The 115,343-nt window shown below is 68.8% G+C and carries 94 protein-coding genes, 1 tRNA gene and 1 other annotated feature (2 of these 96 only partly in view); of the genes, 48 read left to right on the forward strand and 47 right to left on the reverse strand.

The features are described 5' to 3' along the window. The 3 genes from xylA to OXQ95_RS03780 form a co-directional block, all read left to right on the forward strand. Positions 1-582: the 3' portion of a xylose isomerase gene (gene xylA, locus OXQ95_RS03770; protein WP_242096273.1), read on the forward strand. 732 nt of this gene lie to the left of the window's left edge; 582 of the gene's 1,314 nt are visible here — the last part of the coding sequence; its start codon lies off the left edge, out of view; it ends in the stop codon at positions 580-582. Between the two features lie 110 nt (positions 583-692). After that, entirely contained in the window at positions 693-1,466 is a 774-nt protein-coding gene (locus OXQ95_RS03775) for a GDSL-type esterase/lipase family protein (protein WP_267380082.1), read from the forward strand. Next, positions 1,463-3,772 (forward strand): TIM-barrel domain-containing protein, encoded by a 2,310-nt coding sequence (locus OXQ95_RS03780; protein WP_267379797.1) that lies wholly within the window; start codon positions 1,463-1,465, stop codon positions 3,770-3,772. Before OXQ95_RS03775 ends, OXQ95_RS03780 begins: the two co-directional genes overlap by 4 nt. 2 nt (positions 3,773-3,774) lie before the next feature. On the opposite strand, the gene OXQ95_RS03785 is transcribed toward OXQ95_RS03780, so the two are convergent. After that, positions 3,775-5,376: an alpha-L-fucosidase gene (locus OXQ95_RS03785; protein ID WP_267379800.1), complete on the reverse strand. Its 1,602-nt coding sequence runs from the start codon at positions 5,374-5,376 to the stop codon at positions 3,775-3,777. Positions 5,377-5,525: 149 nt separating this feature from the next. Here OXQ95_RS03785 and OXQ95_RS03790 point away from each other — a divergent pair, with 149 nt between their 5' ends. Beyond that, the gene (locus OXQ95_RS03790; protein ID WP_267379803.1) at positions 5,526-6,671 is read left to right on the forward strand and encodes an endo-1,4-beta-xylanase; all 1,146 of its coding nucleotides are present in this window, start codon (positions 5,526-5,528) and stop codon (positions 6,669-6,671) included. Positions 6,672-6,772: 101 nt separating this feature from the next. Here OXQ95_RS03790 and OXQ95_RS03795 read toward each other — a convergent pair whose 3' ends face one another. Then, positions 6,773-10,285, reverse strand: coding sequence for a TonB-dependent receptor (locus OXQ95_RS03795; protein ID WP_267379806.1), 3,513 nt, complete (start codon positions 10,283-10,285; stop codon positions 6,773-6,775). Positions 10,286-10,623: 338 nt separating this feature from the next. On the opposite strand from OXQ95_RS03795, the gene OXQ95_RS03800 reads away from it, so the two are divergent. The 6 genes from OXQ95_RS03800 to OXQ95_RS03825 are packed head-to-tail and all read left to right on the forward strand — an operon-like array spanning position 10,624 to position 19,570. Next, a complete protein-coding gene (locus tag OXQ95_RS03800) occupies positions 10,624-12,150 on the forward strand; it encodes a tryptophan halogenase family protein (RefSeq protein ID WP_267379808.1) in 1,527 nt (508 codons plus the stop codon). After that, positions 12,150-13,622, forward strand: a complete 1,473-nt coding sequence (locus tag OXQ95_RS03805) for a tryptophan 7-halogenase (protein ID WP_267379811.1) — start codon at positions 12,150-12,152, stop codon at positions 13,620-13,622. Before OXQ95_RS03800 ends, OXQ95_RS03805 begins: the two co-directional genes overlap by 1 nt. After that, positions 13,619-15,235 (forward strand): tryptophan halogenase family protein, encoded by a 1,617-nt coding sequence (locus tag OXQ95_RS03810; protein ID WP_267379814.1) that lies wholly within the window; start codon positions 13,619-13,621, stop codon positions 15,233-15,235. The genes OXQ95_RS03805 and OXQ95_RS03810 overlap by 4 nt, the downstream gene beginning before the upstream one ends. Then, on the forward strand, positions 15,232-16,773 hold the full coding sequence (locus OXQ95_RS03815; protein ID WP_267379817.1) for a tryptophan halogenase family protein: 1,542 nt from the start codon (positions 15,232-15,234) through the stop codon (positions 16,771-16,773). Before OXQ95_RS03810 ends, OXQ95_RS03815 begins: the two co-directional genes overlap by 4 nt. Next, positions 16,770-17,777, forward strand: coding sequence for a cupin-like domain-containing protein (locus OXQ95_RS03820; protein ID WP_267379820.1), 1,008 nt, complete (start codon positions 16,770-16,772; stop codon positions 17,775-17,777). Before OXQ95_RS03815 ends, OXQ95_RS03820 begins: the two co-directional genes overlap by 4 nt. Then, the gene (locus OXQ95_RS03825; RefSeq protein WP_267379823.1) at positions 17,774-19,570 is read left to right on the forward strand and encodes a glycoside hydrolase family 9 protein; all 1,797 of its coding nucleotides are present in this window, start codon (positions 17,774-17,776) and stop codon (positions 19,568-19,570) included. Before OXQ95_RS03820 ends, OXQ95_RS03825 begins: the two co-directional genes overlap by 4 nt. Here the strand turns inward: OXQ95_RS03825 and OXQ95_RS03830 are convergent. Together OXQ95_RS03830 and OXQ95_RS03835 are read right to left on the reverse strand one after the other, a co-directional pair. Then, positions 19,567-20,598 carry a cupin-like domain-containing protein gene (locus OXQ95_RS03830; protein ID WP_267379827.1) on the reverse strand — a complete coding sequence of 344 codons (1,032 nt, stop codon included), beginning with the start codon at positions 20,596-20,598 and terminating at the stop codon, positions 19,567-19,569. The genes OXQ95_RS03825 and OXQ95_RS03830 overlap by 4 nt on opposite strands. Positions 20,599-20,641: 43 nt before the next feature. After that, entirely contained in the window at positions 20,642-23,092 is a 2,451-nt protein-coding gene (locus tag OXQ95_RS03835; RefSeq protein ID WP_267379830.1) for a glycosyl hydrolase 115 family protein, read from the reverse strand. Positions 23,093-23,197: 105 nt separating this feature from the next. Here OXQ95_RS03835 and OXQ95_RS03840 point away from each other — a divergent pair, with 105 nt between their 5' ends. Further along, a complete protein-coding gene (locus OXQ95_RS03840; RefSeq protein ID WP_267379832.1) occupies positions 23,198-25,279 on the forward strand; it encodes a GDSL-type esterase/lipase family protein in 2,082 nt (693 codons plus the stop codon). A 6-nt stretch (positions 25,280-25,285) separates the two neighbouring features. Here OXQ95_RS03840 and OXQ95_RS03845 read toward each other — a convergent pair whose 3' ends face one another. From OXQ95_RS03845 to OXQ95_RS03865, 5 genes are all read right to left on the reverse strand, one after another. Further along, entirely contained in the window at positions 25,286-26,980 is a 1,695-nt protein-coding gene (locus OXQ95_RS03845; RefSeq protein ID WP_267379835.1) for a glycoside hydrolase family 43 protein, read from the reverse strand. Between the two features lie 37 nt (positions 26,981-27,017). Continuing rightward, positions 27,018-28,445, reverse strand: coding sequence for a GH1 family beta-glucosidase (locus OXQ95_RS03850; protein ID WP_267379837.1), 1,428 nt, complete (start codon positions 28,443-28,445; stop codon positions 27,018-27,020). A gap of 53 nt (positions 28,446-28,498) precedes the next feature. Continuing rightward, positions 28,499-30,394: a hypothetical protein gene (locus tag OXQ95_RS03855; RefSeq protein WP_267379840.1), complete on the reverse strand. Its 1,896-nt coding sequence runs from the start codon at positions 30,392-30,394 to the stop codon at positions 28,499-28,501. Between the two features lie 129 nt (positions 30,395-30,523). Continuing rightward, a complete protein-coding gene (locus tag OXQ95_RS03860) occupies positions 30,524-30,829 on the reverse strand; it encodes a hypothetical protein (protein ID WP_267379843.1) in 306 nt (101 codons plus the stop codon). 282 nt (positions 30,830-31,111) lie between these two features. Continuing rightward, positions 31,112-31,186 (reverse strand) — tRNA-Thr (locus OXQ95_RS03865). Positions 31,187-31,272: 86 nt separating this feature from the next. Here OXQ95_RS03865 and OXQ95_RS03870 point away from each other — a divergent pair. Beyond that, a complete protein-coding gene (locus tag OXQ95_RS03870; RefSeq protein WP_267379846.1) occupies positions 31,273-31,410 on the forward strand; it encodes a hypothetical protein in 138 nt (45 codons plus the stop codon). Here the strand turns inward: OXQ95_RS03870 and OXQ95_RS03875 are convergent. Beyond that, complete coding sequence (locus OXQ95_RS03875; RefSeq protein ID WP_267379849.1) at positions 31,401-31,523, reverse strand: hypothetical protein; 123 nt, start codon at positions 31,521-31,523, stop codon at positions 31,401-31,403. The genes OXQ95_RS03870 and OXQ95_RS03875 overlap by 10 nt on opposite strands. After that, a complete protein-coding gene (locus tag OXQ95_RS03880) occupies positions 31,505-33,307 on the reverse strand; it encodes an aminopeptidase P family protein (RefSeq protein ID WP_267379852.1) in 1,803 nt (600 codons plus the stop codon). The genes OXQ95_RS03875 and OXQ95_RS03880 overlap by 19 nt, the downstream gene beginning before the upstream one ends. Positions 33,308-33,442: 135 nt before the next feature. Here OXQ95_RS03880 and OXQ95_RS03885 point away from each other — a divergent pair, with 135 nt between their 5' ends. Then, positions 33,443-33,691 (forward strand): glutaredoxin domain-containing protein, encoded by a 249-nt coding sequence (locus OXQ95_RS03885; protein ID WP_242096030.1) that lies wholly within the window; start codon positions 33,443-33,445, stop codon positions 33,689-33,691. Positions 33,692-34,056: 365 nt separating this feature from the next. Here the strand turns inward: OXQ95_RS03885 and OXQ95_RS03890 are convergent, their stop codons facing one another. After that, complete coding sequence (locus OXQ95_RS03890) at positions 34,057-36,603, reverse strand: TonB-dependent receptor plug domain-containing protein (protein WP_267379856.1); 2,547 nt, start codon at positions 36,601-36,603, stop codon at positions 34,057-34,059. 177 nt (positions 36,604-36,780) lie between these two features. Continuing rightward, positions 36,781-36,836 (forward strand) — a sequence feature (sul1 is cis-regulatory element that is thought to sense ions involved in sulfur or methionine metabolism; They are found in Alphaproteobacteria). A 71-nt stretch (positions 36,837-36,907) separates the two neighbouring features. Here OXQ95_RS03890 and OXQ95_RS03895 point away from each other — a divergent pair. The 3 genes from OXQ95_RS03895 to OXQ95_RS03905 are packed head-to-tail and all read left to right on the forward strand — an operon-like array spanning position 36,908 to position 40,924. Continuing rightward, the gene (locus OXQ95_RS03895; protein WP_267379860.1) at positions 36,908-38,389 is read left to right on the forward strand and encodes a SulP family inorganic anion transporter; all 1,482 of its coding nucleotides are present in this window, start codon (positions 36,908-36,910) and stop codon (positions 38,387-38,389) included. 55 nt (positions 38,390-38,444) lie between these two features. Next, positions 38,445-40,505 (forward strand): S9 family peptidase, encoded by a 2,061-nt coding sequence (locus tag OXQ95_RS03900; protein WP_267379863.1) that lies wholly within the window; start codon positions 38,445-38,447, stop codon positions 40,503-40,505. Beyond that, a complete protein-coding gene (locus OXQ95_RS03905; protein WP_267379866.1) occupies positions 40,502-40,924 on the forward strand; it encodes an acyl-CoA thioesterase in 423 nt (140 codons plus the stop codon). The genes OXQ95_RS03900 and OXQ95_RS03905 overlap by 4 nt, the downstream gene beginning before the upstream one ends. Positions 40,925-41,082: 158 nt before the next feature. On the opposite strand, the gene ppc is transcribed toward OXQ95_RS03905, so the two are convergent. The 3 genes from ppc to OXQ95_RS03920 all read right to left on the reverse strand — a co-directional run bounded on the left by ppc (position 41,083) and on the right by OXQ95_RS03920 (position 44,946). Continuing rightward, on the reverse strand, positions 41,083-43,749 hold the full coding sequence (gene ppc, locus OXQ95_RS03910) for a phosphoenolpyruvate carboxylase (protein ID WP_267379868.1): 2,667 nt from the start codon (positions 43,747-43,749) through the stop codon (positions 41,083-41,085). A 224-nt stretch (positions 43,750-43,973) separates the two neighbouring features. Beyond that, positions 43,974-44,351 (reverse strand): hypothetical protein, encoded by a 378-nt coding sequence (locus tag OXQ95_RS03915; RefSeq protein ID WP_242096024.1) that lies wholly within the window; start codon positions 44,349-44,351, stop codon positions 43,974-43,976. A gap of 28 nt (positions 44,352-44,379) precedes the next feature. After that, complete coding sequence (locus OXQ95_RS03920) at positions 44,380-44,946, reverse strand: HNH endonuclease (protein ID WP_242096023.1); 567 nt, start codon at positions 44,944-44,946, stop codon at positions 44,380-44,382. Between the two features lie 74 nt (positions 44,947-45,020). Here OXQ95_RS03920 and gluQRS point away from each other — a divergent pair, with 74 nt between their 5' ends. Then, entirely contained in the window at positions 45,021-45,848 is an 828-nt protein-coding gene (gene gluQRS / locus OXQ95_RS03925; protein ID WP_267380084.1) for a tRNA glutamyl-Q(34) synthetase GluQRS, read from the forward strand. A 9-nt stretch (positions 45,849-45,857) separates the two neighbouring features. Here gluQRS and OXQ95_RS03930 read toward each other — a convergent pair whose 3' ends face one another. Together OXQ95_RS03930 and OXQ95_RS03935 are read right to left on the reverse strand one after the other, a co-directional pair. Beyond that, positions 45,858-46,322, reverse strand: a complete 465-nt coding sequence (locus tag OXQ95_RS03930) for a dihydrofolate reductase (protein ID WP_267379876.1) — start codon at positions 46,320-46,322, stop codon at positions 45,858-45,860. Next, positions 46,319-47,113, reverse strand: a complete 795-nt coding sequence (locus OXQ95_RS03935) for a thymidylate synthase (protein ID WP_242096021.1) — start codon at positions 47,111-47,113, stop codon at positions 46,319-46,321. The genes OXQ95_RS03930 and OXQ95_RS03935 overlap by 4 nt, the downstream gene beginning before the upstream one ends. A 94-nt stretch (positions 47,114-47,207) precedes the next feature. Between OXQ95_RS03935 and OXQ95_RS03940 the strand changes: the two genes are divergently transcribed. After that, positions 47,208-47,588, forward strand: a complete 381-nt coding sequence (locus tag OXQ95_RS03940; RefSeq protein WP_242096020.1) for a JAB domain-containing protein — start codon at positions 47,208-47,210, stop codon at positions 47,586-47,588. Positions 47,589-47,603: 15 nt separating this feature from the next. On the opposite strand, the gene OXQ95_RS03945 is transcribed toward OXQ95_RS03940, so the two are convergent. The 3 genes from OXQ95_RS03945 to OXQ95_RS03955 all read right to left on the reverse strand — a co-directional run bounded on the left by OXQ95_RS03945 (position 47,604) and on the right by OXQ95_RS03955 (position 52,118). Further along, positions 47,604-48,305, reverse strand: coding sequence for a methyltransferase domain-containing protein (locus tag OXQ95_RS03945; RefSeq protein WP_242096019.1), 702 nt, complete (start codon positions 48,303-48,305; stop codon positions 47,604-47,606). Between the two features lie 66 nt (positions 48,306-48,371). Then, on the reverse strand, positions 48,372-49,499 hold the full coding sequence (prfB, locus tag OXQ95_RS03950) for a peptide chain release factor 2 (RefSeq protein WP_242096018.1): 1,128 nt from the start codon (positions 49,497-49,499) through the stop codon (positions 48,372-48,374). 141 nt (positions 49,500-49,640) lie between these two features. Next, entirely contained in the window at positions 49,641-52,118 is a 2,478-nt protein-coding gene (locus OXQ95_RS03955; RefSeq protein ID WP_267379881.1) for a transglycosylase domain-containing protein, read from the reverse strand. An 85-nt stretch (positions 52,119-52,203) separates the two neighbouring features. On the opposite strand from OXQ95_RS03955, the gene OXQ95_RS03960 reads away from it, so the two are divergent. Beyond that, entirely contained in the window at positions 52,204-52,614 is a 411-nt protein-coding gene (locus OXQ95_RS03960) for a hypothetical protein (RefSeq protein WP_267379884.1), read from the forward strand. A 1-nt stretch (position 52,615) separates the two neighbouring features. Here the strand turns inward: OXQ95_RS03960 and OXQ95_RS03965 are convergent, their stop codons facing one another. Next, complete coding sequence (locus OXQ95_RS03965) at positions 52,616-53,854, reverse strand: N-acetylmuramoyl-L-alanine amidase (protein WP_242096015.1); 1,239 nt, start codon at positions 53,852-53,854, stop codon at positions 52,616-52,618. 482 nt (positions 53,855-54,336) lie between these two features. On the opposite strand from OXQ95_RS03965, the gene OXQ95_RS03970 reads away from it, so the two are divergent. The 5 genes from OXQ95_RS03970 to OXQ95_RS03990 all read left to right on the forward strand — a co-directional run bounded on the left by OXQ95_RS03970 (position 54,337) and on the right by OXQ95_RS03990 (position 61,229). Then, entirely contained in the window at positions 54,337-57,063 is a 2,727-nt protein-coding gene (locus OXQ95_RS03970; RefSeq protein WP_267379891.1) for a ribonuclease E/G, read from the forward strand. Between the two features lie 410 nt (positions 57,064-57,473). Continuing rightward, positions 57,474-58,832, forward strand: a complete 1,359-nt coding sequence (locus tag OXQ95_RS03975) for a M48 family metalloprotease (protein WP_267379894.1) — start codon at positions 57,474-57,476, stop codon at positions 58,830-58,832. Beyond that, entirely contained in the window at positions 58,829-59,542 is a 714-nt protein-coding gene (locus OXQ95_RS03980) for a DsbA family protein (RefSeq protein ID WP_242096013.1), read from the forward strand. Before OXQ95_RS03975 ends, OXQ95_RS03980 begins: the two co-directional genes overlap by 4 nt. Next, positions 59,539-60,471, forward strand: a complete 933-nt coding sequence (locus OXQ95_RS03985; protein WP_267379898.1) for an ABC transporter ATP-binding protein — start codon at positions 59,539-59,541, stop codon at positions 60,469-60,471. The genes OXQ95_RS03980 and OXQ95_RS03985 overlap by 4 nt, the downstream gene beginning before the upstream one ends. Next, positions 60,468-61,229: an ABC transporter permease gene (locus OXQ95_RS03990; RefSeq protein ID WP_242096011.1), complete on the forward strand. Its 762-nt coding sequence runs from the start codon at positions 60,468-60,470 to the stop codon at positions 61,227-61,229. Before OXQ95_RS03985 ends, OXQ95_RS03990 begins: the two co-directional genes overlap by 4 nt. Here OXQ95_RS03990 and OXQ95_RS18785 read toward each other — a convergent pair. The 4 genes from OXQ95_RS18785 to OXQ95_RS04010 are packed head-to-tail and all read right to left on the reverse strand — an operon-like array spanning position 61,201 to position 64,472. Continuing rightward, on the reverse strand, positions 61,201-61,956 hold the full coding sequence (locus OXQ95_RS18785; RefSeq protein WP_267379902.1) for a CPBP family intramembrane glutamic endopeptidase: 756 nt from the start codon (positions 61,954-61,956) through the stop codon (positions 61,201-61,203). The genes OXQ95_RS03990 and OXQ95_RS18785 overlap by 29 nt on opposite strands. Before the next feature lie 6 nt (positions 61,957-61,962). Then, positions 61,963-62,928 carry a class II fructose-bisphosphatase gene (glpX, locus tag OXQ95_RS04000; RefSeq protein WP_242096009.1) on the reverse strand — a complete coding sequence of 322 codons (966 nt, stop codon included), beginning with the start codon at positions 62,926-62,928 and terminating at the stop codon, positions 61,963-61,965. Positions 62,929-62,988: 60 nt separating this feature from the next. Beyond that, positions 62,989-63,810 (reverse strand): 2,3,4,5-tetrahydropyridine-2,6-dicarboxylate N-succinyltransferase, encoded by an 822-nt coding sequence (gene dapD / locus OXQ95_RS04005; RefSeq protein WP_267379907.1) that lies wholly within the window; start codon positions 63,808-63,810, stop codon positions 62,989-62,991. Continuing rightward, the gene (locus tag OXQ95_RS04010; protein WP_267380086.1) at positions 63,807-64,472 is read right to left on the reverse strand and encodes a pyrimidine 5'-nucleotidase; all 666 of its coding nucleotides are present in this window, start codon (positions 64,470-64,472) and stop codon (positions 63,807-63,809) included. Before OXQ95_RS04010 ends, dapD begins: the two co-directional genes overlap by 4 nt. A 134-nt stretch (positions 64,473-64,606) precedes the next feature. Between OXQ95_RS04010 and OXQ95_RS04015 the strand changes: the two genes are divergently transcribed. Both OXQ95_RS04015 and OXQ95_RS04020 read left to right on the forward strand, forming a co-directional pair. Continuing rightward, complete coding sequence (locus OXQ95_RS04015) at positions 64,607-66,949, forward strand: S8 family peptidase (RefSeq protein ID WP_267379910.1); 2,343 nt, start codon at positions 64,607-64,609, stop codon at positions 66,947-66,949. Between the two features lie 56 nt (positions 66,950-67,005). Further along, entirely contained in the window at positions 67,006-68,004 is a 999-nt protein-coding gene (locus OXQ95_RS04020) for an LLM class flavin-dependent oxidoreductase (protein ID WP_267379913.1), read from the forward strand. 10 nt (positions 68,005-68,014) lie between these two features. On the opposite strand, the gene OXQ95_RS04025 is transcribed toward OXQ95_RS04020, so the two are convergent. Genes OXQ95_RS04025 through OXQ95_RS04035 form a run of 3 tightly spaced genes read right to left on the reverse strand, consistent with a single transcriptional unit; the run spans position 68,015 to position 70,387 of the window. Continuing rightward, positions 68,015-69,382 (reverse strand): ATP-binding protein, encoded by a 1,368-nt coding sequence (locus OXQ95_RS04025; RefSeq protein ID WP_267380088.1) that lies wholly within the window; start codon positions 69,380-69,382, stop codon positions 68,015-68,017. Between the two features lie 13 nt (positions 69,383-69,395). Further along, entirely contained in the window at positions 69,396-70,061 is a 666-nt protein-coding gene (locus tag OXQ95_RS04030) for a response regulator transcription factor (protein ID WP_242096005.1), read from the reverse strand. Between the two features lie 26 nt (positions 70,062-70,087). After that, positions 70,088-70,387 (reverse strand): hypothetical protein, encoded by a 300-nt coding sequence (locus tag OXQ95_RS04035; RefSeq protein ID WP_242096004.1) that lies wholly within the window; start codon positions 70,385-70,387, stop codon positions 70,088-70,090. Positions 70,388-70,506: 119 nt separating this feature from the next. On the opposite strand from OXQ95_RS04035, the gene OXQ95_RS04040 reads away from it, so the two are divergent. Further along, the gene (locus OXQ95_RS04040; protein ID WP_267379917.1) at positions 70,507-72,297 is read left to right on the forward strand and encodes an ABC-F family ATP-binding cassette domain-containing protein; all 1,791 of its coding nucleotides are present in this window, start codon (positions 70,507-70,509) and stop codon (positions 72,295-72,297) included. A gap of 191 nt (positions 72,298-72,488) precedes the next feature. Here the strand turns inward: OXQ95_RS04040 and OXQ95_RS04045 are convergent, their stop codons facing one another. The 7 genes from OXQ95_RS04045 to OXQ95_RS04075 all read right to left on the reverse strand — a co-directional run bounded on the left by OXQ95_RS04045 (position 72,489) and on the right by OXQ95_RS04075 (position 82,025). Beyond that, the gene (locus tag OXQ95_RS04045; RefSeq protein WP_242096002.1) at positions 72,489-73,070 is read right to left on the reverse strand and encodes an ABC-type transport auxiliary lipoprotein family protein; all 582 of its coding nucleotides are present in this window, start codon (positions 73,068-73,070) and stop codon (positions 72,489-72,491) included. Positions 73,071-73,072: 2 nt separating this feature from the next. Continuing rightward, positions 73,073-74,038, reverse strand: a complete 966-nt coding sequence (locus tag OXQ95_RS04050; RefSeq protein WP_242096001.1) for an MlaD family protein — start codon at positions 74,036-74,038, stop codon at positions 73,073-73,075. Further along, positions 74,038-74,979, reverse strand: coding sequence for an ABC transporter ATP-binding protein (locus tag OXQ95_RS04055; protein WP_267379921.1), 942 nt, complete (start codon positions 74,977-74,979; stop codon positions 74,038-74,040). The genes OXQ95_RS04050 and OXQ95_RS04055 overlap by 1 nt, the downstream gene beginning before the upstream one ends. Then, positions 74,979-76,085: an ABC transporter permease gene (locus tag OXQ95_RS04060; protein WP_267379923.1), complete on the reverse strand. Its 1,107-nt coding sequence runs from the start codon at positions 76,083-76,085 to the stop codon at positions 74,979-74,981. Before OXQ95_RS04060 ends, OXQ95_RS04055 begins: the two co-directional genes overlap by 1 nt. 235 nt (positions 76,086-76,320) lie before the next feature. Further along, positions 76,321-77,595 carry a DUF445 domain-containing protein gene (locus tag OXQ95_RS04065; protein ID WP_267379926.1) on the reverse strand — a complete coding sequence of 425 codons (1,275 nt, stop codon included), beginning with the start codon at positions 77,593-77,595 and terminating at the stop codon, positions 76,321-76,323. A 57-nt stretch (positions 77,596-77,652) separates the two neighbouring features. Further along, positions 77,653-80,856: an efflux RND transporter permease subunit gene (locus OXQ95_RS04070; RefSeq protein ID WP_267379930.1), complete on the reverse strand. Its 3,204-nt coding sequence runs from the start codon at positions 80,854-80,856 to the stop codon at positions 77,653-77,655. Positions 80,857-80,858: 2 nt separating this feature from the next. After that, positions 80,859-82,025, reverse strand: coding sequence for an efflux RND transporter periplasmic adaptor subunit (locus OXQ95_RS04075; protein ID WP_242095996.1), 1,167 nt, complete (start codon positions 82,023-82,025; stop codon positions 80,859-80,861). A gap of 214 nt (positions 82,026-82,239) precedes the next feature. Here OXQ95_RS04075 and OXQ95_RS04080 point away from each other — a divergent pair, with 214 nt between their 5' ends. Next, positions 82,240-82,971 carry an SIMPL domain-containing protein gene (locus tag OXQ95_RS04080; RefSeq protein ID WP_267379939.1) on the forward strand — a complete coding sequence of 244 codons (732 nt, stop codon included), beginning with the start codon at positions 82,240-82,242 and terminating at the stop codon, positions 82,969-82,971. 65 nt (positions 82,972-83,036) lie between these two features. On the opposite strand, the gene OXQ95_RS04085 is transcribed toward OXQ95_RS04080, so the two are convergent. The 3 genes from OXQ95_RS04085 to OXQ95_RS04095 all read right to left on the reverse strand — a co-directional run bounded on the left by OXQ95_RS04085 (position 83,037) and on the right by OXQ95_RS04095 (position 84,024). Then, on the reverse strand, positions 83,037-83,288 hold the full coding sequence (locus tag OXQ95_RS04085; protein ID WP_242095994.1) for a GlsB/YeaQ/YmgE family stress response membrane protein: 252 nt from the start codon (positions 83,286-83,288) through the stop codon (positions 83,037-83,039). 96 nt (positions 83,289-83,384) lie between these two features. Then, entirely contained in the window at positions 83,385-83,684 is a 300-nt protein-coding gene (locus OXQ95_RS04090) for a DUF1153 domain-containing protein (RefSeq protein WP_242095993.1), read from the reverse strand. A 100-nt stretch (positions 83,685-83,784) separates the two neighbouring features. Then, complete coding sequence (locus OXQ95_RS04095) at positions 83,785-84,024, reverse strand: hypothetical protein (RefSeq protein WP_242095992.1); 240 nt, start codon at positions 84,022-84,024, stop codon at positions 83,785-83,787. 137 nt (positions 84,025-84,161) lie between these two features. Here OXQ95_RS04095 and mnmA point away from each other — a divergent pair, with 137 nt between their 5' ends. Both mnmA and OXQ95_RS04105 read left to right on the forward strand, forming a co-directional pair. Then, positions 84,162-85,268: a tRNA 2-thiouridine(34) synthase MnmA gene (gene mnmA / locus OXQ95_RS04100; RefSeq protein WP_242095991.1), complete on the forward strand. Its 1,107-nt coding sequence runs from the start codon at positions 84,162-84,164 to the stop codon at positions 85,266-85,268. Beyond that, positions 85,265-85,531: a UvrB/UvrC motif-containing protein gene (locus tag OXQ95_RS04105; RefSeq protein ID WP_242095990.1), complete on the forward strand. Its 267-nt coding sequence runs from the start codon at positions 85,265-85,267 to the stop codon at positions 85,529-85,531. The genes mnmA and OXQ95_RS04105 overlap by 4 nt, the downstream gene beginning before the upstream one ends. Here the strand turns inward: OXQ95_RS04105 and OXQ95_RS04110 are convergent. The 3 genes from OXQ95_RS04110 to pdxH are packed head-to-tail and all read right to left on the reverse strand — an operon-like array spanning position 85,528 to position 87,865. Next, positions 85,528-86,343, reverse strand: a complete 816-nt coding sequence (locus tag OXQ95_RS04110) for a PhzF family phenazine biosynthesis protein (protein WP_267379945.1) — start codon at positions 86,341-86,343, stop codon at positions 85,528-85,530. The genes OXQ95_RS04105 and OXQ95_RS04110 overlap by 4 nt on opposite strands. Then, positions 86,343-87,290, reverse strand: coding sequence for a cation diffusion facilitator family transporter (locus OXQ95_RS04115; protein WP_267379948.1), 948 nt, complete (start codon positions 87,288-87,290; stop codon positions 86,343-86,345). The genes OXQ95_RS04110 and OXQ95_RS04115 overlap by 1 nt, the downstream gene beginning before the upstream one ends. Next, positions 87,287-87,865, reverse strand: coding sequence for a pyridoxamine 5'-phosphate oxidase (gene pdxH, locus OXQ95_RS04120; protein ID WP_267379951.1), 579 nt, complete (start codon positions 87,863-87,865; stop codon positions 87,287-87,289). Before pdxH ends, OXQ95_RS04115 begins: the two co-directional genes overlap by 4 nt. A gap of 92 nt (positions 87,866-87,957) precedes the next feature. Between pdxH and OXQ95_RS04125 the strand changes: the two genes are divergently transcribed. The 9 genes from OXQ95_RS04125 (at position 87,958) to OXQ95_RS04165 (ending at position 99,050) form a co-directional block, all read left to right on the forward strand. Further along, entirely contained in the window at positions 87,958-88,854 is an 897-nt protein-coding gene (locus OXQ95_RS04125; protein ID WP_267379954.1) for a Ku protein, read from the forward strand. Next, a complete protein-coding gene (gene ligD / locus OXQ95_RS04130) occupies positions 88,847-91,303 on the forward strand; it encodes a DNA ligase D (RefSeq protein WP_267379957.1) in 2,457 nt (818 codons plus the stop codon). Before OXQ95_RS04125 ends, ligD begins: the two co-directional genes overlap by 8 nt. Positions 91,304-91,387: 84 nt before the next feature. Then, positions 91,388-93,862 carry a circularly permuted type 2 ATP-grasp protein gene (locus tag OXQ95_RS04135; protein ID WP_267379960.1) on the forward strand — a complete coding sequence of 825 codons (2,475 nt, stop codon included), beginning with the start codon at positions 91,388-91,390 and terminating at the stop codon, positions 93,860-93,862. Then, entirely contained in the window at positions 93,859-94,785 is a 927-nt protein-coding gene (locus tag OXQ95_RS04140; RefSeq protein ID WP_267379963.1) for a transglutaminase family protein, read from the forward strand. The genes OXQ95_RS04135 and OXQ95_RS04140 overlap by 4 nt, the downstream gene beginning before the upstream one ends. Positions 94,786-94,804: 19 nt before the next feature. Further along, a complete protein-coding gene (locus OXQ95_RS04145) occupies positions 94,805-95,746 on the forward strand; it encodes a DnaJ C-terminal domain-containing protein (protein ID WP_267379966.1) in 942 nt (313 codons plus the stop codon). 5 nt (positions 95,747-95,751) lie between these two features. Then, positions 95,752-96,714: a YihY/virulence factor BrkB family protein gene (locus tag OXQ95_RS04150; protein WP_267379969.1), complete on the forward strand. Its 963-nt coding sequence runs from the start codon at positions 95,752-95,754 to the stop codon at positions 96,712-96,714. Between the two features lie 8 nt (positions 96,715-96,722). Next, a complete protein-coding gene (gene fabI, locus OXQ95_RS04155) occupies positions 96,723-97,514 on the forward strand; it encodes an enoyl-ACP reductase FabI (protein ID WP_242096266.1) in 792 nt (263 codons plus the stop codon). Beyond that, complete coding sequence (aroC, locus tag OXQ95_RS04160; protein ID WP_267379972.1) at positions 97,511-98,590, forward strand: chorismate synthase; 1,080 nt, start codon at positions 97,511-97,513, stop codon at positions 98,588-98,590. The genes fabI and aroC overlap by 4 nt, the downstream gene beginning before the upstream one ends. A 58-nt stretch (positions 98,591-98,648) precedes the next feature. Continuing rightward, complete coding sequence (locus tag OXQ95_RS04165; protein WP_267379975.1) at positions 98,649-99,050, forward strand: hypothetical protein; 402 nt, start codon at positions 98,649-98,651, stop codon at positions 99,048-99,050. 61 nt (positions 99,051-99,111) lie between these two features. On the opposite strand, the gene OXQ95_RS04170 is transcribed toward OXQ95_RS04165, so the two are convergent. The 4 genes from OXQ95_RS04170 to OXQ95_RS04185 form a co-directional block, all read right to left on the reverse strand. Continuing rightward, on the reverse strand, positions 99,112-100,401 hold the full coding sequence (locus tag OXQ95_RS04170; RefSeq protein WP_242095978.1) for an adenylosuccinate synthase: 1,290 nt from the start codon (positions 100,399-100,401) through the stop codon (positions 99,112-99,114). 110 nt (positions 100,402-100,511) lie between these two features. Then, positions 100,512-101,612: an ATP phosphoribosyltransferase regulatory subunit gene (locus OXQ95_RS04175; protein WP_267379978.1), complete on the reverse strand. Its 1,101-nt coding sequence runs from the start codon at positions 101,610-101,612 to the stop codon at positions 100,512-100,514. Positions 101,613-101,667: 55 nt separating this feature from the next. Further along, positions 101,668-103,245, reverse strand: coding sequence for a phosphoglycerate dehydrogenase (gene serA, locus OXQ95_RS04180; RefSeq protein ID WP_267379980.1), 1,578 nt, complete (start codon positions 103,243-103,245; stop codon positions 101,668-101,670). A 110-nt stretch (positions 103,246-103,355) separates the two neighbouring features. Further along, entirely contained in the window at positions 103,356-104,510 is a 1,155-nt protein-coding gene (locus OXQ95_RS04185) for a phosphoserine transaminase (RefSeq protein WP_267379983.1), read from the reverse strand. Positions 104,511-104,722: 212 nt separating this feature from the next. Between OXQ95_RS04185 and OXQ95_RS04190 the strand changes: the two genes are divergently transcribed. Beyond that, positions 104,723-105,355 carry an extensin family protein gene (locus tag OXQ95_RS04190; protein WP_267379986.1) on the forward strand — a complete coding sequence of 211 codons (633 nt, stop codon included), beginning with the start codon at positions 104,723-104,725 and terminating at the stop codon, positions 105,353-105,355. Between the two features lie 148 nt (positions 105,356-105,503). Here the strand turns inward: OXQ95_RS04190 and OXQ95_RS04195 are convergent, their stop codons facing one another. After that, positions 105,504-106,517 (reverse strand): polyprenyl synthetase family protein, encoded by a 1,014-nt coding sequence (locus OXQ95_RS04195; protein WP_242095973.1) that lies wholly within the window; start codon positions 106,515-106,517, stop codon positions 105,504-105,506. Between the two features lie 123 nt (positions 106,518-106,640). Between OXQ95_RS04195 and OXQ95_RS04200 the strand changes: the two genes are divergently transcribed. The 3 genes from OXQ95_RS04200 (at position 106,641) to OXQ95_RS04210 (ending at position 108,145) form a co-directional block, all read left to right on the forward strand. Continuing rightward, positions 106,641-106,931, forward strand: a complete 291-nt coding sequence (locus OXQ95_RS04200; protein WP_242095972.1) for a chorismate mutase — start codon at positions 106,641-106,643, stop codon at positions 106,929-106,931. 104 nt (positions 106,932-107,035) lie between these two features. Then, positions 107,036-107,413, forward strand: a complete 378-nt coding sequence (locus OXQ95_RS04205) for a DUF2147 domain-containing protein (protein ID WP_242095971.1) — start codon at positions 107,036-107,038, stop codon at positions 107,411-107,413. A gap of 51 nt (positions 107,414-107,464) precedes the next feature. Then, positions 107,465-108,145, forward strand: coding sequence for a thymidylate kinase (locus OXQ95_RS04210; RefSeq protein ID WP_267379996.1), 681 nt, complete (start codon positions 107,465-107,467; stop codon positions 108,143-108,145). A 55-nt stretch (positions 108,146-108,200) separates the two neighbouring features. Here OXQ95_RS04210 and OXQ95_RS04215 read toward each other — a convergent pair whose 3' ends face one another. Next, positions 108,201-108,971, reverse strand: a complete 771-nt coding sequence (locus tag OXQ95_RS04215; RefSeq protein WP_267379998.1) for an N-formylglutamate amidohydrolase — start codon at positions 108,969-108,971, stop codon at positions 108,201-108,203. A gap of 13 nt (positions 108,972-108,984) precedes the next feature. Here OXQ95_RS04215 and OXQ95_RS04220 point away from each other — a divergent pair, with 13 nt between their 5' ends. The 5 genes from OXQ95_RS04220 to OXQ95_RS04240 form a co-directional block, all read left to right on the forward strand. Further along, a complete protein-coding gene (locus tag OXQ95_RS04220; RefSeq protein ID WP_267380001.1) occupies positions 108,985-109,905 on the forward strand; it encodes a transglutaminase family protein in 921 nt (306 codons plus the stop codon). Next, positions 109,899-110,708 (forward strand): transglutaminase family protein, encoded by an 810-nt coding sequence (locus OXQ95_RS04225; RefSeq protein WP_267380004.1) that lies wholly within the window; start codon positions 109,899-109,901, stop codon positions 110,706-110,708. The genes OXQ95_RS04220 and OXQ95_RS04225 overlap by 7 nt, the downstream gene beginning before the upstream one ends. Before the next feature lie 77 nt (positions 110,709-110,785). After that, positions 110,786-112,588 (forward strand): DUF885 domain-containing protein, encoded by a 1,803-nt coding sequence (locus tag OXQ95_RS04230; protein WP_267380007.1) that lies wholly within the window; start codon positions 110,786-110,788, stop codon positions 112,586-112,588. Positions 112,589-112,711: 123 nt separating this feature from the next. Further along, positions 112,712-114,022, forward strand: a complete 1,311-nt coding sequence (locus OXQ95_RS04235; RefSeq protein WP_267380010.1) for an efflux RND transporter periplasmic adaptor subunit — start codon at positions 112,712-112,714, stop codon at positions 114,020-114,022. Positions 114,023-114,030: 8 nt separating this feature from the next. Continuing rightward, positions 114,031-115,343, forward strand: partial view of an efflux RND transporter permease subunit gene (locus tag OXQ95_RS04240; protein WP_267380013.1) — the 5' portion only. It continues 1,798 nt past the right edge of the window; only the first 1,313 of its 3,111 coding nucleotides appear in the window; its start codon is at positions 114,031-114,033; its stop codon lies beyond the right edge, outside the window.

The following is a 115,343-nucleotide window of genomic DNA, read 5'->3' on the forward strand; positions in this document are numbered from 1 at the left end:
GACTTCGACACGGCGACGGTGTACGGCTTCCTGAAACGCTACGGCCTTGAGAACGAGGTGCGCGTCAACATCGAGGCCAACCACGCGACGCTCGCCAGCCACACGTTCGAGCATGAGATCGCCACCGCCGCCGCGCTCGGCATCTTCGGGTCGATCGACGCCAATCGCGGCGATTACCAGAATGGCTGGGACACCGACCAATTCCCCAATTCGGTCGAGGAGTTGACGCGCGCGACGCTGGAGATCGTGCGCGCCGGCGGGTTCACCACCGGCGGGTTCAACTTCGATGCCAAGGTGCGGCGCCAGTCGATCGACGCGGTCGACCTGTTCCACGGCCATATCGGCGGCATCGATGCGGTCGCCAAGTCGCTGCTGAACGCCGCGGCGATCATCGAGGACGGCCGGATCGACGCCTTCAAGAAGGAGCGCTATGCCGGATGGGACGGTGAACTCGGCCGGATGATCCATGCCGACGGCACGGGCCTCGCCGAGATCGCCGATCTGGCGATCGCGCGCGGGCTGGATCCCAAGCCCCGTTCGGGCCGGCAGGAATGGCTGGAGAATCTGCTCAACCGCTTCTGAGACCGATGGGCGCGCGATTCCCCGCGCGCCCACCCGACCGCGAGGCCGCGGGCCGAAGGAAAAGCGCCGTGACGAGGATGACGATGCCGATGATACGTCCGATCGCTGCGCTGGCCGCAGCCTCCCTGATCGCCCCGCTGGTCCCCCTGTCCGCCGCTGCCGCGCAGGTCAGCGCGGCGGGCGACCCGTTCGCTGGGGAGCCGGTCGGGATCGTCGCCCAGCCCTGCCCCGCCCATGCCGCGGTCGGATGGGCAGAACAGCAGCTTCATGACCTGACCCGCGATTTCGGCCAGCTATGCCGCTACGCCGCCGCCAACGCCGCGCTGAGGGAACGGCCGCGCGTCGTGTTCGCCGGCGATTCGATCACCGACAATTGGATCGGCGCGGATCCCGGCTTCTTCACGCACGGGATCGTCGATCGCGGCATCGGCGGCCAGACGAGCGCGCAGCTTCTCGTGCGCTTCCGTCAGGACGTGATCGATCTACGCCCCCGCGCCGTCCACATCATGATCGGCACGAACGACATCGCGGGCAACACCGGCGCGGCGACGATCGAGACCGTGGAGGGCCATATCGCGACGATGGCCGAACTCGCGCGGCTGCATGGCATCCGGGTGATCCTCGCCTCGATCCCGCCCGCCGCCGCCTTTCCCTGGGCGAAGGACAAGCGGCCGGTGGCGCAGATCGCCGCGCTCAACCGCTGGATCGCCGCCTATGCCGCGCGCGAGGGGTTCGTCTGGATCGATTACCATCCCGTGCTCGCCACGCCCGAGGGCGGCATGAAGCCCGGCCTCGCCAGCGACGGCGTGCATCCGACCGCGGCGGGCTATGCCGTGATGCGGCCCCTGGCGGAAGCGGCGATCCAGCGGGCGCTGGCCCGATGAGGCGCCTGCTCGCCGTCGCCGCGCTGCTGCTCGCGACCAGCGCGGGCGCCGCCCCGCTCGCCACGCTCGACCGCAACGGCGCGATGGTCTCGATCGAGCCCTATGGCCCGGGGATCGTCCGCGTGACGATCGCGACCGAGCGGGCACTGGCGGAAAGCGCGCCTGGCTATGGCATCACCGGCAAGCCCGATGCCGCCGGCTGGACGCACCGCGCCGATGCGACCGGCGACGTGTTCGCCGCGGCGGGATTGCGCGTAACCGTCGCCGCGCAGCCCTGGCCCAAGCCGCCGAGCCAGATGGAGCGCTATTTCGCGCCGTCGCTGCCGCCGGTCGCGATCGACCTGTCGCTACCCGATGGCCGCCCCCTCACCCGCATGACCGGCTGGGAGATGGCGCCGCACGACGTCGCGGGCGAGCATAGTTTCCGCGTCGGCGCGGCCTTCGCCGACACCCCCGACACGCATTATTACGGCCTCGGCCAATATCAGGACGGGGGGCTGGATCTGCGCGGCCGCACGATCGACTGCCGCCACGATTATGATCGCCCGGCCGGCGAGGCGGTGTGCGTGCCGTTCATGGTGACGGACAAGGGCTATGCGATCCTGTGGGACAATCCGTCCGCCACGACCGTCTCACCGGGCCTGCACGATGCGACCCGGTTCCAGTCGAACGTCGGGGAGCGCGTGTCGTTCTTCGTCGTCGCGGGCCGAACGGCGGACGAACTCTATGCCGGCTATGCCCGGCTGACGGGACGAACGCCGCTGCCCCCCAAGGCCGCGTTCGGGCTGATCCAGAGCAAGGCCCGTTACGAGACGCAGGGCGAACTCCTCGCCGTCGCGGATGGCTATCGCAAACGCGGCCTGCCGCTCGACGTGATGGTGCTCGACTGGTTCTACTGGACGCGGATGGGCCAGCTCGACATCGATCGCACCGCCTTTCCCGATCCCGCGGGCATGAACCGGCACCTCCACGATGCGGGGATGCGCAGCATCGTCAGCATCTGGCCGCGTTTCGAAAAGGAAAGCCGCTATTTCAACGATCTCGCGGCCAAGGGCTGGCTGCTGAAGGACAAGGAGGGCAAGCCCGTCGACGGTCTGCCCGTCCGTTCCGACCGCGCGGGCGGCTTGATCGACTCGACCAACCCCGACGCGCGCGGCTGGTATTGGGGCAAGATCCGCGACAATATCTTCAGCCAGGGCTTCGACTATGCGTGGCTCGACGAGACCGAGCCCGATCTGGTGCCCGACGGCTTTTTCTACGCGATCGGATCGGGCGATCGTTACCACAATGTCTTTCCGCTGCTCCACACCGCCGCCGTCGCCGACGGCTCGGCGCGCGATCGGCCGGATTTCCGCAACCTGATCCTGTGCCGCGCCGCCTATCTGGGCGCGCAGGCCAATGGCTGCCTGTTCTGGTCGTCCGACGTGCAGTCGACCTGGGACGCACTCCGGCGCCAGGTGCCGGCGGGGCTGGGCATGACGGCAAGCGGCATCGCCTATTGGTCTAGCGACACCGGCGGCTGGCAATGGCCGAACGGCCCGGCGGCGCAGCATCCGGTGCTGGTCGATCCCGCCGGGGCGACCGCAATGGCGCCCTCCTATCGCGACTATCCCGAACTGTTCGTCCGCTGGTTCGAGTATAACGCCTTCACCCCCACGCTGCGCATCCATGGCCAGCGGCCCGGCACCGCGCTGTGGGACTATGGCGCCGCGGCCGAGCCCATCCTCGCGAACATCCTGAAGCTGCGATACAGTCTCGTTCCCTATCTCTACGCGCTCGGGCACGCGACGTTCGAGAGCGGCGCACCGTTCATGCGCGCGCTGTTCATGGACTTCCCTGCCGATACGACCGCCAAGACGCTGACGGACGAATATATGTTCGGCCCCGCCTTCCTCGTCGCGCCGGTCACCGAGCAGGGTGCGACCGAGCGGCGCGTCTATCTTCCCGCGGGGACCGACTGGTATGACTGGTGGACCGACGAACGCCATACCGGCGGCGCGTGGATCACGGCGGCGGCGCCGATCGGCCACATCCCGCTGTTCGTCCGCGCGGGATCGATCGTGCCGATCGGCGTGCCCGTGCCGAGCACCGCGACCGCGCAACCGCTGGCGCGCGTGCGCGTCTATCCCGGTCGCGACGCGCGCTTCACGCTGTACGACGATGATGGCACCAGCAACGCGTATCGGCACGGCGGCGGCCGCTCAACGACGCTGATATGGAACGATGCGGACGGGCGGCTCACCGCGAGCGGGCGTTTGCCGACCGGACAGGCGCTGGCACCGCTGGTGACGGTGGTGGGACGGTAGCGTCAGGCGAGGCCGGGACCGTCCAGCCGGACCACCGGCACCATTTCGCCCGCCCGTGCGCCCGGCAACGTCAGTTCGAGGCCGCCGGCGACCGGGCGCACCGCCACCGGGCGACCATCGGCCAGCGTCGCCCGATCGACGCGGCGGCCGGCCAGCGCCGTCACCGTGACCGGCGTCTCGGGCCATTCGAGCAGGATCGCGTGCAGCGCGCCAGCCGTGACGGTGAACCGCACATCCTGCGGCACGAAACGCACCGCGCCTTCGCTGAACATGCCGCCCGCCACCACCGTCGGCCCCTCGCCATAGACCGTCCATGGCCGCGACCCATGGATCGCCGCCTCGCCATTGGTCCGCATCCAACTGGTGATGCCGTCGAGGATATGCTCCTCCTCGCTATCGATGGTGCCGTCGCCCCGCACCGGAATGGAGAGCAGCAGATTGCCGTTCTTCGCCACCGTATCGACGAGCCGCTGGATCACCTGCTTGGCCGGTACATAGCTCTTCTGCTCGAAACGGGCACGGTTGTAATGCCAGTCGCCGATACAGGTGCAGGTCTGCCACGGCTCCGGCCGTAGCCGATCGCTCCAGCCGCGTTCGATATCTTCCGTTATCGCGCGGCGCTGGAGGGGATCGAGCTGCTTGGCGGTCAGCACCACGTCCGCGCGACCCTGCGCCGCGATCGCCCCCGCATAATAATGCGCCACCGCATCCAGCCCGATCTGCCCGAACGGCAGCCCGAAATCGTCGAAATAGACAAGGTCGGGACGGTAGCGGTCGACCAGGTCGTTCTGCCGCAACAGCCATTTGGCGGCGAAGGCCGGATTGCGCGGCGGCACGGTCTCGAGCCATTTGCCGTCATGCGCGTCATGCCACGCGTTCATCGCAGCGATATTGGCGAGGCCGGCGGGCGCCGCCATGTTCGCGCCGGTATAGAGTTCCTGCGGGTCGAGCCCCTCCCACCACAGCCCCTTGCCCTGCGCGGCGGTCAGGCGAAACGCATCGTAGCGCTCGCCCGCGCGCGGCCCTTCGGGGTCATAGCCATAGGCGGTCTGCCACCAATGCCAGGCGTGGCTCGCGTGATTGCTGACGCCGAAGCGCAGCCCCTCGGCGCGCACGATCCGCTCCCAGGTGCCGACGATGTCGCGCTTCGGGCCGACGCGCGTCGTGTTCCAGGCATGATGCCGGCTGGCAAAGGTATCGAGATTGTCGTGATGGCACGCGAGCGCGACGAAATAGCGCGCACCCGCCGCCTTGTAGCGGCGAACGAGATACGCCGGATCCCAAGCCTCGGCGCGCCAGCGATGCTCGATCTCCATGAACCCGGTATCGGCGGGATGGCCATAGGTACGCCGGTGATGGTCGTAGATCGGGTGGCCCTGCTGGTACATCAGCCGGCCATACCAATCGCCCTGCTCGGGCACGCACTGCGCCGACCAATGCGCCCAGATGCCGAACTTGGCGTCGCGAAACCAGTCGGGGCAGCGCCACGCTGCGGCGAGGGCCGCCCAAGTCGCCGTAACGCCACCGCCGGACGCGGCGGAAGCGGGAACGGCCGCCGTTGCGGCCGTGGCGACGAGGAACTGGCGGCGGTCGATGCTGGTCATGATCGCACCAGCATAAGCGCGGCCGTCCGACTTACCAGCGCCGTGCCGTGGCCGGCGAAAAATCGGGTGTCGGCCGTGCGTTCGGCTGCTTGACCTCGGCCGGCGCCAGAACAATGATAGCGATATCAATAATACAGAGAGGATCGTCGATGGATCGGATCACGCGGCGCGACATGCTGGCCGGAGCGACCGGCGCGGCCGTCGCTGGCATCGCCGCCCCACTCGCTGCCGCCCCGTCGCCCGAGTCGCTCGATGCGATCGCCCGCACGCGGGGGATGCGGTTTGGATCGGCGGTGAACTGGAGCGCGCCCGGCGCCGATGCGGGGTCGTTCGCCAACCCCGCTTATGCCCGGCTGGTGGAGGCCGAATGCGGGCTGATCGTTGCCGAGAACGAGATGAAATGGCAGCGGCTGCGCCCGACCCCGACGACATTCGCCTTCGAACGGTTCGACGCGATCCTCGGCTGGGCGGAGCGGCATGCGCTGGCGGTGCGCGGGCATAACCTGCTGTGGCATCAGCCCAAATGGTTTCCGCAGTGGCTGAACGACTATGATTTCGGCGCCCGACCGCGGGTGGAAGCCGAGCGGCTGCTCACCACGCATATCCAGACCGTTCTCGGCCGCTACGGCACGCGCATCCGCAGCTACGACGTGGTCAACGAAGCGGTACGGCCGGCGGACGGGGTGCTGTACGATACCGCGCTGTCGCGCGCGATGGGCGGCCCCGAGCCGACGCTCGATCTCGCCTTCCACACCGCGCGCACCGCCGCCCCGCACGCGCAGCTCGTGTATAACGACTATATGAGCTGGGAGCCGGGCAATGCGGCGCACCGCGCGGGCGTGCTGCGGCTGCTCGAGGGGTTCCGCCGTCGCGGCACGCCGGTCGATGCGCTCGGCATCCAGTCCCATCTCGTCACGCAAGGGCCGGATATCGGGGCCACCGTCGGACGGCAGCAGGGCGAGTGGCGCCATTTTCTCGATGCGGTGACGCAGATGGGCTATGCCCTGCTCGTCACCGAACTCGACGTGCGCGACAACGGCCTCCCGGCCGATATCGCCATGCGCGACCAGGGGGTCGCCGATTATACACGCGCCTATCTCGACCTGACGCTGAGCTATCGGAGCCTGCGCGACGTGCTCTGCTGGGGCCTTTGCGACCGTTATAGCTGGATCGAGGGATTCGAGCCGCGGCGTGACGGCGCCCGGCGCCGGCCGACGCTGTACGACGATCGCTTCCGGCCCAAGCCCATGCGCGCCGCCGTTGCCGCCGCATTCGCGGGTGCGTCGATGCGCTGAGGCGGGGCGGCTTCGCCACCGGATACGAAAAAGGCGTGCCTTTCCCAAGGCACGCCTTTTTGCTGGACGGGGTCGGCGGCCAGGACCGCCGACCCGCCCGATCAGAAGTTGCCGCGCAGGATGAACGAGAAGCGGCGATCGTTGACGAAATAGGACCGCGGCGCCGTCGCATCGGACCCGTTGATATAGGCCTGTTCGGTCTTCACGATCTGATTGGCCAGATTCACGCCCTGAACGCCGATCTTGATATACTTGTTGACGTTGAGGAATGCCGACGCGTCGAGCTGCCCGCCCGCATCCTGGAAGATCGACGTGTAGGGGAAGATCACGTCGGCCGCGGTCAGCAGATATTTCGAGCGCCAGTTATACGCCGCACGCAGCGACACCGGACCCTTCTCGTAGAACAGGGTGGCGTTGAAATTGTGCTTCGACAGCCCCTCGAACGGCAGGTTGCCCGCCTTGATGTTCGACACAGCCGTCGGTGCGCCGCCGCTCAGGAACGAGTTGGGCAGGCCCGAGCTGGAGATGAACGAATAGTTCATGCTCGTACCCAGGCCGTTGAAGATCGAGGGCAGGAAGTCGAAGGTCTGCTGATACGTGACCTCGACACCCTTGATCTTGCCATAGCCGCTATAGTTGGCCGGTCCCCGCACCTGGACATATTCGGTGACGCCATTGCTGGTGATCGGACGCTCGAACAGCGACTGGTAGAAGAAGTTGTGAACCGACTTGTAGAACCCGTCGAGCGAGAGCTGGCCCACCTTGCCGAAATACCATTCGACCGTCGCATCGAACTGCCAGGCGGTGGCGGGCTTCAGATAGGGATTGCCCGCCGTCGCGGTGGCCACGCCGCTGTTCGGATCGAACCCGACCTGGAGGAAGTCGCGGATATTGGCGAGATCGGGCCGCGTCAGCACCTTGGACGCCGCAAGGCGCAAAATGAGGTTGCGGTCGATCCCGAACTTCAGGTTCAGGCTTGGCAGGAAGTAGTGATAGCTGTTGTGCGCGACCTCCGAGATGGTCTGCCCCGTCGAGAATTGGCGCAGCGCGGCATAGCCATCGGCACCGAGGGTACAAGCGCCGGTCGGCTGGGTCACGACGGTGGTGCCGTCAGGGCGCGTCGCCGTGGTGGTGACGCAGCGCACCGCATAGGGATCCTGCGTCCCGGTCGACTGTTGCGTCGGCGCGCCGACCGAGCCTGCCGAGGTGATGGCAGAGTCGACGAAACGAAGCCCGATATTGCCGCTCATCCGGACATTGCCGAACAGATTGCCCGGCGTGGCGAAATTGAGCTGCGCATAGGCATCGACGTCCTGCTCCGTCACGCGCTGGATTTCGGACGGCAGGTAGGAGGTGCCGGGAACCACGCCTGCACGCTGCGCCAGCGGGCTGAACGTGGTCGTTGGTTGGCAGCCCACAACGGTGCCGCCACGGGGGTCCGCAACGATGGTCGTTGAATTACAGCTCGGCACCGAAGCGCTGAACGTGCTGCCATCCGCTCGGGTGAAGGTGTTGGCGGCATTCGTCGAGGTCCAGGTATTCCCGATCTGCTGGAAATACGCCGCAGACTGATTGTATGCCTTGATGAGATCGCCGGTGTAATAATAGCCGCCCGTCGGCCCCGGCGTCGCGCCGCGGAAGAAGTTGGGGAACGAGTAGAAGGCGCTGTTCGCGGGCGACTGCGCGATCGCGACCGGGTTGCTGCCCGACCACACTTCGCTCAGCGCACCCCAGTTATAGGCGCTATACTGTACGTCTTCGCGGCGATCGGCATAGCGCGCACCGAACTTGAAGTGGTTCAGGAAACCGCCATCGTCGAACTTATAGTCGAAATCGCCCTTGAACGCATATTCGCGGCCGACGCTGTGCTCCGCATGATCCATCGCGGCGCGCCAGAACTGGACGTTCGGATCGGAGAAATATTGCGCGTCGTTTTCGGCGACGAGCTTGGGATTGGGCGTAGCCCAGGCGGCCGCCAGCGTCGCCGGCTTGTGATCCACGACCGACGGCAGATTGCCGGTCAGGTTCAGCTCGCTGTCGGCGAAGGTGGAGCCGAACACGCTGAAATCGAGATCGTTGTGCTCGGCCTCGGTATAGTCGGCATCCAGGTTGATCGACCAATGGTCGTTGGGGTGGAGCTTCAGGTTGAGGCCGTAATCCTTGATCGCATTCTCTTCGTACACCTGGCGGCGCGACAGCGACTGCTGGGTTCCGCCGGTCGGCACGTAGCAGGTCGCGGTGCCGCTGCACGCCGAGCGGTAACCGCTGCCGGGCTGCGTGATATAGCCCGACTGGAACAGGCCGTTCGCATCGTAATTGTAGTTGCGCGTGCCGGTGACGGAGCATTCGGCGCGCGTCGTCGAATTGCCGTTCGATGCGGGGCCGTTGCCGTTCTGGGCGCAGCCATAGGGATAGGTGTTGTATTCGGACAGATCGGGCGCGGTCTCGAAGGTGTGCTCGCCCCAGCTGTTCGTCGTATGGGTGCGCAGGAACTGTGCGGTGACGAGGGTGCGCTCGTCGTTGCTCTGCCACTGGGCGGCCACCGCCTGGCCGTCACGCTTACGATCGAAATCCTGCGTGCGGTACTGGCCGCCGATCGGGGCATAGCGGGTGCCGGTCGGATCGAGCAGACCGTCGGCGCCGGCCGTGCTGGCCGCGCCACAGCCCGTTCCCGCCGCGGGCAGCGTGGTCGTGTCGGTCGTGCCGGGCAGCGCGTTGCGGCAGATGGTGGTGGTCGTCGAATTCGCCGCGATCGCGCTCTGGTTGTCGCGGGTCTGGAAGTTCGTCACCTGGATGCCGTCGGCGCGGCTGCGGATGCGCGAATAGCTGACGTCGGCGAGCAGGCCGAACTTGCCGATGCCGGTCTGCCAGGTGTCGCTGATGAGCAGCGATCCGGTCGGCGACCATTTCTTTTCGAAATCGCCATAGTTCGCTTCGGCATCGGCACCGATGTGCAGGCCATTATTGTCGAACGGCTTGCGGGTGTTGAGATTGACCGTGCCGGCCAAGCCACCCTCGATCAGTTCGGCGGTGGTGTTCTTGTACACCTCGACCGAGCCGAGCAGTTCGGCGGGAACGTCGGCGAAGTTGATCGCCTGACCGCCGATACCCGCCGAGAAGGTGTCGCGGCCGTTGAACTCGGACCGGACGAAGTTGAGGCCGCGCACGTTGACGCCCGAACCCTCGACCGAGAAGTGATCGGGATCGTTGGCGCCGGCGAAGCGGCTGATCTGGACGCCCGGCACGCGCTGGAGCGCCTCCGTGACCGAGCGGTCCGGCAACGCGCCGATGTCGGTCGCGGTGATCGCATCGACGACCGTGTCCGAATTGCGCTTGATGTTCTGCGCGTTGGCGAGGCTCTGGCGGATGCCGGTGACGACCACGTCGTCGGGGCCGTTGGCGCCCGCATCGGACGTGGCGGGCGTCTGGTCGCCGGGCGTCGGCACCTCGCCCACCGTCATCTGCGTGCCGACGGCGCCTGTCGCGCTGCTCGACGGCGTCGACGAGCCGGCCGTGCCGGGGCCCGCCTTCGCGCCGGTGGGCGACGGCTGGTTGGCGCCGGTGATCGGCGTCTGCTGGTCGGGCGTCACTTGCGCCTGCGCCGTGCCCGCCATCGCGGCTACACACAGGGCTGTGGCAGAAGCGCCACGCATCAAGCGAACGAAATGATTGCTGGTGCCATGCGGCGGCGCAACAAGGCGCATCGTAATCCTCCCCCTTTAATCAGCGCTGTAATCGCGCCTGATCTGCCCCCACCTCGTAATCGCAGCGATGGCAGACGGCAATGATTGCGGTAACAGTCTTTCGCCGTCAACTGTAAAAACCAGCGCATGTGGTGTTTTTGCAACGCTCGCCTGCGGCCACGCGCCAGCGGTTGACGCGCCCCGCCTAATCAAGGATCGCTGGAAACGAGAGCGCAACCATGCCCGCCACGGCGGGAAGGAGGACGCCGGTGGGCGAGGAGAGAGAGGACCGGGATCCCGTGCGGGTCGTGGTGGTCGGCGGGGGCACGGCCGGCTGGATGACGGCGGCCGCACTGGCTCGGCTGCTGCCCGGGCGCTGCACCGTGCGGCTGGTGGAATCGGAAGCCATCGGAGTCGTCGGGGTCGGCGAAGCGACGCTGCCGCATATCCGCGCCTTCAACGAGCGGCTGGGGATTGCCGAGGCCGATTTCATGGCTCGCACCCGCGCGACGTTCAAACTGGGGATCGAATTTCGCGACTGGGGGCGGATCGGCGACAGCTATGTGCACCCGTTCGGCACGTTCGGGCGGGGCACGGGCGCCGTCGATTTCCATCATTATTGGGCGCGCCTGCTGAACGAAGGCGCGCCGCTGCCGCCGCTCGACCGGTTTTCCTATGCCTGCACGCTGGCACGCGAGGGGCGGTTCGATCATCCCGATCCCGATCGGCGGCGGCTGGCGGGCACGTTCGGCTATGCCTATCAGTTCGACGCGCTGCTGTTCGCGCCCTATCTGCGCGAAATCGCCGAGGCGATGGGCGCGACGCGCACCGAGGGAATCGTCACCCGGGTGGAGCGCGACGGCGAAAGCGGGGATATCGCCGCGATCGTCCTGGGTTCGGGCGAGCGGATCGAGGGAGACCTGTTCGTCGATTGTTCGGGGTTTCGCTCGCTGCTGCTGGGGGAGGCGCTGGGCGAGCCGTGGGAGGATTGGTCGCGCTGGCTGCCCGCGGACCGCGCGGTGGCGATGCCCTGCCGTACCGCCACCGCGGTCACGCCCTATACCAGCGCGATCGCCATGCCGGCGGGCTGGCGCTGGCGCATCCCGCTCCAGCACCGCACCGGCAACGGCTATGTCTATGCGAGCGCCTTTACCTCCGACGACGACGCCGGGGCCGCGCTCGAGCAGGCGGTGGAGGGCGAAGCGATCGCGGCGCCGCGCCTGCTGCGCTTCGCGGCCGGACGGCGGCGGCGCAGCTGGGTGGGCAATTGCGTCGCGGTCGGGCTCGCCTCGGGATTTCTCGAGCCGCTCGAATCGACCAGCATCTATCTCGTCCAGCAGGCGATCACCGCGCTGATCGAGCTGTTCCCCGAACGCCGCGTCGCAGCGGCCGACCGAGACGAGTTCAACCGCGTGATCGACCTGGAATATGATCGCATCCGCGACTTCCTGATCCTTCATTATCACGCAACCACGCGCGACGATTCGCCCTTCTGGAATTACGTGCGCACGATGGCGGTGCCCGACAGCCTGGCCGAGAAGATGGAGCTGTGGCGCCGTCGCGGTCGGGTCGTGAAATATCGCGAAGGCGTGTTCCTGGATGCGAGCTGGGTGGCGGTGTATCTGGGCCAGGGCATCGTGCCGACCGGCTGGGACCCGCGCGCCGACACCGTCGCGAGCGCTGCGCTCCTCGAGGGACTTCACACGCTGCATGCAGAAATCGCAGGCGAGGTCGCGGGCCGATCCGACCACCGCGCCTTCATCGCGCGTTTCTGCCCGATGGCGGACGCCGCCTGATGCGGACCGGAGCGCTGGGAACGGTGCTGGTCGCAGGGGGCGGGATCACCGCCTGGTGTGCGGCGGCGGCGCTTCGGCGGCGGGCGCCGTTTCTCAACGTCACGTTGCTGGCAACCCCAGTCTCGCCGGATGCGCTCGCCGACCGGATCGCCTGCACCCTGCCCTCGCTGCTCGGCTTTCATGGCGATCTGGGCATCGGCGAGGGTGACGGGATCGCGCGCACCGGCGCCGGCTATCGGCTCGGCACGCGCTTTAGCGGCTGGGCGGAGGGGCTTGCCGATTATGTCCACGCCTATGGTCGCTATGGGCGGCCGTTCGGGCCGACATCGTTCCATCTCCACTGGCTGCGTGCCGCGCGCGCGGGAGCCGCGGCGCCGTTCGACGGCTATTCGCCCGCCGCCGCGCTCGCCCGCGCCGACCGATTCGTGCCCGCCACGCCGGACACGCCATTCGCGGATCACGAATATGGGCTGACGCTCGATCCGCCGCGCTATCACGCCATGATGCGCGCGTTCGCGCTGCACGTCGGCGTGCGCGAGATTGCGGGGGAGATCGCCGACGTCCGCGTCGATGCGCGCGGGTTCGTTGCGGCGGTGACGCTTGCCGACGGACGCGCGGTCGGGGCCCAATTGTTCGTGGATGCCACCGGCCCCGAGGCAAGGCTGCGCGGCGCGCTCGATGCCGCGCGCGACGACTGGAGCCGATGGCTGCCGTGCGACCGGGTGTTGCTGGCGGACGGTCCCGCCGCCGCGCCGCCGGTGCTGACCCCGGTCGTGGCGCATCCGGCAGGCTGGCGCTGGACGAGCGGGCAGCAGAGCGGGTTCGGCTATGCGTCGGGCCATCTGGGCGACGCGGCCGCCGCGCGCGTGCTGCGCAACGCCTGTGGCCAGGCGCCCGACGCACCCATCCGCATCCGTCCCGGCACGCGGCCTGAACCCTGGCGCGGCAACGTCGTCGCGATCGGCGATGCCGCGACCGAGATGGAGCCGCTCGAATGGTGCAACCTGCATCTGGCGCTGAGCGCGATCGACCGGCTGGTGACGATGCTGCCCGGTGCCGTCCCCACCCCCGTCGAGGCGGCGGACTTCAACCGGCAGAGCCTGGCGGAGGCCAACCGGGTGCGGGATTTTCTGGCGATGCACTGGCGCACCGCGCAGCGGCGCGACCCGCTGTGGCGCGCGGTCGCCGCGGCCGAGCCGCCCGCGAGCCTCGCGCACACGCTCGCGCAATGGACGGAACGCGGTCGCTTGCCCTTCCACGAGGAAGAGACGTTCGCACGCGACGCATGGGCGGCGGTGCTGATCGGCCAGGGCTGCCTGCCGCGTCGGCTCGATCCGCTGATCGATGCCGTTCCCGCCGCCAGCGCCGACGCCGCCATGGCCGCGCTGGCGGCCGATATCGCCGCGGCGCTGCCGCACCTTCCCACCCATGCCGCCTTTCGGGCGGCGCAGGCGAGATATCTCACCCGATGAACGAACAGCCCATCCGACGCGTCGTGATCGTCGGCGGCGGCACCGCCGGCTGGATGGCCGCGGCCGCCTTCGCGCGTTTCCTCAACAACGGCCATACCGAGGTGACGCTCGTCGAATCCGAGGAGATCGGCACCGTCGGCGTCGGCGAGGCGACGATCCCCCCGCTGCTCAACTTCAACCGGATGCTCGGGCTGGACGAGAACGCGTTCGTCGCCACCACCTCCGCCACGTTCAAGCTGGGGATCGAGTTCGTCGATTGGGGCCGGCTGGGATCGAGCTATTTCCATCCGTTCGGCAATCACGGCCATGATCTTCAGGGCATCCATTTCCACCAGCTCTGGCTGCGCGAACGGGCGCGGCGTCCGGTGCCCGACATCGCCGCCTGGTCGATGAGCGCGGTGGCCGCAGCACACGGCAAGTTCGGCCGCGCGGGCGACGATGCGCGCTCGCCGGTGCGCGAACTGTTCTACGCGTTCCACTTCGATGCCGGTCTCTATGCGCGCTATCTGCGCGACTATGCCGAGGCGCAGGGCATCCACCGGATCGAGGGGCGCATCACCGATGTCGCGGTGAACGGCGCGAACGGCCATGTCGAGCGGCTGACGCTCGCGGATGGCGAGCAGGTGGAGGGCGATCTGTTTATCGATTGCTCGGGCTTTCGCGGCCTGCTGATCGAGGAGACGCTCGGCACCGGTTACGAGAGCTATGCGCAGTGGCTGCCGTGCGACCGCGCGGTGGCGGTGCCCTGCGCGCTGCCCAACCCCGCCGAGCCCGATCCCTTCACCCGCGCGACCGCGAAAGCGGCCGGCTGGCAGTGGCGCATCCCCCTCCAGCACCGCATGGGCAACGGCCTCGTCTATTGCAGCGACTATCTGTCCGACGACGCCGCGGAGGCGCAGTTGATGGCCGGCCTGGAGGGCGAACCGCTCGGCACGCCGCGCCGTCTGCGCTTCGAGGCGGGACGGCGCCGGCAATGCTGGAACGGCAATGTCGTCGCGCTCGGCCTGGCCAGCGGCTTCATCGAGCCGCTGGAATCGACCAGCATCCATCTCGTCCAGGCGGCGATCCAGCGGCTCGTGGCACTGTTCCCGGACAAGAGGTTCGATCCCGCCGAGCGGGCGGAGTTCAACCGGCAGATGAAGGAGCTGTACGAGGACGTCCGGGATTTCATCATCCTCCACTACAAGGCGACCGCGCGCGACGATTCGCCGTTCTGGAACCGCGTCCGCACGATGGACGTGCCCGACAGCCTGGCCCGCAAAATCGAACTGTTCGCCGGCAAGGGGCGCCTGTTTCGCGAAGGGTACGACCTGTTCAGCAACCCGAGCTGGGTGGCGGTGTGCCTGGGCCAGGGCATCGTGCCGCAAAGCTGGGAGCCCGCCGCCGATTCGCTGGACGAAACCAAGGTGACCGCCGCGCTCGAGCAGATGCGGCGTGGCTATGCGGAAACCGCGCGGCGGCTGCCGACGCATGGCGAGTTCCTGCGCATGACCGCGCCCTCTCCACTCGCTCCCGTCAAGCCCGTGGCGGCCGCGCCGGCGGCGGACCTGCCCTTCTTCGAATTCAGCGCCGCATCGCCGTTCGACGTGGGCGGCGGCGGATCGCCGATATGATGCAGGAGGGCATCCGGCGCGTGGTGATCGTCGGCGGCGGCACCGCCGGCTGGATGGCGGCCGCGGGGCTGTCGCGCATCCTCGGCGGCGACCGGGCGCTGTCGTTCGAACTGATCGAATCGGACGAGATCGGCACCGTGGGCGTCGGCGAATCCACGATCCCGCAGATCGTGCTGTTCAACGCGCTGCTCGGCCTGGACGAGGGCGAGTTCCTCCGCGAGACGCGCGCGACCTACAAGATGGGGATCGAGTTTCGCGACTGGACGCGCGCGGGCGAGCGGTTCGTCCATCCGTTCGGCTTTTACGGCCTCGATATGCAGGGCATCGAGTTCCACCATCATTGGCTGAAGGCACGCGCGCTCGGCGACGAGACGCCGCTTGAGGCCTATTCGCTCAACATCATGGCGGCCTATCGCGGGCGGTTCGGCCATCCGCGCCACGATCTGCCGCAATCGCCGCTGTCGAAGCTCGGCTATGCGTTCCAGTTCGACGCGGCCCTCTATGCCCGGCTCCTGCGCCGGCTGGCGGAAGGCTGGGGCGTGCGGCGGACCGAAGGCCGCGTCGTCGACGTCGAGCAGGACGGCGAGACCGGCCATGTCGCCGCGGTGCGACTGGCGGATGGCCGCCGGGTCGCGGGCGATCTGTTCGTCGATTGCTCGGGCTTTCGCGGCCTGCTGATCGAGGAGAAACTGAACGCGGGATTCGAGGATTGGTCGGCGCTGCTGCCCTGCGACCGGGCATGGGCGGTGCCCTGCGCCTTCGGCACGGAACGCGACGCCCGCCTGCCGCTCACGCGCGCCACGGCGCGCCCGGCGGGGTGGCAATGGCGCATTCCGCTCCAGCACCGGATCGGCAACGGCTATGTCTATTCCTCGGCGCATGTCTCGGACGACGAAGCCGCCGCGACGCTGCTCGCCGGGCTCGACGGCCCGGCACTGGGTGATCCCAAGCCGCTGCGCTTCACCGCCGGCCACCGCCGGCGCGCCTGGATCGGCAACGTCGTCGCACTCGGCCTGGCCGGCGGGTTCCTCGAACCGCTCGAATCGACCAGCATCCATCTCGTCCAGACCGCGATCGCGCGGCTGCTGACGCTGTTCCCCGGCCGCGGTTTCTCGCCGCTGGAGATCGACCGGTTCAACGCGGAGATGGCGGGAGAATATCGCGACATCCGCGATTTCCTCCTCCTCCACTACAACGCCAGCGACCGCGACGATTCGCCCTTCTGGCGCGACATGCGCGCGCTGCCCATGCCCGACGGCACCGCTTACAAGCTCGCGATGTTCCGCGAGAGCGGGCGCGTCTTTCGCGAACATAACGAGGTGTTCACCGAAACCAGCTGGCTGGCGGTGATGACCGGCAAGGGCGTGCGGCCGCGGCGCTATCACCCGGTCGCCGACACGCTGCCCGATGCCGAGACGCTCGCGCGGCTGGCCGATATCCGCGCGGTGATCGCCGAAACGGCACAGGCGCTGCCGCGGCAGGATGATTATCTGGCGCAGGTCGGGTGCACGCTCGCGCCGCTGGGGTCGCCCGCATGACGCCCATCCCCGAGTTCCACGGCGTCGATCGCGACCGGTTCGATGCCGAGATCCGCCCCGCCTGCCGCCCCGTCGTGCTGCGCGGGATCGCTGCCGACTGGCCCGCGGTGGCCGCCGCGCAGGCCGGCGACGACGCGTTCGTCGCCTATCTGAAACGCTTCAGCCACCCCGAGCCGGTGAACGCCATCGTCGGCGATCCCGCGATCGAGGGCCGGTTCTTCTACACGCCGGACATGGCGGGGCTGAACTTCTCGCGCGGGCGATCGCCGCTCGGCCCGTTTCTCGACCGGCTGCTGCGCGACCGCGACGCCGCGCGGCCTTATGCGATGGCGGTCCAGTCGATCCCGGCGGCCGATCTGCTGCCGGGCTTCGCCGAGGAGAACGCCACCGCCATCGTGCCGATCGGGGTGGTGCCCCGGCTCTGGCTCGGCAATGCGATTCGGGTCGCGACGCATTACGATCTCGCCGAGAATATCGCGCTGGTCGTCGCCGGCCGGCGGCGGTTCACGCTGTTTCCGCCCGATCAGGTCGCCAATCTCTATATGGGCCCCTATGAGCTGACGCCGGCGGGAACGCCGGTCAGCATGGTCGATCCCGACGCCCCCGATCTCGATCGCTATCCCCGCTTCCCCGAAGCGCTGGCGCAGGCGCAGCACGCCACGCTGGAGCCGGGCGACGCGATCTACATTCCCTTCCACTGGTGGCACGCGGTCGCTTCGCTCGACCGGGTCAACATGCTGTGCAACTATTGGTGGAACACCGCGGCCGACCAAACGGTCAGTCCCTATGACGCGCTGCTGCTGTCGCTGTTCGCGCTGCGCGGCCTTCCCGACGATCAACGCGAGGTGTGGCGCATGATGTTCGATCATCTGGTCTTCCAGACCGGCGGCGATCCCGTCGCGCATCTTCCGCCCGAGATGCGCGGGATGCTGGGACCGGCCGACGCCGCCGGGTTCGCGCGGATGCGCGCGACGCTGCTGCGCACGCTCGGGCAGCCGTCATGAAGCGCCTGATCGCCCTGCTCGCGCTCCTGACGCTCGGCGCCGCCGCGCCAAATGCGGTGCATCTCAACCAGCTCGGCTTCCTGCCCGACACCGCGAAGCTGGCGATCCTGAACGATGCGGCGACGGCGCCGCTCGCCTGGCGGGTGACGGACGCGCAAGGCCGGCCGGTCGCCCAAGGCGCGACGCGCGTCTTCGGCGACGATGCCGCGTCGGGCGATCATGTCCACCAGATCGACATGACCGGCCTGCGGCTGCCCGGCACCTATCGGCTGGAGGTGGACGGCGCGGCCAGCCATCCGTTCCGGATCGATGGCGGCCTCTATCGTCCCGTCGCCCGCGCCGCGCTCAACTATTTCTACCAGACGCGCGCCGGGATCGCGATCGAGGCGCGCTATGCGGGCGGCGCGCAATGGGCGCGCGCGGCCGGCCACCCGCACGAGGTCGCCGGCTGCTTCGCCGGGCCGGACGAGCGCGGCACGATGTGGCCCGGCTGCCCCTATACGCTCGACGTCACCGGCGGCTGGTACGATGCGGGCGATCAGGGCAAATATGTCGTCAACGGTGGCATCGCGCTCTGGACGCTGCAGAATCTCTACGAAGCGAACGCGGCCGCCCCCTCCTTCCCCGACGGCAGCGCCGCGCTGCCCGAGGCGGGGAACGGCACGAACGACCTGCTCGACGAGGCCCGGTGGGAGATGCGGTTCCTGCTCGCGATGCAGGTGCCCGACGGCAGCCGCCTCGCGCTCCCGGTGGGGCGCCAGGGCCGCGGCCGGCTTCTGCTGACCGAGGTCGACGCGGGCGGCATGGCGCATCACAAGGTCGCCGATCGGCATTGGACCACATTGCCGACGATACCGGCGGAGGACCGCGAACAGCGGCTGCTCTACCCGCCCAGCACGGCCGCGACGCTCAATCTCGCCGCCACCGCCGCGCAATGCGCGCGGGTGTGGAAGGGGATCGACGACGGCTTCGCGCAGCGCTGCCTTACCGCCGCCGGCCGCGCCTATCGCGCCGCGCTGCGCAATCCGGCGATCTACGCGGCGCAGGCGTTCACCGGAAGCGGCGGCTATGGCGACGACGATCTGTCCGACGAATTCTACTGGGCGACCGCCGAACTCTACGCCGCCACGCCGACGCCCGAACTCGCCGCCGCGCTCCACCGCATGCCGCTCGCGACCGCGCCGCTGGGCGGCGAGCCGGGGTGGAGCAACACGGCCGCGCTCGGCACGATGACGCTGGCGACCGCGCCGGGCGTCCCCGCCGCCGACCGCGACGCCGCCCGCGCCCGGCTGATCGCGCTCGCCGACCGCTTCCTCACCGAGGAGGCGCGATCGGGCTATCACCTGCCCTATGCGACGACGCGCTATCCCTGGGGGTCGAACGGTGCGATCCTCAACCGCGGTATCATCCTCGCCATGGCGGCGCGCTTCACCGGCGACGCGCGCTACCGCGATGCGGTGGTGGATACCGCGGATTACGTGCTGGGCCGCAACCCGCTAAACCAGAGCTATGTCACCGGCTTCGGCTGGCACCCCATGTCGCGCCCGCACCATCGCTTCTGGGCGCACCAGTTCGATGCGCGCCTGCCCGGGCCGCCGCCCGGCGTGATCGGCGGCGGCGCCAACAACACCGCCTTCGCCGATCCCGTATCGGCTACCCTGAAGGGCCAGTGCACCGCCCAGCGCTGCTGGCTCGACGACAGCCGCGCCTATGCCGACAACGAAGTGGCGATCAACTGGAACGCGCCGCTGCTCTGGGTGGCGACGTATCTCGACCGACCCGGCGGGCGTTAGGATCGGCCCAGCATACCGGTCAGGAACTGGCGGATCCGGCTGGTCCGCTCGGGGCTTGCGGCGCCCATGATGCCGCGCGCCGCATCCGGCAGATGGTCCGCGGCGCGGCCGGCGTCGGGCGCGAAGACGAGGTGGTCGAACCAGCCGCGCCATGCCGCCTTTTCCGCATCCGGCAGATCGCGCACCGCCCAGATCGCGTGCACCAGCGCCACGAAGGCGGCGCCCGAACGATGCTCCCACCAATAGTTCACCAGCACGTTCAGCCGGTCGAACGCGCGGACGTGATGCCACCAGATCGGCGGGATGAAGATCGCGTCGCCCGGCTCCAGTTCGGCCACCTCGGCATGCGCCAGCGCGTCGGCGAACCGAGGATGGCGGGCGAGATCGGGCGCGTCGGGATCGACCATGCTCGACGGCGGCCCCGCCATCGTATGATCGAGCGGCCCGACATAGAGGTTGGGCAGTTGATCGGGCGGGAACAGCGTGAAGCGTCGGCGACCGGCGACGACGCAGGCGATGTTGATCGACGTGTCGTAATGCGTCGCGATGCTGCTGGCATTGCCGATCCACAGCCGCGCCGGCGCGTCGATCCCCAGCGCCAGCGGGTTCGCCGCCTCCCAGCCGGGCAGATGTTCGGGGGCGGTCGCAGCATTGGCGTAGAGCGCATGCGGGCGCGGCTCCGCGATTTCGGCATAGCGCAACAGCTCGGCGACCAGCGCACCGATCGACACCTGCTGGCGGTGGAAGTTGAACCCGGTGAGGCTGTCGTCGGCATAGAAGAACCGGCCGCCGATGTCCGGCGGGCCGATCAGCACCTCGAGCGGCGTACCGCCGCCGAAGCCAGCGAGATACTCCGCCGTCGCGCGCGGGCCGGCCTGCCCTGCCGCCACCGCGCGCCAATGCGCCACCTGTCCGCGCAGAACGACGGGGCGATAGCCGGACACCACCTCGCGCGCGAACGTGTCGGCGTCGACGGCCGGTCGCTCGGCCACACGGCGTTCGGTGATGGCAGGAAAATCGGTTCGCATCGAAAAGCCGCCTTACATCCTTAATCCGTGGGCCGACAGCGCTTCAGCGCACGAGCTCGATCTCCAGCCGTTCCACGACCACCTGCGGATCGACCAGCCAGAGGTGCAACGCATGGCGCCCCGAGCGCGCGACGGGCAGGATGGCGGTCGCGATGCGTCGGTTTTCGCTCACCGCGCCGCGCCACCGCGAATCGTCGTCGCCGGCGAGCAGGTCGATGGGGACGGGGGCGCCCGCGTCGATCGACAGCGCCAGCCGCTGGCGCCGCGTGCCGCGCACGTCCAGTCCCGGCGCGGCGACGACGCTGACCGACACCGTGCGTCCGGGCGGCAGCGTCACCGGGTAAACGATCTGCGGGCTCGCGCCGCCGGGATGTTCGATCGGCGCGGCGGCGACGGGCGTGACGGTCATCGCCGCGCCCCCGGCGGTGAAGTTCGGCACCATCTGCCAGTGGAAGCCCGCGCCATCCATCGGCCGGCCAGCGTCCACCGCAAGGGTCGCGAAGGGTGCCGGCTCGGTCGCCGGGATGGGCAGCGGCGCGGCGACGGTCGCGAGCGCGGGCATGACGTCGGCGGCGGGCTCCTGCCAGCCGGTATAGCCGATATGCGTCTGCGCCATCATCTGCGGCCATTTGCCGCCGCCGAGCGATTCGTAGCGGCGGCGGAGCGTCCGATCCTCGGCAAAATAGCCGCGCGCGCTGGCGGCCCAACGGACCGCTGCGGCATCGTCGCCGGCACGGGCGGCGGCGCGGTTCTCGGCGACCGCCTCATAGAGCCGGTGCAGGTTCGCCATCGCATCGATGCGGTGGAGCACCAGCTCGTCATAGGCATCGCGCCGGTCGGCCGGGATCGCCTCTGCCTCGCGGTGCGCCGCGGCCGCCAGCATATTCCAGTCGGCCAGGACGCGCGCCCAGGATCCATCGGCGAGCGCATAGCTGTCGGCATCGATCAGCTCGGGCTTGCGCCGGCTCGCGAGCTGGCCGTAACGCGCGATCATCGCGCCGACCGGGCCGGCCTGCGCCGCGCCGAACTGCTGCGCCGCCCAGCGCACCGGATAGGCCTCCATCGCTCCCAGCGTCATCCGGCCGGGATTCCAGGCCATGTCGAGGAAGAAGCTCGTCGCATATTCCAGCGGCTTCAGGTCGCCGACGTTCACGATCCACAGCCGGTCGGCGCCATAGCGGTCCGCCATCGCCATCTGCTGCCACACGCGGGGGATGCTGACCGTATCGATCCATTTGTAATTGCGCGGATCGCCGACATAATCGAAATGATAATAGACGCCCGATCCGCCCGCGCGCACCTCGCCCGGCGGCGGCAGGCGGCGGATATTGCCCCAATTGTCGTCGGAAAAGAGCAAGGTCACGTCCTCGGGAACGCGCATCCCGCCGTCATAATAATCCTGCACCTCCTTGTAGAGCGCCCACACCTGCGGCGTCTGCGCAGGCGGGCGGCCGCTCACATCGGCGATGATCGCGCGCTGATCGGTGACGATCCGTTCGAGCAGGGGGATGGCGGTGCCCTTCGTCATCGGCTCGTCGCCGTCGCCGCGCATGCCGATGGTAACGGGATCCTCCGACGGCCCGCGCCGTTCGATGCCCTGACGCCAGAAGGCGCGGAGCGCGGGCGCGTTGGTCGCATAGTCCCATGCGCCGCCGCCCTGGCGCTTCCACTCGATATTGGCGCGCTCCATCGGCTCGTGGTGCGACGTGCCGAGGATGATCCCCATCTCTTTCGCGAGCGGGGCGGTGGCGGGATCGTCCTGCCACAGCGATTTGCCCCACATCGCCGGCCACAGATAATTGGCGCGCGACCGCAGCAGCAGCGTGAACAGCCGCTCATAGGCCCGGTGGTTCACGCCGCCGAACGTCGCCCGCGCCCAGCCGCCGAAGGCCGGCTCCTCGTCGTTGATGAAGATGCCGCGATATTTGACGATCGGATGATCGGCGACGCGGCCGGCGGTGAGATACCAGGTCGGATGCCGCTGCGCCGGCACGTCGGCCCACCATGTCCACGGGCTCACCCCCGCCTTTGCGCTGATGTCGTAGAGGCCGAAGATGGTGCCCCGCCGATCGCTGCCGGCCACGACCAGCGCGCGCGCGATGCCGGGTGCGGGATGATCGACCACCTGCTCGACATAGCCCTCCCACTGGCCGGCCAGGCCGGACACGTCCAGCTTCCCCGCGCGGACGAGCGCGTCGATGGCGGCGCTGTGGCCGAGCGTGCCGGCGATCACCGTCGCGCCGTCGCGCGCGTCGGACGACAGCGCTGCGCTGCCGCCGCCTACCGCCTTCAGATCGGCCAAGAGATCGGCCGCGGCGCGGCGCACGCCCGCATCGTCGTCCGCGCTCACCACCACGCGCGCGGTCTGGCCGGGCGACAGCAGCGCGAGGGCACCCGGCATCGGCACGCCGCATGCGACGACCGGACCGGCACAGTCCTGCGCATGCGCCGGAAATGGCAGCGCCAGCACGAGCAGCGGCAACAGACGGCGCATATCCTTCTCCGGCGGTATCGACTCCGCTTCCTATGGTGATACCGCTCCCATCCGGACCGCGGCAAGCGCCTTGGACGGGAGAGCGATGCGATGATCGGAGAAGACATGAGGAAACGGATCGGGCGTGCAGCATTGGCCGTCGCGCTCGCCGCCCTGGCGACCGACGCCATGGCCGAGGAGGGCCGCTGGATTCCGGCCTGGGGCGCGGCACAGATGCGCGCCGACGGCAAGGATGCCGATGCGATCGCTGCCACGGGCGCGGCGACCATCCGCCAGATCGTCCACCTGTCGGCGGGCGGCACCGGCCTTCGCGTCCGGCTGTCGAACGTGGCGGGCGACCGGCCCCTGCGCATCGGCGCCGCCCGAGTCGCGCTGGCCGCCGGACCGGGGCAGTCGGGGGTGACGCAAGGCCATGTCCTGACCTTCGCGGGCGCGGCCACCACCGTCGTGCCCGCCGGCGCCGAGGTCTATTCCGATCCCGTCGCGCTCGCCGTCGTGGCGGGCGGGGACGTGGCCGTCAGCCTGTTCCTGCCCGATCCGGCCGGGCCGCGCACCGGCCATCCGGGTGCGCGGGCCACCACCTTCCTCGCAGCCGGCGACCAGACCGGCGCGCCCGTCCCCACCGACGTCCGGCGGATCGGCGGCTGGTGGAGCCTCGCCGATGTCGAGGTGACCGGATCGGCGCAAAGCGGGGCGATCGTCGCGATCGGCGATTCGATCACCGACGGGCACGGCATCGCCGACGACAGCAACGCGCGCTGGCCCGACGTGCTGGCCACCCGGCTCGCCGCCGATCCGGCCACGCGGACGCTCTCCGTGGTGAACGCAGGGATCGGCGGCAATCGGGTGCTGCTCGACGGGCTCGGCCCCAATCTCCTCGCGCGGTTCGACCGCGACGTCATCGCGCGACCCGGCGTCCGCTACGCGATCGTGCTGGAGGGCGTGAACGATCTGGGCGTCCTCACCCGCGACCAGCCGGCCAGCGCCGGGACGCACGCAGCGATGGTCACCGCGATCGAGGTCGCCTTTCGCCAGATGGCGGCGCGTGCGCACGAACATGGCATCCGGCTCGTCGGCGGAACGATCACGCCCTATGCCGGCAACGACTATTATCATCCCGGCGCCGCCAGCGAAGCCGATCGCAAGGCGATCAACGCCTTCATCCGCTCCTCCGGCGTGTTCGACGGGGTGGTCGATTTCGATGCAGCGGCGCACGATCCTGCCCGTCCGGACCATCTGCTGGCCGCCTATGATTCGGGCGACCATCTCCACCCCAACGCGGCGGGCTATCGCGCGATGGCGGACGCGGTGCCGCTGGCGCTGTTCGGCTGGACGGCGGCCCCAGCGCTCCGGCCGCAGATCGCGCTGACCTTCGACGATCTTCCCGCGCACGGGCCGCTGCCGCCGGGCGGGGACCGGCTCGCGATCGCACGGACGATCATCGCGGCGCTGGCCGCGCAGCATGCGCCCGCGTTCGGCTTCCTGAACGCGGGCGTGGATGCGGGGAACCCCGATGCCCCGCGCGTACTGGCCGCCTGGCGCGCGGCAGGGCTGCCGATCGGCAACCACGGCTTCAGCCATCTCGATCTCGGCCAGGTGGGCGCGGCGGCGTTTCTGGCGGACGTGCGACGCGACGACGCACCGCTCGCCGCCTTGGGCCGCGGAAGCGACTGGCACTGGTTCCGCTATCCGTTCCTCTCCGAAGGCCGCGACGCAGCGACCGTCGCGGCGGTGCGCGGCGCCTTGCGCGCGGATGGCTATCGCATCGCGGCGGTGACGATGAGCTTCGGCGACTATGCCTGGAACGATGCGTTCGCGCACTGCGCCGCGAAGGCCGATACGGGCGCGATCGCCGGGCTGGAGGCGAGCTATCTCGCCGCTGCACGGGCGCAGGCGCTGCGCTCGCGTCAGCTCGCGCACGCCGCGCTCGGCCGCGATCTGCCCTATGTGCTGCTGATGCATGTCGGCGCGTTCGACGCCCGGATGCTGCCGCGCCTGCTCGATCTCTATCGCGCGATGGGCTTCGACTTCACGACGCTGCCGCGCGCGGAAGCCGACCCGTTCTACGCCGCGGCGATCGACCTGTCGCTCGCCGGTCCCAGCCCCACGCTGGAAGCGGCGGCGGCCGCACATGGGCTCGCCGTGCCCGCGAACGCCCCGCTGCCGGGCGCCGCCATCTGCCGCTGACCGCGATCAGGGCGTATAGGCGTAAGGGCCCATCGTGGTGCCGACGAAGCCGCCGGCCTTGGCGGTGCTCAGCACCGTGCCGTCGGCATTCGCCAGCAGGCGGGTCCAGCCGCCGCCCTTCACGGCATAATCGAATGCATAGCGGCCGTCATCGGCGACGATGCGCAGCCGCAACGGTGCCCGGCCGGTGCCCGCCCCGGCCGGCAGCGGCGCGCTGGCGAGCACCATGCCGTCCACGGGATCGCCCTCGCCTGCCCGGCGCTCGACGCGGATGCGCCGCATGCCGCGATCCTGCATCAGTGCGATCAGGTAATAATGCGCTTCGTTCTGATAGGCGACGAGCCCCGCCTTGCCGCCCGGCGCCAGCACATCGGCGCGGATCTCGGCCGAGGCTTCGGCGTGGCGGTGCTGCTGGCGCCGGCCGAGAAAGCTCGGCTGGCCGCGCTCGCCGATCCGGTCGGGGCGCGGGGTGAGCGCCAGGCCGTCCGCCCCGGTCCGCCACCAGCGTTCGTGCGGTGTGCGCACCGTCAGCCAATAGGGCGCGAGCGTGGCCGCGTGGAAATCGTCGCGCAGCGTGAAATTGCCCGATATCGGAAAAGGCCCCGGCGCGCCGCGCGGCAATGCGGGCGCGGGCGCCGCATAGGGGATCGTCTCGCCCGGCCGGGTGATGATCGGCCAGCCATCCTGCCACCGCGCGCGCAGCAGAAACGTCTCGCGCCCGGTATTGTAGAAATCGCCGGCATAAGGCCGCGTCGCGAGGAACACCGCCCACCAGTCGCCGCTCGGCGTGTCAACCAATTGCGCATGGCCGGCCGAGCCGATGGGGTTGGGCCGATCGGCCGGCAGGTCGCGCTGAGTCAGGATGGGGCGGTGCAGCGGCACGAACGGGCCGTCCGGCCGGTCGGCGCGGTACACGGTTTCCGAATGGTTGACCGAGGTGCCGCCCTCCGCGGTCATCAGATAATAATGGCCGTCGTGGCGGAAGAGGTGCGGCCCTTCCGTCCACGCGGGCTTGGTCGCGATGTCGACGCCGCCGTCCACGATCACCCGCGCGGGGCCCACGGTCTTCATCGTCGCCAGATCGAAACGCCGGATCCAGATCGCGCGGTGGCCCTCGTAGAGCAGCTTGCCCGCCGGCGCATCGTTGTTGACCAGCCAGGTGGTGCCGTCCTCATCGGTGAACAGCGACGGATCGATGCCGCCGACGTCGCGGATCCACACCGGATCCGACCACCGCCCCGCCGGATCATGCGCGGTGACGATGAACGTCCCGCCACAGCCGACGCAGGTGTTGATGATGTAGAACCGGTCGCCCGCATGGTGCAGCGCCGGCGCGAACAGCCCCTCCGACACGCCGCGTCCGGTCAGGTCGAGCTGTTCCGGCCGATCGATCGCGTTGCCGATCTGCGTCCAGTGGACGAGATCGCGGCTGCGAAACACCGGCAGGCCGGGAAAATAGGCGAAGGTCGAATTGACGAGATAGAACCACGCGCCGACCCGGATGATGCTCGGATCGGGGTAGAAGCCCGGCAGGATCGGGTTGGCATAATTCCCCTGCCCGGCGCGGGCGAGCGTGGCGTCGTCGCCGGTGTAGCGGAACCACGCCACCTGCACCGGCGCGGCCGGCGGGGCCGGCGGGGCCGCCGCCCCGAACAGCGCCGGGGCGATCAGCAACGCGGCGAGCCTGCGGCGGATATTCATCGGTTCGTCCGATCTTCGGCTGTACTGCGCATCCCCGTCAGACCAGCGCGTTGCGCCGGATCACCTCGCGATACCATTGCGCACTGAGCTTGGGCGTGCGCTTCTGCGTCGCGAAGTCGACATAATGGATGCCGAAGCGCTTGGTATAGCCGTCCGCCCATTCGAAATTGTCCATCAGGCTCCAGAGGAAATAGCCCTTGAGCGGAAAGCCTTCGGCGACGGCGCGGCGGAACTGGCCGACATAGTTGCGCAGGTACATCACGCGGTCGACATCGTCGATCCGGCCGTTGGTGACGGGATCGTCGGCCGAGGCGCCGTTTTCCGAGATCAGGATGGCCTTGGGGTTCCAGAGTTCGCTGACCTGGCGGACGGCCCAATAAGCGACTTCGGGCCCGACCACGAGCCAGGGCGACGCCATGCGTGGCGACGAGGCGATGTGCGGAACGACGGCATAGCCCTTGGGCCCGTCGTCCGCGCGCACCCATTCGGGCGCATAGACATTGAGCGAGACGAAATCGAGCGGGCTGCCGATCGCGGCCATGTCGCCCGGCTGCGGCTTGGGGGCGGCGGCGCCCTCCTGCGCCAGATATTCGTCCATATACCGCCCTTCCATGATCGCGGTCAGGAACATCGCATTTTCCTGGCGCGTCGCCTTCTTGGCGGCGGCGATATGCTCGGGCGTCTCGATCACGGGGGTGTAGATGACGGTGTTGTCCGCGATGCCGACCTGCGTTCCGGCCTTCGCATGCGCACGGATCGCCTGGACGCCCAGCCCGTGCGCCAGAACGCCGTGGTGGCGCACCTGGTTGACCTCGGCCGGCGGCAGCTTCAGCCCCGGCGCATGGATCCCCTGGAGATGGCCGAGATCGGTGAAACACCGAAGCTCGTTGACCGTCATGAAGCGGTGAACCCGGTCCGACAGCTTGCCGGCCATGAACCCGGCATAATCGGCAAAGGCGAGCGCGGTATCGCGGTTGCGCCATTCGCCGGGCAGCCCGGCGGGCAGGTCCCAGTGGAACAGCGTCACATAGGGCGTGATGTTCGCCGCCAGCAGCCCGTCGATCACGCGGTTGTAATAATCGATGCCCTTCTGGTTGGGCTTGCCCCGACCCTCGGGAAAGATGCGCGACCAGGCGATCGACATCCGGTACGCGCCGACGCCCAGATCCTTGAGCAGGCGCGTGTCCTCGGCATAGCGATGATAGCTGTCGCAGGCGACATCACCGGTGTCGCCGTTCGCGACCTTGCCCGGCGTGTGCGAGAACACGTCCCAGATGGTCGCGCCGCGCCCGTCCTCCTTCACCGCGCCTTCGATCTGGTACGAGGCCGTGGCGCAGCCCCAGATGAAATCGCGCGGAAATCCGGCGTCGAGCGGTCGCCGGGTGACGGCCGCCGCCGCGCCGCCACTCGCCGCCAGCGTCGCGCCTGCCGTCAGACCCGTTTTGATAAACCCGCGCCGATCCATCGGCCCTCTCCCCATGTTATCGTTATCACCCCCGTTTGTCAGAAACGGAAAGCCTAGGGAAGCGCCTCTTGGCTCTTCGCCGCCGCCGGCCCGGGAAGCCGCGCGAGCAACGCTTGCGCGGCCGGACGTTCGGGGCTGTCATACGCACCCACCGCGACGGGCAGGACCACCGTCCGCGCGGCATCGCGCCGATCGCGTGCGGCCAGCGCGGTCGCAAGCTGAAGCCGCGTCTCCGGCGCCGCCGGCACGCCCTCCATCGCCTGTTGCAGACCGTCGATCGCCGCGACCGGCTCGGGTTCGCCCGCGACCGCAAAGCTGCGATGATAGGCGAGCAGCGGTTCCACGGCGGACGGATCGCGGCGATTGGCCGCGACGATCACGCGCCGCGCCGCGGCCAGATCGGCCGCGCGCGTGGCGGCGGGACCATCGATCGCGGCGAGCGCCATCGCCAGCCCGCGCCAGGTCTGGGCGCGGTCGTCGTCCGGTGCCAGCGCCGTCGCCCGCGCCGCGGCGGCGAGACAGGCGGCGGCGTGATCGCTCCGGCATTCGGCTTCGGCCAGCAGCAATTGCGCATCGAGATCGGCAGAGAAGCGATCGGCGTCGCGGTGCAGCCGCTCGAGCCAGCGATCCCGGCTCGCCAGCGCATCGGCGCGCGCCGTCGCGTAACGGCGCGCCACATCGGGGGCGGCACCGGCGGGCGCCGCCGCGGGGATCGTCACCCGCGCGCCCAGTTCGAGCCGCCCGCGGACGAACGCGGCCTGGCCTTCGGTCAAGCGGCGAACGGCGGGCTCCTCGTTGCGGGCGGCCGGATAGGTCACCTGCTCATAGGGTTTGCGCGCGCCGAAATAGGCGCGCAACTCGCGGGCGAGCTGGCGCTGGTCGCCGAACGCGGCCGCTGCGGTTGCCGCGTCCGCCCCGCTCGCCCGCAACGCGAGGTAGCGGCGCAGTTGCGGCCGACGCGTGTCCGAGAAGAACAGGAAATGCGTCAGCAGCCAGGCATGGATCGGCGTCCAGCCGGTCTTGCGCGAATTCTCGGTCAGATATTTGTCGCTCAGCACGTCGGCGAGCGGAAAGGCGCCGAACGCGTTCAGCACCGCCGACGTGCCCTTGGGGCTGCGACCGAATTCGAGCACGGTGTCGCCGCGCACCACCAGGGAGGCGAAGATCTGCGCAAAGCCGTCCAGATACCAGCGCGGATAGGCGGCCGGAAAATAGGTCAGCAGATAATGTTGCGCATAGCCGGCATAGAGCAGGCTCTCGGCGGATACGGGAATGGTGCGCTCGCCGGTGCCGACCGTCAGGTCGCGGGGCCCCCGCATGCCCGCCGTCGCGAAACTGCCAATCAGCGCGCCTTGCAGCGCCGCGGCATCCGCCGGATTGCCGCCGGCCGCGCTGCCCGGCGATGGCGCGCCGCCGCCCGCGTTCAGCCCCTGCGCCTGAAGCGTGGACAGCACCTGAGCGGCCGTCGCCGTGGTGCGCTCGATCGCGATCTGCTGGTCGACGCGCGTCGTCGCCATCACCGCGCCGTCGCTGCGCGGATCGTAGAAGCGCGACAGCGTGAACAGGTCGTTGAACGGACCCTGCTGCCAGCGCAGGTTGCGCAGATCGAGCGCCTGGAAGGTGGGCACGTCGCCGATCATCGTGATGCGCAGCTTTACCGTATCGTCCGGCGCATCCGCACGCCCCGTCAACGCCGACAGGAGGAAATGCAGCCGCTCGACATTGCGCGCGAGCCGCACCAGTTCGGCCTCGGCCCCGTCCGACAGGATGACCACATGACCGGTCTCCGCCTCGCGCCAGCCGCTCGGACGATTGCGGGTGCCGACCACCACGATGTCGGACGGCACACCGGCGGCCGCCGGTCGCCCCGTATCGACGCCCGGGCGCTGCGCCGCCCCGACGGGCACCGCCACCAGCAACCCCGCGCACACCGTCGCCCAGCGCCGCATCGCCGCTCCCCTCGTCCTCACGCACCGAATGCAAGCCGGCGCTTATTCCCCGAGCGTAAGCGGGCGGCGGCGGTCAGGCAAGGAGCGGCGGCGATGTCCGTCACGGGGAATACGCGCAGGTGCCCCTTCTCAGCTTTGGCCCTCCGGCCGATCGACCGGGCCGACGCTCCAGGGCTCGTTCCACCCATCGCTCACCATCGTTCGCAGCGTGCGCATCATCGCGCTGCGCGTCAGCGCGCTTTCAAACACCAGATAACCGCGCAGGCGGTAATCGCCCATCGCCCCCTCCAGCGGGCGATAGGCGATGCGATCGTCAGGCGGACATTCGGTGGCGAAGAACAGGCTGACGCCTAGCCCCGGCGCGATCCCCTCGCGGATCGTTGCGCGGCTTTGCAGCTCGATAGCGCCCGAATGTCCCAGGGAGCGCCTTTGCAACGAACAGCCCGGCAAATAGGAATCCTATGTGGACCTCGATGCCGAACGGTGGACGAAGATGAGGCTGGTGGTGAATGGCCCTCGCGCCGGCCCTGATCGTCGACGACCTGAAACTACCGCCCGCACGCGGCGCGATTGGACTCTGGATCGGACCCGGATCCAAAGGATATTTCAAGTCATTGAAGGTAGTCGTCGCGCGCTGACAATGGGCTGATCCGACCCATCGTCAGCAGCCTGTTTCGAGGCCTCGTTCCGCCGACGGGCGGAAATATCAGGAAAAAATGGTGCTGCCGGTGAGGATTGAACTCACGACCTCAGCCTTACCAAGGATGCGCTCTACCACTGAGCTACGGCAGCACTCGTCGCTTGCAGCAACGGAGCCGCGCTAAGAGCGGAGGCGGCCGCGGTTGTCAAGGCGAACCGACCAAGCCTACAGGATTTCCATGGCGGACGACGAACGAAGCGAGCGGCTGGCGGCAGCGCTGCGGGCCAATCTCAAGCGGCGCAAGGCGCAGGCGCGGGGCGACGATGCGCCCCCCGCCCCGCCCGAGCCGCCCGAGCCGCCCGAGGATCAGCGATAGACCATCATCGATCCCAGCGTCACCGCGGCGGACGCCGCCTCGTGCGCGCCGAGCAGCGTCACCGCGCCGAAGCCGAGCACCGCGGCCACCACCATCAGCCGATGGGCGAACATTCTGCAACGAGCCATGCCTCATCCTCTCCGTCGAGTTGCGGGCCGATGATCTGCGTCACCTTGGCGTGATAGGCATTGAGCCATGAAAGCTCGTAGGGAGTCAATAGGGCCGGATCGATCATATCGCGCGCGATCGGCGCGAAGGTGAGCGTCTCGAATCCCAGCATCGCGCGGCCCGGATCGCCGCCCGCCACATCTGCGGGCACCGTCAGCAGCAGGTTCTCGATCCGGATGCCGTATTCGCCCGCCTTGTAGTAACCGGGCTCGTTCGACAGCATCATCCCCGCGCGCAGCGGCTCGAGTGCGGCGCCGCCCGGATAATTGGGCGCGGCGATCCGCTGCGGCCCCTCGTGCACCGCCAGATAGGCGCCGATCCCGTGCCCCGTGCCATGCGCGAAATCGAGCCCCGCCTCCCAGAGCGGCCGCCGCGCGAAGGCATCGATCTGGCCGCCCATCGTCCCATCGGGAAAGATGGCGCTGGCGATCGCGATATGCCCCTTCAGCACGCGGGTGAAGCGGTCGCGCATCTCGGCCGTGGGCGCGCCGATCGGGATCACCCGCGTCACGTCGGTGGTGCCGTCGGCATATTGGCCGCCCGAATCGATCAGGAAGAGCTGGCCGGGCAGGATCGGCGCATTCGATTCTTCGGTCACGTGATAATGCGGGATGGCGCCGTGCGGCCCCGTCGCCGAGATCGTAGGGAAGCTGCTGTCGCGAAGCACCCCCGTCGCCTCGCGGAACGCCAGCAGCGTGGCCGCCGCCGACAATTCGGTCTGGCCGCCCTTCATGCATTCGGTCGACACCCAGCGCAGGAAGCGCGTGAGCGCGGCGCCGTCGCGCGCCGATGCGGCGCGGTGGCCCGCGACTTCGGCCGGGTTCTTGATCGCCTTGGCCAGCACCACGGGATCGCGCAGCGGCAGCACGCGCGCGCCGCCCGCCTCCAGTGCGTCGGCGATCGCCGCTACCGCGCGCTCCGGATCCGCCGCCACGCGCTTGCCCGCATAATCGCCCAGCCGTCCGGCGAACGCCGCGCGATCATGGACGCGCACCGCGTTGCCCAGATGCTGGCGCACCGCATCGTCGATCTTCCCGGGCGCGACGAACAGGTCGGTCGCGCCATCCGCACCGACGATCGCATAGGCCAGCGCGACCGGCGTATGATCGACATCGCCGCCGCGGATGTTGAGCGCCCAGGCGATCGAATCGAGCGCGGTGAGCACCACGGCGTCGGCGTCCCGTTCCGCCAGCCAGTCCGCGATCATCGCGCGCTTGGCTGCCGAATTCGCGCCTGCCAATTCGTCGGCATGGACGACGAGCTTCGCGTCCGACGGCGCGGGGCGATCGTGCCACACCGCATCGACCGGATTGGCCGACGTCGCGATCAGCGACGCGCCGCGATCGGCCAGCCCGTTGCGCATCGCCTCGACCTGCGCGCGCGTGTGCAGCCAGGGATCATAGCCGATCCGGCTGTCCGCGGGCGCATGCGCGGCCACCCAGCCCGCCACGCTCGTCGCCGGCACGTCGACATAGGCCCAGTCGTCGCCCGACACCTGCTCGCGCACCTGGATGGTATAGCGCCCGTCGGTGAAGATCGCGGCCTCGTCGGGCAGGACCACCGCGGTGCCGGCCGACCCCTGAAAACCCGTCAGCCAAGCGAGGCGCTGCGCATAGCCGCCGACATATTCGCTCATATGCTCGTCGGTGAGCGGCACGACGAAGCCGTCGAGACGCTGCGTGGCAAGCTGCGCACGCAAGGCGGCGAGGCGTTCGGAAGAGGAGACCATGACGGACCTTCGGATCAAGAGGGGGCGAGCACGCCTGTCCGACCCCCTTGCCCGATTTGGCGGCGGCGGGACAGGGAACCACCGTGCGCGCCGGTGCGTAGCCCACCGCATCCCCATCGTTTCCGGAGAACGACCATGGCTTCGTCACGCACCGCCACGCTGTATCGCATGGTCCTTCCCGACCATACCTGCCCGTTCGGCGTCGGCGCCAAGCAGTTGCTCCAGGCGGAGGGCTTCACCGTCGAGGACCATATCCTTCGTACGCGCGACGAGGTGGAGGAATACAAGGCCAAGGAAGGCGTGGCGACGACGCCGCAAGTGTTCATCGACGGCGAGCGCATCGGCGGGCTGGATGCGCTGGAGGCGTATCTCGGCAAGGGCTGACGCGGCTGCGCGAAGCTGCGGTCTCGCCGAAACCTATCGAGACATGTTCACGCGCAGGCGCGGAGGTCGCGGATGCGCGGAGGTCGCGGAGGCGTTAGGATTTGCGTCGCCCCCTTCCCACGAACGGGTGATGTGAGCGTGATCGGATCACCCAATCCGCTCGTGCTGAGTTCGTCGAAGCACGCTCTCCACGCTGGTCTTCGCAGTCGGAACAGGCCCTTCGACAGGCTCAGGGCGAACGGGTCGAAGGAACGCCAGCGGACTCTGGTCGCGGGCCGAATCGGGGTACGCTGCCGCGCCCAGAACACCTCCGCGCCTCCGCGTGAACCCCTCTTTCCCGCGTGGCGTTTCGAGCCCGATCCGGCTCAGAACAGCTTCCGCACGCCCAGCCGGATCGAGCGCCCGATCGGATCGAGATAGGCCGATTGAAAGCGGTTGGGCGTATCCCCGTTGCGGTCGCGCACCGCGATCCGGTCGTTCAGCAGGTTCTCGACCGTGAACTGCACCGACAGCTTGCGCGCCCATGGCTTGCGGACGAGCGGCTGGACGTCGAGCAAGCTGTAGAGCACCAGCCAGTCGCGCCCCGAAAAGCGCAGGTCGGACGCGGCCAGTTCGCTGCGGATCCGCGTCGGGCCTTGGATGCGCGCATAGACGCCGACATTGGCCGGCCCCTTCGACAGGCTGATATTGCCGTCCACGTCCCAGCGCGGCCGCCCGCCCGTGCCCGTCAGCGTGGCGCCGTCCAGCAGATCGAGCGCATCGGAGTCGCCCGCCAGCATCAACCGGTCCTCGAGCCGATAATTGGCGGTGAGGTTCACGAACAGGCTCGGCCGGGGCTTGGGCGGCGGTGGCGGCGGCGTGATGGTCGAGACCACCCCCGTCGGCTTGGGCGGGGGTGGCGGCGTGTGGCCGAGCGGCGTCCACAGATCGAGGCCCAGCCGCAGCTTGCGCTCGGTTTCCGCGGCCAGGTTCACCGGGCGCAGATCAACCTGGGCCAGCGCGCCGGTCGCGCTGCGCAGGAACTGGCTGGGAAAGGCCTGCTGGAAAGCAGCGGTCGCGCTGCCGAGCGTCCCCGTCTGGTCGGCGATCCGCGTCTCGAGATAATCGAGATTGACGCGAAATTCCTTGTCCTTGAGCGGCTTCAGCGCGGCGCCGAAGCGCGTCACCCGGCGCCGCTCGGGGGCGAGCGCGGGATTGCCGCCGACGACCGTGGTCACCAGCGCGCTCGTTCCGGTCAGGAAGTCGAAATAGGGCGTGTTGGGCGTAACGAGCGTGGGCGCGGACAGCAGCGCGATCGCTGGCGGCGTCTGCGCCTCGTTCACCGACGCGGCGAGCTGGAGGACGCGGGTTGGCGTCCAGGTGAGGCCGTAGTTGGAACTCGTCAGCCGGCCATAGTTCGACACGTCGGACACGCCGATCATGCCGTTCGCGGTCAACTGCCCCATGAACGACAGGGTGTTGCGCGATGCGATCGGCACGTCGGCATTGACGCTGGCGCCCCCCGTGGTGCGGCCGAAGCGCAGCGCCGGATCGGCCAGCCCCGCTTGCGTGCCGTCGCTGGTGGATCGGGCGTAATCCGCCGACAGCGTCACCAGCGCATCGCCCGCGGGCAGATGGACGAGCGGCCCGTTGGCCACCGCCTTGGTGGTCAGCGTTCCCGTGACCGTGTGGCTGGTATCCGCGATGCGCTGCCCCAGCGACGCCGAGTCGATCGGGGCGAGCGGATCGCCGCCGGCGTCGATCGCCGCCTGCAGCGCGGTGAGCGGCACGCCGCGTTCGGAATAGGCGTCGCTGCCGACCCGGTCATACCCGCCCGTCACGCTCCACGTCCAGCGCCGGATGCTGCCCTGCAGCGTGCCCGCACCGTGCAGGTTGAGGCTGGTGTTGCGCTGGCGCAGCACGCCGCCGGCGATATAGCGGTCGACTACGACGTCTTGCGCAAACGGCAGCGCACCACCCGGCGGCACGTCGAGCGCGGCGGTCGCCAGCCCGTTCAGCCCGGATTGGTGCTGCGCCTCCGCCGCCAGGTTGAGCGAGCCGGTCATCGTCCGGCCGATCGGCGCCGCGATCGTGCCCTCCGCGCGCAGCGTGTCCATCTGCTGCTGCAACGAACGATAGGCGCCGATATCGGTGACGGCGGGCCGGTTCGCGGTGGCGGCATAACCGGCCAGCGATCCGCGCGCGCCCGCGTCCGCCGGCACCGCCGCCACGGTGACGGTTTCGCCCGCGAGCGCATCGAGCGCGGGATCGATGCGCGCGCCGTTCGGCCCGGTGACGTTGCCACCAATCGCGAACGGCGTCGCCGGGTCGGGCACGATGGCGCGCTGGCTTTGCAGCACGGGGTTCTGGCGGAAATAGGACAGGCTGAGCGAGGTGCGGCGATCGCGGTCGATCCGCGTCGAGACCAGCTCGGCATAGTTCGCGCCGCCGCCGCCCTCGGTCGCGGTGCCGCTCACCTCATGCGCCGCCACCGCACGGAAGCGTTTCTTCGTGATGAAGTTCGTCACCCGCACGGTGGGCGGAAAGCCGAACCGCGCCGCATCGCCTTCCGGCAGGATCTCGACGCGCTCCATCGCCTCGGGCGGCAGCGTCTGGATCTCCTCGAACCCCGACAGCCGCCGGCCGTTCAGCAGGAACACGGGATCGCTGCCGTCGGCCGACGTGGTCAGCCCCTTCACGCGCTTCAGCAATTCGCCCAGACTCGTCGCGCCCAGCGATGCGATCGCCGCCTGGTTGAGCACCGCGACCGGCTCGTCGGTGCCGATCGCCGATCCGCGCACACGCTCGGCGGTGACGACGATGTCTTCGCCGGCGGTGGACGCGTCGGGTGGCGGCGGCGGAACGGGCGCGGCCTGTTGCGCCGCCGCCATGGCAGGGCAGGCGACCGCCGCGGCGGCCAGGGTGCAGCACATGCGTCGTTGCCGTCGAGCCGTCATCGGTCTTCCCCCCGCTCGATCATGAGGAGACCCGAGGATGGTGGTCGAATTGCGGCGCTCGCGCGACGCCCCCGCTCATCGTCGATCATAATGGATGGTCTTGGCGCCCCGCCGTTGTGCGGCGGCGGGTTTGCGCCTAATGGGGGGCATTCGCCTGGACCCGGTGCAAATCCGGGTGGCTCTTCCGGCCGCCGATCCGCCGGACAACGCAACCCGCCCAGTCCTGCCTCGCATCGCCGCGCGTGATGCCCGTCTGTGCGGTCAATGCGGACATCTGTTCATGACCTCTTCTTCTCTCGCCCGGTATCGCGCCGAATGGTTCGGTGGCGTTCGCGCCGCCCGGATCGACATCCTTGCCGGCATGGTCGGCACCTTCGCGCTGATCCCAGAGGTCATCGCCTTCTCGTTCGTCGCGGGCATCGATCCGCAAGTGGGGCTGTTCGCCTCGTTCGTCATCGGCATCGTGATCGCGTTCGCGGGTGGCCGGCCGGCGATGATCTCGGGCGCGGCGGGATCGGTGGCGCTGGTGGCCGCCGCACTCGTCCATGCGCATGGCCTGCCCTATCTGCTCGCCGCTACGCTGCTGGCGGGCGTGTTCCAGATCGTGTTCGGGCTGGCGAAGCTCGACATCCTGATGCGCTTCGTCTCGCGCTCGGTGCGCACCGGGTTCGTCAACGCCCTCGCCATCCTGATCTTCTCGGCGCAGGTGCCGCAGATGCTGGGCGTCGACTGGCACAGCTATGCGATGATCGCGCTGGGCCTCGCCATCATCTATCTGCTGCCGCGGCTGACGACCGCCATCCCCTCCCCGCTCGTCTGCATCGTCGTGCTGACCGGCATCGCCGTCGCCGTGCCGATGCCGCTGCGCACCGTGGCCGATCTCGGGCGGCTGCCGGGATCGCTGCCGTCCTTCGCCCTGCCGCATCTGCCCGCCACCTGGGCGACGCTCGCCATCGTCGCGCCCTATGCGCTGGCGATGGCGGCGGTTGGGCTGCTCGAATCGATGATGACGGCGAGCGTCGTCGACGACCTGACCGAGACGACCAGTTCCAAGGCGCGCGAATGCACCGGGCTCGGCCTCGCCAACGTCGCCGCCGGGCTGTTCGGCGGTATCGCCGGGTGCGGGATGATCGGGCAGACGGTCGGCAACGTCCGCTATGGCGGGCGCGGGCGGCTGTCGACGCTGGTCGCGGGCGTCTTCCTGCTCGTCGTCATGGTGCCGCTGCGCCCCTGGGTCGCGCAGGTACCGGTGGCCGCGCTGGTGGCGATCATGGTGATGGTCTCAATCAGCACCTTCTCCTGGGGATCGCTTCGCGATCTGGCGCGGCATCCCAAGGTGTCGGGCATCGTGATGGTGGCGACCGTGCTCGTCACCGTGGCGACGCACGATCTGGCCGCGGGCGTCGCGGTCGGCGTGCTGCTGAGCGGCGTGTTCTTCGCGTTCAAGGTGACGCGGCTGATGCAGATCGCGGTCGATTACGATCCCGCCAGCGACACGCGGCTGTACCGTGTGTCGGGCCAGATCTTCTTCGCCAGCGCCGACATCTTCGCCGACCGCTTCGACCTGCGCGACACGGCGAGGCAGGTGCGGATCGATCTCGCCCAAGCCCATCTGTGGGACGTCACCGCGGTGGGCGCGCTGGAGGATGTGGTCGCCAAATTGCGGCGGCACGGCATCGCGGTGGAGGTGATCGGGCTGAACGCGGCGAGCGCGATCCTGGTCGATCGCCACGCGCCGCTCATGCGCCCGCAGCAGGTATGAGCGAGGCGGCGCACGCGCCCTGTCCCCCCGCTTCGTCCGCCGCTACAAGCCGCGCATGACCGATCCCACGCCCCCCGTCGCCGCGATCCGCCCCCACCGCTTCACCGTGCATGGCCGCACGATCGAGGATCCCTATGCCTGGCTGAAGGACCCGAACTATCCAGAGGTGAACGACCCCGACGTGCTCGCCTATCTGGCGGCCGAGAATGCCTATTTCGAGGCGATGATGGCGCCGCACCGGCCGCTGGTCGACACGCTCTACGAAGAGATGAAGGGCCGCATCAAGGAAGACGAACGCTCCGTCCCGCAAAAGGATGGCGACTGGCTCTACTGGACCGCGTTCGAGACCGGCGGTCAATATCGCCAATGGTGGAGGAAGCCTGTCCTGGGGGGCGCCGACGAGCTGCTGCTCGACGAACCCGCGCTGGCCGAGGGGCACGAGTATTTCCGGCTTGGCGCCTTTTCGGTCAGCAATGACGGCCGCTATCTCGCCTATGCGATCGACGACAGCGGCGCCGAGCGGTTCGAGGTGCGCGTGAAGGATCTCGAGACGGGCGAGCATCTGCCCGAGGTGATCCCCGGCATGCTGTCCGAGATCGTGTGGACCGCGGACGATGCGGGCTTTCTCTACGGCCTGGCCAACGATCAGTGGCGCACCGACAATGTCCGCTTCCACCGGCTCGGCACGCCGGTGGCGGAGGATATCGAGATCTTCCACGAGGACGACGAGGGTTTCCGCGTCGGCGTGGCGGAGACGAGCTCGCGCAAATGGATCGTCATCGCGACCAGCGATCACGTGACGAGCGAACTCTATCTGCTGCCCGCGCACGAGCCCCTCTCGACGCCGATCCTCGTCTCGGCGCGGCGGGAGGGCCGCGAATATGACGTGGACGAGCATGACGGCACGCTGTTCATCCACACCAACGACACCGATCCGAACTTCCGCCTGTGCACCGCGCTGGTGGAAGAGCCCGGCGCCTGGACCGAGCTGATCCCGCCCTCCCCGCATTTCTACATGACGGGCGTGGAATGCTATCAGGACTATTTCGTGGTCGAGGGCCGCGAGGACGGCTTGGACCGGATCGCCATCCACCGTTACGAGGACCCGACGCTCGGCCGGTCGATCGACTTTCCCGAGGCGAGCTATGCCGCGGGCCTCGGCGACAATCCCGAATATGACATGCCCGTGCTGCGGCTCGGCTATGAATCGATGGTCACGCCCGGCACCGTCTATGATTACGACGTGGCGACGGGCGAGAAGACCGTGCTGAAGGTGCAGGAAATCCCCAGCGGCTATGACGCGTCGCGCTACGCCACCGAGCGGCTGAAGATCGCGGCGCGCGACGGGACGGAGATCCCGGTGTCGATCGTCTATCCCGCAGGCTTCCCGCGCGACGGTTCCGCGCCGCTGTTCCTCTATGCCTATGGCGCGTACGGCTATGCGATCCCGCCCGGCTTCTCGACCGGGCGGCTTTCGCTGCTCGATCGCGGCTTCGCCTATGCCATCGCGCATATCCGCGGCGGCGACGATCTGGGCCAGCAATGGTATCTCGACGGCAAGCTGGAGAAGCGCCAGAATACCTTCGACGACTTCGTCGACGTGGCCAAGGGACTGGTCGCGGACGGCTGGACCAGCGCGGGCCGGATCGCGATCGCGGGCCGCTCGGCGGGCGGCGAGCTGATGGGCGCGGTGGTCAATTCCGATCCCGAACTCTGGGGCGCGGTGATCGCCGATGTGCCCTTTGTCGACGTGCTCAACACCATGCTCGACGACACGCTGCCGCTGACGCCGGGCGAATGGCCCGAATGGGGCAATCCGATCGAGGATCCCGACGCGTTCGATCGCATCCAGGGCTACAGCCCCTATGACAATGTCCGCGCGCAGGCCTATCCGCCGCTGTTCATCTCGGGCGGCCTCAACGATCCGCGCGTGACCTATTGGGAGCCCGCGAAATGGGCCGCCCGCCTGCGTGCGACCAAGACCGACGACACGGTGCTGCTGCTCAAGACCAATATGGGCGCGGGCCATGGCGGCAAGTCGGGCCGGTTCGAAAGCCTGCGCGAGGCGGCGGAGGAGCACGCGTTCGTGCTGTGGCAGATGGGCATCGCGGGATGACGGTGCGGCCGCGCTTCGCCATGGCCATCACCGCGACGGCGGCGGACATCGACGTGTTCGGCCATGTCAACAATGCGGTGTGGGTGCGCTGGATCCAGGACGTGGCGACGGCGCATTGGGAGGCGGTCGCGCCGCCCGAGCACAAGGCCGCCTATGCCTGGCTCGTGACGCGGCACGAAATCGATTACCGCGGCAACATCGCCGCGGGCGAAAGCGTGACCGCCGAAACCTGGGTCGACAAGCCGCCCCAGGGCGCCCGCTACGACCGCCACATGCGCTTCACCGGCGCGGACGGCCGCATCAAGGTGGAGGCGGTGACGACCTGGGTGCTGATCGACCGCGCCAGCGGCCGATTGCTGCGCGTCCGGCCCGATATAGCGGCACCGTTTCTCGAGGCCGGATCGCCGTTCGGTGGCTGAACCGGCTCGATCCTGGCGGCGGCAGTGGATGGGTCGCGGAGACGCTGTTTTGCGCAAAGACGCCAAGACGCAAAGCTGTCGAACATCCTGCCAGCGGCGCGACCCAAACTCGGCGCCTCCACGCCTCCGCGTGAACCGCTCCCGATAACGGCGACGATCTACCCGCTGTTGCGCAGCGCCGTCGCGATGGCGTTGATCGACAGCAGGATGCCCTCGCCGATCCGCGGATCCTCCTCGCCCGCGCGGTGGCGTTTGAGGAGTTCGATCTGGAGCAGGTTCAGCGGCTCGATATAGGGCAGGCGCAGCCGGATCGACGCCTCGAGCTGCGGATGTTTGGCGAGCAGCCGCGTCTGGCCGGTCGCGGCGAGCAAGCCGTCATGCGTCGCCTGCCACCCGTCACGCACCGTGCCGAAGATCCCGCGCAGCGTGGGATCCTCCACCAGCTCGGCATAGCGCGCGGCGATCCCCATGTCGGATTTCGCCAGCACCATCTCCATGTTCGCCAGCGAGGCGGCGAAGAACGGCCAGCCCTCGGCCATCTCCACCAGCAGCCCCTTGTCGGGGAACGCGGCCAGCGCCGCGCCGACGCCGTACCAGCCCGGCAGCATCACGCGCGCCTGCGCCCAGCTGAACACCCAGGGGATCGCGCGCAGATCCTCGATCCGGTCGGACTTGGTGCGGCTCGCGGGGCGGCTGCCGATCTTCAGGCTGCCGATCTCGGCGATCGGCGTCATCTGGCGGAAAAAGGTGCGGAAGCCCTCCGTTCCATAGACGAGGTCGCGGTAAGCATGGAACGCGGTGGCCGACAGAATGTCCATCGCGCCCGCGAACCGCGCGCTTTCGGACGGCGACAGCGGCTCGGGCTCCAGCGTGGCGAGCAGCGTGGCGGCGGCGATCGCCTCCAGATTGGTCATCGCGCTTTCGCGGGTGCCGTATTTGGCGGCGATCACCTCGCCCTGTTCGGTGATCCGGATGCGGCCCTGCACCGTGCCCGCAGGTTGCGCGCGGATCGCGGCGAACGCGCTGCCCCCGCCCCGCCCGACCGCGCCGCCGCGGCCGTGGAAGAGCTGCGTGCGCACGCCCGCCGCCTCGAACACCGGCTTCAGCGCGGTCGACGCCTTGGACAGGCTCCAGGTGGAGGTGAGATAGCCGCCGTCCTTGTTGCTGTCGGAATAGCCGATCATCACCTCCTGATGGCCCCGCGCGCGCGCGACCGCGGCCATTTCGGGCAGCGCGAACCACGCCGCCATCACCTCGGGCGCGGCTTCCAGATCCTCGATCGTCTCGAACAGCGGCACCGCCATGATCGCGGCGCTCGCCGGATCGCCGGGCCGGTAGAGGCCGAATTCCTTCAGCAGAAGGTTGATCTCGAGCAGGTCGCTCACCGACTTGGCCATCGAGACGATGTAGTTGGCAATGCAGGCCGGCCCATAGCGCGCATGCGCCTCGGCCGCCGCGCGCACGATCGCGAGTTCGCCCCGCGTCTCGTCCGAATAGTCCATATAGGGGCTGGCGAGCGGCCGGGCGCTGGCGAGTTCGGCGCGCAGCAGCCGCACGCGCGCGTCTTCGTCGAGCGCCAGATAGTCCGGCTCCACCCCCGCCGCCTTCAGCAATTCGGCGACGACGCGTTCGTGCACCGCCGAATTCTGCCGCAGATCGAGCGTGGCGAGGTGGAAGCCGAAGATCTCGACCGCGCGGATCAGCCGGCCGAGCGCTCCGCCGCTCGACAGCGCGCCGCCATCCGCGGCCAGCGCATGCGCGATCGTCGCCAGATCGGCGCGGAACGCCGCCGGATCGGGATAGGGCTCGCCCTTGAGCGCACCGGGCCGGGGCGCGGGCCGGCCGGTCAGCGCGACGTGAGTCGCCGCCAGCCGCGCATAGATGCCCGACAGCGCGCGCCGATAGGGCTCGTCGCTGCGGCTGGGCGCGGCATCGCCGCTCGCCTCGGCCAGCGCCGCGACGCCGGCATCGACATCGGCGGACGCGATCGACAGTTCGGCGCCCAGCGCATGGACGCTATCGAGATAGGAGACGAGCACCGCCTCGCTCGCCTTGGCCAGCGCCACGTTCAGCGAATCGGCGGTGACGAACGGGTTGCCGTCGCGGTCGCCGCCGATCCAGCTTCCGGGCTTGAGGAAGCTGGGGCTGCGACGGCCGAGCGCGCGATCCCAGCGCTGATAGAGCGCGGGGAGCGCCGGCACGAATACGTCGCGCAGATAGCTGAGCGCGGTATCCACCTCGTCGGTGACGACCAGCTTCTCGCGGCGGAGCACGCGCGTCTGCCACAGCAGGGCGATCTGGCGCAGGATCGCGTCGTCCACCAGGTCGCCCTCGGGCGTCGTCTCGGCGCCCGCATCGCGCACCAGCATCAGCTCGGCGATACGGTTGCGGTGATCGATCATGCTCTTGCGGCGCACTTCGGTCGGGTGCGCGGTCAGCACCGGCGCGACGAGCGCATGGCCCAGCCGGTCGAGCACCGCGTCGCCGTCGATCCCCTCGCCCGCCAGCCGATCGAGCGCCGCAGCCAGCGTCGCGCCCTCCTCGGCGGCGATCCCCTGGCGATCCTCGGCGAGGTTGGCGAGCATCGAAAAGAGCATGAAGCCGCGAACGAACGCCAGCGTCTCGTCGAGGCCGAGCCGCCCGAGCGCGACGTCGGGCGCGGGCGCGCCGTCCGCCCCGTCGCGGTATCGCTCGACGGAGGATTTGCGGATCGCCTCCGTCGCCTCGAACAGCGACTCGCCGCCATGATCGCGGATCACGCGGCCGAGCAGCGCACCGAGATAGCGGACATCGGGATTGTTGGCGATTGGCGGGCGTATGGTCATGCCCGCATGCTGCGATGCGGCGCGATCCGGGTCAATCGCGGATTGGCGAGGGCCGACCTGTGGTGGTGGCGTCTCTCACGCCGTTCGACCTCAGCTCGTCGAAGCCTGTACCGATCTCCGCCGGAGGGGACCTGTTCCACACACGAACGCCCACCGGCCCTGGGAGTGCTTCGACACGCCCGGCACGAACGGTTCGAGGCGGGATCGATGCGCGTCGCCGCGCCCTAGCGCTCGTTCGCCAGCACCGCGCGCTCGTCGGAGGTCACCGCGGAATCGTGATTGAGATCGGCCTTGTCGAAGCGCGCCATCATGCCCTCGCTGAACTCGCCCTGCGTGATCCGCCCGTCATGGTTGCGGTCGAGCCCGGCGAGCTTCGAGTCGCGGCGGGGATATTCGTCGGGGGTCAGCACGTCGTCGCCATTGTGATCGAGTTCGTGGAAGCGGCGTTCCATCTGGCGGCCGAAATCGGCGCGCGAGGTGACCGAGGGCGGCACGAAGTTCGCCGCGCGGGCATCCGCCATCGCGCGCTTTTCCTTCTTCGTCGGCCCGCAACCCGCGATCAGCATCGCGCCTGCCAGCACCGCGATCGTCGTCCACCGCATTCGCCCGTCCCCCACCGCCCAGCGGCGCCTATGCCTCCAGCTCGACATCCCAATAGAGCCAGTCGCGCCATGTGCCATGCAGATAGTGCGGGGGAAAGCGTTTGCCATGTTCCTGCAGATGCCAGCTCGTCGGCCGGATCGGGGTGACGTAGAGCGGCATCGACGCCTGTTTAGGGGTGCGGCCGCCCTTGCGCAGGTTGCACGGCGCGCAGGCGGTGACGACATTTTCCCAGGTCGTCCGGCCGCCCTGCGCGCGGGGGATGACGTGATCGAAGGTGAGATCGCCGTGATGGCCGCAATATTGGCAGGCGAAACGGTCGCGCAGGAACAGGTTGAAGCGGGTGAAGGCGGGAAATTCGGAGGGGCGCACGAACTGCTTCAGCGCGATCACCGATGGCAGCTTCATCGCCAGATTGGCGCTGTGCACCTCGCGCTCGTAATGCGCGACGATATCCACGCGATCGAGGAACACCGCCTTCACCGCCGTCTGCCATGGCCAGAGCGACAGCGGATAATAGGACAGCGGCGTGTAATCGGCGTTCAGCACCAGCGCCGGACAGCCCTCCGGATGGCGGATCAGGTCGGGATGAAACACGGCTCCTCCCACATCATGGCCTTGCACGCGGCATGGCCGATCGCGATGACAGAGGCATGACAGCACGGGCCGGGATGGCGGGTCAAGGGGCGGATGGCGCCATCGTCACGCGGTTCGCGCCGAGCCCGACGGGGCGGCTGCATCTCGGCCATGCCGCCTCCGCCATCCGCGCGCATGATTTCACCCGCGCGCGCGGCGGGCGTTTCCTGCTGCGGATCGAGGATATCGACGGCGCCCGCTCGCGCCCCGAGCATGTCGCCGGGATCCTCGACGATCTGGCCTGGCTGGGGCTCGCATGGGACGGCCTGTCGTTCCAGTCGCAGCGCACCGCGCTTTACGACGACGCGCTCGCAACGCTCCAAGCGCGGGGCCTCGTCTATCCCTGTTTCTGCACCCGTGCCGAGATCGCGGCCAGCGCGTCCGCGCCGCACGGCGCCGTGGCGGTCTATCCGGGCACCTGCCGCGAGCTAGTCGCGCCCGATCCCGCACGGCCGCATGCGTGGCGGCTCGCCATGGCGGAGGCGCACGCGCGCGCGGGGCCGCTGATCTGGACGGACCATGGCGAGACCGTGGCGGCCGATCCGCTCGCGCAGGGCGACGTGGTGCTGGCGCGCAAGGATGCCGCCTCCAGCTACCATCTCGCGGTGACGGTAGACGATGCCGCGCAGGGCGTGACCGACGTGGTGCGCGGCGACGATCTGTTCGCCCCCACCCATGTCCACCGGCTGTTGCAGGCGCTGCTCGGGCTGCCGACGCCGCGCTATCACCACCATCCGCTGATGACGGGCCCGGACGGCGTGCGCCTCGCCAAGCGCACCGGCGCGCCGTCGCTGGCGGCGATGCGGCAGGCGGGCGAGGACGGCCATGCGGTCGCGGCGCGGGTGCGCGCGGCGCTCGGCTGAGGCGGCGCGTTAGCGCTCCAGCGTGACGAAGCTATAGGCCGGGCGATCGCCGTCCGCCGGATGATCCGCGCGCGCGATCTCGCGCCAACCGGTGAAGCGCGGCATCACCGTGTCGCCCACGGGCGCGGCATGCACCTCGGTCAGTTCGATCCGCGCGGCATGCGGCAGCAGCAGCGCATAGATTTCCGCGCCGCCGATCACCGCCGCGTCCGGCCCCACCAGCGCCAGCGCCTCGGCCACCGAATGCGCCACCTCCGCGCCCTCGGCGCGCCACCCCGTGTCGCGGGTCAACACGATGTGGCGCCGGCCGGGCAGCAGCGCGGGGAAACTCTCGAACGTCTTGCGGCCCATCACCATCGGCCGGCCCATCGTCTGTGCCTTGAAGCGCTTCAGGTCGGCGGGGATACGCCACGGCAGCGCGCCGTCGCGGCCGATCACGCCATTGTCCGCGCGGGCGACGTGAAGCACGATCACACCGCCACCGGCGCCTTGATATGCGCCTGCGCGACATAATCGTGGAGGACGAAATCCTCATAGTCATAGGCATCGATCGACGGCGGCCGGCGCCGGATCTCCAGCCGCGGCAAAGCACCGGGATCGCGCGTCAGTTGCAGCCGCGCCTGCTCCAGATGGTTGGCATAAAGGTGGCAATCGCCGCCGGTCCATATGAACTCGCCCGGCTCCAGCCCGCATTGCTGCGCCAGCATGTGCGTCAGCAGCGCATAGCTCGCGATGTTGAACGGCACGCCCAGGAAGATATCGGCGGACCGCTGGTAGAGCTGCAGGCTCAGCCGGCCGTTCGCGACATGCGTCTGGAACAGGCAATGGCACGGCGCCAGCGCCATCGCGTGCAGGTCGCCCGGATTCCACGCCGTCACGATCTGGCGGCGCGAGGCGGGGTTCGTGCGGATCTGCGCGATCAGCTCGGCGATCTGGTCGACATGGCGGCCGTCCGCCGCCACCCAGTCGCGCCACTGCTTGCCGTAGACGGGGCCGAGATCGCCCTCTGCATCCGCCCATTCGTCCCAGATCGCCACCTTGCGCTCCTGCAGCCAGCGCACATTGGTGTCGCCGCGCAGGAACCACAGCAGCTCGACGATGATCGAGCGCAGGTGAAGCTTCTTGGTGGTCAGCACCGGAAAGCCCTGCGCCAGATCGAAGCGCATCTGCGCGCCGAACACGCTCAGCGTGCCGGTGCCGGTGCGGTCCATCGTCTCGACGCCGGTCGAGAGCACGCGGTCCATGAGATCGAGATATTGGCGCATGGCCGCCTGCCTACGCGGGCGATCGCGATCCGCCAAGCGCCGGAACGGAGGCGGTTGCGCGTGCGCGGACCGGGGCCGGCGGGCACCCGGGTGCGTGACGCCGCCGCCCGCCCCGTTCGACGCCGAATCGCTCGCCCGCCGCTTCGCCGGGATCGGCCGGGCGCCGCGCGAGATCGCCGCGGTGACGTATCTTGATCCGAAATGGCGGCTTCTCGCGCTGCGTCACGTCGCCGGCGGGCGGAGCCATCTCGTCGTGCCGCTGCGCACCGTGGTGCGCGACGCGATCGGCTTCGGCGCGGCGCGCGTCGTGCTGGTGCATGGCCACCCCAGCGGGGATCCGCAGCCGAGCGGCGCCGATCACGCCTATACCCGCCTGCTCGCGCGGACGCTCGACGCGGTGGGGGTCGTGCTGTTCGACCATCTGGTGCTGGCGGGCGAGGCGGCGACGAGCATGCGCGCGATGGGGATGCTGTAGGGTGAAGCCACGCCCTCAGCCCAGTCGGCAGGCCTTGATCGCGGCGGGCGCGGGGCGCGGGCCGACCGCGCGGAAGGTGGCGAGATAGCCGCCGGCGGACGGCATGTCCTTCATGGCCACCTCCGCATAGCCGACCGCGGCGAACTCGCATTTCAGCAGGGCGGGCGGCGTGCCGTGATTCTGCGTCGGGCGATCGGCATCGACCACGACGACGAGCCCGTCGGGCTTGAGCGACGGGCGCAGGTGCCAGAGAAACGCATAGGGCTGCGCGATCTCGTGATACATGTGCACCATCAGCACGCGATCGAAGCTTGCGGGCGGCAGCTTGGGATCGTCGGGCTCGCCGAGCCGCACGCTGACCGTGTCGAGTCGCTCGCGCGCCGCGCGCTCCGCCAGCGTATCGCGCACCGCGGGAAAGATGTCCTCGGCCAGCACGCGGCCGGTCTTGCCGACGCGGGCGGCCAGGCGGATCGTGTAATAGCCCTCGCCCGCACCGATATCGGCGACGGTCATGCCGCGCGCCACGCCACCCTTGTCCATCACCTCGCGCGCCTCGTTCAGCCGGTCGCGATCCTCCTCGGTGGACCAGCGCGACGAGACGATCCCCGCGACCGGCCGATCGGCGGCGGGAAATGGGCCGGGCTGCTCGGGTTCGTGGTGGATCAGCGGCTTGGAGCCGTCGCACGCGGCGAGGAGAAGGGCGATCGCCACGGCCACCCCGTGCCGCGTCCGGAGCGGAAAGCGCGTTCGAGGCGGGGACAGGGGCAAACGCGCGACCGGCACTTAATCCACGTCCTCCACATCGGCGACTTCGCCCGTCACGCGCTGCGACAGCGCGGCCGCCATGAAGGCGTCGAGATCGCCGTCGAGCACGTCGGACGGGCTGGTGGAGACGACGCCGGTGCGCAGGTCCTTCACCATCTGATAGGGCTGCAGCACATAGGAGCGGATCTGGTGGCCCCAGCCGATATCGGTCTTGCCCGCATTCTCGGCATTGGCCGCGGTTTCGCGGATCGCGAGTTCGCGTTCGTAGAGCCGCGCGCGCAACTGGTTGTAGGCCTCCGCCTTGTTCTTGTGCTGCGATCGCTGGTTCTGGCACTGGACCACGATGCCGGTCGGGATGTGCGTGATGCGCACCGCCGAATCGGTGGTGTTGATGTGCTGGCCGCCGGCGCCGGACGCGCGATAGGTGTCGATGCGCAGGTCGCTTTCGTTATATTCGACCTCGATATTGTCGTCGACGACCGGATAGACCCAGACGCTCGCGAACGAGGTGTGGCGCCGCGCCGCGCTGTCATAGGGGCTGATGCGGACGAGGCGGTGCACGCCGCTTTCGGTCTTGGCATAGCCATAGGCGTTCTCGCCCTTCAGCAGCAGCGTGGCCGATTTGATCCCGGCCTGCTCGCCCGAATGCTGGTCGATCAGCTCGACCTTCAGCCCGTGCCGCTCGGCCCAGCGCGAATACATCCGGCTGAGCATGCCCGCCCAGTCCTGGCTCTCGGTGCCGCCCGCGCCCGCATTCACCTCGACATAGGTGTCGTTGCCGTCGGCCTCGCCCGCCAGCAGCGCCTTCACCTTGTCGCGGTCCGACCGTGCGGCGAGCTCGGCGAGCGCGGCGACGCCGTCCGTCTCCATCGCGGTATCGCCCTCGGCCTCTGCCATCTCGATCAGCTCGACGGTGTCGGCCAGCTCGCTCTCGATCGCGCGCGTCGCGGTGATCGCCTCGTCCAGCCGGCGACGCTCGCGCATCACCTCCTGCGCGGCCTTGGGATCGCTCCACAGGGCCTGATCCTCGACGCGCGCGTTCAGCTCGTCGAGCCGGCGCAGCGCGCGGTCCCAATCGAGGAACCGGCGCAGCAGCGCCAGCGCATCGTTGATGGTGTCGACATGGGCCTGCGCTTCGGCGCGCATCGGTAATCTCCTTTGCCGTCATCCCCGCGAAAGCGGAGACCCATCTCGTACCGTTCGATCGAGGGACCGGGGGAGATGGGTCCCCGCGTGCGCGGGGATGACGTCGATGTGGCGGGTCACCACGCTATATAGGAATGGGCGCTAGTAGATTCCGCCCTGTCTTTGCAAGAAATCGCTGTCGCTTGCCGCCTTGGCGCGCGGCGCGGCGGTGGGGGTCGCGCCCGGCGTCGCCTCGCGGCGCGCCGCGCGGCGCGGTTCGCTTTCGGGCTTGAACGCCTCCCAGATCACCGCCGGCCGGGGGTCGCTCATGTCCGGCCAAGCGCCATAGACCGGCCGGCCGCTCGCCCGATCGATCCGCACCATGCGGATGCCCGGCGGCGCGCGGAACGGGATCTTCTCCAGCCCGTCATAGGCCTTGATCGCGAACTGCTTGAAGATCGGCGCCGCGATCGTGCCGCCCTGCGCATAGCCGCCGAGGCTCACGGGGTGATCGTAGCCGATATAGAGGCCGCCGACGAACTGCGGCGTGCCGCCGACGAACCACACGTCGGTCGGGCCGGAATTGGTGCCCGTCTTGCCGAACATCGGGCGGTTGAGATCGGCGAGCGTCACCGCGGTGCCGCGCTGGATCACGCCTTCGGTGATGTGCACCATCTGATAGGCGGTCATCGCGTCGATCACCTGGCGCAGGTGCGACGGCGGGCGCGGCATCGCCTTGCCGTTCCAGTCGGGCGCGTTGCAGCCGTCGCAGGCGCGCCAGTTCTCGGGCAGGATCACCTTGCCGTGGCGGTCCTGCACGAAATCGATCAGCGTCGGCGTGTTGCCGCGGCCGTTATTCTCCAGGATCGAATAGGCGTTCACCATCTGCGCGACGGTCGTCTCGCCCGCACCCAGCGCATAGGCGAGATAGGGCGGGAAGCTACCGATCCCCATCGCCTTGATCCGCTCCACCACCTTGGGCATGCCCGTCGCGGCGGCGGCGCGCACCGTCATAAGGTTGCGCGACTGTTCGATGCCCCAGCGCATGGTGTGCGGGCCGGAGCCGCCCTCGTTGCCGAAATTCTTGAAGCATTTCTGCCCCAGCCGCGCGCCCTGATAGACGCAGAACGGCGCGTCGAGCAGGATGGTCGCGGGCGTCATGCCGTTGTCGAGTGCGGCGGAATAGATGATCGGCTTGATCGTCGAACCCGGCTGGCGCTCGGCCTGCGTGGCGCGGTTGAACGCCTGCAAGCGGTTGTCGAAGCCGCCCTGCATCGCCAGCACGCGGCCGGTGCCCGGCTCCTCGACCACGAAGCCGCCCGACACCTTGGGCACCGCGCGCAGCGCCCAGGCGCCGCCCTCGGGCGCCACCGCGATGATGTCGCCCGCCTTGATCGCGCCGAACGCGTTGCCGCCGCGCCCGCGCACCGGCATCTGCGCCGCGTAGCGCGGCAGCGTGCCGGTCTGGCCGTCGGCAAAGCCGATCCGCGCGCCCTCGGGATCGCGCGCGATCACGATCGCGGCGCGCCAGTCCGAATAATCGAGCCCGATATTGGTGTTGAGCAGCGGCTGGAGCCAATTGTCGCCGTCGATCTCGACATGGCGGATCGGCCCCGCCCAGCCGCGCCCGCGATCGTAGCGCAGCAGGCCGTCGCGCAGCGCCTGCGCGGCCAGATCCTGCAACCGCGTGTCGAGCGAGGTGCGCACCCACAGCCCGCCCTGATAGACGCCGTACGGCCCGTCGCGTGCGGTCTCGCCGAACTTGTCGATCAACTGGCGGCGGACCTCCTCGACGAAATAGCCGCCCACCGCCTCGAACTTCGGTTTGCGCCGCAGCACGGTGCCGAGCGGCTCCGCCACCGCCTCGTCATGCTGCGCGCGGGTGATGAAGCCGTTCTTCAGCATCTCGCCCAGCACGTAATTGCGCCGCACGAGCGCGCGATCGGCGTTGCGCACCGGATCGTAATTGGACGGCCCCTTGGGCAGGATCGCCAGATAGGCGAGCTGCGCCAGATCCAGCTCGGTCAGCTCCTTGTCGAAATAGGCGTGGCTCGCGGCCTCGACGCCGAACGCGTTCCGGCCGAGCGCGATCTGGTTGAGATAGAGTTCGAGGATCTGCGGCTTGGTCAGCGTGTCCTCGATCTTGATCGCGAGGATCGCCTCCTTCAACTTGCGGGTGGGCGAATATTCGTTGCCGATCAGCAGGTTCTTGGCGACCTGCTGGGTGATCGTGGAGCCACCCCGTGCCCGCCGGCCGGTGCCGATCTTCGACGTATAGTCGATCACCGCGCCGGCAAGGCCGGTGAAATCCACGCCGTGATGCTCGAAGAACGACTTGTCCTCCGCTGCCAGAAAGGCGCGGATCAGCAGCGGCGGATATTCGGCATAGCCCAGTTCGACGCGGCGTTCGCGGGCATAGCTGTGGATCGGCGTGCCATCGATGCCGCGCACGTTGGTCGGCAGTGGCGGCTCATAGGCGCGCAGCGAATCGACCGAGGGCAATTGGCGGATGACGATCACCCACAGCAGTGCGAAACCGATCGCGGCGAGCGCCGCGACGATGACGAGCAGCTTCACCCACCAGCGCCCCCAGGCGCGGCGGAGCCGGGATCGTGCGGGAGGAGGAGCTTCGGACGCCATGGACTGGCGCCCGCATCTAGCAGGTTCGCGCGGGCTTGAAAGCACCGATCGATGGGGGTCAGATACACGGAAAAGGACTCATCCGATGCGAAGCCCGTCACACCTCGTCCTCACCCTCGCCTTCACGCTCGGCGCGCTGGAAGGGCCCGCGGCGGCGCTTGCCGAGCCGCTGCCGCTCGCGCACGGCATCTATGTCGAGGCCGGCACCCCGTGCGCCGATCCGCCTTTCGCGGTGATGCGGAGCTATGACGGCGTGGGGTTGGGCGATCCGCATTCGCATGCCTGCCGCATCCGCGTGCTGGCGCGGCATGGCGCGCATTACATGCTGGCCAATTCCTGCATCGGGGTGGGCGTGGGGCCGGGCACGCGCAGCACCGAAACGCTGCGGCTGACGGTCCGCTCACGATGGGCATTCGCCCTATCGGGCTCGACCTTCCGGCTCTGCCCGGCGGAGGTCACCCCACGGGCACCGGGCCGGCGCCCGCCCCGCGGCTAGCCTATTTCGCCGCCATGCGCCGCGCGAAATGGGCCTCCACCGCGTTGGTCACGCTTTCGGCGATCCGGTGGCGGCCATCGGCGCTGTCGAGGAAGCTCGCATCGGCGGGGTTCGAGATATAGCCCGTTTCGAACAGGATCGAGGGCATGTCGGGCGCCTTCAGCACCATCAGCGACGCCATGCGGTGGAAATTCGCCTTCAGCGGCATCAGCGGCTTGGCCTCGCGCCCCAGCAGCCGGGCGAAGCCTGCGGACGAGTTCATCGTCTCGCGCTGCGTCAGGTCGATCAGGATCGACGAGACGTCGGCCGGCGCGTCGCCCAGGTTCACGCCCGAGATGATGTCGGCCTTGTTCTCGCGCGCGGCCAGCCGGGCGGCCTCCTTGTCCGACGCCACGTCCGACAGCGTGTAGACCGACGCGCCGGTCGCATCGCCTGCCCCCACGCTGTCGCAATGGATCGAGATGAACAGATCGCCGTGCAGCCGCCGCGCGATGCCATAGCGTTCGCGCAGCACGAGATAGCGGTCGTCGTCGCGGGTCAGCGCCACGCGCACCCGGCCGCTCGCCAGCAATTCGTCGCGGATCGCCTTGGCGACGCGCAGCGTCACGTCCTTCTCGCGCAGCCCGGACGGGCCGATCGCACCGGGATCGACGCCGCCATGGCCGGGATCGATCACGACGAGCGGCCGCGTGTCGTCGCCCGCCACGCGGGGCAGCGGCGGCGCCTTGGCCGCCGGCGGCACCGGCACCGACACCTTGTAGCGCGCACCCGGCCGCGTTCCCCAGCGGAAGGGGAAGAAGTTCAGCGGCCCGGCGATCCCGGCTTCGGTGAAGGCGGCGGCATCGACCGGCTGGAGCGACAGGGTGAGTTCACGCCCGGCGCTGTCGAACCCACCGTCCGAGACGATCGCGGGCTTGGCGAGATCGAGCAGGATGCGCGTGCCGTCCGCGGTGCGCGTCTGGCGGACGCGGCTGACGATCCCCGCGCCCGTCGCCGCCGCGCCGGGCGCGGCGTCGCCCACGTCGATCGCGATCTGGTTGCGCCCGTCCACCACCATGGTGGTCGCGCGGTCGACGCGCGAATCGAAGTCGACGATCACCCGCCCGCCGCGCACCGCGACGCGCTCGATCGTCGCGGCGAAGGACGGCAGCGCGCCGAACCAGCCGAACAGCAAGGCGAACAACGCAGCCACCCGGCGCAGATGCCGCGCCGCAGGCCGGTCGGTCCAGCGAAAAACCATGGAACCCCTTTCGAGCCTTTGATCGTTGTCGAGCCACGGAATAGGCAGCGAGGCGCGAAGAGGGCCTTTCCCGAACCGGTTAACCGGCAATTCGGCATGTTTTTGCCGGCAATGCGGCAACTTACCGCCGGTTGCGATTGTGCGAGCGCGATGCTAGTCAGGTCGTTGCACCCATGTGTCGTTCTTCCGCCTGATCGCTCGCGCGATTGCGGCCGGCGACACGCCGGTGCCGACGGGCCGCCCTGTTCCGGGCGGCGCCAACCAGGTTGACGTACGCATGACGCATTCCCCCCGCTCGACCGACCGACCGGCTTTCGCCGGACGGGTCGTCGTCGCGCGGGCGCTTCCGGGCCGCTTGCCCGAGGCTGCGCGGCGGACAGAGGCATCTTCGCTCATCCGCGGGACGGAGCCCAGCTCCGCCGCACCACATCATCGCGCGCGACGGCAGCCCCACGGCCCGGCGCGCGCGTGGAGACATCATTATGACCACACGCATGCTGATCGATGCGCGCCACCGGGAAGAAACCCGCGTCGCCGTCGTCAAGAATAACCGGATCGAGGAATTCGATTTCGAGAGCGCCGAGCGCAAGCAGCTCAAGGGCAATATCTATCTCGCCAAGGTGACCCGCGTCGAACCGTCGCTCCAGGCGGCGTTCATCGATTACGGCGGCAACCGCCACGGCTTCCTCGCGTTCAGCGAGATCCATCCCGATTACTACCAGATCCCCAAGGAGGATCGCGACGCGCTCCTGCGCGAAGAGGCCGAGCACGCCGCCGAAGAGGCCGCGCTGCGCGCCGAGCAGGATGGCGACGACGACGATCACGATGGCGACGATCACGAGGGTGACGGGGACGGGTTCGAGGACGAGCCCGATCATGACGAGCACGACCATGATTCGGACGGCCAGGACGGCGCGCACGCGGCCAAGCGCCGCGGCAAGTCGGCCGACAGCGAGGCGGTCGAGGAGCTGCGCGAGCGCCGGATGAACCTGCGCCGCCGCTACAAGATCCAGGACGTGATCCGCCGCCGCCAGGTGCTGCTGGTGCAGGTCGTGAAGGAGGAACGCGGCAACAAGGGCGCGGCGCTCACCACCTATCTGTCGCTGGCCGGCCGCTATTGCGTGCTGATGCCCAACACCAGCCATGGCGGCGGCATCAGCCGCAAGATCAGCAACGCGGGCGATCGCAAGCGGCTGAAGTCGATCATGGCCGACATGCAGTTGCCGCCCTCGATGGGCTGCATCGTCCGCACCGCCGGGCTGCAGCGCACCAAGGTCGAGATCAAGCGCGACTTCGACTATCTCGCGCGGCTGTGGGACGGCATTCGCGAGGAGACGCTGAAGTCGGCGGCGCCCGCGCTCGTCTATGGCGACAGCGATCTCATCAAGCGCGCGATCCGCGACATCTACAACAAGGATATCGACGAGGTGATCGTCGAGGGCGAGGACGGCTATCGCCACGCCCGCGAATTCATGAAGCTGCTGATGCCGAGCCATGCGCGCAAGGTGAAGCATTATGCCGATGCCGTGCCGCTCTATCAGCGCGCCGGCGTCGAGGAGCAGCTCTCGGCGATGTACCACCCGGTGGTGCAGCTCAAATCGGGCGGCTATCTGGTCATCAACCCGACCGAGGCGCTGGTGTCGATCGACATCAACTCAGGGAGGTCAACGCGCGAGCACAATATCGAGCAGACCGCGACCGCGACCAACCTGGAGGCCGCGACCGAGATCGCCCGCCAGCTCCGCCTGCGCGACATGGCGGGCCTCGTCGTCATCGACTTCATCGACATGGACAACAATTCCAACGTCCGGAAGGTCGAGAAGTGCATGAAGGAGGCGCTCAAGAACGATCGCGCGCGCATCCAGGTCGGCCGCATCTCCAGCTTCGGGCTGATGGAGATGAGCCGCCAGCGCCTGCGCACCGGCGTGCTGGAAGCCTCCACGCGCGCCTGCCCGCATTGCGAGGGCACCGGGCTCGTCCGCACCGCCTCGTCGGCAGGCCTGTCGGCCTTGCGCATGATCGAGGACGAGGCCGCCCGCGGTCGCGGCTCGGTGCTGACGCTGCGCGCGAGCCACGAAGCGACGATCTACGTGCTCAACCGCAAGCGTGCCGACATCGCCGAGATCGAGGACCGCTATGGCGTGGTCGTCGAGATCGTGCCCGACCGCGAGGAAGAGGGCGCGCGCATGTCGGTAGAGGCCAGCGGCCCACCGCCCGAGCATGCCCCCAAGATCGAGGCGCTCATCCTCGAGGATGACGACGAGGACTATCCCGAGGAGCTGGAGCTCGACGAGGAGGACGTCGAGGCCGACGACGAGCCCGTCGAGGACGCCCGCGAGCCGCGCGAGACCGCACGTCGCGACGAGCGTGGCGAGGGCGACGATGCGCGCGGCAAGAAGCGCCGCCGCCGTCGCGGCCGTCGCGGCCGTGCGCGTCCCGAGGGCGAGGGCGAGGGCGAGGGCGCCGAAGGGACCGACGCCGAGAGCGAAGGCGACGAGGCCGAGGGCACCGCGCTCGATACGGGCGACGCGACCGACATGGCCGAGGACGAAGCCGCCGAGGCACCAGCCCGTGACGGTGGCGAACAGCCCGCCGGCGAAGGCGAAGGCCGCCGCCGTCGTGGCCGTCGCGGTCGCCGTGGCGGTCGCCGCGACGACGCGCGCGAGCAGGCGCCTCGCTCGGAAGATGCCGAGATCGCCGGAGAGGTGACGATCGATGCGCTCGCCGAGGATGCGACGCCCGTCGAGGCCGAGCCGACCCCGGTGGCGGCGACGCCCGAACCAGTCGAGCCCGAGCCCGAGCCCGAGACGGTGACCGAGCCCGAGGCGGAGGCGCCCAAGACGCGCCGCCGTCCGCGTGCCCGTGCCGCCGCGCCCGCACCGGTGATCGAGGCAGCACCGGCCGACGAGGCGCCCAAGCCCAAGCGCGGTCGCCCGCGCAAGGCCGCCGCCGAGCCGGTCGAAGCGCCCGCGACCGAGGCGGCACCCGTCGTCGACGAAGCGGCGAAGCCCAAGCGCACGCGCCGCAAAAAGGCCGAGACGCCGATCGCCGACGCCGCCGACGAAGGTGCGCCGGTCTCCGCGCTCTCGCCGCAGACCGAGGCCGAATCCGAGGTCGCCCCCGAGGCGCCCGCGGAGGCCGAACCCGCCGAAACCGGCGCGGGCGAACAGCCCCGCCGCGGCTGGTGGCAGCGCACCTTCGGCGCGTGACCGCCCTACCCTCCCGCGCTTCGGCGCGGGAGGGCCGGGGTGCGGGTGTGGCCTTGGCTCTCCCCCACCCTGTTCCCCGGCGAAGGCCGGGGCCCAGGTGGGGGAGGCCGATGACAGGCGCCACGCTTTGCCAAGCAGCGTCCCCCACCTGGGCCCCGGCCTTCGCCGGGGTACAAGTGGGGGTACACGACACGCCCGCTTCACCGGCCATTCACGCGCCATGATCCAGCCTTCCCCGCCATGACGCCCGCCATTTCCCGCTGTCCTACATCGCCGAAATCTGCTGCTATGCGCGGCATGGCCGCCCCGTCCTCCGCCCGCCGCACCCACGCGGGAATCGTCTCTGGCGGGGCAAGTGGAAACCGGCGCGCACGCCTCCACTTCCTCCACTTCGCCATCGGCGAAACCGCATGATCCGCCGTATCGTCGCGGCCTGCGCCGCCGCGTTCCTGCTGGCCGCTCAGCCCGCCGCCGCCCAGTCGATCCTGCGCGATGCCGAGACCGAGGCGATGTTCAAGCAGATGGCGGACCCGCTGATCGTCGCCGCCGGCCTGTCGCCGCGCAACGCCAAGGTCGTGCTGCTGAACGATCCCGCGATCAACGCCTTCACCGCGGGCGGGCAGACCGTCTATGTCAATTCCGGCCTGCTCCAGGCGGCGGACAACGCCAATCAGGTGCAGGGCGTGATCGCGCACGAGCTGGGCCATGTCGCCGACGGCCATGTCATCCTGTCCGACGGCGGCACGCGGCCCGCGCTCGGCATCCAGATCCTGTCGATGGTGCTGGGCCTCGCCGCGATGGCGGCGGGCAGCGGCGATGCGGGCGCCGGGATCATGGCGGCGGGCCAGTCCGCCGCTTTGGGCAAATATCTCGCCTTTTCCCGCGTGCAGGAATCGACCGCGGACGCCACCGGCGCACGCTTCCTGCGCGGCGCGAACATCTCGGGCAAGGGCATGCTGGCGTTCTTCAAGAAATTGCAGAACGAGGAATATGCCTATGGCCTGAAGAACATCGATCCGTACATGCAGACGCACCCGCTGTCGGGCGATCGCATCCAGGCGCTGTCTGCCGATCTTCAGGCGTCGCCGGCGTGGAACAACCCGCCCGACCGCCCGCTGGAGGAGCGCTTCAAGCGGGTGAAGGCCAAGCTCGAAGGCTATGTGCTCAGCCCCGAACGGACGCTGCGCGACTATCCGCTGACCGACACGACGATCTATGCGCATTATGCGCGCGCCTATGCCTATCACAAGGCCGGCTATCCCGACAAAGCCGCCGCCGAGGCGGACGCGCTCGTCCGCGCCGATCCGGCCGACCCCTATTTCCTCGAGATCCAGGGGCAGATCCTGCTCGAGGCCGGGCAGCCGCAGGAATCGCTCGCGCCGCTCCGCGCCGCGGTCGCGGGCAGCCACGACAACCCGCTGATCGCGACGACGCTGGGCCATGCGCTGATCGCGACCGAGAAGCGCGCCAATTATCCCGAGGCGATCCGCGTGCTGCGCACCGCCGTCGGGCGCGACGACGACAATCCCTTCGCCTGGTATCAGCTCGGCACCGCCTATGAGGCCAGCGGCGACAGCGCGCGCGCCGCGCTCGCCACCGCCGAACAGGCGAGCCTGACGGGCGACCTGCGCACTGCCAACCGCAGCGCGCACGATGCGCTGGCCAACCTGCCGCCCAATTCGACCGACTGGATTCGCGCGCAGGACATCGCCACCGCGGCGCAGAACGAATTCGACGACAATCCCAAGAAGTACAAGAAACGCCGATGAAATCCTGGCCTCTCCTCACCGCCGCCCTGCTCGGCGCGATCGGCGGCAGCCTTGCGCTGCTCGCCTATGACCGCACCGATCAGCGCGCGCGCACCGAGCGCATCGTCCACGACTATGTGCTCGCCAACCCGCAGATCATCCCCGAGGCGATGGAGAAGCTGCGCGCGAACGACGCGGGCCAGGTGATCGCCGCCAACCGCGCGCAGATCGTGACGCCGGTGGGCGATGCCTGGATCGGCAACCCCAAGGGCGACGTCACGCTCGTCGAATATTACGACTATAATTGCGGCTATTGCCGCGCGAGCCTGCCGATGATCCAGCAACTTGTCGCGCGCGATCCGAAGCTGAAAGTGGTGTTCCGCGACCTGCCCGTGCTGTCCGAACAGAGCGGCACCGCGGCGCAGCTTTCGGTGGCGGCGGCGCTGGCGGGCAAGTTCAAGCCGTTCCACGACACGCTCTACGCCGCCGGGCCGATCACGCCGGCCAGCCTCGCCGCCGCGTCGCGGGCCGCGGGCTTCGATCCGCAGGCGTTGGCGACGGCCGGCTCCACCCCCGCCGTGACGCAGGCGATCCGCACCAACCTGGCGCTCGCCCGGCAATTGGGGATGGCGGGCACGCCCGCCTGGGTGGTAGGCGATCAGGTGCTGGCCGGTGCGCTGCCGATCGAGACGGTCGAGGCGGCGATCGCCGCCGCACGGGGGACAAGATGAGCGAACCGATCCTCCGCATCGCCGGCGTTTCCAAGACCTATGACGGCGGCACCACCGCGCTCCACACGGTCGATCTGGCGATCGCGCGCGGCGAGATCTTCGCGCTGCTGGGGCCGAACGGCGCGGGCAAGACGACGCTCATCAGCATCGTCTGCGGGATCGTCACGCCGTCGTCGGGCACGATCACGGTCGACGGGCACGACGCGATCCGCGACTACAAGGCCGCGCGCCGACGGATCGGGCTCGTGCCGCAGGAGCTGAACGTCGACATGTTCGAGACGGTGCTCGCCACCGTCACGTTCAGCCGGCGGCTGTTCGGACGATCGGGCCACAGCGCCTATATCGAGCATGTGCTGCGCGACCTCTCGCTCTGGGACAAGCGCGACGCCAAGATCATGACGCTGTCGGGCGGGATGAAGCGCCGCGTGCTGATCGCCAAGGCGCTGGCGCACGAGCCCGAGATCCTGTTCCTCGACGAACCCACGGCGGGCGTCGACGTGGCGCTCAGGCGCGACATGTGGAAGCTGGTCCACGGGCTTCGCGCACGCGGCACCACGATCATTCTGACGACGCATTATATCGAAGAGGCCGAGGAGATGGCCGATCGCGTCGGTGTCATCGCGGGCGGCAAGCTGTTGCTGGTGGACGAGAAGCGCGCGCTGATGACGAAGCTCGGCAAGCGTGCGCTGGAATTGCGGCTGGAGGTGCCGATGACGGCGGTGCCGGAAGGTCTTGGCGACTGGGATCTGGCGCTGGCCGATGACGGGCGCCGCCTGCGCTACACCTTCGATGCGCGCGGCGAGCATACCGGCATCCCCTCGCTGCTGCGCCGGATGGGCGAACTGGGCATCGGCTTCGACGATCTGGAAACCAGCCGGTCGAGCCTCGAGGACATCTTCGTCGGTCTGGTCGAGGAGCGGGTGCGATGAACCTTCATGGCGTCTGGGCGATCTATCGCTTCGAAATGGCGCGCGCGCTGCGCACCTTGTGGCAGAGCCTCGTCACGCCGGTGCTGACGACCTCGCTCTATTTCATCGTCTTCGGCGGCGCGATCGGCAGCCGGATGAGCCAGGTGGGCGGCGTCGGCTATGGCAGCTTCATCGTGCCCGGTCTCGTCATGCTGTCGCTGCTGACGCAGAGCATCGCCAACGCCTCGATCGGCATCTACTTCCCCAAATTCACTGGCACGATCTACGAGCTGTTGTCGGCGCCCGTCTCGGCGATGGAGATGGTGCTGGGCTATGTCGGCGCGGCGACGACCAAATCGGTGATCCTCGGCCTCATCATCCTGGCCACCGCTTCGCTGTTCGTGCCGCTGCGGATCGCGCATCCGGGGGCGATGATCGCGTTCCTGCTGCTCACCGCGATCGCGTTCAGCCTGTTCGGCTTCATCATCGGGGTGTGGGCGAACGGGTTCGAGCAATTGTCGTTCGTGCCCGCCCTGCTCATCACCCCGCTCACCTTTCTGGGTGGCGCCTTCTATTCGATCGACATGCTGCCCCAGCCCTGGCGGACGGTCAGCCTGTTCAATCCGGTCGTCTATCTGGTGAGCGGTTTCCGCTGGAGCTTCTTCGACAAGGGCGATGTGGACGTGGGGCTCAGCCTCGCGGTGACGGCCGGCTTCCTGGCGCTGTGCCTCGCCATCATCGCGTGGATCTTCAAGACGGGCTGGCGCCTGAAGCGCTGACCCGCCCCGCGCCGCCGAGCAGCGGGCGCAGGACCAGCCCGTTGAGATCGATCAGGATATGGAGCAGCATCGCCACCCACAGCTTTCCGGTCATCAGATAGACCGCCGCCAGCAGCACGCCGATCGCGCCCGTCGCAAGAATACCGGCCCAGCCCTGATAGCGGTGCATCGCCGCGAACAGGACCGTCGCGACCCCGAACCCCAGCCCCGCGCTGCCGGTGACGAGCGCGACGAGCAGCGGCAGATAGAGCCGGAACCCCAGTTCCTCGGCGATCCCCGCCGTGATCGACAGCAGCGCCGCATGGCCGATCTCCGCCCGGTTGCGCGGCATCAGCGCGGCGGCATCGCCGATCGGCCCGGGCATCCCCCGCCCCTGCCGCCGCCGCACCGCCGCCCATACGGCCACGCCGACACCGCCCACCGCGGCCCCGCCGACCATGCCCCACAAAAAGGAGCCGGTGCCATGATGGAGGTACGGCAGTGCCGCGCGCAGCGGATCGAACTCTGGCGGAAGGAGAGCGATCGCATCCAGGCGCCCCAACCATGCAAGCCCGACCAACGCCGGCAGCGCAAACGCGATCGCCGCCTTCACGATCCACAGGCGAAACCGCTGCTGACGCGCATCGCTCGCCGCCAGCGCCTTGAAGAATGCGAATTCGCGCCGGTCGCCGCGCTGGAACCACCCGAGCGCGCCGAGCGCGACGATCAGCAGCGCGCCGGCAAGCACGCCGGATCAGATCCGATGCTCGCCCTTCACCCAGCGCACGGTGCCCGACGACGCGCGCATCACGACGCTTTCGGTCGTCATCTTGCCGCCCTTGCGCTTCACGCCCGCGAGCAGCGACCCGTCGGTCACGCCGGTCGCCGCAAAGATACAGTCGCCGCGAGCCAGCTCGGTCAGGTCATATTGCTTGTCGAGATCGGTGACGCCCCATTTGGCGGCACGCGCGCGCTCGTCGTCGTTGCGGAAGATCAGCCGCCCCTTGAACTGCCCGCCGACGCAACGCAGCGCCGCGGCGGCCAGCACGCCCTCGGGCGCGCCGCCCGATCCGATATAGATGTCGATCGTCGTCTCGGGATCGGTCGTCGCGATCACCCCCGCCACGTCGCCGTCGCCGATCAGCATGATCCCGCAGCCCAGCCCGCGCAGCTCGGCGATCAGGTCGGCATGACGCGGACGATCCAGCACGCAGGCGATGATGTCACCCGGCGCCACACCCTTGGCGGCGGCCAGCGCGACGACATTCTCAGTCGGCGTCCGGTCGAGATCGATCAGCCCCTCGGGATAGCCCGGCCCGATCGCGATCTTGTGCATATAGACGTCGGGCGCGTTGAGCAGGCCGCCCTCTTCGGCGATCGCCAGCACGGCGAGGCTGTTCGGCCCGGCGGTGGCGCAGATCGTCGTTCCCTCCAGCGGATCGAGCGCGATGTCGATCTTGGGGCCCTTGCCGATCGCGGAGCCCACCTTCTCGCCGATGAAGAGCATCGGCGCCTCGTCGCGCTCGCCCTCGCCGATCACCACGGTGCCGTCCATGTAGAGCGAGTTCAGCGCCTCGCGCATCGCCTCGACCGCCGCCGCATCCGCCGCCTTCTCGTCGCCGCGCCCGACGAGCGTGGAAGCGGCGATCGCCGCCGCCTCGGTTACGCGGACCATTTCGAGCACGAGGACTCGGTCGAGTACCTGGCTGGCGGCGGTCATGGCGTTCCCCTCATGCTGTTTGCGCGTTCGATAAGCAGCCGGCTCCCCGCTGTCGAGCCGTCAATCCCGCAACAGTTCGTTGATGCTGGTCTTGCTGCGCGTCTGCGCGTCGACGCGCTTGACGATCACGGCGCAATAGAGCGCGGGCTTGCCGTCGCCCCCGCCGATCGAACCCGGCACCACCACCGCATAGGGCGGAACCGCGCCGCGAAACACCTCGCCCGTCGCGCGGTCGACGATCTTCGTCGATGCGCCGAGATACACGCCCATCGACAGCACCGCGCCCTCGCCGACGCGGACGCCCTCGGCCACCTCGGCGCGCGCGCCGATGAACGCGCCGTCACCGATGACGACCGGATCTGCCTGCAGCGGCTCCAGCACGCCGCCGATACCCGCGCCGCCCGACAGATGGACGTTGCGCCCGATCTGCGCGCACGAGCCGACCGTCGCCCAGGTATCGACCATCGTCCCCTCGCCGACATGCGCGCCGATGTTCACGAAGCTGGGCATCAGGATCGCGCCCTTGCCGATGAAGGCACCGCGGCGGACGACCGCGCCCGGCACGACGCGAAACCCGCCGTTGCGGAATTCGGCATCGCCCCAGCCGGCGAATTTGGAGGCCACCTTGTCGAACGCCGGTGCCCCGGCCGCACCACCCTCGACCAGCGCATTGTCGTTGAGGCGGAACGACAGCAGCACCGCCTTTTTCAGCCACTGGTTGACGCGCCAGCCATCGCCGTCCGGCTCCGAGACCCGCGCTTCGCCCGAATCGAGCAACGCGAGCGCCGCCTCGACCGCGTCGCGCACGGGGCCCTGCGTATCGAGACCCAGGCTCGCGCGGTCGTCCCAGGCGGCATCGATCGTGGTGGCGAGGTCGGTCATGCGGGTTCCAATATCTGGTGGAGCCATGTCGGCAGGTCGTGGACGATATGGTCGATATAGCTGCGATCGGGATCGGCGGACTGTTCGGAGCCGTTGTCGATCCACACCGTCGTCATCCCGATCGCCTTGGCCGGCTTCAGGTTGCGCGCCATGTCCTCGACGAACAGCGCGGTGGTGGGGTCGATCGCGAGGGCGGCGCACAGCCCGGCATAGGCGCTCGGGTGCGGTTTGGGCACGAGCCCCATGGCGTGAATGTCGTGGATCGCCTCGAAGCTTTCGCCGAGGCCAAGGCGATCGAGCACCCTGATCGCATAAGGCGTATCGCCATTCGTGAAGACGAGCTTGCGGCCAGGCAACCGGGCGATGGCGGCAGCAAGCGGCGCGTCCTCCTCCAGCATGCCCATCTCGACATCATGGACATAGGCGAGGAATTCGTGCGGATCGACGTCGTGCTCGGCGATCAGCCCCGACAGGGTGGTGCCGTGATCGAGGAAATAGCCTTTCTGGATGCGGTGCGCCTCGGTGGGATCGACACCCAGCCGATCCGCGATGAAGGCGGTCATCCGCGCATCGATCCCGGCGAACAGATTGGCGCGCGCCGGATACAGCGTGTTGTCCAGATCGAAGATCCAGGTGCGGATGGAGGCGAGCGCGGCGATCACGCGCCGGCTGTAGGCAGGCATATCCTCGGCGGCAAGAAGCGCGCATGATGGCCGTGCTTAACGGACGGCAAACCGATGAACGCTATGACGTGCCGGTGTCGCCCGGGGTGAGGGCGGGGCGTAGGGGATGGGGCATGGCGCGAATCAGGGCGTGGTGGATGCACACGGCGGCGATCGGCGCGAGCGTGATGCTCGCGGGTTGCGGCGGTGGCGGTGGCGTGAACAGCACACCGACCCCGGTCTCCACGCCCACCCCGGACCCGACACCCACACCCACACCCACACCAACCGCGACGCCGACCCCCACCGCCACGGCCAGCTACGACACCGCCGAATATCGCGCGACCGTGGGCGCGACGTCGATGAACGCGCTGGCCGCCTATAACGCCGGTGCGACCGGCAAGGGCGTGGTCGCCGCCGTGATCGACAGCGGCATCGACACTGGCAGCGCGGAATTCAGCGACCGGATCTCGCCCGCCTCGCAAAACGTCGCCGGAGGCTCGGGGATCGTCGACGCAAGCGGCCATGGGACGGCGGTGGCGTTCACGCTCGCCGGGCGGATGAACGGCACGGGAACCCAAGGCGTCGCGTTCGACTCGACCGTGCTGGTGCTGCGGGCGGACACGCCGGGCACCTGCACATCGGCGGCGGCGAGCACCAGCACCGACGGGAGCAACTGTTCGTTCAACGACGACAATATCGCGCGCGGCGTCGATCTGGCGCGCACCAACGGCGCGCGGGTCGTGAACATCTCGCTCGGCGGCGCGGACGCTGCCTCGAACGCGCTGATCGCCGCGATCAACCGCGCGACCGCGGCCGGTATCGTGATCGTGATCGCGGCGGGCAATGACGGCACCGCCAATCCCGAGGCTTCCGCCGAATTCGCCAACAACGCCGCGGTATCGCGCAATCTCGTGATCGTGGCGGGGTCGGTTGGCGCGAACAGCAGCGCGACCGCGGGGGCCGATGCGATCTCCAGCTTCAGCAACCGCGCGGGCGACACCGCGCAACATTATCTCGCCGCGGTGGGCGAGCGCGTCCGCGCGCCCGACCAGACCGGCACCGCCTATCTCTGGTCGGGCACGTCGTTCGCAACGCCGCAGATCGCGGGTGCGGTGGCGCTGCTCGCGCAGGCCTTTCCGAACCTGACCGGCGCGCAGATCGTGAACCTGCTCTTCTCCACCGCACGCGACGCCGGCGATGCGGGAATCGACTCGATCTACGGCCAGGGCGTGCTCGATCTCACCAAGGCGTTCCAGCCCGCCGGCACGGTGCGCGTGGCCGGATCGAAACAGGCGGTCTCCACCGCGGTGAACGGCACGCTCTCCGCGCCGATGGGCGATGCCACCTCGGGCGCGCTGGGTGCGGTGATCCTCGATGGCTATAGCCGCGCCTTCTCGCTCGATCTCGCACAGACGCTCCGGCGCGCGCAGCCGCAGCGCGGCCTGGCGGCCATGCTGCAATCGACCCAGCGCAATATCGGCATGAGCGCCAACGGCATGAGCGTCTCGCTCACGCTCGCGCCGCGCATCAACGGCGATGTCGGGATCGAACGCACCACGCTCACCAGCACCGACGCGCAGATGGCGCGCGCGATCGCCGGCACCGTGACTCAGCGGCTGGGCAGCGGCGCGGCGTTCGGCTTCGCCTTCGCGAGCGGCGCAAGCGGGATCACAGCCCAACTCGCCGGCCAATCCTCGCCCGCCTTTCTGGTCGCCCGCGACGACGGCACGGGCTTCGGCACCGCGGCGAAGGGCGCGAGCGCGCTGCGCCAGCAATTCGGCGCCTGGGGCGTATCGGTGGAGGGCGAGACGGGCGCGGTGCTGTCGCCGCGCGACCTCGACGTGCTGGCGGGGGCGGAACGGTGGCGGCGCACCGGCTATGCGCGTTACGGCCTGTCGCTCGATCGGCATTTCGGCGCGCTCGCCATGCTGGTCACCGCCAGTCGGCTGGACGAGCACGACACCGTGCTGGGGGCGAGCTTCGGCAGCGGCCTGGGCGGTGCACATGCGTCGAGCTGGTTCGTCGATGCCGCCGCCCGCTTCGACATGGGCGCCGGCTGGTCGCTTGGCGGATCGATGCGTCAGGGCTGGACCGGCGCCGCGCTGCGCAGTGACCTGTCGGGCAGCGGAGCGCTGCGGACCGATTCCTATGCGGCCGATATCGGCAAGGATGGCGTCTTCGGCCATGACAGCGTCGGCCTGCGCGTGGCGCAACCGCTCCGCGTCGCGCATGGCGGGCTCGATCTGGCGCTGCCCACCGCCTATGATTATGCCAGCGCCGCGGTGACGGGATGGACGACCGAGCGGCTGAACCTCTCGCCCACCGGCCGCGAAGTCGATGTCGAGGCGCGCTATAGCCGGCCGCTCTATGCCGGCTCGATCCAGACCAACCTGTTCTGGCGGCGCGATCCCGGCAACATCGCCGCGCTCGCACCCGATTATGGCTTGGCCGTCCGCTACGCACTGGGGTTCTGAGGCCCGCGAGGCCGGGCGCACTGGACCTTGCCCGGTCGCCTCCCCATCTTCGCTCCATGACCCGATATGCTCTGCTCGATCTCGTCCCCGTCGTCGAAGGCGGCACTGTGGGACAGGCCCTCGCCAACGCCGCCGACCTTGCCGTTCACGCGGAAAGCCTCGGCTTCACCCGCTATTGGTGCGCGGAGCATCACGGCATGCGGGGGATCGCGAGTGCGGCCACCGCGGTGGTGATCGGCCATGTCGCCGCCGCCACGCGCAGCATCCGCGTGGGCGCGGGCGGGATCATGCTGCCCAACCACGCACCGCTGACGATCGCCGAACAATTCGGCACGCTCGACGCGCTGTTCCCCGGCCGGATCGATCTGGGCCTCGGCCGCGCGCCCGGTTCCGACCAGCGCGTCGCACGCGCCATGCGCCGCACGCTGGAGACCGACGCCAACGCCTTCCCGCAGGACGTGCTCGAACTGCAAAGCTATTTCGCCGACGACGGCCAGACCGGGATCGTCGCGACGCCGGGCGCCGGTGCGCGGCCCGACATGTGGATCCTCGGCTCCAGCACCTTCGGCGCGCAGCTCGCCGCCGCGCTCGGTCTGCCCTATGCCTTCGCCTCGCACTTCGCGCCCGACGTGCTGGATCAGGCGCTGGCGATCTATCGCCGCGACTTCCGCCCCTCGGCGCAGCTTGCCAAGCCCCATGCGATGGCGGGCTTCAACGTCTTCGCCGCGGATACCGACACGGAGGCCGAACTGCTGGCCAGCTCGCAGCAGCAGGCATTCGTTGCGCTGCGCACCGGCAATCCGCGCCAGCTCCCGCCACCGGTCGCAGGTTATCGTGAGAGTCTCGGCGCGCAGGGCAATGCGATCCTCGATCACGTGCTGTCCTGCTCCGCGATCGGGGCGCCGGCCAAGGTCACGCGTGAGATCGGCGCCTTCGTCGCGCGCACCGGCGTGGACGAGGTGATGCTGACGAGCGCGATCTACGATCACGACGCCCGCAAGCACAGCCTGTCGATCGCCGCCGCCGCGATGCAGGACTTGCGTCAGGCGGCCTGAGCGGCTTGCGTCAGGGTGCTGCCGGCAGCCTCAGCCGCACGAGTAGCCCGCCGAGATCCTCGCTCTCCTCCAGGCTGACGGTGCCCTCGTAGATCTCCGCCACGTCGCGGACGATCGCGAGGCCGAGCCCGGTGCCCGGCTTGCTCGTGTCCAGCCGCGCGCCGCGATCGAAGATCCGCGTCCGCTCCTCTTCGGGGATGCCGGTGCCGTCATCCTCGACGAGGAACTCCACGAATCCGGCCTCGGCGCCCACCGTCACGAATACGCTGCCGCCGCCATATTTGGCGGCGTTCTCGATCAGATTGCCCAGCATCTCGTCGAGATCCTGCCGCTCGACATGGACCGACAGGTCGCGCGGCCCGTCCACGTCGATGCGGACATGGCGATACAGCCGCCCCACCGCGCGCTCGACCGACTCGAGGCTCGGCCACACTTCGGCACGGCTGTGCGCGGAGCCGCGCCGACCGACGGCGCGGGCGCGGGCGAGATGGTGGTCGACCTGGCGGCGCATCGTCCGCGTCTCGCGGATCACCGTGTCGTCGAGATCGTCCGCATGCGCGGTCGCGGCGTTCATCAGCACGGTCAGCGGGGTCTTCAGCGCATGGGCGAGATTGCCCGCATGGCGCCGCGCCTCCTCCGCCTGGCGCTCGTTGTGCGCCACCAGCGCGTTCAGCTCCTCGACCATCGGCGCCACCTCGATGGGCATGGCGCTGCCGATGCGGCTGGACTGGCCGGCCCGCATCCGCGCGATCTCCTCGCGCACCCGGCGGAGCGGCCACAGGCCATAGAAGGTCTGGAGCGCAGCCAGCACGATCAGCCCCAGGCCCAACAGCGCGAAGCTGCGCACCAGGGTTCGCCGGAGCGCCGCGATCTGCGCGTCCAGCCCGTCGCGGGTCTGCGCCACCTGGAACCGCCATTTCACCTTGGAGCCCGGCAGCGTCACGTCGCGCTCGAGGATGCGCAGCCGTTCGCCGGCGAACTGGTCGCTGTCGTACGAATGCACGCTGCGATCGGTATGCGGGCCGCCATAGCCGAGCCGCCGGTCCCAGAGCGAGCGCGACGGGAACGGCTCTCGCCCCGTCGCCGACACCTCCCAATAGAGTCCCGAATACGGCTCGAGGAAACGCTGGTCGGCAGGCTCGCGGTTGAAGATCACCTCGCCGTCCGGGCCGATCTCCGACGACACGATCAGGGCGGTGAGGACATATTCGAGCTGGTCGTCGAAATTGCGCGTCACGGCGCTCGCCAGCACCCGGTCGAGCGCAAAGCCCCCGCCCGACAGCAACAAGGCGATCCACGCCGCCGCGATCAGGATCATGCGCCGCGACAGCGAGCCCGTGGTGCGCGCGGAGGATCGCGCCTCGTCCACGCCCGTCATCCCACCGCAGCGCTCACGCGTCGGGATCTTCGAGGCTGTAGCCAAGGCCGCGGATCGTGGTGATGACGTCCTGGCCGAGCTTCTTGCGGATGCGCGTCACGAACACCTCGATCGTGTTCGAATCGCGGTCGAAATCCTGATCGTAGATATGCTCGATCAGCTCGGTGCGGCTCACCACCTTGCCCTTGTGGTGGATCAGATAGCTGAGCAGCTTGTATTCCTGCGCCGTCAGCTTCACCGGATCGCCGGCCTTGGTCACCTTGCCGCTGCGCGTGTCGAGCCGCACGTCGCCCGCGGTCAGCTCGGACGAGGCGTTGCCGCTCGCCCGGCGGATCAACGCGCGCAGCCGGGCGATCAGCTCCTCGGTCTGGAACGGCTTGGCGACGTAATCGTCCGCGCCGGCGTCGAGCCCGGCGACCTTGTCCGACCAGCTGTCGCGCGCGGTGAGCACCAGCACCGGCGCGGTGCGGCCCTCCTTGCGCCAGCGATCGAGCACGGTCAGTCCGTCGATCTCGGGCAGGCCCAGATCCAGCACGATCGCGTCATAGCTTTCGGTGGAGCCGAGGAAATGGCCCTCCTCGCCATCGGTGGCGAGATCGATCGCATAGCCTGCACCCTCCAGCGTGGCCTTCAACTGCTGGCCGAGATGGGGCTCGTCCTCGACGATCAGAACGCGCATGTGTCTCTCCCGGATTGCATGGAATTCTAGCGGCCGGTGCGGCCGACGATCTGCCCCGAATGGCCATCGACCTCGACCCAGATCACGGCTCCATTGCGCAGGAACTTCAGCGTGTAAATGCCGGCCCCCGCATCGAAGTCGAAGCCGAGATACTGCGCGCCGCGCATCGTGGGCACGACGCGCCCTTCGATCTCGCGCAGCGGCAGCAGCCGCCCCTCCCGCCGTGCCTCGAAGGCGCGCATCTGGTCGCTATGGCGCTGGTCCGGTGCCTGTTCGGGCATCGGCTGCGCGGTCAGCGCAAGAAGGAGGGCGATGGGCATCGTCATGAGAGGTGGCATAGCCATGCCGCATTGAACAGCCTGTGAACGCGAAGCCGCGCGCCTTTGCCCGTCCGGCCGCGCTTAGGCCTCGATTTCGCGTCGCTACATCGTTAGGCCGCCCGGCCATGGCAGCACCCATTCTATCCTATGAAGACCTCGGCATCGTTCAGGGCTCCGGCTGGCTCTTTCGCCACCTCGACATCCATATCGGCCCGCGCGACCGGCTTGCGCTGATCGGCCGCAACGGCGCCGGCAAGACCACCTTGTTGAAGCTGATCGGCGGCAGCGTCGATGCGGACGAGGGCCGCCGCACCGTCGTACCCGGCACGCGCATCGTGATGCTCGAACAGGAGCCGGATCTGCGCGGCGTCGCGACGCTGCGCGATTATGTCATGGGAGGCGCCGATGCGCCCCTGCCGCACGAGGCGGACGCGATCGCGGACCAGCTCGGCATCGACCTGTCCCGCGATGCCGCATCCGCCAGTGGTGGCGAGCGGCGGCGCGCGGCGATCGTCCGCGCGCTGGCGCAGGACCCGGACGTGCTGCTGCTCGACGAGCCGACCAACCATCTCGATATCGCCGCCATCGAATGGCTGGAGGATTGGCTGAAGCGCTTCCGCGGCGCCTTCGTCGTTATCAGCCACGATCGCACCTTTCTCACCCGCCTCACCCGCCAGACGCTGTGGCTCGACCGCGGCGCGATCCGCCGCGCCGAGATCGGCTTCGGCGGGTTCGAGGCCTGGACCGAGCAGGTCTATGCCGAAGAGGCGCGCCAGGCCGAGCGGCTCGACGCCCGGCTGAAGATCGAGGAGCATTGGCTGCTGCGCGGCGTCACGGGGCGGCGGCGGCGCAACCAGGGCCGCCTGACGCAATTGAAGGAGATGCGCGCCGAACGCGCGGCGATGATGGGGCCGCAAGGATCGGCCAATCTCGTCACCGGCACCGACGACGCCAAATCCAAGGTGGTGATCGACGCCAAGCATGTGACCAAGGGCTTCGGCGCCGGGGAGTCGCGCCGCACGATCATCGGCGACCTCACGCTGCGCGTCACGCGCGGCGACCGGATCGGGATCGTCGGCCGCAACGGCGCGGGCAAATCGACGCTGCTCAAGCTGCTCACCGGCGAGATCGAACCCGATGGCGGCAGCATCAAGCTCGCCAAGTCGCTCGACGCGGTGGTGATCGATCAGCAGCGCAGCCTGATGGCGCCGGAAAAGACGGTGCGCGAGGTGGTCGCCGATGGCGGAGACTGGATCGAGGTGCTCGGCACCAAGAAGCACATCCACGGCTATCTGAAGGAATTTCTGTTCGATCCGAACATGGTCGAGGCGAAGATCGGGTCGCTGTCGGGCGGCGAGCGATCGCGGCTGCTCCTGGCGCGCGAGTTCGCGCGGCCGTCGAACCTGCTGGTGCTCGACGAGCCGACCAACGATCTCGACTTGGAGACGCTCGACCTGTTGCAGGAGGTGATCGCCGATTACGACGGCACCGTGCTGATCGTCAGCCACGATCGCGATTTCCTCGATCGCACCGTGACGATCACGCTGGGGCTGGACGGCAGCGGCACGGTCGACGTGGTGGCGGGCGGCTACGAGGATTGGGAACGCCGCCGCAAGCCCTCGACCGAGGCGAAACGCGCGTCGGCCAAGCCCAGCCCGGCCGCTCCACCACCCCCGGCGCGCACCAAGCTCAGCTACAAGGACCAGCGCGATTACGACCAGCTTCCCGCGCGCATCGAGGCGCTCGACGCGCAGATCGCCCGCGACGAGGCGGCGCTGGGCAAGCCCGATCTCTACACGCGCGATCATGCGGGTTTCGTGCGGCTGACCAAGGCGGTGGAAACCGCCCGCGCCGAGAAGGATGCGGCCGAGATGCGCTGGCTCGAACTGGCGGAGCAGCTCGAGGCGCTGGGTTAAACGGGTGTGACGTTGGTCTGATCGGTCTGCAAACCCGTTCGTGCCGAGCCTGTCGAAGCACGCTCTTCGTGGGCGGACCTTTGCTTGCGGAACAGGCTCTTCGACAGGCTCGGGGCGAACGGAGCAAAGGGAACGTCATGAACCGCTGAGCCGCGCCGGGCGGCCGCTCCGCATCGGGCGGAGCGGCGGGCTTACCGCCCTACCCAGTCGGCGACCTGCACCGCGACCTGGTTCGCCGCCTGGCTGATCGCGGGCGCGGCCGATGTCGCGTCGATCGCCCCCACCGGCACATGCGCCTCGAAACGGCGCTTTTCGATCGTCGTCGTGTTCACGCGGATCAGCGACGCATCGAACACCACCACCGCGCTCTGCGTCGCGGCATCGAGCCCGAAGCTGCGCAATTCGCCGCTCAGCCGTGCGCCCGGATCGATCGTCGACTGCGCGCCGGACAGCACCACCCGCCCGGTACGCGCCGTCATCGTGTCCGACAGCAGCCGTGCGAACAGCCGCGCCGGAGGCTCGGCCCAGAGCGCGTTCTTCACATAGGCAATAGAGGTGGGCGTTGCCTGCACCGGCACGCGCGCGGTCGCCAGGCTCTGCGGCACCGACGGCACCTGGATCGTCACCGATTTGGCGGTGCCCGAACTCTGGTCCTGCCCGACGGGAACGCTCGCATCGGCGCTGAGCGTCAGCAGCGAGGGCGGCGGCTTGGCGGCGAAGCTGATGCAGCCGGCGAGCGGCAGGGCAGCGAGGAGGAGGAACGGCGTCTTCATCGTCATTTGCCCTTATAATCCGGAAGCTTCTGCTGGCCGATCAGCGAGCCCGCGCCCTGCTGATCCACCTTGTTGGCGACCGAGGAGAGCGATTCGGCCATGATCCGCAGGTCGCGAACCAACTGACCCACTTCGGGGATGGTCTGCTTCGAGAAGGATTGCAGCCCCGGCCGCGCATCGCCCACCGCCGCGTTCAGCGTGTCGGCACTCTGCTTGGCCGATGCGATTGCCTGATTGAGGTTCTGCATCGCCGGCTTCACGTCATCGGTCAGCACGCCGTTGCTCGTCTCGGCCAGCTGGCCGATCTTCTGCGCGGCGTCGCCCGCCTGCTGGATCGCGACCCGCGTCTGCGCCAGCGTGGCGGCGATCTCGGGACCGCGGTTCGCCAGCGCCTTGGTCAACTGGTTGGTGTTGTCGAGAATGCCGGCGATCGACGCCTGGTTGCGATCCGACAGCATGCCCGTCAGCCGCTCGGTCAGCGTCGACAACCGCTCGAGAAGCTGCGGCGCCGAATTGAGGATCGCGCCCAGGCCGCCCTGCTTCGTCGGGATCACGGGCACGCCGTACGGGCAGAGCTGCTGCGGATTGGTTTCCGGGCAGCCGATCGGCGCCGCACCCTTGCGCGCGCCGTCGAGCGACACCTGGCTGACGCCCGTGAAGCCCACGCCCGAAATGGTCGCGGTCGTACCCTGGAGGATCGGGGTATCGTTGTTGACGGTCACGCGCACGCGCACGAACTGCGGATCGGGCTTCCACAGCGCGATCTCCTTCACCTGCCCCGTCGGCACGCCCGAGAAGGTGACCGCCGAACCCTTGGCGAGGCCATCGACCGACGTCTTGAAGAAGATGTCATACTCCTTCTCCGACGAACCGCCCAGATGCGCGATCCAGACGGTGAAGAGCGCCAGCACGGCGAGCAGGATCAGCACGATGGCCCCTACAAGCACATGGTTCGAACGGGTTTCCATCAGCTAGCCCCTGCTTCCTTCCCGGCAGCCGCGCGGCGGTTCTCGGGTGCATTGTCTTCGGCATAGGTCGCAGGCGCGCGATCCTCGGCGGTTTGGTTGACCTGCACCTCGGTCGGGTGCCGGGCGGCCTCTTCGTCGGCACGCGCATGCGCCTCCTGCGTGGCGACGGCGGCGCGGCCGCGCGGCCCCTTGAAATATTCCTCGATCCACGGATGGTCGAGCGCGAGCAATTCCGGGATCGTGCCGACCGCGATCACCTTCTTGTCCGCCAGCACCGCCACCCGGTCGCAGATCGCGTACAACGTATCGAGATCGTGCGTGATGAGGAAGACGGTCAGCCCCAGCGTCTTCTGGAGCGACTCCGTCAGCGTGTCGAACGCCGCCGCGCCGATCGGATCGAGGCCCGCGGTCGGCTCGTCGAGGAACAGCAGTTCGGGATCGAGCGCCAGCGCGCGCGCCAGTCCCGCGCGCTTCTTCATGCCGCCCGACAGCTCGGCGGGGTATTTCGGCCCCGCATCGGCCGACAGGCCGGTCATCACCACCTTGTACGACGCGATCTCGTCGAGCAGCGCCTGATCGAGTTCGCTGTAGAATTCGCGCAAGGGAACCTGCACGTTTTCGGCGACGGTCAGCGTCGAGAACAGCGCGCCGCCCTGGAACAACACGCCCCAGCGCTTGCGCACGTCGGTCGCCTCGGTCGCTTCGCGGCCGATGATATGTTCCCCGAACACCGTGATCTCGCCGGACTCGGGCGTCTGCAACCCGATGATCGAGCGCATCAGCACCGATTTGCCCGTGCCCGAGCCACCGACCACACCCAGGATCTCGCCGCGCCGCACGTCCAGATCGACGCCGTCGTGCACGAGCTGCTCGCCGAAGCGGTTCTTCAGCCCCTTGACCGAGATGAGGATCTCGTCCGAACCCTTGCCCACCTGCGGCATCAGTTCCACCCCACCCAGGTGAAGAACACCGCGAAAAAGGCATCGAGCACGATCACGAGGAAGATCGCCTGCACCACCGCCGACGTGGTGCGCAGGCCGACCTGTTCGGCGTTGGCCTCGACCTGCATGCCCTGGAAACAGCCAGCGATCGCGATGATCGCGCCGAACACGGGCGCCTTGATGAGCCCGATGAACAGATCGGTGATCGGCACGACCTCGCGGATGCGCTGCACATAGGTGACGGGCGGGACGCCGATGGTGATCCACACCAGCAGCCCGCCGCCGACCAGCGCCACCATCGAGGCATAGAAGCCGAGCAGCGGCATCATGATGATCGCCGCGATCGTGCGCGGAACGACGAGCGCCTCCATGGGCGACACGCCGATCGTGCGCATCGCGTCGATTTCCTCGGTCAGCTTCATCGTTCCGAGCTGCGCCGCAAAGGCCGAGCCCGAACGCCCGGCGACCATGATCGCGGTCATCAGCACGCCCATCTCGCGCAGCGTCAGCCGGCCGACCAGGTTGATCGTGAACACCTCCGCGCCGAACTGGCGCAGCTGCACCGCACCCTGTTGCGCGATGACGACGCCGATCAGAAAGCTCATAAGGCCGATGATCGCGAGCGCGGCCACGCCGACCACCTCGAACTGCTGGACCACGGCGTTGAAGCGGAAGCGGCGCGGGTGGCGGATCATCGCCCCCATCGCCAGGCTGGTCGCGCCGAGAAAGCCGAGCAGCCCGAGCAAGGTGCGCCCGGTGAGCGCCACCGCGTTGCCGATCTCGCCCAGCACGCGCACGAACGCGCCGACATGCTGCGGGCGCATCGCCACCGACTGATCGGCCGCGACCACCTGGTCCATCAGATGCCGGCTATCCTCACCCAGCCCCTCGACCGTGGCGTCGTGGCGCGCGGCGAAACGGTGGACCACCCAGGCGCCGACGGTGTCGATCCGCTCGACGCCCGACAGGTCGACACGCTTGACGGTGCCGTCCAGCGCCTCGAGGCGTTGCGGCAGATCGCCGATACAGGCGAGCGAGAGGTTGCCGCTGAAGCGCAACGTTCCGCCGCCCGTGCCGTCCTGCTTGAAATCGGCTGTCGCGCTCATCGCCATCACCTTTGCGTCAAAGTCGCGGGATCGGCAAGGTGGATGCGGCGTAGGACGAACCGAACCGTCGCATCGATCCGCCCGTCGCTAGCGTTTGATACCGTCACCGCGATCCGTTCGCCCTGAGCTCGTCGAAGGGCCTGTTCCACACGCACATGCTCGACGGCAGACAAGGTGCCTCGACAAGCTCAGCACGAACGGACCGAGAGGCTGGATCGCCCTGACGTCACCTGCGCTAAAGCAGCACGTCCACCGCATGGATCGCAACGCCGACCAGGCCGCCCACCAGCGTGCCGTTGACGCGGATATATTGCAGGTCGCGCCCCACCGCATTTTCCAGGCGTCGCGTGATCGTCTGGGCATCCCAGCCGCGCACCGTCTCCGACACCAGCCGGACGATTCCGTCGCCATAGTCCGCGGCGATGCCCACGACGGCACGGCGGACGAAGCGGTTGATCGTCGGCCCCAGCCGCGGGTCGTGTTGCAGCGTGTCGCCCACCTGCCGCAGCAGCGCGCCGATCGGCCCCGCCATCGCCGCCTCGGGATCGTTGGCGATGGCCAGCAGCGCACGGCGCCCCTGTTCCCACAGCCCCTCGATCCAGCGCTGCATGGCGGGATTGTCGATCACCGCGGACTTCATCCCCTCGACGCGTTCGCGCATCGCCGGGTCATATTGCAGATCCCAGGCCAGCCGATCGAGCCCGAGTTCGGCCTTTTGGCGGAGCGGGTGCTGCGGATCGGCGGCCATGTCGTCCAGCAGCTTGTCGAGCCCGGCGATCAGTTTGTCGCTCACCGTCTCGTCCAGACCCGTCCAGCGCAGGATCGACCCGGCGCGATCATGCACCATCGCGCGGACGAGCTGCTCGTTTTCGCGCAGCGTCGCGGCACCCCAGCGGATCGCCGCCTCCAGCATCGGCGCGTGGCGGTTCTCGGCAATTGCCGCCTTCAGCAACTGGCCGAGGATCGGGGAGGCTTCGGTTTCGCGCAGCCGCGTCACGACCGCGCCCTTCACCATGCCGCCCAGCCGCGCCGGATCGAGCCCCTCCAGCACCTGCGCCACCATCCGCGACGCACCGCCGCGAAAACGTCCGCCAGCGCCCTCGGGCGGATCGGTCAGCCAATGCGCGATGGCGCCCGCCACGTCGAGCCGCCGCATCCGCCTGGCGATCACCGCCGGGATCAGGAAATTGGCGCGCAGGAACTGCGCCAGCGTGTCGCCGATCCGATCCTTGTTGCGCGGCACGATCGCGGTGTGGGGGATCGGCAGCCCGAGCGGGTGGCGGAACAGCGCAGTCACCGCGAACCAGTCCGCCAGGCCGCCGACCATCGCGGCTTCGGCAAAGGCGCGGACATAGCCCCAGCCCGGGCCCCAGCCGGGATGGCGCGCGTCGAGCCCGCGCGCCAGCAGGAACAGCGCGGCCATCGCGATCAGCAATCCGGTCGCGATGATCCGCATCCGGACCAGCCCGGCGGGGGGCGCTTCGCTGGCGGATCGGGCAGGCATGGTCATGCCCCGGACAATCCTCCAGCGGCGGGATTGTTCAGGACGGACGCCGATCGAACCGGATCATTCGGCGGGATGCGGGCCATCGTGGAAGCCGATCGCGCCGGGATGCGCAGGCCCCTCGATCACCCGCGAACCATCGTCGCCGGGACGATAGGTGAGCAGGCGTCGGCCGAGCCGCGGCCCCACGAAGCGTTCGATCCCCACCGCGAGGCTGAAGGTCGCCGGCACGATCAGCAGCGTAAGCAACGTCGACAACAGCAGGCCGCCGATGACGGTGATGCCCATCGGCGCGCGCCACGATCCGTCGCCGCTGAGCGACAGCGCGGTCGGGATCATGCCCGCCACCATCGCCACGGTCGTCATGACGATCGGCTGCGCGCGCTTGTGCCCGGCATCGAGGATGGCGCTCAGCACGTCGACGCCCTTGTTCATCTCCTCCAGCGCAAAGTCGATCAGCAGGATCGAATTCTTCGCCACGATGCCAAGCAGCATCAGGAGCCCGATGAACACGGGCAGCGACAGCGGATTGCCCGTGGCCCACAGCGCCAGCAGGCCGCCCAGCGGCGCCAGCATCAGCGAGCCCATGTTGACGAACGGCGGCAGTGCGCGGCGATAGAGCAGCACCAGCACCGCGAAGACGAGGAACGTGCCCGCCACGACGGCGACCAGGAAGTTGACGAGCATTTCCGCCTGCCACTTGCTCTGCCCCAGCGTCAGTTCGGTCACGCCCAGCGGCAGGTTCTTCATCGCGGGCAGATCATGGATCTGCTTCTGCGCGACGCCCGTCACCACGCCGGGTGCGAGATCCGCGCCGAGCGAGATCTGGCGCTGCTGGTTCACGCGGTCGATCTTCGTCGGCCCCGAACCGAAGCCGATATCCGCGACGAGGCTCAGGGGCACCGACCCGCCGGTCGCGGTCTGCACCGGCAGGTTCTGGATCGTCGACAGGCTGGAACGCGCATTCTCGTCGAGCGCCACGCGGATCGGGATCTGACGATCCGAAAGCGAGAAGCGCGCGCTGTTCTGATCGATATCGCCAAGCGTCGCGATGCGGATCGCCGTCGACAGCGCCTGCGTCGTCACGCCCAAGTTCGCCGCCAGGTCGAAGCGTGGCTTGATGACGATCTCGGGTCGCTGGAGATTGCCGCTGACGCGCGGCGCGGTGACTGTCGGCAGCTTCGCCATCTCGGCGACGATGCGGTTGGCGGTGTTCTGGAGCAGCACCGGATCGTCGCCGCCCAGCGTCACGTTCAGATCGCGGCTGCTGCCGCCGAAGCTGAACTGCGAGCGGAATGCGACGCGCGCATCGGGGATGGCGGCGAGTTGTGGCGCCATGCTGCGCTCGAACTCGGTGCTGGTCAGCGTGCGCTTGTCCTTCAGCGTGGCGGTCACGCGGCCGGTGTTCACCGCGCCATTGGAGCCGGTGCGCGCATAGACCGATTCGACCACATCCTTGCGCGCGCGCAGCATGTTGGCGACGCGCGTCACCACCGCATCGGTCTGGTCGAGCGTGGTGCCCGGCACCATCTCGATCGTCGCGGTGGAGGTATCCTCGTTGGTGGACGGCTGGAACGTCATCGGCAGCACGCCGAACATCACCACCGTCATCAGGAAGGCGAACACGCCGAAGCCGGCGACCCACAGCCGATGGTCGCGCGCGCGCGCCAGCAACCGGCGCCCGAAGCCCGCGACCGCGCCGGCCGGCGCGCCGCGGCGCAGCGTCCAGCGCAGCGTGGCCATATAGCCGTCCATCAGCCGCCCCTCGCCATGGCTGGCCTGCCCGTGGGCCTTCAGGAAATAGGCCGCGATCATCGGCGTGATGAGGCGCGCGACGGCGAGGCTCATGAGCACCGAGGCGACGACCGTCAGCCCGAAATTCTTGAAGAACTGGCCCGACACGCCCGGCATCAGGCCCACGGGCAGGAACACCGCGACGATCGACATGGTGGTGGCGAGCACGGCGAGACCGATCTCATCGGCCGCGTCGATCGACGCTTGATAGGCCGATTTGCCCATTCGCATGTGGCGGACGATGTTCTCGATCTCCACGATGGCATCGTCGACCAGCACGCCCGCCACCAGCGACAGCGCGAGCAAGGTCATCTGGTTGAGCGTGAAGCCAAGGAGATCCATGAACCAGAAGGTCGGGATCGCCGACAACGGGATCGCCAGCGCCGAGATCGCGGTGGCGCGCACGTCGCGCAGGAACAGGAACACGACGATGACGGCGAGCACCGCGCCCTCGATCATCGCCTCGATCGCGCTGTCATATTGCTGTTCGGTCCGCTTTACGCTGTTCTGGCGCTGGATGAAGTGAACCGACGGATTGCGCTTCTCGAGCGCCTCCAGCTTCTTCACTGCCTCGTTGAACACGGTCACGTCGGAGGCACCCTTGGCGCGCTGGAAATCGAAGCTGATCGCCTGGCGGCCGTCCACCGCCGCGCGGCTGCGGCGTTCGGCGAACAGATCGCGCACCACCCCCAGGTCGGACAGGCGCACGGTGCGGCCATTGCCGACGTTGATCTGAGTCATCCCCAGATCGTTCGCGTTGCGCGCGTTGCCCAGCACGCGGACCGACTGTTCGGAACCCGCGATCTGCGCACGGCCGCCCGCGGCATTCAGGTTCACCGCGCGAAGCTGCGCGTTGACCGAACTCGCGGTCAGGCCCTGCGCCTGCAGCTTCAGCGGATCGAGGATCACGCGGATCTCGCGGCTGACGCCGCCGTTGCGGTCCACCTCGGCCATGCCCGGCACCGACAGCAGCTCCTTGGCCACCGTGTTGTCGATATACCAGCTGAGCTGTTCGACCGTCATGTCGGTCGCGACCGCCGAATAGCTCGCCAGATCGTTGCCCGTCGTGTTCGCGCGGAACACCTGCGGCTCCAGGATCCCCTCGGGCAGGTTGCCGCGGATCTGCGCGATCGCATCGCGCACGTCGTTCACCGCCCGGTCGATCGGCGTGCCGATCGCGAGCTGGACCACGGTTTGCGACTGGCCCTCGGTCACCGTCGAGTCGATCTCGTCGATGCCCTGGAGCGAGCGCACCGCGGCCTCGATCCGCTGAGTCACCTGGGTTTCCAGCTCGGTGGGCGCGGCGCCCGGCTGGCTGATGATGACGATCGCGACCGGGAAATCGATGTCCGGCTGGTCGTTCACGTCCATGCGCATGAAGCTCAGGATGCCCGCCAGCGTCAGCGCCAGGAACAGGACGATCGGCGGCACCGGGTTGCGGATCGCCCAGGCCGAGATGTTGCGAAAGCTCATGCTCAGTGCGCCTTCTCGACGATGGGGTTCACATGCTGGCCGGGCGCCAGGAAGCCACCGGCGGAGACGACCACCCGTTCGGTGCCGTTCAGCCCCGACAGGATCGTCACGCCCGCATCGGACACCGGCCCGACGCGCACGTTGCGGCGCTCCACCTTGTCGCCGGCGCCGACGATATACACGAAATTGCCCTTGTCGTCGCTCTGAAGCACCGAATCGGGCAGCAGCGGCGCGACATTGGCGCCGCTGACGATCGTGGCGGCCGCGAAGCCGCCGGGACGGAGTTCGGGCGCATAGGCGAGCGCGACGCGCGCGATCCCCTGGCGGGTCTGCGGATCGATGACCGGCGAGACCTGCCAGACCGATCCCGGAAAGCCCTGGGTGCTGCCGACCGGCGTCACGGTGGCGCGGGCGCCGACGTGCAGCCCGGCAAGATCCGATTCGCTGAGCGCGGCACGCATCTCCATCTGCCCGTCCTGCGCGATGCGGAACAGCACGCCCGAACCCGAACTGACCACCTGCCCCGATTCGACGGTGCGCGTGAGCACCAGCCCGGCGGCCGGCGCGCGGATATCGAGCCGGCCGTTGCGCGCGCGCGTTTCCTGAAGCGACGCCTGCGCGACCGCCACCCGCGCCGCCGCGGCGTCGCGCGTTGCCACCTTGCGCTGCAGATCGGCCTTGGAGATGAAGCCGCGATCGACGAGTTGCTGCGCGCGCTCGAGCTCGGCCTGCGCGATCACCTGATCGCTTCGGGCCACCGCGACCTGCGCCTGCATCGAGCTCGCCGTCTGCGTCTGGACCGATCGATCGACCGTGGCCAGCACCTGCCCGGCCTGCACCCAGGTGCCCGGCTCGACCAGCACGCGCGTCACCGCGCCGCCCTCGCCCGCCACGCCCACCGGCATCTCGCGGCGTGCGGCCAGCGTGCCGTTCGCGGAGATCGTGCGGTCGATCGTGGAACGGCCTGGCACCACGACCGAGACGTTGGGCACCTGCTCGCCGGGCTTGGCCGCCACGGGCGCCTTGCGATGCATCGCAAACCACGCGACCGCGATCGCCAGCACGACGAGGACGGCGATGATCCCCGTCCGCCGGCCCCTGCGCGGCGCGGTATAGTCCGGCAGCGCCATCTGTTCCTCGCCACCGATCTGCCGCGGTTCGTAATTCATCGCCTGCCCATCCCCGTCCCGCCAGCCACCCGGCCTCGAGCTGTGTTAGCTCAATAAGTCACTATGCTCAAGTGGCCCCCGCGCACTCGAAGGCGGGTGTGTGCGAAAGCAGCGCTTTCCGCAAGGTGAAGCGTCCGTTCAGGAGCGGTTCGCTGGCTCCGGGGCACGAGCGGCGCTATCGACGCAACATTCTGTCGTGACCGGGAGATACACGATGCCTGCCCTGAAACCCGCCTTGCTCGCGGCGCTTGCCGCCCTGCCCCTCGCCGGCGCCGCCTCCGCGCAGGGGCCGGCATCCACCGAGCCGCTCGTTCCCGCCGCCGGCACGCTGCTCGACGTGACCGCAGAGGGGCGTACCATGCGCGTGCCCGACGTGGCGACGATCCGCGCGGGCGTGGTGTCGCAGGCGGCCGCCGCCGCCGCCGCGCTCGGCGACAATGCCCAGCGCATGACGCGCGTGCTGGCGGCGTTGAAGAAGGCGGGCGTCGCGCCGCGCGACGTGGCGACCGCCAACGTCTCGCTCAATCCGCAATATCGCTATGCCGAGAACCAGCCCCCCGTCGTCACCGGCTATCAGGCCAGCAACGGCGTCACGATCCGCTTCCGCGACGTGGCGCGGGCCGGCGCGATCCTCGATGCGCTGGTGGCCGAAGGCGCGAACCAGATCGAGGGTCCCAATCTCTCGATCGACCAGCCCGATGCCGCACTCGACGAGGCGCGCACCGATGCGGTGAAGCGCGCCCGCGCCCGCGCCGACCTTTATGCGCGCGCCGCCGGGCTGCATGTCGTGCGAATGATCTCTATTGCCGAAAACGGCGAGAATGCGGGCGGCGGCAACCCGCCGATGGCGATGATGCGGACGATGGCGATGAAGGACAGCACGCCGATCGCCGCCGGCGAGAAGGACGTGACCGTCACGCTGTCGGTGCGCTTCCTGCTCGACTGAGCCTCAACGAGAAAAGGGCCGCCCGGTCGCCCGGACGGCCCTTTTTCGTGACGAACCTTATGGTGTCAGCGGACGGTGCCGCGACGCACGAGATTGACGATCGCGAGCAGGATGATCGCGCCGATCAGCGAATAGATGAACGTCGTGATCGTGATGACCTGGTTGATCCCGCCACCGAACAGAAACGACGCGATCACCGACCCGATAATGCCGACGACGATGTTGAGCAGGATGCCCTGCTGGCCATCGGTGCGCATGACCAGGCTGGCCAGCCAGCCCACGACGCCACCCACGATGAGCCAGATGATGATACCCATGTCGCATTCCCTCCGTTGAACCCGTAAGCCGGGCGATGGGAGTGAGACTCGCGAGCTCGCGCAATTGTTCCGTGTGCGTTTCGTTAATGCGCGGCCTCAGTATTTCTGCTGACGTTCGTAGAGCGACTTGTAGTGCTGGATGCGCGTGACGCGCAGCCCCGGCATGCCCGATCGATCGATCGCGCGCTGCCATCCGGCGAACTCCTCGGGCGTGAGACCATAGCGATCGCACACCTGATCCACCGAGAGCAGCCCGCCATTCACCGCGGCCACCACCTCGGCCTTGCGGCGTACCACCCAACGCGTGGTGGACGGCGGCGGAAGCGAGTCGAGCGTCAGCTCCTCACCCAGTGGACCGATGACCTTGGCAGGACGAATTTTCTGGTTCTCGATCATTCTTCAACCTCGATGGGGCCGGAAACCCCTTCCAAATTCCATGCTCGGCGATAACGGGCGGGCTTGAAGATCGCCTGAAATCCTTGGGTAAACGCAGTCTTCATCCGTCTTTCCAGCGAATGAGCGCCCGGGCCATCTGGCCGTTGAACGCGCCGTCGAGCGGCGCGAACAGCCGCGAGTCGGGGTCGGGCAGGAACAGCGCCTGTATCCCCGCGGTGGGGCTGGACACCTGGCGTGCGACGATCCCCACCAGCAGCACCGACAGATCCCCGCGCAGCACCGCGAGCTCGCACGTGCCGAGCTCGCGGGATTTGTCGAAACGGGGAAAGCTCAGATCCAACGCGCGGGCACCATCGTCATGTTCGGGATCGCCGCTCTAGGCGCGAGGGGGTGAAGGCGGGGTAAAGCCCGGTGCAACGCTTCGTGAACCCACGCGATTTTGCATGGCCGCGCCGCCTGCTGTAGAGCGGTCGCATCATGGACAAGGTGGATTTCCAGCTCGGCCCCGCGGCGGGCACCAAGCGCATCGTGGTGGCGATGTCGGGCGGCGTCGACAGTTCGGTGGTGGCCGCGCTGGCGCATGCGACGGGCGCGGAGACGATCGGCGTCACGCTCCAGCTCTACGATCATGGCGAAGCGGTGGGGCGTGCCGGATCGTGCTGCGCCGGGCGCGACATCCGCGATGCGCGCGCGGTGTGCGACCGGCTGGGCATCGCCCATTATGTCTTCGACCATGAAACGCGCTTCCGCACGCAGGTGGTCGACGCGTTCGCGGACGATTACCTCGCCGGGCGCACTCCGATCCCTTGCGTCCAGTGCAATATGGGCCCGAAATTCACCGATCTGCTGGCGCTCGCCCGCGATCTGGGGGCCGATTGCCTCGCCACCGGCCATTATGTCCGCCGGATCGAGGGCCAGCACGGGGCCGAACTCCACCGCGGCGCGGATCCGGCGCGCGACCAAAGCTATTTCCTGTTCGCGACGACGCAGGCGCAGCTCGATTATCTGCGCTTTCCGCTGGGCGCCCTGCCCAAGACGCGGGTGCGCGAGATCGCTGCCGAGATCGGCCTGGGCGTCGCGGCCAAGCCGGACAGCCAGGATATCTGCTTTGTCCCCGACGGCGATTATGCCGGGCTGGTGAAGAAGCTGCGGCCCGGCATCGACACCACGGGCGACATCGTCGATCTCGCCGGCGCCAAGATGGGCGAGCATCGCGGCCTGATCCACTTCACCGTGGGGCAGCGCCGCGGGCTCGAGATCGGCGGCACGCCCGAACCGCTCTATGTCGTCCGGCTCGAACCCGAGACGCGGCGCGTCGTCGTGGGCCCGCGTGCCGCACTGGCGGTCGGCGCGGCGCGGATCGAGCGGATGAACTGGCTGGGCGGCGATTTTATGGGGCCGCTCACCGCCAAGGTGCGCTCGATGGCCAAGCCGGTGCCCGCGCGCCTCGTGGGAGACCGGGTGGTGTTCGACGCGCCCGAATATGGCGTCGCCCCGGGCCAGGCCGCGGTGCTCTATGCGGAAGAACGGGTGCTCGGCGGCGGCTGGATCGCGGCGACCGAGGCGGCGCGGATCGCGGCATGACCATCGAGGAGCTGCGCACCGCGATGGAAGCCGCCGCCGCGCGGCTCGATTTCGAGGAAGCGCAGCGGCTGCGCGACCGGATCAGCCTGTTGCGCGGCGGCGCCGACGATAGCGCGGCCGACACCGCCGGCCTTACGCGCCAACAGCCGGGCGCGATGGGCCTCGGCACCAGCCAGCAGCGGATGACGCCGCCCGAAGGCTGGGTGAAGCCGACAAAGCCCGATCCGATGACGCGCGGCCGGAGTCGCAAGCCGGGGCGTTAAGGCAGCAGGAACGTGCCTTCGATCACGGTGACGCACGTGCCCCCGAGGATCACGTGGTCGCCTGCCAGCGTGCAGGTCAGTCGGCCACCCCGCGCGCTCGCCTGGAACGCGGTGAACCGGTCACGGCCGAGGCGCTGCGCCCAATAGGGCACCATCACCGCATGGGCAGAGCCCGTCACCGGATCCTCGTCGATGCCAAAGGCGGGCACGAACACCCGGCTCACGATGTCGGTCGCGCCGGCGCCACCGGCGCCTGCCGCAGCGACGATCGCCACGATCCCGCCCTCGGCCGCTAGCGCGCGCATGTCGGGCGCGCAATCCTGCACGCGCGCTTCGTCGCCGACGATGACGAGCGCATAGCCCTTCTCGTGCCACAAGGTCGCCTCGACCGCTTCGGGCGCCAAGCCGAGTGCGGCGACGATCGAGTCGAGTGGCCGCGGCGACGGGGCCCAGGCCGGCAGCCGCATCCGATAGCCGGCGCCGTCTCGCGCCACTTCGAGGATCCCGGCGCGCCGCGTCGCGAAGCGCACGCGATCGATCGCGGGATCGGACGACAGCACCATATGGCCGCTGGCGAAGGTGGCGTGGCCGCATAGAGCGACTTCGGCCGCGGGTGTGAACCAGCGCAGCTCGAAATCCGCCTCCGTCCCGTCCGCGGGAACGAGGAAGGCGGTTTCCGACAGGTTGTTCTCGGCCGCGATCGCCAGCAGCACGGCATCGTCCAGCCATGCGGCCAGCGGCATCACTGCCGCGGGGTTGCCGCCGAACGGGCCATCGGCGAACGCATCGATCTGGGTGAAGGGAATGCGCATCAGATTCGCTTCCCGAACCAATGGGGGGTCACGTCCGCCTCGATCAGCGGATTGTCGGTATCGACATGGCCTTCGGGATCGAGGTGGATCAGCACTTCCACCTTGGGAAAGGCGCGGCGCAGATTATGCTCGACCGCCTCGACCAGATCATGCGCCGCGCCCACCGTCAGATCGCGATCGACCTCCATGTGGAACTGCGCGAAATCATGCGCACCCGAACGGCGGGTGCGGAAATCGTGAATGCCCTTCAGTCCCTCCTGCCGCGCCGCCACGTCGAGGAACGCGATGCGCTGATCCTCGGGCCATTCCTTGTCCATCAACTGATCGATCGCGCTCGACGACGCCTGGAACGCGCCCCAGGCGAGCCACAGCGCGATCACGATGCCGAAGACCGGATCGGCCTTGTGCCAGCCCAGATATTGATCGAGAACCAGCGCGACGATCACCGATCCGTTCAGCGCCACATCGGACTGATAATGGACGTTGTCCGCCAGGATCGCGACCGATCCCGTCTGGCGGATCACCTGGCGCTGATACCAGAGCAGCACCGCGGTCGCCGCGATCGCCGCGACCGAGACGCCGATGCCGAAATTCGCGTCGCTGGTGGGCGTATTCTCGCCGAACGCCAGGATCGCGCGCCACGCGATGCCCACCGCCGAGGCGGTGATGAGCCCCACCTGGAACAGCGCCGCCAGCGCCTCCGCCTTGCCATGGCCGAACCGGTGGTCGTGATCGGCGGGCGTCGCGGCGAGGCGGACGCCGTACAGCGTGACGAGGCTGGCGAGCAGATCGAGCCCGGTATCGGCGAGCGACCCGAGCATCGCGATCGACCCGGTGAACCACGCGCCCACGCCCTTCAGCACGAGCAGCGCGGTCGCCATCGCAACGCTCGCCAGCGCGGCGCGCGTCGCGAGCGGGATCACCTTCCTGCGTTCGTCCTGAGTCATGGGAACAGCAATCCCTCGTTCCAGCCCGTATCGGTGCGCGTGAACAGCCGGCGCTCGTGCAGCCGGTGCGCGCGATCCTGCCAAAATTCGATCGCGCGGGGAGTCACGCGGTAGCCGCCCCAATGCGGCGGCCGGGGAACGTCCTGCCCTTCGAATCGCGCCTGCATCGCGGCGAACCGCGCCTCGAACGTCTCGCGCGCGTCGAGCGGCCGGGACTGGTCCGATGCCCAGGCGCCGAGCCGGGAATCACGCCCGCGCGAGGCGAAATAGGCATCCGACTCGGCGTCGCTCGCCAGCACGACCGATCCTTCGATCCGGATCTGCCGGCGCAGCGACTTCCAGTGGAACAGCAACGCCGCCTCGGCATTCTGCGCCAACTCGCCCGCCTTGCGGCTTTCGCGATTGGTGTAGAACACGAAACCATCGGGGCCATGCCCCTTCAGCAGCACCATGCGCGACGTCGGGCGGCCGTCCGTACCGACGGTGGCGAGCGCCATCGCATTGGGATCATTGGGTTCGCTCGCGTTCGCTTCGGCGAACCAGCTATCGAACAGTGCAAAGGGATCGTCGGCCATCGCCGCCCCATAGCGGGATCGCGTGCCCGGCGAAACCGGCGGAACGACTCCCGCTGCCGATGATTGAATCGGATCCGCAACGAGGAACAGGCATGGCCGCGCGCGCTTACTGGCAGGGACAGATCCGGCTCGCGCTGGTGTCGATCCCGGTCGAGATCTATTCGGCGACCAAATCCGGCGCGGCGATTTCCTTCAAGCAGATCCACGAACCCTCGGGGCAGCCGATCCATTACGAGAAGGTGGTGACGGGCGTGGGCCCGGTGGACACCGACGAGATCATGAAAGGCTATGAAGTCTCGAAGGGCGAATATGTCCTGCTCCAGCAGGACGAGATCGACGCGGTGAAGCTCGAATCGAAAAAGACCCTCGAACTCACCCAGTTCGTCGATGCGAGCGAGATCGACGTGCTGTATTACGAAAAGCCCTATTTCGTCGTCCCCGCCGACGATCTGGCGGAGGAGGCGTTCATCGTGCTGCGCGAGGCGCTGCGCCAGTCGAAGAAGGTCGGGCTCGGCCAGCTCGCGATGCGCGGCCGCGAATATGTCGTGAGCCTGAAACCGTGCGGGCGCGGCATGGTCCTGGAAACGCTGCGCTACGCCGACGAGGTGCACAAGGCGCAAGGCTATTTCCGCGAGATCCCCGACGACAAGCCCGATCAGGAACTGCTCGATCTCGCCCAGGCGCTGATCGACAAGAAGACCGCGGCCTTCCACCCGCAGGAATTTCACGACCGCTATGTCGATGCGCTGAAGGATCTGGTGGAGCGCAAGCGCAAGGCCAAGGGCGAGACGATCATCGAGGACAAGGGCGAGACCAAATCGGGATCGAACGTCGTCGACCTGATGGCGGCGCTGAAGAAGTCGATGGGCGGCGCCACGGCCGACAAGACACCGGCCAGGAAGCCGACCGCCGCAAAGCAGCCGGCGGACAAGGCGCCGGCCGAAAAGAAGCCCGCCGCCCGGAAGCCACCGGCCAAGAAACGTGCCTGACGCCAAGCCCGATCCGCTCGCGCGCTACAACGCCAAACGCGATTTCGCGAAGACCGCGGAACCCGCGGGCACGCTCGCGCCTGGCAATGGCAATTCGTTCATCGTGCAGAAGCACGACGCCAGCCGGCTCCACTGGGATTTCCGGCTGGAGGTGGACGGCGTGCTGAAAAGCTGGGCGGTCACGCGCGGGCCGAGCCTCGACCCAGACGAGAAGCGTCTGGCCGTGCGCACCGAGGATCATCCGCTCTCCTATGCGACGTTCGAGGGCACGATCCCGGCCGGGGAATATGGCGGCGGCACGGTGATGCTGTGGGATCGCGGCACCTGGGCACCGGTCGCGGGCAAGAGCGCGAAGGATATCGAACAGGGCCATCTTCATTTTGTCCTCGAAGGCGAGCGGATGAAAGGCGAATGGATCCTCGTCCGCCTGAAACCGCGCGGCAAGGAGCGCGGCGAGAACTGGCTGTTGCGCAAGGTCGCCGATGCGGAAGCGGGCGGCACCGACCTGTTGGTCGAGGATGCGCTCACCAGCGTGTCCACCGGCCGTACCATGGCGGAGATCGCGGAGGGCAAGGCCGCGCCCCCTGCCTCGCCATCACCGTCGCGCAAGCCCAAGCGCGCCACCCGGCTCAAGCATGCCGGGGATGATGCCGTGCCGCCCCTCTTCCGAGACCTTCAGCTCTGCACGCTCGTCGATGCGGTGCCGGCCGGCGGGGCCTGGCTGCACGAGGTGAAATATGATGGCTATCGCGCGCTGATCGCCATCGCGGACGGCAAGGCGAAGGTCTTCACCCGCACCGGGCTAGACTGGACCGACAAGTTCGCCGCGATCGCCGAGGCCGCCGCGGCGCTCCCTGCGAGGAGCGCGCTGATCGATGGCGAGATCGTCGCCTATAAGGACGGCAAACCCGATTTCTCGACGCTGAAGGACGCGATCGCGAACGCGGGCGACATGACGTTCTTCGCCTTCGATATCCTGATGCAGGACGGCGAGGATCTGACGCCGCTCGCCAATCTCGATCGCAAGGAACGGCTGCGCCCGTTGATCCCCGGCGGCGAGCGCATCCAGTTCGCCGACCACATCGTCGGCGCGGGCGAGAAGCTTTTCGAAGCGATGTGTCGCGAGGGGCTGGAAGGCGTGGTCTCGAAACGCGCCGACGCGCCCTATGTCGGTAAGCGCACCACCGCGTGGCTGAAGACCAAATGCACGCACCGGCAGGAATTCGTGATCGTCGGCTGGCTACCATCCGACAAGAAGCGCGGCTTCAAGTCGCTGCTGCTGGGCGTGAAGGGCGAGGACGGTTTCGTCTATGCGGGGAAAGTCGGCACCGGCTTCGACCAGGCGACCATGGACGATCTGCGTGAACGGCTCGACGCCGTCGCCGCCGACACGCCGACGGTGAAGGCGCCCAAGGCCGCGGTGCGCGGCGCGCGCTGGGTGAAGCCCGAAATGGTCGCCGAAGTCGCCTTTGCCGAAACCACGCCCGACGGCGTGCTGCGCCATTCGAGCTTTCTCGGCCTGCGCGCGGACAAGCCGGCGGACGCGGTGGTGGCAGAGACGCCGGTGCCAGTCGATGCCGCGCCCGAGATCCATGTGAAGGTCAGCAGCCGCGACCGGCTGATCTTTCCCGATTCGGATGTCACCAAGGGCATGCTCGCCGATTATTACGCGCAGGTCTCGGCGATCATGCTGCCCTGGGTCGCGAACCGGCCGGTCAGCCTGGTCCGCTGTCCGCAGGGGCGTGGCCGCGCCTGTTTCTTCCAGAAGCACGATGCCGGCAGCTTCGGCGAGCAGGTCCATCAAGTGCCGATCCGCGAAAAGGACGGATCGACCGAGAATTATCTCTATGTCGACGATGCCGACGGGCTGGTGGCGTGCGTTCAGATGGGATCGATCGAATTTCATGGCTGGGGCTCGGCCAATGCCGCGCTCGAACGGCCCGATCGCATGGTGTTCGACCTCGATCCCGACGAGGGGCTGGGCTTCGGCGAAACGAAGACGGCGGCAGAGCATCTGCGCGACCAACTGGCAGAGATCGGTCTGGCGAGTTTCCCGATGCTGTCGGGCGGCAAGGGCGTCCATGTCGTCGTGCCGCTGACGCCCGAGGCCGAATGGCCGCAGGTGAAGGATTTCGCCGACCGGTTCGCCCGCGCGCTGGCGGGTGCCCAGCCCGAACGCTTCGTGGCGGTGATGGCCAAGGCGAAGCGCAAGGGGCGGATCTTCATCGATTGGCTGCGCAACCAGCGCGGCGCCACCGCGATCATGCCATATTCGGCGCGCGCACGCGCCGGAGCGCCCGTCGCCGCGCCGGTCTCCTGGACCGAGCTGCGCGACCTCGACACCGCGGCGCGCTACCATGTGACCGACGCGGACGAACTGATCGCGCGGGCGGCCTCGGCGGCGCTCGCCGGATGGGGCGTCGCGGACCAGACCCTGCCCGACCTGTAGCGCGCGCGCATTTCACGGTTGCCTCGATCCGACGAACCGTCCAGCAAGGGCGGGGTGCAAACGGGGGTCGGACGAGCATTGGCGATGGCGAGCGATCCCGCCCCCCTGTTCGACGCGAGCGTCCACGCCCGCCGCTGGATCGCGGCGTATCGCACCCACGCGCATGCCGGCGACGTGCTCGGTGGCGGCGACGACCCCGCCTGGCCCGCGATGTTCGAGGAACTGGCGAGCGTCGCCTCGGACGATCTCGGCCATGCCCGCGAACGCGTACAGCGCCACGCCGCCGATATCGGCACCGGCTTCCGCATCGTCGGCGAGGCGGACGAACGGCCCTGGCCCGTCTCTCCGGTACCGCTGCTGATCGGCACCGGGGAGTGGAACGCGATCGCGCGCGGCGTGATCCAGCGCGCCGAACTGATGGAGACGGTGATCGCCGATCTCTACGGCCCCGCCCGCCTCGTCGAACGCGGCCTGCTGCCCGCCGCGCTCGTCGCCGGCAGCGCCGGGTTCCTGCGGCCGATGGTCGGGATCGAACCGCCGGGCGGCCGGCACCTGCAGTTCGTCGCGATCGATCTCGGCCGCGGGCCCACCGGCGAATGGTTCGTGCTGGCCGATCATCTGCGCGCCCCCGCCGGCGCGGGCTATGCGCTCGAAAACCGGCTGGCGCTTGGGCGCACGCTCGGCGGCTTGCAGGCGCGGCTGAACGTGCAGCGTCACGCGCCCTTCTTCGCCGCCTTCCGCGAAGGGCTCGCCGCCTTGTGCAAGCGCAGCGATCCGCGGATCGGGCTGCTGACGCCCGGCCGCTACAACCCGACCTATCCCGAACAGGCGCATCTCGCGCGCTATCTGGGGCTGTTGCTGGTCGAGGGTGCCGATCTCGCCGCGCTGGAGGACAAGCTCTATGTCCGCACCATCGCCGGGCTGAAGCGCGTCGATGCGCTGTGGCGCCGGGTCGATCCGCGGATGCTCGATCCGCTGGCGTTCGATTCGCGCTCGCAGATCGGGGTGCCGGGGCTGATCGACGCCTATGCCGCCGGAAACGCGGTCATCTCGAACGCGCCGGGCTCTGCCGTCCTGGAAGCGCCCGCCTTCGGTGCGTTCCTGCCCGCGCTCGCCAAGCGGCTGCTGGGCGAGGATCTGCGCCTGCCCAATATCGCGACCTGGTGGTGCGGCCAGCCGCACGAGGCGGCGCGGGTGCGCGAGGACTTCGATTCGCTGCTGATCGGCCCCGCCTTCGCCGCCGCGCCACTCGGCCTGCCGGGCGGACTGCCGGTGCCGGGTGCCGAGATCACGGGCGATGCGCGCACAGCGCTGCTCGCGGATATGGCCCGGCGCCCGCAGGATTATGTCGGGCAGGAAATGGTCCATCTCTCGACCATGCCCGTCGTCGTGGAGGATGCGCTCGCTGCCCGCCCCTTTACGCTCCGGGTGTTCGCGGCGCGCGGGGCCGATGGCGGCTGGACGGTGCTGCCCGGTGGCTTCGCGCGGATCGGCGCGCTGGCCGATGTCCGCGCCGCGGTGATGGGCGAAGGCACCTGGTCCGCCGATGTGTGCGTCCATGGGCCGGAGCCCGTCGCGCCCGTCTCGCTGCTGCCCGCCAGCGACTCGCTCCACATCCGCCGCAATCCCGGCACGCTGCCCAGCCGCGTCGCGGACAATTTCTTCTGGCTCGGCCGCTATCTCGAACGCGGCGAGGCGCTGCTCGGCGCGATCCGCGTGCTGCTCGGCCATTCGATTGATGCGGATGGCGGCGCGGCGCTCGCGGGCGAGACGGTGGGGCGCCTCGCCGGGCTGATCGCGGGCGCGGGCGCCGCGCCGCATCCGCCGTCGCTGCGCCGCGCCGACCTTCAGGCCTTCGCCCGCACCGCGATGGAGGATAGCGCTTGGCAATCGGTGGCGGCGCTCAACCGCCACGCGCGCGCCATCGGCGACGGCTCGCGCGACCGGCTGTCGGCGGACATGATCCGGCTGCTCGAGGCGCCCTTTCCCACGCACCGCGGGCTGCTCGACCGCGCCGGCTCGCTCCAGCGCCGCTATGCCGCGATCGCCGGGCTGTCGGCCGAGCATATGGGGCGGACCGCGGCCTGGCGGTTCCTCGATCTCGGCCGCCGGATCGAACGGGCGACGACGATCGCGCGCGCCTGCCGCCTGTTCGGCATGGCGGGTGCCCGCGCGGACGATCTGTCCACGCTGCTCGATCTCGCCGACAGCCAGATCAGCTATCGCCAGCGTTACCTCACCGGGATCGCGCGCGTGCCCGTGGTCGATCTCGTCGCGCTGGATCCCGGCAACCCGCGTGCGCTCGCCTATCAGACGCAGCGGATCGTCGAGCGCCTGTCCGAATTGCCCGTACTCGACGACGACGGCATGGCCGAGCCGCAACAGGCCCAGGGCATCGCGCTGAATGCCATTCCCGCCACCACGACCGCCGCCCGGCTCGATGCCGATATGCTGGGCGATATCGAACGGCGGCTGGGCGCGCTGTCGGATGCGATCGCGCGGCGCTATTTCCTGCAAGGTGCCGAACCCTTGCGCGAAACCGGCCTGACGCTCGCATGATCTACGACATTCGCCACATCACGACCTTCGATTACGGCGCCAACGTCAAGTTCGCGCGCTGCAACCTGCGGCTGAAGCCGATCGACTGGCCGGGGCAGCGGCTCGATTCCTATACGCTGAGCGTCCACCCGGCCGGCCACACCTTTCCCGCGCATGCCGAGGCCGGGCTCGCCAACGTCACCCGGCTGGTGGTCGATTCGCCCGTCCGCACGCTGACGATCGAAAGCATGTCGCGGATCATGGTCGATCGGCTGATCCCCATTCCCTCCCCCGACGACCCGACGCTGGCGGACGTGGCGGCGATGGCGCGGCTCAGCCGCGATGCCTCTGCGGCAGGCCCCGCCGGCTACCTCTACCCCTCGCCCCTCATCCCGCTCGACCGTGCCATCGCAGACTGGTGTGCGCCCGATCTCGATCCCGGTCGCGGCGCGCTGGAGGCGGGGATGGCATTGGCGCAGCGCATCCAGCGCGAATTCGTCTATGACGGCGATGCGACCTTCGTCGACACCACCCCGCACGACGCCTTCGTCCAGCGCCGCGGCGTCTGCCAGGACTTCGCGCAGATCATGATCGCGGGCCTGCGCGGCGCGGGGCTGCCGGCCGCCTATGCCTCGGGCTATATCCGCACGATCCCGCCGGCTGGCCAGCCGCGTCTGGTGGGTGCCGATGCGACCCATGCCTGGGTGCTGCTGTGGTGCGGCCCCGCGATCGGATGGGTGGGGCTCGATCCAACCAACGGCATCTGGATGGCGGCCGATCACATCGTCATGGCGGTGGGGCGCGACTATACCGAGATCGCGCCCGTCGATGGCGTGGTGCTGGGATCCGCGGCGCAGGACATGACGGTCAGCGTGGACGTGGCGCCGATCGAAACGCCGGCCGGGATTGGCGCGCCCGCCCCCATGACCTACATATCCCCGTAACACACCGAACGGGGACAGAATGGCCGATCCGTACCAGACCTTGGGCGTCGCCCGCAGCGCGACCGAGGCCGACATCAAGAAAGCGTATCGCAAGCTCGCCAAGGAGCTGCATCCCGATCGCAACAAGGACAATCCCAAGGCATCCGAGCGCTTCAGCCAGGTGACGAACGCCTATGACCTGCTGAACGACAAGGACAAGCGCGCGCGCTTCGATCGCGGCGAGATCGATGGCGACGGCAATCCCGCGGCGCCGTTCGGCTTCGGCCAGGGCGGCGGCGGCCGGCCCGCTGGTGCCGGCGGCGGCTTTCGCAGCCAGGGCTATGAATTCGGCGGCGGCGAAGCGGACATGGGCGACATCTTCGAGGGGCTGTTCGGCGGCGGCCAGCGGGGCGGCGGCGGTGGGTTCGCCGGCGGATTCGGCCGGCGGCCGCAGCCCAAGGGCGCCAACATCGCCTATCGGCTCCAGGTGCCCTTCATCGATGCCGCGACGCTCAACCCGCAGCGCGTGACGCTGGGCGACGGCAAGTCGATCGACCTGAAGCTGCCCCCCGGCGTCGAGACCGGAACGCAGATGAAGCTGGCCGGCAAGGGCGAGAGCGGCCCCGGCGGGGCTGGCGATGCGATCGTCACGCTGGAGGTGCAGTCGCACCGTTTCTTCATCCGCGACGGCGACGACGTGCGGCTCGATCTGCCGATCACGCTCGCCGAGGCGGTGCTGGGCGGATCGATCCGCGCGCCGACCGTCGAGAAGCCGGTGAACCTGACCATCCCCAAGGGCACGACATCGGGCAAGACGTTGCGCCTGAAGGGCAAGGGCTTTCACAAGAAAGGCGGTGGCCGCGGCGACCAGCTCATCACGCTGATGGTGGACGTGCCCGGCGACGATCCGGCGCTGCGGGAATTCGTCGAACATTGGTCGCCGGCGAATGCCGGGAACCCCAGAGCCGCCATGGGAGTCTGACGCCCATGGACGAGCCCAATGCGCTGACCCCGGAAGACCGGGCCAAGAACCGGGGCCCTCGCGCTCGGATCGATCACCAGCTCGCGAAGATCGGGCCCGGCAGCTATGCCTTCCAGGTGCTCAAGCGAACGAGTCTGGGCGTCTATAATGACGGGTTCATCTATGCCGGGAACCTCGCCTATCTCGCGTTGATGACGCTGTTTCCGTTCTTCATCGTGGCGGCGGCGGTGCTGTCGCTGCTCGGGCAGAGCACGGAGACGCAGCGTGCGGTCAGCTCGTTCCTCCATGTGCTGCCGCCCAATGTCGGCGATCTGCTGCGCAAGCCGATCGCCGACGTGCTGGCGGCGCGCACCGGGTCGTTGCTGTGGCTGGGCGGTCTGGTCGGGCTTTGGACGGTCGGAAGCTTCGTCGAGACGATCCGCGACATCTTCCGCCGTGCTTATGGCACCACGAGCAAGACGCCGCTGTGGCGCTCGCGTCTGGGCACGACGTTCGCCATCATCGCATCGGTGATCCTGGCGCTGGTGTCGTTCCTCGTTCAGGGCATCCTCACCGCGGTCGAACAGTTCATCTATCGCCTGCTGCCGTTCGCGCAGAACGCCGCGACGTGGATCGGGATTTCGCGCGCGATCCCCGGCCTCGTGATGTTCGGGGCGCTCTACATGCTGTTCTATTCGGTGACGCCGGCCAAATATCGCGAAACGAACTGCCGCAAATGGCCGGGCGCATTGTTCACCACGGTCTGGTGGGTGACGATGACGGCGGCGCTGCCGCTCGTGCTGGCGAGGCTCGGCGGATACGACCTCACCTATGGCAGCCTGGCGGGCGTGATCGTCGCGCTGCTGTTCTTCTACCTGATCGGGCTCGGCCTCGTCTTCGGTGCGCATCTGAACGCGGCGCTGGCGGAACCACCCGAACCGGCGCTACAGACGGCCCACGGCACAACGATGGAGGCAGTGGTCGCGTGAACGGTTTGATGGCGGGCAAGCGCGGACTCATCATGGGTCTGGCGAACGACAAATCGCTCGCATGGGGGATCGCGAAGAAGCTGTCCGACGCGGGCGCCGAACTCGCGTTCAGCTATCAGGGCGCAGCGATGGAAAAGCGGGTGCGCCCGCTCGCCGAGCAACTCGGCGTCGCGCGCCTCTTCGATTGCGACGTGTCCGACATGGATGCGCTCGACGCCACCTTCGCCGAATTGAGCAATGCCTGGCCGACGATCGATTTCGTCGTCCATGCGATCGGCTTTTCCGACAAGACCCAGCTTCGCGGCCGTTTCGCCGACACCACGCTCGACAATTTCGCCATGACGATGAACATCAGCGTCTATTCGTTCGTGGCGGTGGCGCAGCGCGCGGCGCGCATGATGCCCGATGGCGGCAGCCTGCTGACGCTCAGCTATTACGGCGCCGAGAAGGTCATCCCGCATTACAATGTCATGGGGCTCGCCAAGGCCGCGCTGGAGACGAGCGTCAAATATCTCGCGGTCGATCTGGGCCGCGACGCGATCCGCGTGAATGCGATCTCGGCGGGCCCCATCCAGACGCTGGCGGCGCGCGGCATCGGCGACTTCAACTATATTATGAAGTGGAACGAGCTGAATTCCCCGCTGAAGCGCAACGTCACGATCGAGGATGTGGGCGGCGCCGGCCTGTACCTGCTCTCCGATCTGGCGAGCGGCGTGACGGGCGAAATCCACCATGTCGACGCGGGTTACAACGTCATCGGCATGAAGGCCGAAGACGCGCCGGACATCGCGCTGGCGTGAGCTGGAACAGCTTCGGCCGCGTCTTCCGCTTCACCACCTGGGGAGAAAGCCACGGGCCGGCGATCGGCGTGGTGGTCGATGGCTGCCCGCCAGGGATCGCGCTCGCCGAAGCCGATATCCAGCCCTGGCTCGACCGGCGCCGCCCCGGCACCTCGCGCTTCACGACGCAGCGCCGCGAGCCCGATGCGGTGCGCATCCTGTCGGGCGTGTACGAGGGGCACACGACGGGCACGCCGATCAGCCTGATGATCGAGAATGTCGATCAGCGATCGAAGGATTATTCCGAGGTGGCCTGCGCCTATCGGCCGGGCCATGCCGATTACGCCTATGACGCCAAATACGGGTTTCGCGATCCCCACGGCGGGGGCCGCTCGTCCGCGCGCGAGACCGCCTCGCGCGTGGCGGCGGGCGCGGTGGCCCGGCTGGTGATCCCGCAGGTCCGCGTCCGCGCCTGGGTCGAGGCGATCGGCGGCGACGCGATCGATCCGGCCAATTTCGACGATGCGCAGATCGATGCCAACCCGTTCTTCTGCCCCGATGCGCGGGCGGCCGTGCGGTGGGAAGCGCTGGTCGATGATGCGCGCAAGGCCGGATCGTCGCTCGGCGCGGTGATCGCGGCAGAGGCGAGGGGCGTGCCCGCCGGCTGGGGTGCACCGCTCTACGCCAAGCTCGACAGCGAGCTTGCGGCGGCGTGCATGGGGATCAACGCGGTGAAGGGCGTCGAGATCGGCGACGGGTTCGCCGCCGCCGCGCTGTCCGGCGAGGCCAATGCCGATCCGATGCGGCCCGCGCCGCCGGGAACGGGCGGTGGCCCGGAATTCCTCGCCAACCATGCCGGCGGGATCGCGGGCGGGATCGCGACCGGTCAGCCCGTCCGGCTGCGCGTCGCGTTCAAGCCGACCAGTTCGATCCTCACGCCCATGCCGACGATCGCCCGCGACGGCAGCGCGACCGAGATCGCGACCAAGGGGCGCCACGACCCCTGTGTCGGTATCCGCGGCGTGCCCGTCGTGGAGGCGATGGTCGCGCTGGTTCTAGCGGATCAGGCGCTCCTCCACCGCGCCCAATGCGGCTGACCAGGGAACGGACGGACGATCCAACCGTTGGAGCTTCTGTCAATCCTGGAGAGAAAACATGCGCATCATCATGGCCTTAGGCGCTGCGGCGCTGATCCTTCCTGCCGCCGCAATGGCACAGACGACCGGTGGCACCGCTGGTTCGGCATCCGGTTCGGTTTCGGGTGGCACGTCGATGCAGAGCGGAACGACCGGCATGGGAACCGGCATGTCGACCGGCAGCACGACTCAGACGCGTTCGAGCGGCCGTCGTGGCTCGCGCAAGGGCTCGATGGGTAGCTCCACCACGGGCACGATGGGCAGCTCGACCACGGGCACGATGAGCGGTGGTACGAGCACCGGCACGATGGGCACCACGGGTACCATGGGCGGCACGACCGGAACGATGGGCACGATGGACGGAGCCACCGGTTCGAACAACGGCACGAGCACGACCGGCACCACGACTCCGCCGCGCTGATCGCGCTCCGCGAGCGAAAATAACGGACCCGGCCGAGCCCCGCTCGGCCGGGTTTTTCATGTCAGTCGGCGAAGGGATCGCGCACCAGGATCGTGTCGGCGCGTTCCGGGCTGGTGGAGACGAGCGCGACCGGGCACGCGATCAGCTCTTCGATCCGCCGGATATATTTGATCGCCTGCGCCGGCAGATCGGCCCAGCTCCGCGCGCCCGCGGTCGTGCCCTGCCAGCCCTCCATCGTCTCGTAGACGGGCTCCACCTGCGCCTGATCCGCGGCATGGGCGGGAAAATAGTCGAGCGTCTCGCCGCGCAGCCGATAGCCCGTGCAGATCTTCACCGAGTTCATCCCGTCGAGCACGTCGATCTTGGTGAGCGCGATCCCCGTGATCCCGCCGACCGCGGCCGATTGCCGCACCAGCACCGCATCGAACCACCCGCAGCGCCGCTTGCGGCCGGTTACGGTGCCGAATTCATGGCCGCGCTGCCCGAGCCCCTGCCCTACATCGTCGTGAAGCTCGGTCGGGAACGGTCCGGAGCCGACGCGGGTGGTATAGGCCTTGGCGATGCCGAGCACGAAGCCGACGCCCGATGGACCGATGCCCGATCCCGCCGCCGCTGCCCCCGCCACCGTATTGGACGAGGTGACGAAGGGATAGGTGCCGTGATCGTTGTCGAGCAGAACGCCCTGTGCGCCCTCGAACAGGATCCGCTTGCCGCCCGCGCGCGCCGCGTTCAGGTCGCGCCAGACGGGCTTGGCGAAGGACAGGACGAAGCCCGCGATCTCGCGCAGATCGGACAGGAGCCGCGCGCGATCGATCGGCGGCTCGCCGAAACCCGCCCGCAACGCGTCGTGATGCGCGGTCAGCCGGTCGAGCTGCGCGCCCAGATCGTCCAGATGCGCCAGATCGCACACCCGGATGGCGCGGCGGCCGACCTTGTCCTCATAGGCCGGCCCGATGCCGCGCCGCGTCGTGCCGATCTTGCCCGCGCCGCTCGCATCCTCGCGCAGCGCGTCGAGGTCGCGGTGGAACGGCAGGATCAGCGCGCAGGTGTCGGCGATGCGCAGCGTGTCGGGCGTGGCGACCACGCCCTGGGCGCCGAGCCGGGCGATCTCGTCGCGAAGCGCCCAGGGATCGAGCACCACGCCGTTGCCGATCACCGAGGGCGTCCCGCGCACCAGCCCCGACGGAAGCAACGACAATTTATAGGTGCTGTCGCCCACGACGAGCGTGTGGCCGGCATTGTGGCCGCCCTGGAAGCGCACCACCATGTCGGCGCGGCTCGCGAGCCAATCGACGATCTTGCCCTTGCCCTCGTCGCCCCATTGCGCGCCGATGACTGCCACGTTCGCCATGTACCAAGCTCCGCCTGCCGAGCGGACCCGCGCGCCCTTCGACAGGACTCGGCGCGACGGGTGTGTCCAATGATTGCGGAGGCGCGCCTAGCGGCTGCCCGGCGCCCGTGTCAACCGCCGAGCGGCACCGCCTGCCCCTCGCGCCAGAAATGCGTGCACAGTTGCGCTTCGGGCGTATCGTCCGCCTCCAGCGCCGCCACCGTCACCCAGCCGGCCTCGCGGAGCGCCGCAGCCTGCGCGGCCGGCGTGGCGAGCGGCAGGAAGAGCCGACGCCGCTCGCCGCCGCCCGCCTGCCCCACCAGCGCGTCCGCATAGATCGAGAAGCCGGTCGCCGGCTCCTCGCTGCCGTTCTCGTGGACGATCGTATAGGTGCCGCCGCGCCCCACTTCGCCCGCGACACCGTCGGCAAACAACGAGAAGCCGAGCCAGCTCTGATATTCGAACCCGTGCCGCTCGGTGGGATCGAGCGTGAGCCGCACGCCATCGCCCAGTGCCGCCGCGATCCGCGCCAGCGCATCGAGCCGCGAGGTGAGGACGCCATGCGCATCGAACGCCCGCAGCCGCGCCATGGCGGTGGCGAACGGCCCTGCCGCCGCCACCAGCGGCAGATAATCGGGCGCGAGCGCGGCGACCCCGCCCGCATCCTTCGCATCGAGCCGGTCGCGTAAGCCGGCGATGTCGCGCACCGGCAACGGCCCCGCCGCGAGCGTATCGACCAGATCGGGCAGCGTGAAATCGATCGACACCGGCCCCGTGCCCGCCGCCGCGAGCGCCGCGACCGCGACGCCGACCACCTCGCCCGCCGCCGCGACCGAATCGAGGCCGATCAGCTCGCAGCCGATCTGGCGAAGCTCGCGCGCGGGTGCCAGTTGCGAGGCGCGCAGCTTCAGCACCGATCCAGCATAGCTGAGCCGCACCGGGCGCGGATGGTGCCCCATCCGCGTGGCGGCGATCCGCGCCACCTGCGCGGTGAGATCAGGCCGGATCGCCAGCGTCCGCTGCGACACCGGATCGACGAAGCGCACCGCATCGTGCAGCCCGCCCGCCTTCAGCCGCGAACCCAGCCCCTCGGCGAATTCGGCGAGCGGCGGGTCGACCCGTTCATAGCCGTGGCGCCGCGCCGCTTCCAGCACCCGCGCTTCGAGCGCCGCGGCCGCGTCGGCAAAGGGCGGCAGGCGATCGTGAAAGCCTTCGGGGAGGAGTGCGGTCATGAAGCGGCTGATAGCGCGAGCGGCTCCAAGCGCAATCCTCCCCGCATCGCCGGGTTCAGAACACCAGGCCCATCGCGGTCTTCACGCCGGGCAGCGCGCGCACCTGGGTCAACAGGTCGGCGGTGACCGCCTCGTCCACCGACAGCAGCAGCACCGCCTCGCCGCCGGCCTGACGCCGGCCGAGGTGGAAGGTGCCGATGTTGACACCGGCGGCGCCCAGCGTGGTGCCGAGCCGGCCGATGAAGCCCGGCGCATCTTCGTTGACGACATAGAGCATCGGCCCAGCCAGATCGGCCTCGACCTTGATGCCGAACAGCTCGACCAGCCGCGGCGCCTGATCGCCGAACAGCGTGCCCGCCACCGAGCGATCGCCCGCATCGGTCTTGAGCGTCACGCGGACGAGCGTGTGGTAATCGCCCTCGCGCTCGCGGCGCACCTCGCGCACGTCGAGCCCGCGTTCCTTGGCGAGGAACGGCGCGTTGACCATGTTCACCGTATCGGTGTGGACCCGCATGAAGCCCGCCAGCACCGCGCCGGTGATCGGCTTGGGGTTGAGCGCGGCCGCAGCGCCCTCGACTTCGACCGAAATGCCCGAGATCGAACCATGCGCCAGCTGCCCGACGAGGCTGCCGAGCTTTTCGGCGAGCGCCATGTATGGCTTCAGCTTCGGCGCTTCTTCCGCCGACAGGCTCGGCATGTTGAGCGCGTTGGTGACGCCGCCCGACATCAGGAAATCGGCCATCTGCTCGGCGACCTGGATCGCGACGTTGACTTGCGCTTCGGTGGTGGAGGCGCCCAGATGCGGCGTGCTGACGAAATTGGGCGTGCCGAACAACGGGCTCGCCTTGGCCGGCTCCTCGACGAACACGTCGAGCGCGGCGCCGCCGATCTGCCCCGAATCGAGCCCCGCCTTCAACGCCGCCTCGTCGATCAGGCCGCCGCGTGCGCAGTTGATGATCCGCACGCCCTTCTTCGTCTTGGCGAGGTTTTCGGCCGAGAGGATGTTGCGCGTCTGGTCGGTCAACGGCGTGTGCAGCGTGATGAAATCGGCGCGGGCGAGCAGCTCGTCCAGCGTCACCTTCTCGACGCCCATCTCGATCGCACGCTCGGGGGTGAGGAACGGATCGAACGCCACCACCTTCATCTTGAGGCCACGCGCGCGATCGGCGACGATCGAGCCGATATTGCCCGCACCGATCAGCCCCAGCGTCTTGCTGGTCAACTCGACGCCCATGAAGCGGTTCTTTTCCCATTTCCCCGCCTGGGTGCTGGCATCCGCCTCGGGCAATTGGCGCGCGAGCGCGAACATCAGCGCGATGGCATGTTCGGCGGTGGTGATCGAATTGCCGAACGGCGTGTTCATCACCACCACGCCCTTGGCAGAGGCGGCGGGGATGTCGACATTGTCCACGCCGATGCCGGCACGGCCCACCACCTTCAGGTTGGTGGCGTGCTCGAGGATCGCCTTGGTCACCTTGGTCGAGCTGCGGATCGCAAGGCCGTCATATTCGCCGATCATCGCGGCGAGTTCGTCGGGCGTCTTGCCGGTGATCTCGTCCACCTCGACGCCGCGCTCGCGGAAGATCTGCGCGGCGCGGGGATCCATCTTGTCGGAAATCAGGACTTTGGGCATGGAAATATCCTAGAGGCCGTTCGGGCTGAGCCTGTCGAAGCCCATGCCCGGAACGGTAACGTTTGTGACACGCCCTTCGACAAGCTCAGGGCGAACGGAAGAGGGTGGGTTCAGCCCGCCTTGGCGGTCGCGTAGGCCCAGTCGAGCCAGGGGCCGAGCGCCACGATATCCGCGGTGTCGACGGTGGCGCCGCACCAGATGCGCAGGCCCGGCGGCGCATCGCGATAGCCCGCCACGTCGAAGGCCGCCCCTTCCTTTTCGAGCAGCGACGCCATCGCCTTGATGAGCGCCTCGTCCGCGCCCTCCACGGTCAGGCACACGCTGGTCTTGGAACGCGAGGCGGGATCGGCGGCGAGATGGCCGAGCCAGGCGCGTTCCGCCACAATCCGGTCGAGCGCGGCGGCGTTGGCATCGCTGCGCGCGATCAGCCCGTCCGGCCCCAGCTCCTTGGCCCATTCGAGCGCAAAGATCGCGTCCTCGACGGCCAGCATCGACGGCGTGTTGATCGTCTCGCCCTTGAACACGCCCTCGGCCAGCTTGCCCTTGGACACGAGGCGGAAGACCTTGGGCAGCGGCCAGGCGGGCGTATAGCTTTCCAGCCGCTCCACCGCGCGGGGGCCGAGGATCAGCACGCCGTGCGCGCCTTCCCCGCCCAGCACCTTTTGCCAACTGAACGTCGCGACGTCGATCTTCGCCCAGTCGATGTCATAGGCGAAGACGCCCGAGGTCGCATCGGTGAACGACAGGCCCTCGCGGGTCTCGGGGATCCAGTCGGCATCGGGCACGCGCACGCCGCTCGTGGTGCCGTTCCAGGTGAAAAGCACGTCGCTCGACCAGTCGACCGCGGCCAGATCGGGCAATTGCCCGTAATCGGCGCGGATGACGGTCGGATCGATCTTCAACTGCTTGACCGCGTCGGTCACCCAGCCTTCGCCGAAGCTCTCCCAGGCGAGCGCGGTGACGGGCCGGGCGCCCAGCATCGTCCACATCGCCATCTCATAAGCGCCGGTGTCGGAGCCCGGCACGATGCCGATCCGGTGCGTGTCGGGCAGCTTCAGCGTCTCGCGCATCAGGTCGATCGCATATTGCAGCCGCTGCTTGCCGATCTTGGAACGGTGCGAGCGTCCGAGCGATGCGGTGGCCAGCTTCGCCGCGTCCCAGCCGGGCGGCTTGGCGCAGGGGCCGCTGGAGAAATAGGGGCGTGCCGGTTTGGTGGCAGGCTTCGTTGTCGCGCCCGATTCGGGGGCGGTAAGCGTATCCGTCAATGTCTCTCTCCTCACAGAGAGCACGCGCCGCGTTGGGGCGGCGTGGCCCGTCGACGGCGTTAGGGATGCAGGAGCATTGTGGCAAGCGGAATGGCCGGACACGGACGAGCGGTGGCTTTTCCCGTCCGTGCCGAGCTTGTCGGCGGGCAGGTCTTCTCTCTACGTCTATGCGCATGAAGAACGATGCTTCGCCACGCATGACGCGAACGGACATGCGATGGGCGCTCCTCGCCCTCCTCGTTGCGGGGTGCGGCCGGGTCGAGCATCCCGCCGCCACGCGTGGCCAGCCGGCGCGGCCCGCGATTCGCGAGACCGCGCAGTGCGAAGCGGACCTCACCCGCATGGGCGTGTCCTACCGCACCCTGCCCGATCATGATTACGGCGCCGGCTGCGGCGTGTTCGGCGCGGTGCAGTTGATCGACATCGGCGTGCCCGTCACCGGCATCACCGCGCTTCGCTGCGGCGAGGCGCGTGCGTTCGCGAGCTGGACGCGCAACGCGCTGGCGCCCGCCGCCTATCAGATGCTCGGCAGCGAGATCGCGCGAGTCGAGGGGATGGGCAGCTATGCCTGCCGCAACGTCGTCGGCTCGGTGCGCAATGCCGATCGCCGCTCGGGCCATGCGATCGCCAATGCGGTGGATTTCGGCGGCGTGGTGCTGAAGGACGGCCGCCGGATCACGGTCCTGAACGACTGGAACTCACCCGATCCGCAGGTGCGCGGGTTTCTCCAGACGGTCCATGTCTCCGCCTGCAAACGATTCGGCACGGTGCTGAGCCCCGACTACAACGCCGCGCACCGCAACCACCTCCATCTGGAGGACGATCATGCGGGCTTCTGCCGTTAGGATCGACGACGCCAGATGGCCCCGGTTCCCTTACCGTTCGTGCTGAGCTTGTCGAAGCACCTTCTCTCCGCATAGGCCTTCGCATTCCGGACAGGCCCTTCGACAAGCTCAGGGCGAAAGGGTGGCGGTATCGTCATCGAACTCGATATCAATAGGCGCGTGCGACCGCGAATTCGACGGCTTCGGTCATTGCGTCCTTGGCCTTGCCCGATGCGAGCCCGGCGATCGCGTCGATCGCGCGCTGACCGTAATGGCGCGCCCGCGCGATGGTGTCGTCGATCGCGCGAGTCGCGCGGATCAGGCCGACCGCATGCGCCAGATCGGCATCGGTGGAACGCCGGCCCTCGACCGCGTCCTTCCAGAAGCGCCGGTCGTCCGCCGAACCGCGGGCATGCGCCAGGATCACCGGCAGCGTCATCTTGCCCTCACGGAAATCGTCGCCGCTGTCCTTGCCCATCGTGCCCGCATCGGAGACGTAATCGATCGCATCGTCCACGAGCTGGAACGCGATGCCCAGATTGCGGCCATAGGTGTCGAGCGCGATCTCCTCGCTCTCGGGGCGTTCGGCCACCACCGCGGCGATCCGGCAGGCGGCGGCGAACAGCGCGGCGGTCTTGGCACCGATGATGTCGAGATAGCGATCCTCGGCCAGATCGATGCGGCGCGCGGCGGTGAGCTGGTTCACCTCGCCCTCCGCGATGATCGCCGACGCGCTCGACAGGATCTTCAGCACCTTCAGGCTGCCGTCGTCCACCATCAGCTCGAACGCGCGCGAGAACAGGAAATCGCCGACCAGCACGGTCGCGGGATTGCCCCAGATGATGTTGGCGGTGCGCTTGCCACGGCGCAGATCGGATCCGTCGACCACGTCGTCGTGCAGCAGCGTGGCGGTGTGGATGAACTCCACCGCCGCCGCCAGCCGGTGGTGGCGCGTGCCGGTATAGCCGATCGCCTGCGCGCTCGCGAGCGTCAGCATCGGCCGCATCCGCTTGCCGCCGCCCGCGATCAGGTGGCCGGCCAGTTCGGGGATCAGCGGAATGTCCGACTGCATCCGCGACAGGATCACCGCGTTCACCTGATTCATGTCGCCGGCGACCAGCTTCACCATCGGCTCGAGCGACGGCGGCTGGCGGGAGTCGAGGCGGTGGATCGTGGCGCTCATGATGCGCTGAGCCTCTGACGGCTGGGGCGGCGCAAGGCAAGCCTTGTGGCCTCGTACCGGCGCTTGCCCGGGGCGGCCGAACCCGGCAACATCGGCGCATCACCATGATGGGAGCTGCCGACGATGCCCGACGAGATCCTGGACGGCTATCGCCAGAGCATCGACAATATCGATGCCGCGCTCGTCTGCCTGCTCGCCGAACGGTTCAAGGTCACGCAGGCGGTGGGGCGGCACAAGGCGACGACCGGCCTGCCCGCCGCTGATCCGGGCCGCGAGGAACGCCAGATCGCGCGGCTCCGCCGGCTGGCCACCGAAGCGCGGCTCGATCCCGAATTTTCCGAGAAGTTCCTGCGCTTCATCATCGACGAGGTGATCCGCCACCATGCGCGCCACCAGGCGCAGGCGCAGGGGTGACGCGCTCGTCATCCGCCGTCCACGCGGCGTTCATCGCGGTCCGTGCAGGGCGGGCGGGCTGAAGACGCGCGCCGGCGCGTTCCCTCCTGTGTTCGAGAGCCCCGATGATCGCAGCCCTGCTGATGGCAGCCGCCCTGCCCGCGCCCGCGCCGGTCATCGACGGGGTGTGGCACAATCCCAGCAACAGCGTCGCCGTGCGCACCGGCCCCTGCGGCGCCGCCACCTGCGGATGGGTGGTGCGCGCCTCGGCCGCCGCCGAGGCCGATGCGAAACGCGGCAGCGGCGCGGCGCTGATCGGCGTGGCGCTGCTGCGCGATTACAAGCCGAGCGGGCACAATGTGTGGAGCGGCACGCTGTTCGTGCCCGACATGGGCCGCAGCTTCGATTCGACCATCACGCTCGCCGATCCGCAGACGATCCGGGTGAAGGGCTGCCTCATGGGGCGCTTCCTCTGCAAGACGCAGCTCTGGCGACGCGATTGATCGTCACGCCGCACGGTGTTCCGCGCGCGACTTTGCGCTAGGGCATCGGCCATGAGCTTCCTTCTCGCGATCGAGGGCGCCGACGGCGCCGGCAAGGCCACCGCATCCGCCGCCGCCGCCGCACGGCTGAACGCCGCCGGCACGCGCGCGACGGTGATCTCGTTCCCGCGCTATGCCGAAACGGTGGGCGGCCACATGCTCGGCGAGCTGCTGTCCGGCCGACTGCCGCGCACCGCCTCGCCCCAGGCGGCGGCGGTGCTCTATGCGCTCGACCGCTACGAATCGCGCGACCACCTGGCGTGCGCGGCGGCGGAGAACGACGTGATCGTGTTCGATCGCTACATCGCGTCCAACATGGTCTATCAGGCATCCAAGGTGCCCGCCGACGAGGCGGCGGCGCTGATGGGGTGGATCGTGGCGCTGGAGACGGTGCAGTTCGCGCTGCCCGCGCCCGATCTCTCGATCTTCCTCGACACCCCGCTCGATCGCGCGCGCCGGCAGGTGCTGCAGAAACAGCAGCGCTCCTACACCGACCGCGGGCTGGACGAGAACGAGGCCGACGATGCGCTCCAGGCGCGGGTGCGGGCGAACTATACCGCGATCGGCGCGACCGGGATGCTGGGCGCCTGGGCCACCGTCTCCACCATGGCCGACGGCGCGATGCGCACGCCGGACGCGATCGCCGCGGAGATCGTCGCGGCCTATCGCGCGCAGGTGGCGGGCGGGCTCTGATCCCCGTCTCGTTCCCCGGCGAAGGCCGGGGAACGATCGTCGGAAACGCCCCCCCCTACCCCGCCGCGCGCGTCAGGATGCGGGCCAGCCGCTCGCTCCACGCGGCACAGCCCGCCGCGTCGCCGATCAGATCCTGCCGCACCTCGATCTCCACATAGGGGCGAAGCGTCGGATAGGCGTGGCGGGGAATGGTATAGTCGATCAGGTCCATCCGGTATGGCTCGTTGTCGCCCACTGTCAGGTCGCCCTCCGCGCGCAGGGCGGCCAGCATCGCGTGCGAGAAGCCGGTATTTCCCGCATCGTGCAGGATCCCCACCTCCCAGGGCCGCGCGAAGCCGCGCATCACCGGCGTGAAGCTGTGCAACGAAACGAGGATCGTCGCCTGCCCCGCCGCGTCGCGGCGCGCGATCTCTGCGGCGATCGCCGCCTGATAGGGTTCGTGGATCTCGGCGAAGCGCCGGGCGCGATCGGCCTCGGTCAGATCGGCATTGCCCGGCACCACCGTGCCGTCGCTCGCCGGCGCGATCGCATCGGGCGCCTGGTGCCGCCGGTTGCAGTCCACCACCAGCCGCGAATAGGTCTGGCGCACGAACACCGCGTCGAGCGTCTCGGCGAGCAACGCGCCCAGCGTGGCGATGCCGATGTCCCACGCGATGTGCCGCACGCGCTCGGCGGGCTCCAGACCCAGCGTGCCGAGCCGCTGCGGGATCGCATTGCCGGCATGATCGCCGATCAGCAGGAACGATGATCGCCCTTTGGGGTTGATTGTTTGGACCGGCGCGGCATCATCGGTCCCCAGCAGCCGGTCGGTCGGTTCGTCGCTCACGGGATACGTACCGATGCCATTGCTCACCCTTTCGCACATCACGCGCTACACTTACCGCCAACCGGTGGCGTTTGGCGAGCACCGGATCATGGTGCGCCCGCGCGAAAGCTACGACCAGCATCTCGTCGACGCGACGCTCGCGATCACGCCAGAACCCGCCGATATCCGCTGGCTGCAGGACGTGTTCGGCAATTCGGTGGCCATCGCCACGTTCGACCGCCCCGCCGCCGAGCTGGTGTTCGACAGCCGCATCCGCCTCGATCACCGCCCCGCCGAAGTGCAGGACGTCGATATCGAGAATTACGCCCGGCTCTATCCCTTCACCTATTCGTCCGAGGAAATGCCCGATCTGCTGCGTTCGATCGAGCGCCAGCATCACGATCCGCAGCGCCGGATCGACGCCTGGGCGCGGCGCTTCGTCGGCGCGTCGGGGCAGACCGATACGCTCGAGATGCTCTCGGCGATGACGGCGGCGATCCGCCGCGACTTCACCTATGTCGCGCGCCCCGAAAAGGGCACGCAGACGCCGATCGAGACGCTGGAGCGCCGCAAGGGCACCTGCCGCGACTATGCGATGCTGATGATCGAGGCGGTCCGCGCGCTGGGCTTCGCCGCGCGCTTCGTCTCCGGCTATGTCTACAGCCCCACGCGCCGCGAGCAGCGCACCGGCGGGGGCAATACCCATGCCTGGGTGCGCGTGTATCTGCCCGGATCGGGCTGGGTCGAATTCGATCCCACCAACGGGATCGTCGGCAACCGCGGGCTGATCCGCGTTGCGATCGCGCGCGATCTTTACCAGGCGGTGCCGATCTCGGGCACCTGGAGCGGCTTTCCCGGCAGCTTCCTCGACATGACCATATCGGTCGACATCACCGTCGATCCGCCGGCGCTGCAATCCGCAGCCCCCACCCCCAGGAGTATCGCGACATGCTGATCCGCGCCGGCTACGACATCCGCTTCGACACCGAGGTGCCAACACCGATGATGGCGATGCTCAGCATCCATCCGTCGCGCAACAAGGACCTGCGGACGCTGCAGCGGATCGTCGCGACGCCCGATGTGCCGATGTACGATTATCTCGATGCGTTCGGGAATGTTTGCACGCGCGTCACCGTGCCGGTCGGTGGCCTGACGCTGAGCTGCGACTTCACCATCCACGACAGCGGCGAGCCCGATCTGCAGAGCCCCGATGCGGTGCAGCATGCGGTGGAGGACCTGCCCGACGACGTGCTGATCTATCTGCTCGGCAGCCGCTATTGCGAGACGGACCGGCTGTCCGACACCGCTTGGGGCCTGTTCGGCCATGTGAAATCCGGCTGGGAGCGGGTGCAAGCGATCGTCGAATTCACCCACAACCATATCGAATTCGGCTATCATCACGCCCGCTCGACCAAGACGGCGTGGGACGCTCATCAGGAGCAGCAGGGCGTGTGCCGCGATTTCGCGCATCTGGCGATCACCCTGTGCCGCTGCATGAACATCCCGGCGCGCTATTGCACCGGCTATCTGGGCGATATCGGGATCGCGCCGATCCCCGGTCCGATGGATTTTTCCGCCTGGTTCGACGTGTATCTGGGCGGCGCCTGGCACACGTTCGACGCGCGCCACAACAAGCCGCGGATCGGGCGCATCCTGATGGCGCGCGGCCGCGACGCGACCGACACCGCGCTGACCACCACCTTCGGCCCGGCGACGCTGACGCAGTTCGACGTGCATACCGGCGTCGCCGAAGAATAGGGCGGCGCTTCAAACCGCTTGGCGGAGCGCCCACCCGCGATCATAACGACGGCGAATCCTTCGAAGGGAAACGCCGCTTGCGTCTGTTCATCGCCGCCCTGCTCGCCGCCACTGCCGCCCCGGCCTTCGCGCAGGCGCTGCCGCCGCCCGTGCCGCTGCCGGGCGACCGGCCCGAGGATGCGAAGCTGAAGCGGCTGTTCTACGACAGCGACGAGGCCAGCCTGAAGCGCAACCCGGTGAGCGCGATCAGCCGCGGCGACCTGCGCTATGCCGATCGGCTGGGCGATTTCTTCTCGGACGCATCGATCGCCGCCGAAAAGGCCGCCGCGGAGAGCGATCTGGCCGCACTGTCGCGGATCGACCGCGCCCGGCTCAGCCATGTCGACCAAGTGGCCTATGACGTGTTCAAGAACCAGACCGCGATCGGCCTGCGCGGGCTCCAGCCCGATCTCGTCGCGCTCACGGTCGTGCGGCCGATGGACCATTTCTACGGCATCCAGACCTTCTATCCCGATTTCGCCTCGGGCCAGGGCGCCGCGCCGTTCAAGACGCTGATCGATTACGAGAACAACCTGAAGCGCAACGCGCAATATGCGGTGCTGCTCGACGAGGCGATCGGCCGATTCCGCCAGGGCATGCAGGCGGGCATAGTCCAGCCCAAGCTGGTCGTGCGCAACATGATCGGCCAGTTCGACAATCTGATCGCGCAAGGCGTCGAGGGATCGACCTTCTACGCCCCGCTCAAGCGCTTTCCCGCCACCATCTCCCCCGCCGATCAGGCGCGGCTGCGCGCCGCCTATGCCGCGCAGATCCGCGACGTGGTGATCCCGGCCGAACGGCGGATGCGCGATTTCCTCAGCGGCACCTATCTCGCCGCCGCCCGCGACAGCGTGGGGCTGTCGGGCATGCCGGGCGGCGACCGGCTCTATGCCTATCTGATCGAACAGAACACCACGCTGCCGCTCACCGCCACCTATGTCCACGATCTCGGCCTGTCCGAAGTCGCGCGCATCACCAAGGCGATGGAGGCGCAGCGCGTCGCGGTCGGCTTCAAGGGGACGCTGCCCGAGTTCTTCACCTTCCTGCGCACCGATCCGCGCTTTGCGCCCAAATCCGCCGAACAGCTCCGCGCGGGCTATGAGGCGATCGGGCGGCGCGTGTATCAGCGCATTCCCGAGCAATTCTCCCTGACGCCCAAGACCCCGCTCGAGATCCGCCCGGTGCCCGCGTACAAGGAAAAGACCGACGCCGGCGGATCCTACCAGCAGGGCACGCCCGACGGATCGCGGCCAGGCGTGTTCTACTACAACACTTACGACCTGCCCTCGCGCTACATGTGGGAGATGGAGACTCTGTTCCTGCACGAGGCGGTGCCGGGCCATCATTTCCAGATCAGCCTGGCGCAGGAGAATGTGGCGCTGCCCGCCTTCATGCGCTTCGGCGGCAACACCGCCTATGTCGAGGGTTGGGCGCTCTATTCGGAATCGCTGTGGCACGATCTGGGAATGGAAACCGATCCCTATCAGCGGATGGGCGGCCTCAACGACGAGATGCTGCGCGCGATGCGGCTGGTGGTCGATACCGGCATCCACGCGCAGGGCTGGAGCCGCGACAAGGCGATCGACTATATGCTCGCCAATTCGCCGATGGCGCGCACCGACGCCACCGCGGAGGTCGAGCGCTACATCGCGATTCCGGGACAGGCGCTGGCTTACAAGATCGGCCAGTTGACGATCCAGCGCACCAAGGACAAGGCCAAGGCGGCGCTGGGCGCGAAGTTCGATCCGCGCGCGTTCCACGCGCAGGTGCTCGACACGGGATCGCTGCCGATGCCCGTGCTGGAGGCCAAGATCGACGCCTGGGTCGCCGCCACGCGCTGAATGGCCGGGCATTCATCCACGGTTCAACGCGATCGTCCTTACGGCAACACGAAAGCAGCGGCGGCGGCTTGACAGCGTGCCGCCTCGGGCGGTGAAGATCAGGTCGACGGCGACGGAGTCAGCATGACCGAATATGATCCCCAAGACCCGTCGGCGATGCGGACCGGCGCCGTTTCGGACCCGCTGCCAAGGCGCCTGTCCGGGCGAGGTCGCACGATCAGCTGGATCGGCGGCATCCTGGGGCTGTTGCTGCTGATCGCTTTCGCCGTGTTCCTGTCGCACAACAGCGCGTCGAACTCGGGTGGACAGGGCGGTGGCGGCGGGCGGCGCGGCGGTGGCGGCGGCGGGCGTGGCGGGCCCGGCGGCGGCATGCAGCAGCCGACGACGGTCGGCACCGCCAAGGCGGCGCAGGCCGATCTGCCGATCCAGGTCGAGGCGCTGGGCACCGTCACGCCCGCCGCCACCGTCACCGTGCGGCCGCAGGTATCGGGCACGATCGTCCAGATCCTCTACCGCGAGGGGCAGAATGTCGCGAAGGGCCAGCCGCTGGCGGTCATTGATCCGCGGCCCTATCGCGCCACGCTGCTCCAGGCGCAGGGCGCGCTCGCCCGCGACCGCGCGCAACTGGCGAACGCGCGCGTCCTGCTCGAACGCTACGACACGCTGCTGAAGCAGGATTCGATCGCGCGGCAGGACCGTGACACGCAGGCCGCGCTCGTCGGCCAGCTCCAGGGCACGATCGCGATCGACCAGGGCCAGGTGGACGCGGCGCGGATCAATCTGGGCTTCACCCGGATCATCTCGCCGGTATCGGGCCGGGTCGGTCTGCGCGTGGTCGATATCGGCAATTATATCGGCGCGGGCGACACCAACGGAATCGTCGTGGTGACGACGCTGCAGCCGATCGACGTCGAGTTCGCGTTGCCCCAGCAACAGGCGCCCGCGATCCAGAAGCGCATCGCCGCCGGTGCCGAGATCCCCGCGATCGCGCTCGACAGCACGCGCACGCAGACGCTCGATACCGGGCGCTTCTCGACGCTCAACAACGCGGTCGACACCACCACGGGCACGATCAAGGGCAAGGCGCGCTTCCCCAACGCACGCTACCAGCTCTACCCCAGCCAGTTCGTCAACGTGCGGCTCACCATCGACACCGTCGCCGATGCCGTCACGGTGCCGCCCGCCGCGATCCGCTCGGGGCCGGACGGCAGCTTCGTCTGGCTGCTGAAGCCGGACCGCACCGTCACCGAACGCAAGGTGACGACGGGGATCGTCGGCGCCGACCGGACGCAGATCGTCTCGGGGCTGGCGCTCGGCGAAACGATCGTCACCGATGGCGGCGACCGGCTGACCGAGGGCGCGAAGGTGGCGCTGCCCGGCGATGCGCCGGCGGCGGGTGGCGGCGGACGGCACGGCCGGCGTCAGCGCGGCTGATCGCCACCATGGGCCCGTCCCGCCTCTTCATCCTGCGGCCGGTCGCGACCGCGCTGTTCATGGTCGCGATCGTGCTGGCCGGGCTCGTCGGCTTTCGCCTGCTGTCGCTGTCCGCGCTGCCGCAGGTGGATTATCCGACGATCCAGGTAACGACGCTCTATCCGGGCGGCAGCCCCGAGGTGATGAGCCAGACGGTCACCGCGCCGCTGGAGCGCCAGTTCGGGCAGATGCCGGGCCTCGCGCGAATGGAATCGACCAGCGCGTCGGGCGCGTCGGTCATCACGCTCCAGTTCACGCTCGCCGAAGGGCTCGACGTGGCGGAGCAGGAGGTGCAGGCGGCGATCAACGCGGCGCAGGCGCTGCTGCCAGCCGACCTGCCCGCGCCGCCGGTCTATGCCAAGATCAACCCCGCCGACGCGCCGATCCTGACGATCGCGATCACCTCGACCACGATCCCGCTCACCCAGGTTCAGTCGATCGTCGACACGCGCCTGGCGCAGAAGATCAGCCAGATCACCGGCGTGGGTCTGGTCGGACTGGCCGGCGGGCAGAAGCCCGCGATCCGGATCCGTGCGGACACGCAGAAGCTGTCGAGCTACGGGCTCAGCCTGGCGCAGATCCGCACCGCGATCACCAACGCCAACGCCAATTCGGCCAAGGGCAGTTTCGACGGGCCCAACCGATCCTACCAGATCAACGCCAACGACCAGCTCGAATCGGTCGACGACTACAACAACCTGATCGTCACCTATCAGAACGCCGCGCCGGTGCGGCTGAAGGACGTGGCGCAGGTGACCGAGGGTGCGGAGAACGCGCGGCTGGGGGCGCTCGCGAACACCACGCCGGCGATTATCCTGAACGTCCAGCGCCAGCCGGGCGCCAATGTCATCGCCACCACCGACGCGATCAAGGTGCAGCTTCCCGAACTGCTGAAGAGCCTGCCGGCCGGGCTGCATGCCACGATCCTGGCCGATCGCACCACGGGCATCCGCAGCTCGGTGCACGACGTGGAATTCGAACTCGTCCTCGCGGTCGCGCTCGTCGTGCTGGTGATCTTCTTCTTCCTCCATTCGGCGCGCGCGACGCTCGTCGCCGGGCTCGCCGTGCCGATCAGCCTGATCGGGTCGTTCGGCGTGATGTACCTGCTCGGCTACAGCCTCGACAATCTGAGCCTCATGGCGCTGACGATCGCGACCGGCTTCGTGGTGGACGACGCGATCGTGATGATCGAGAACATCCAGCGCCATATCGAGGAGGGCATTCCGCCGTTCGAGGCGGCGCTGAAGGGCGCGGGCGAGATCGGCTTCACGATCATCTCGCT

It is taken from the genome of Sphingomonas sp. GC_Shp_6 (assembly GCF_026540835.1).
In the GTDB taxonomy this organism is placed as follows: domain Bacteria; phylum Pseudomonadota; class Alphaproteobacteria; order Sphingomonadales; family Sphingomonadaceae; genus Sphingomonas.

What these genes read in the sequence shown, in the direction of transcription:
- OXQ95_RS03780 (WP_267379797.1), top strand. Translation starts at nt 1,463, where the DNA reads ATGAGGCGCCTGCTCGCCGTCGCCGCGCTGCTGCTCGCGACCAGCGCG.
- OXQ95_RS03785 (WP_267379800.1), bottom strand. Translation starts at nt 5,376, where the DNA reads ATGACCAGCATCGACCGCCGCCAGTTCCTCGTCGCCACGGCCGCAACG.
- OXQ95_RS03790 (WP_267379803.1), top strand. Translation starts at nt 5,526, where the DNA reads ATGGATCGGATCACGCGGCGCGACATGCTGGCCGGAGCGACCGGCGCG.
- OXQ95_RS03795 (WP_267379806.1), bottom strand. Translation starts at nt 10,285, where the DNA reads ATGGCGGGCACGGCGCAGGCGCAAGTGACGCCCGACCAGCAGACGCCG.
- OXQ95_RS03805 (WP_267379811.1), top strand. Translation starts at nt 12,150, where the DNA reads ATGCGGACCGGAGCGCTGGGAACGGTGCTGGTCGCAGGGGGCGGGATC.
- OXQ95_RS03810 (WP_267379814.1), top strand. Translation starts at nt 13,619, where the DNA reads ATGAACGAACAGCCCATCCGACGCGTCGTGATCGTCGGCGGCGGCACC.
- OXQ95_RS03815 (WP_267379817.1), top strand. Translation starts at nt 15,232, where the DNA reads ATGATGCAGGAGGGCATCCGGCGCGTGGTGATCGTCGGCGGCGGCACC.
- OXQ95_RS03820 (WP_267379820.1), top strand. Translation starts at nt 16,770, where the DNA reads ATGACGCCCATCCCCGAGTTCCACGGCGTCGATCGCGACCGGTTCGAT.
- OXQ95_RS03825 (WP_267379823.1), top strand. Translation starts at nt 17,774, where the DNA reads ATGAAGCGCCTGATCGCCCTGCTCGCGCTCCTGACGCTCGGCGCCGCC.
- OXQ95_RS03830 (WP_267379827.1), bottom strand. Translation starts at nt 20,598, where the DNA reads ATGCGAACCGATTTTCCTGCCATCACCGAACGCCGTGTGGCCGAGCGA.
- OXQ95_RS03835 (WP_267379830.1), bottom strand. Translation starts at nt 23,092, where the DNA reads ATGCGCCGTCTGTTGCCGCTGCTCGTGCTGGCGCTGCCATTTCCGGCG.
- OXQ95_RS03840 (WP_267379832.1), top strand. Translation starts at nt 23,198, where the DNA reads ATGAGGAAACGGATCGGGCGTGCAGCATTGGCCGTCGCGCTCGCCGCC.
- OXQ95_RS03845 (WP_267379835.1), bottom strand. Translation starts at nt 26,980, where the DNA reads ATGAATATCCGCCGCAGGCTCGCCGCGTTGCTGATCGCCCCGGCGCTG.
- OXQ95_RS03850 (WP_267379837.1), bottom strand. Translation starts at nt 28,445, where the DNA reads ATGGATCGGCGCGGGTTTATCAAAACGGGTCTGACGGCAGGCGCGACG.
- OXQ95_RS03855 (WP_267379840.1), bottom strand. Translation starts at nt 30,394, where the DNA reads ATGCGGCGCTGGGCGACGGTGTGCGCGGGGTTGCTGGTGGCGGTGCCC.
- OXQ95_RS03870 (WP_267379846.1), top strand. Translation starts at nt 31,273, where the DNA reads ATGGCGGACGACGAACGAAGCGAGCGGCTGGCGGCAGCGCTGCGGGCC.
- OXQ95_RS03875 (WP_267379849.1), bottom strand. Translation starts at nt 31,523, where the DNA reads ATGTTCGCCCATCGGCTGATGGTGGTGGCCGCGGTGCTCGGCTTCGGC.
- OXQ95_RS03880 (WP_267379852.1), bottom strand. Translation starts at nt 33,307, where the DNA reads ATGGTCTCCTCTTCCGAACGCCTCGCCGCCTTGCGTGCGCAGCTTGCC.
- OXQ95_RS03885 (WP_242096030.1), top strand. Translation starts at nt 33,443, where the DNA reads ATGGCTTCGTCACGCACCGCCACGCTGTATCGCATGGTCCTTCCCGAC.
- OXQ95_RS03890 (WP_267379856.1), bottom strand. Translation starts at nt 36,603, where the DNA reads ATGTGCTGCACCCTGGCCGCCGCGGCGGTCGCCTGCCCTGCCATGGCG.
- OXQ95_RS03895 (WP_267379860.1), top strand. Translation starts at nt 36,908, where the DNA reads ATGACCTCTTCTTCTCTCGCCCGGTATCGCGCCGAATGGTTCGGTGGC.
- OXQ95_RS03900 (WP_267379863.1), top strand. Translation starts at nt 38,445, where the DNA reads ATGACCGATCCCACGCCCCCCGTCGCCGCGATCCGCCCCCACCGCTTC.
- OXQ95_RS03905 (WP_267379866.1), top strand. Translation starts at nt 40,502, where the DNA reads ATGACGGTGCGGCCGCGCTTCGCCATGGCCATCACCGCGACGGCGGCG.
- ppc (WP_267379868.1), bottom strand. Translation starts at nt 43,749, where the DNA reads ATGACCATACGCCCGCCAATCGCCAACAATCCCGATGTCCGCTATCTC.
- OXQ95_RS03915 (WP_242096024.1), bottom strand. Translation starts at nt 44,351, where the DNA reads ATGCGGTGGACGACGATCGCGGTGCTGGCAGGCGCGATGCTGATCGCG.
- gluQRS (WP_267380084.1), top strand. Translation starts at nt 45,021, where the DNA reads ATGGCGGGTCAAGGGGCGGATGGCGCCATCGTCACGCGGTTCGCGCCG.
- OXQ95_RS03935 (WP_242096021.1), bottom strand. Translation starts at nt 47,113, where the DNA reads ATGCGCCAATATCTCGATCTCATGGACCGCGTGCTCTCGACCGGCGTC.
- prfB (WP_242096018.1), bottom strand. Translation starts at nt 49,499, where the DNA reads ATGCGCGCCGAAGCGCAGGCCCATGTCGACACCATCAACGATGCGCTG.
- OXQ95_RS03955 (WP_267379881.1), bottom strand. Translation starts at nt 52,118, where the DNA reads ATGGCGTCCGAAGCTCCTCCTCCCGCACGATCCCGGCTCCGCCGCGCC.
- OXQ95_RS03960 (WP_267379884.1), top strand. Translation starts at nt 52,204, where the DNA reads ATGCGAAGCCCGTCACACCTCGTCCTCACCCTCGCCTTCACGCTCGGC.
- OXQ95_RS03965 (WP_242096015.1), bottom strand. Translation starts at nt 53,854, where the DNA reads ATGGTTTTTCGCTGGACCGACCGGCCTGCGGCGCGGCATCTGCGCCGG.
- OXQ95_RS03970 (WP_267379891.1), top strand. Translation starts at nt 54,337, where the DNA reads ATGACCACACGCATGCTGATCGATGCGCGCCACCGGGAAGAAACCCGC.
- OXQ95_RS03975 (WP_267379894.1), top strand. Translation starts at nt 57,474, where the DNA reads ATGATCCGCCGTATCGTCGCGGCCTGCGCCGCCGCGTTCCTGCTGGCC.
- OXQ95_RS03980 (WP_242096013.1), top strand. Translation starts at nt 58,829, where the DNA reads ATGAAATCCTGGCCTCTCCTCACCGCCGCCCTGCTCGGCGCGATCGGC.
- OXQ95_RS03985 (WP_267379898.1), top strand. Translation starts at nt 59,539, where the DNA reads ATGAGCGAACCGATCCTCCGCATCGCCGGCGTTTCCAAGACCTATGAC.
- OXQ95_RS03990 (WP_242096011.1), top strand. Translation starts at nt 60,468, where the DNA reads ATGAACCTTCATGGCGTCTGGGCGATCTATCGCTTCGAAATGGCGCGC.
- glpX (WP_242096009.1), bottom strand. Translation starts at nt 62,928, where the DNA reads ATGACCGCCGCCAGCCAGGTACTCGACCGAGTCCTCGTGCTCGAAATG.
- dapD (WP_267379907.1), bottom strand. Translation starts at nt 63,810, where the DNA reads ATGACCGACCTCGCCACCACGATCGATGCCGCCTGGGACGACCGCGCG.
- OXQ95_RS04015 (WP_267379910.1), top strand. Translation starts at nt 64,607, where the DNA reads ATGGCGCGAATCAGGGCGTGGTGGATGCACACGGCGGCGATCGGCGCG.
- OXQ95_RS04020 (WP_267379913.1), top strand. Translation starts at nt 67,006, where the DNA reads ATGACCCGATATGCTCTGCTCGATCTCGTCCCCGTCGTCGAAGGCGGC.
- OXQ95_RS04025 (WP_267380088.1), bottom strand. Translation starts at nt 69,382, where the DNA reads ATGACGGGCGTGGACGAGGCGCGATCCTCCGCGCGCACCACGGGCTCG.
- OXQ95_RS04030 (WP_242096005.1), bottom strand. Translation starts at nt 70,061, where the DNA reads ATGCGCGTTCTGATCGTCGAGGACGAGCCCCATCTCGGCCAGCAGTTG.
- OXQ95_RS04035 (WP_242096004.1), bottom strand. Translation starts at nt 70,387, where the DNA reads ATGACGATGCCCATCGCCCTCCTTCTTGCGCTGACCGCGCAGCCGATG.
- OXQ95_RS04040 (WP_267379917.1), top strand. Translation starts at nt 70,507, where the DNA reads ATGGCAGCACCCATTCTATCCTATGAAGACCTCGGCATCGTTCAGGGC.
- OXQ95_RS04045 (WP_242096002.1), bottom strand. Translation starts at nt 73,070, where the DNA reads ATGAAGACGCCGTTCCTCCTCCTCGCTGCCCTGCCGCTCGCCGGCTGC.
- OXQ95_RS04050 (WP_242096001.1), bottom strand. Translation starts at nt 74,038, where the DNA reads ATGGAAACCCGTTCGAACCATGTGCTTGTAGGGGCCATCGTGCTGATC.
- OXQ95_RS04055 (WP_267379921.1), bottom strand. Translation starts at nt 74,979, where the DNA reads ATGCCGCAGGTGGGCAAGGGTTCGGACGAGATCCTCATCTCGGTCAAG.
- OXQ95_RS04060 (WP_267379923.1), bottom strand. Translation starts at nt 76,085, where the DNA reads ATGAGCGCGACAGCCGATTTCAAGCAGGACGGCACGGGCGGCGGAACG.
- OXQ95_RS04065 (WP_267379926.1), bottom strand. Translation starts at nt 77,595, where the DNA reads ATGACCATGCCTGCCCGATCCGCCAGCGAAGCGCCCCCCGCCGGGCTG.
- OXQ95_RS04070 (WP_267379930.1), bottom strand. Translation starts at nt 80,856, where the DNA reads ATGAGCTTTCGCAACATCTCGGCCTGGGCGATCCGCAACCCGGTGCCG.
- OXQ95_RS04075 (WP_242095996.1), bottom strand. Translation starts at nt 82,025, where the DNA reads ATGAATTACGAACCGCGGCAGATCGGTGGCGAGGAACAGATGGCGCTG.
- OXQ95_RS04080 (WP_267379939.1), top strand. Translation starts at nt 82,240, where the DNA reads ATGCCTGCCCTGAAACCCGCCTTGCTCGCGGCGCTTGCCGCCCTGCCC.
- OXQ95_RS04085 (WP_242095994.1), bottom strand. Translation starts at nt 83,288, where the DNA reads ATGGGTATCATCATCTGGCTCATCGTGGGTGGCGTCGTGGGCTGGCTG.
- OXQ95_RS04090 (WP_242095993.1), bottom strand. Translation starts at nt 83,684, where the DNA reads ATGATCGAGAACCAGAAAATTCGTCCTGCCAAGGTCATCGGTCCACTG.
- mnmA (WP_242095991.1), top strand. Translation starts at nt 84,162, where the DNA reads ATGGACAAGGTGGATTTCCAGCTCGGCCCCGCGGCGGGCACCAAGCGC.
- OXQ95_RS04105 (WP_242095990.1), top strand. Translation starts at nt 85,265, where the DNA reads ATGACCATCGAGGAGCTGCGCACCGCGATGGAAGCCGCCGCCGCGCGG.
- OXQ95_RS04110 (WP_267379945.1), bottom strand. Translation starts at nt 86,343, where the DNA reads ATGCGCATTCCCTTCACCCAGATCGATGCGTTCGCCGATGGCCCGTTC.
- OXQ95_RS04115 (WP_267379948.1), bottom strand. Translation starts at nt 87,290, where the DNA reads ATGACTCAGGACGAACGCAGGAAGGTGATCCCGCTCGCGACGCGCGCC.
- pdxH (WP_267379951.1), bottom strand. Translation starts at nt 87,865, where the DNA reads ATGGCCGACGATCCCTTTGCACTGTTCGATAGCTGGTTCGCCGAAGCG.
- OXQ95_RS04125 (WP_267379954.1), top strand. Translation starts at nt 87,958, where the DNA reads ATGGCCGCGCGCGCTTACTGGCAGGGACAGATCCGGCTCGCGCTGGTG.
- OXQ95_RS04135 (WP_267379960.1), top strand. Translation starts at nt 91,388, where the DNA reads ATGGCGAGCGATCCCGCCCCCCTGTTCGACGCGAGCGTCCACGCCCGC.
- OXQ95_RS04140 (WP_267379963.1), top strand. Translation starts at nt 93,859, where the DNA reads ATGATCTACGACATTCGCCACATCACGACCTTCGATTACGGCGCCAAC.
- OXQ95_RS04145 (WP_267379966.1), top strand. Translation starts at nt 94,805, where the DNA reads ATGGCCGATCCGTACCAGACCTTGGGCGTCGCCCGCAGCGCGACCGAG.
- OXQ95_RS04150 (WP_267379969.1), top strand. Translation starts at nt 95,752, where the DNA reads ATGGACGAGCCCAATGCGCTGACCCCGGAAGACCGGGCCAAGAACCGG.
- fabI (WP_242096266.1), top strand. Translation starts at nt 96,723, where the DNA reads ATGGCGGGCAAGCGCGGACTCATCATGGGTCTGGCGAACGACAAATCG.
- OXQ95_RS04165 (WP_267379975.1), top strand. Translation starts at nt 98,649, where the DNA reads ATGCGCATCATCATGGCCTTAGGCGCTGCGGCGCTGATCCTTCCTGCC.
- OXQ95_RS04170 (WP_242095978.1), bottom strand. Translation starts at nt 100,401, where the DNA reads ATGGCGAACGTGGCAGTCATCGGCGCGCAATGGGGCGACGAGGGCAAG.
- OXQ95_RS04175 (WP_267379978.1), bottom strand. Translation starts at nt 101,612, where the DNA reads ATGACCGCACTCCTCCCCGAAGGCTTTCACGATCGCCTGCCGCCCTTT.
- serA (WP_267379980.1), bottom strand. Translation starts at nt 103,245, where the DNA reads ATGCCCAAAGTCCTGATTTCCGACAAGATGGATCCCCGCGCCGCGCAG.
- OXQ95_RS04190 (WP_267379986.1), top strand. Translation starts at nt 104,723, where the DNA reads ATGCGATGGGCGCTCCTCGCCCTCCTCGTTGCGGGGTGCGGCCGGGTC.
- OXQ95_RS04195 (WP_242095973.1), bottom strand. Translation starts at nt 106,517, where the DNA reads ATGAGCGCCACGATCCACCGCCTCGACTCCCGCCAGCCGCCGTCGCTC.
- OXQ95_RS04200 (WP_242095972.1), top strand. Translation starts at nt 106,641, where the DNA reads ATGCCCGACGAGATCCTGGACGGCTATCGCCAGAGCATCGACAATATC.
- OXQ95_RS04205 (WP_242095971.1), top strand. Translation starts at nt 107,036, where the DNA reads ATGATCGCAGCCCTGCTGATGGCAGCCGCCCTGCCCGCGCCCGCGCCG.
- OXQ95_RS04210 (WP_267379996.1), top strand. Translation starts at nt 107,465, where the DNA reads ATGAGCTTCCTTCTCGCGATCGAGGGCGCCGACGGCGCCGGCAAGGCC.
- OXQ95_RS04220 (WP_267380001.1), top strand. Translation starts at nt 108,985, where the DNA reads ATGCCATTGCTCACCCTTTCGCACATCACGCGCTACACTTACCGCCAA.
- OXQ95_RS04225 (WP_267380004.1), top strand. Translation starts at nt 109,899, where the DNA reads ATGCTGATCCGCGCCGGCTACGACATCCGCTTCGACACCGAGGTGCCA.
- OXQ95_RS04235 (WP_267380010.1), top strand. Translation starts at nt 112,712, where the DNA reads ATGACCGAATATGATCCCCAAGACCCGTCGGCGATGCGGACCGGCGCC.